100 protein-coding genes, 3 tRNA genes and 1 pseudogene (2 of these 104 running past the window's edge) are annotated in these 113079 nt (G+C 63.0%); 53 read left to right on the top strand and 51 right to left on the bottom strand.

Annotated features, from left to right (window positions below; translation table 11 throughout):
* Together ACYVHK_RS15530 and ACYVHK_RS15525 are read left to right on the top strand one after the other, a co-directional pair.
* Positions 1 to 122: the final stretch of a stress response kinase A gene (locus ACYVHK_RS15530; RefSeq protein WP_460533888.1), read on the top strand. 862 nt of this gene lie to the left of the window's left edge; only the last 122 of its 984 coding nucleotides appear in the window; its start codon lies beyond the left edge, outside the window; it ends in the stop codon at positions 120 to 122.
* Positions 123 to 163: 41 nt separating this feature from the next.
* Entirely contained in the window at positions 164 to 670 is a 507-nt protein-coding gene (locus tag ACYVHK_RS15525; protein ID WP_460533886.1) for a DUF1993 domain-containing protein, read from the top strand.
* Between the two features lie 81 nt (positions 671 to 751).
* Here ACYVHK_RS15525 and ACYVHK_RS15520 read toward each other — a convergent pair whose 3' ends face one another.
* From ACYVHK_RS15520 to ACYVHK_RS15495, 6 genes are all read right to left on the bottom strand, one after another.
* Complete coding sequence (locus ACYVHK_RS15520) at positions 752 to 2296, bottom strand: thioredoxin family protein (protein WP_460533884.1); 1545 nt, start codon at positions 2294 to 2296, stop codon at positions 752 to 754.
* 130 nt (positions 2297 to 2426) lie between these two features.
* A complete protein-coding gene (locus tag ACYVHK_RS15515) occupies positions 2427 to 2867 on the bottom strand; it encodes a response regulator (RefSeq protein WP_460533882.1) in 441 nt (146 codons plus the stop codon).
* Positions 2864 to 4099 (bottom strand): sensor histidine kinase, encoded by a 1236-nt coding sequence (locus ACYVHK_RS15510; RefSeq protein WP_460533879.1) that lies wholly within the window; start codon positions 4097 to 4099, stop codon positions 2864 to 2866. Before ACYVHK_RS15510 ends, ACYVHK_RS15515 begins: the two co-directional genes overlap by 4 nt.
* A gap of 54 nt (positions 4100 to 4153) precedes the next feature.
* On the bottom strand, positions 4154 to 4798 hold the full coding sequence (locus ACYVHK_RS15505; RefSeq protein WP_460533877.1) for a Rossmann-fold NAD(P)-binding domain-containing protein: 645 nt from the start codon (positions 4796 to 4798) through the stop codon (positions 4154 to 4156).
* Positions 4795 to 5886 carry a threonine aldolase family protein gene (locus tag ACYVHK_RS15500; protein WP_460533875.1) on the bottom strand — a complete coding sequence of 364 codons (1092 nt, stop codon included), beginning with the start codon at positions 5884 to 5886 and terminating at the stop codon, positions 4795 to 4797. Before ACYVHK_RS15500 ends, ACYVHK_RS15505 begins: the two co-directional genes overlap by 4 nt.
* A gap of 19 nt (positions 5887 to 5905) precedes the next feature.
* Positions 5906 to 6934, bottom strand: coding sequence for an oxidoreductase (locus ACYVHK_RS15495; protein ID WP_460533873.1), 1029 nt, complete (start codon positions 6932 to 6934; stop codon positions 5906 to 5908).
* 143 nt (positions 6935 to 7077) lie between these two features.
* On the opposite strand from ACYVHK_RS15495, the gene ACYVHK_RS15490 reads away from it, so the two are divergent.
* The 9 genes from ACYVHK_RS15490 to ACYVHK_RS15450 all read left to right on the top strand — a co-directional run bounded on the left by ACYVHK_RS15490 (position 7078) and on the right by ACYVHK_RS15450 (position 16136).
* The gene (locus tag ACYVHK_RS15490) at positions 7078 to 7461 is read left to right on the top strand and encodes a response regulator (RefSeq protein ID WP_460533871.1); all 384 of its coding nucleotides are present in this window, start codon (positions 7078 to 7080) and stop codon (positions 7459 to 7461) included.
* A 59-nt stretch (positions 7462 to 7520) separates the two neighbouring features.
* Positions 7521 to 7847 carry an STAS domain-containing protein gene (locus ACYVHK_RS15485; RefSeq protein WP_460533869.1) on the top strand — a complete coding sequence of 109 codons (327 nt, stop codon included), beginning with the start codon at positions 7521 to 7523 and terminating at the stop codon, positions 7845 to 7847.
* Entirely contained in the window at positions 7844 to 10057 is a 2214-nt protein-coding gene (locus ACYVHK_RS15480) for a chemotaxis protein CheA (protein ID WP_460533867.1), read from the top strand. Before ACYVHK_RS15485 ends, ACYVHK_RS15480 begins: the two co-directional genes overlap by 4 nt.
* Positions 10054 to 11733 (top strand): methyl-accepting chemotaxis protein, encoded by a 1680-nt coding sequence (locus tag ACYVHK_RS15475; protein WP_460533865.1) that lies wholly within the window; start codon positions 10054 to 10056, stop codon positions 11731 to 11733. The genes ACYVHK_RS15480 and ACYVHK_RS15475 overlap by 4 nt, the downstream gene beginning before the upstream one ends.
* A gap of 14 nt (positions 11734 to 11747) precedes the next feature.
* Entirely contained in the window at positions 11748 to 12287 is a 540-nt protein-coding gene (locus tag ACYVHK_RS15470) for a chemotaxis protein CheW (RefSeq protein WP_460533863.1), read from the top strand.
* Positions 12288 to 12294: 7 nt separating this feature from the next.
* Positions 12295 to 13137, top strand: a complete 843-nt coding sequence (locus ACYVHK_RS15465) for a CheR family methyltransferase (protein WP_460533861.1) — start codon at positions 12295 to 12297, stop codon at positions 13135 to 13137.
* Positions 13134 to 13634, top strand: a complete 501-nt coding sequence (locus tag ACYVHK_RS15460) for a chemotaxis protein CheD (RefSeq protein WP_460533859.1) — start codon at positions 13134 to 13136, stop codon at positions 13632 to 13634. The genes ACYVHK_RS15465 and ACYVHK_RS15460 overlap by 4 nt, the downstream gene beginning before the upstream one ends.
* Before the next feature lie 64 nt (positions 13635 to 13698).
* Positions 13699 to 14835 carry a protein-glutamate methylesterase/protein-glutamine glutaminase gene (locus ACYVHK_RS15455; RefSeq protein ID WP_460533857.1) on the top strand — a complete coding sequence of 379 codons (1137 nt, stop codon included), beginning with the start codon at positions 13699 to 13701 and terminating at the stop codon, positions 14833 to 14835.
* Between the two features lie 80 nt (positions 14836 to 14915).
* Positions 14916 to 16136 (top strand): EAL domain-containing response regulator, encoded by a 1221-nt coding sequence (locus ACYVHK_RS15450; RefSeq protein ID WP_460533855.1) that lies wholly within the window; start codon positions 14916 to 14918, stop codon positions 16134 to 16136.
* Positions 16137 to 16199: 63 nt separating this feature from the next.
* Here the strand turns inward: ACYVHK_RS15450 and ACYVHK_RS15445 are convergent, their stop codons facing one another.
* The 4 genes from ACYVHK_RS15445 to ACYVHK_RS15430 form a co-directional block, all read right to left on the bottom strand.
* The gene (locus ACYVHK_RS15445; RefSeq protein ID WP_460533853.1) at positions 16200 to 18017 is read right to left on the bottom strand and encodes an EAL domain-containing protein; all 1818 of its coding nucleotides are present in this window, start codon (positions 18015 to 18017) and stop codon (positions 16200 to 16202) included.
* Between the two features lie 201 nt (positions 18018 to 18218).
* Entirely contained in the window at positions 18219 to 18680 is a 462-nt protein-coding gene (locus ACYVHK_RS15440) for a YehS family protein (protein ID WP_460533851.1), read from the bottom strand.
* 42 nt (positions 18681 to 18722) lie between these two features.
* Positions 18723 to 20669 (bottom strand): TonB-dependent receptor plug domain-containing protein, encoded by a 1947-nt coding sequence (locus tag ACYVHK_RS15435; RefSeq protein ID WP_460533849.1) that lies wholly within the window; start codon positions 20667 to 20669, stop codon positions 18723 to 18725.
* A 9-nt stretch (positions 20670 to 20678) separates the two neighbouring features.
* Positions 20679 to 22883: a RelA/SpoT family protein gene (locus tag ACYVHK_RS15430; protein WP_460533847.1), complete on the bottom strand. Its 2205-nt coding sequence runs from the start codon at positions 22881 to 22883 to the stop codon at positions 20679 to 20681.
* A 572-nt stretch (positions 22884 to 23455) separates the two neighbouring features.
* On the opposite strand from ACYVHK_RS15430, the gene ACYVHK_RS15425 reads away from it, so the two are divergent.
* The 3 genes from ACYVHK_RS15425 (at position 23456) to ACYVHK_RS15415 (ending at position 28391) form a co-directional block, all read left to right on the top strand.
* Positions 23456 to 25789, top strand: coding sequence for a catecholate siderophore receptor Fiu (locus ACYVHK_RS15425; protein WP_460533844.1), 2334 nt, complete (start codon positions 23456 to 23458; stop codon positions 25787 to 25789).
* A gap of 71 nt (positions 25790 to 25860) precedes the next feature.
* A complete protein-coding gene (locus ACYVHK_RS15420; RefSeq protein WP_460533842.1) occupies positions 25861 to 26538 on the top strand; it encodes a PKHD-type hydroxylase in 678 nt (225 codons plus the stop codon).
* On the top strand, positions 26535 to 28391 hold the full coding sequence (locus tag ACYVHK_RS15415; RefSeq protein ID WP_460533840.1) for a flavodoxin domain-containing protein: 1857 nt from the start codon (positions 26535 to 26537) through the stop codon (positions 28389 to 28391). Before ACYVHK_RS15420 ends, ACYVHK_RS15415 begins: the two co-directional genes overlap by 4 nt.
* Before the next feature lie 125 nt (positions 28392 to 28516).
* Here the strand turns inward: ACYVHK_RS15415 and ACYVHK_RS15410 are convergent, their stop codons facing one another.
* The 3 genes from ACYVHK_RS15410 to ACYVHK_RS15400 all read right to left on the bottom strand — a co-directional run bounded on the left by ACYVHK_RS15410 (position 28517) and on the right by ACYVHK_RS15400 (position 33175).
* Positions 28517 to 30712: a TonB-dependent receptor plug domain-containing protein gene (locus ACYVHK_RS15410; protein WP_460533838.1), complete on the bottom strand. Its 2196-nt coding sequence runs from the start codon at positions 30710 to 30712 to the stop codon at positions 28517 to 28519.
* 167 nt (positions 30713 to 30879) lie between these two features.
* Positions 30880 to 31527: a PepSY-associated TM helix domain-containing protein gene (locus ACYVHK_RS15405; RefSeq protein ID WP_460533836.1), complete on the bottom strand. Its 648-nt coding sequence runs from the start codon at positions 31525 to 31527 to the stop codon at positions 30880 to 30882.
* A 76-nt stretch (positions 31528 to 31603) separates the two neighbouring features.
* Complete coding sequence (locus ACYVHK_RS15400) at positions 31604 to 33175, bottom strand: DUF2271 domain-containing protein (protein ID WP_460533834.1); 1572 nt, start codon at positions 33173 to 33175, stop codon at positions 31604 to 31606.
* Between the two features lie 143 nt (positions 33176 to 33318).
* Here ACYVHK_RS15400 and ACYVHK_RS15395 point away from each other — a divergent pair, with 143 nt between their 5' ends.
* The gene (locus tag ACYVHK_RS15395) at positions 33319 to 34275 is read left to right on the top strand and encodes a DUF4198 domain-containing protein (RefSeq protein WP_460533832.1); all 957 of its coding nucleotides are present in this window, start codon (positions 33319 to 33321) and stop codon (positions 34273 to 34275) included.
* Between the two features lie 164 nt (positions 34276 to 34439).
* Here the strand turns inward: ACYVHK_RS15395 and ACYVHK_RS15390 are convergent, their stop codons facing one another.
* The 5 genes from ACYVHK_RS15390 to ACYVHK_RS15370 all read right to left on the bottom strand — a co-directional run bounded on the left by ACYVHK_RS15390 (position 34440) and on the right by ACYVHK_RS15370 (position 38954).
* Positions 34440 to 35756, bottom strand: coding sequence for a DUF3422 family protein (locus tag ACYVHK_RS15390; protein WP_460533830.1), 1317 nt, complete (start codon positions 35754 to 35756; stop codon positions 34440 to 34442).
* Between the two features lie 91 nt (positions 35757 to 35847).
* Positions 35848 to 37047, bottom strand: coding sequence for a multidrug effflux MFS transporter (locus tag ACYVHK_RS15385; protein ID WP_460533828.1), 1200 nt, complete (start codon positions 37045 to 37047; stop codon positions 35848 to 35850).
* 123 nt (positions 37048 to 37170) lie between these two features.
* On the bottom strand, positions 37171 to 37614 hold the full coding sequence (locus tag ACYVHK_RS15380) for a nuclear transport factor 2 family protein (protein WP_460533826.1): 444 nt from the start codon (positions 37612 to 37614) through the stop codon (positions 37171 to 37173).
* Between the two features lie 25 nt (positions 37615 to 37639).
* Positions 37640 to 38293 (bottom strand): NAD(P)-dependent oxidoreductase, encoded by a 654-nt coding sequence (locus ACYVHK_RS15375; protein ID WP_460533824.1) that lies wholly within the window; start codon positions 38291 to 38293, stop codon positions 37640 to 37642.
* Between the two features lie 31 nt (positions 38294 to 38324).
* Positions 38325 to 38954: a hypothetical protein gene (locus ACYVHK_RS15370; protein WP_460533822.1), complete on the bottom strand. Its 630-nt coding sequence runs from the start codon at positions 38952 to 38954 to the stop codon at positions 38325 to 38327.
* A 149-nt stretch (positions 38955 to 39103) separates the two neighbouring features.
* Between ACYVHK_RS15370 and ACYVHK_RS15365 the strand changes: the two genes are divergently transcribed.
* The 9 genes and pseudogenes from ACYVHK_RS15365 (at position 39104) to ACYVHK_RS15325 (ending at position 47664) form a co-directional block, all read left to right on the top strand.
* Positions 39104 to 40000, top strand: a complete 897-nt coding sequence (locus ACYVHK_RS15365; RefSeq protein WP_460533820.1) for a LysR family transcriptional regulator — start codon at positions 39104 to 39106, stop codon at positions 39998 to 40000.
* 193 nt (positions 40001 to 40193) lie between these two features.
* Positions 40194 to 40895 carry a hypothetical protein gene (locus tag ACYVHK_RS15360; RefSeq protein WP_460533818.1) on the top strand — a complete coding sequence of 234 codons (702 nt, stop codon included), beginning with the start codon at positions 40194 to 40196 and terminating at the stop codon, positions 40893 to 40895.
* A 301-nt stretch (positions 40896 to 41196) separates the two neighbouring features.
* Positions 41197 to 42486, top strand: a pseudogene (locus ACYVHK_RS15355) (L-lactate MFS transporter); the annotation flags it as partial.
* A gap of 37 nt (positions 42487 to 42523) precedes the next feature.
* Positions 42524 to 42628, top strand: coding sequence for an MFS transporter small subunit (locus ACYVHK_RS15350; protein WP_460533816.1), 105 nt, complete (start codon positions 42524 to 42526; stop codon positions 42626 to 42628).
* Between the two features lie 200 nt (positions 42629 to 42828).
* Positions 42829 to 45108, top strand: a complete 2280-nt coding sequence (locus ACYVHK_RS15345; RefSeq protein ID WP_460533814.1) for an FdhF/YdeP family oxidoreductase — start codon at positions 42829 to 42831, stop codon at positions 45106 to 45108.
* Between the two features lie 23 nt (positions 45109 to 45131).
* Positions 45132 to 45341 carry a hypothetical protein gene (locus tag ACYVHK_RS15340; RefSeq protein WP_460533812.1) on the top strand — a complete coding sequence of 70 codons (210 nt, stop codon included), beginning with the start codon at positions 45132 to 45134 and terminating at the stop codon, positions 45339 to 45341.
* 5 nt (positions 45342 to 45346) lie between these two features.
* On the top strand, positions 45347 to 46138 hold the full coding sequence (fdhD, locus tag ACYVHK_RS15335; RefSeq protein WP_460533810.1) for a formate dehydrogenase accessory sulfurtransferase FdhD: 792 nt from the start codon (positions 45347 to 45349) through the stop codon (positions 46136 to 46138).
* A gap of 5 nt (positions 46139 to 46143) precedes the next feature.
* On the top strand, positions 46144 to 46734 hold the full coding sequence (gene mobA, locus ACYVHK_RS15330) for a glycosyltransferase family protein (protein WP_460533808.1): 591 nt from the start codon (positions 46144 to 46146) through the stop codon (positions 46732 to 46734).
* A 189-nt stretch (positions 46735 to 46923) separates the two neighbouring features.
* Positions 46924 to 47664: a dienelactone hydrolase family protein gene (locus ACYVHK_RS15325; protein ID WP_460533806.1), complete on the top strand. Its 741-nt coding sequence runs from the start codon at positions 46924 to 46926 to the stop codon at positions 47662 to 47664.
* Between the two features lie 162 nt (positions 47665 to 47826).
* Here the strand turns inward: ACYVHK_RS15325 and ACYVHK_RS15320 are convergent, their stop codons facing one another.
* The 4 genes from ACYVHK_RS15320 to ACYVHK_RS15305 form a co-directional block, all read right to left on the bottom strand.
* Complete coding sequence (locus tag ACYVHK_RS15320) at positions 47827 to 48234, bottom strand: OsmC family protein (RefSeq protein WP_460533804.1); 408 nt, start codon at positions 48232 to 48234, stop codon at positions 47827 to 47829.
* Positions 48235 to 48355: 121 nt separating this feature from the next.
* Positions 48356 to 48874, bottom strand: a complete 519-nt coding sequence (locus ACYVHK_RS15315) for a hypothetical protein (protein WP_460533802.1) — start codon at positions 48872 to 48874, stop codon at positions 48356 to 48358.
* Between the two features lie 269 nt (positions 48875 to 49143).
* Positions 49144 to 49344 (bottom strand): hypothetical protein, encoded by a 201-nt coding sequence (locus ACYVHK_RS15310; protein WP_460533800.1) that lies wholly within the window; start codon positions 49342 to 49344, stop codon positions 49144 to 49146.
* Positions 49345 to 49445: 101 nt separating this feature from the next.
* The gene (locus ACYVHK_RS15305) at positions 49446 to 49880 is read right to left on the bottom strand and encodes a MarR family winged helix-turn-helix transcriptional regulator (RefSeq protein ID WP_460533798.1); all 435 of its coding nucleotides are present in this window, start codon (positions 49878 to 49880) and stop codon (positions 49446 to 49448) included.
* A 333-nt stretch (positions 49881 to 50213) separates the two neighbouring features.
* Here ACYVHK_RS15305 and ACYVHK_RS15300 point away from each other — a divergent pair, with 333 nt between their 5' ends.
* The 6 genes from ACYVHK_RS15300 (at position 50214) to ACYVHK_RS15275 (ending at position 57239) form a co-directional block, all read left to right on the top strand.
* The gene (locus ACYVHK_RS15300) at positions 50214 to 51254 is read left to right on the top strand and encodes a LacI family DNA-binding transcriptional regulator (RefSeq protein WP_460533796.1); all 1041 of its coding nucleotides are present in this window, start codon (positions 50214 to 50216) and stop codon (positions 51252 to 51254) included.
* Between the two features lies 1 nt (position 51255).
* Complete coding sequence (locus ACYVHK_RS15295; protein ID WP_460533794.1) at positions 51256 to 52743, top strand: sugar ABC transporter ATP-binding protein; 1488 nt, start codon at positions 51256 to 51258, stop codon at positions 52741 to 52743.
* On the top strand, positions 52724 to 53728 hold the full coding sequence (locus tag ACYVHK_RS15290; RefSeq protein WP_460533792.1) for an ABC transporter permease: 1005 nt from the start codon (positions 52724 to 52726) through the stop codon (positions 53726 to 53728). Before ACYVHK_RS15295 ends, ACYVHK_RS15290 begins: the two co-directional genes overlap by 20 nt.
* A 268-nt stretch (positions 53729 to 53996) precedes the next feature.
* On the top strand, positions 53997 to 54950 hold the full coding sequence (locus tag ACYVHK_RS15285; RefSeq protein WP_460533790.1) for a type 1 periplasmic-binding domain-containing protein: 954 nt from the start codon (positions 53997 to 53999) through the stop codon (positions 54948 to 54950).
* Positions 54951 to 55026: 76 nt separating this feature from the next.
* Positions 55027 to 56079: a sugar phosphate isomerase/epimerase family protein gene (locus ACYVHK_RS15280; RefSeq protein WP_460533788.1), complete on the top strand. Its 1053-nt coding sequence runs from the start codon at positions 55027 to 55029 to the stop codon at positions 56077 to 56079.
* Between the two features lie 11 nt (positions 56080 to 56090).
* The gene (locus ACYVHK_RS15275; protein ID WP_460533786.1) at positions 56091 to 57239 is read left to right on the top strand and encodes a Gfo/Idh/MocA family protein; all 1149 of its coding nucleotides are present in this window, start codon (positions 56091 to 56093) and stop codon (positions 57237 to 57239) included.
* 58 nt (positions 57240 to 57297) lie between these two features.
* Here ACYVHK_RS15275 and ACYVHK_RS15270 read toward each other — a convergent pair whose 3' ends face one another.
* Positions 57298 to 58476 carry an MFS transporter gene (locus ACYVHK_RS15270; RefSeq protein WP_460533784.1) on the bottom strand — a complete coding sequence of 393 codons (1179 nt, stop codon included), beginning with the start codon at positions 58474 to 58476 and terminating at the stop codon, positions 57298 to 57300.
* Between the two features lie 161 nt (positions 58477 to 58637).
* Between ACYVHK_RS15270 and ACYVHK_RS15265 the strand changes: the two genes are divergently transcribed.
* The 3 genes from ACYVHK_RS15265 to ACYVHK_RS15255 all read left to right on the top strand — a co-directional run bounded on the left by ACYVHK_RS15265 (position 58638) and on the right by ACYVHK_RS15255 (position 62032).
* Complete coding sequence (locus ACYVHK_RS15265) at positions 58638 to 59573, top strand: LysR family transcriptional regulator (protein ID WP_460533782.1); 936 nt, start codon at positions 58638 to 58640, stop codon at positions 59571 to 59573.
* Positions 59574 to 59668: 95 nt separating this feature from the next.
* Positions 59669 to 61027 carry a glutathione-disulfide reductase gene (gene gorA / locus ACYVHK_RS15260; RefSeq protein WP_460533780.1) on the top strand — a complete coding sequence of 453 codons (1359 nt, stop codon included), beginning with the start codon at positions 59669 to 59671 and terminating at the stop codon, positions 61025 to 61027.
* Between the two features lie 522 nt (positions 61028 to 61549).
* Positions 61550 to 62032, top strand: coding sequence for a hypothetical protein (locus ACYVHK_RS15255; RefSeq protein WP_460533778.1), 483 nt, complete (start codon positions 61550 to 61552; stop codon positions 62030 to 62032).
* Between the two features lie 6 nt (positions 62033 to 62038).
* Here the strand turns inward: ACYVHK_RS15255 and ACYVHK_RS15250 are convergent, their stop codons facing one another.
* Positions 62039 to 62662, bottom strand: a complete 624-nt coding sequence (locus ACYVHK_RS15250; protein ID WP_460533776.1) for a class I SAM-dependent methyltransferase — start codon at positions 62660 to 62662, stop codon at positions 62039 to 62041.
* Positions 62663 to 62820: 158 nt separating this feature from the next.
* On the opposite strand from ACYVHK_RS15250, the gene ACYVHK_RS15245 reads away from it, so the two are divergent.
* On the top strand, positions 62821 to 63501 hold the full coding sequence (locus ACYVHK_RS15245) for a hemerythrin domain-containing protein (RefSeq protein ID WP_460533774.1): 681 nt from the start codon (positions 62821 to 62823) through the stop codon (positions 63499 to 63501).
* A gap of 171 nt (positions 63502 to 63672) precedes the next feature.
* On the opposite strand, the gene ACYVHK_RS15240 is transcribed toward ACYVHK_RS15245, so the two are convergent.
* The 13 genes from ACYVHK_RS15240 to ACYVHK_RS15180 all read right to left on the bottom strand — a co-directional run bounded on the left by ACYVHK_RS15240 (position 63673) and on the right by ACYVHK_RS15180 (position 78358).
* A complete protein-coding gene (locus tag ACYVHK_RS15240; RefSeq protein WP_460533772.1) occupies positions 63673 to 65022 on the bottom strand; it encodes a GAF domain-containing protein in 1350 nt (449 codons plus the stop codon).
* Entirely contained in the window at positions 65019 to 65513 is a 495-nt protein-coding gene (locus ACYVHK_RS15235; protein WP_460533770.1) for a hypothetical protein, read from the bottom strand. Before ACYVHK_RS15235 ends, ACYVHK_RS15240 begins: the two co-directional genes overlap by 4 nt.
* A 73-nt stretch (positions 65514 to 65586) precedes the next feature.
* Positions 65587 to 67398, bottom strand: coding sequence for a DNA helicase RecQ (gene recQ / locus ACYVHK_RS15230; RefSeq protein WP_460533768.1), 1812 nt, complete (start codon positions 67396 to 67398; stop codon positions 65587 to 65589).
* A 225-nt stretch (positions 67399 to 67623) separates the two neighbouring features.
* Entirely contained in the window at positions 67624 to 69636 is a 2013-nt protein-coding gene (locus ACYVHK_RS15225) for an acetyl/propionyl/methylcrotonyl-CoA carboxylase subunit alpha (protein ID WP_460533766.1), read from the bottom strand.
* Between the two features lie 107 nt (positions 69637 to 69743).
* A complete protein-coding gene (locus ACYVHK_RS15220) occupies positions 69744 to 70532 on the bottom strand; it encodes an enoyl-CoA hydratase/isomerase family protein (protein ID WP_460533764.1) in 789 nt (262 codons plus the stop codon).
* Positions 70533 to 70613: 81 nt separating this feature from the next.
* Entirely contained in the window at positions 70614 to 71060 is a 447-nt protein-coding gene (locus ACYVHK_RS15215) for a YaiI/YqxD family protein (protein ID WP_460533762.1), read from the bottom strand.
* Positions 71061 to 71072: 12 nt separating this feature from the next.
* Complete coding sequence (locus ACYVHK_RS15210) at positions 71073 to 72680, bottom strand: carboxyl transferase domain-containing protein (protein ID WP_460533760.1); 1608 nt, start codon at positions 72678 to 72680, stop codon at positions 71073 to 71075.
* Positions 72681 to 72731: 51 nt separating this feature from the next.
* Complete coding sequence (locus ACYVHK_RS15205) at positions 72732 to 73079, bottom strand: cupin domain-containing protein (RefSeq protein WP_460533758.1); 348 nt, start codon at positions 73077 to 73079, stop codon at positions 72732 to 72734.
* Positions 73080 to 73112: 33 nt separating this feature from the next.
* On the bottom strand, positions 73113 to 73622 hold the full coding sequence (locus ACYVHK_RS15200) for a GNAT family N-acetyltransferase (RefSeq protein WP_460533756.1): 510 nt from the start codon (positions 73620 to 73622) through the stop codon (positions 73113 to 73115).
* A 50-nt stretch (positions 73623 to 73672) separates the two neighbouring features.
* Complete coding sequence (locus ACYVHK_RS15195) at positions 73673 to 74812, bottom strand: acyl-CoA dehydrogenase family protein (protein WP_460533754.1); 1140 nt, start codon at positions 74810 to 74812, stop codon at positions 73673 to 73675.
* A gap of 141 nt (positions 74813 to 74953) precedes the next feature.
* Positions 74954 to 75412 carry a MaoC family dehydratase gene (locus ACYVHK_RS15190; protein WP_460533752.1) on the bottom strand — a complete coding sequence of 153 codons (459 nt, stop codon included), beginning with the start codon at positions 75410 to 75412 and terminating at the stop codon, positions 74954 to 74956.
* Between the two features lie 38 nt (positions 75413 to 75450).
* Complete coding sequence (locus ACYVHK_RS15185) at positions 75451 to 76632, bottom strand: acetyl-CoA C-acetyltransferase (protein WP_460533750.1); 1182 nt, start codon at positions 76630 to 76632, stop codon at positions 75451 to 75453.
* A 34-nt stretch (positions 76633 to 76666) separates the two neighbouring features.
* Positions 76667 to 78358, bottom strand: coding sequence for an AMP-binding protein (locus tag ACYVHK_RS15180; protein WP_460533748.1), 1692 nt, complete (start codon positions 78356 to 78358; stop codon positions 76667 to 76669).
* 124 nt (positions 78359 to 78482) lie between these two features.
* Between ACYVHK_RS15180 and ACYVHK_RS15175 the strand changes: the two genes are divergently transcribed.
* Complete coding sequence (locus tag ACYVHK_RS15175) at positions 78483 to 79271, top strand: substrate-binding periplasmic protein (protein ID WP_460533746.1); 789 nt, start codon at positions 78483 to 78485, stop codon at positions 79269 to 79271.
* 17 nt (positions 79272 to 79288) lie between these two features.
* Here ACYVHK_RS15175 and ACYVHK_RS15170 read toward each other — a convergent pair whose 3' ends face one another.
* The 3 genes from ACYVHK_RS15170 to ACYVHK_RS15160 form a co-directional block, all read right to left on the bottom strand.
* The gene (locus ACYVHK_RS15170) at positions 79289 to 80062 is read right to left on the bottom strand and encodes a substrate-binding periplasmic protein (RefSeq protein WP_460533744.1); all 774 of its coding nucleotides are present in this window, start codon (positions 80060 to 80062) and stop codon (positions 79289 to 79291) included.
* Between the two features lie 59 nt (positions 80063 to 80121).
* Positions 80122 to 81285: an isovaleryl-CoA dehydrogenase gene (locus ACYVHK_RS15165; protein ID WP_460533742.1), complete on the bottom strand. Its 1164-nt coding sequence runs from the start codon at positions 81283 to 81285 to the stop codon at positions 80122 to 80124.
* A gap of 235 nt (positions 81286 to 81520) precedes the next feature.
* Complete coding sequence (locus ACYVHK_RS15160; protein WP_460533741.1) at positions 81521 to 81898, bottom strand: MerR family transcriptional regulator; 378 nt, start codon at positions 81896 to 81898, stop codon at positions 81521 to 81523.
* A 115-nt stretch (positions 81899 to 82013) separates the two neighbouring features.
* On the opposite strand from ACYVHK_RS15160, the gene ACYVHK_RS15155 reads away from it, so the two are divergent.
* From ACYVHK_RS15155 to ACYVHK_RS15140, 4 genes are all read left to right on the top strand, one after another.
* Complete coding sequence (locus ACYVHK_RS15155; protein ID WP_460533739.1) at positions 82014 to 83051, top strand: MBL fold metallo-hydrolase; 1038 nt, start codon at positions 82014 to 82016, stop codon at positions 83049 to 83051.
* A complete protein-coding gene (locus tag ACYVHK_RS15150; RefSeq protein WP_460533737.1) occupies positions 83048 to 83959 on the top strand; it encodes a DMT family transporter in 912 nt (303 codons plus the stop codon). The genes ACYVHK_RS15155 and ACYVHK_RS15150 overlap by 4 nt, the downstream gene beginning before the upstream one ends.
* A 298-nt stretch (positions 83960 to 84257) precedes the next feature.
* Complete coding sequence (locus ACYVHK_RS15145; protein WP_460533735.1) at positions 84258 to 85046, top strand: D-hexose-6-phosphate mutarotase; 789 nt, start codon at positions 84258 to 84260, stop codon at positions 85044 to 85046.
* A 74-nt stretch (positions 85047 to 85120) separates the two neighbouring features.
* The gene (locus ACYVHK_RS15140) at positions 85121 to 86806 is read left to right on the top strand and encodes a sensor histidine kinase (RefSeq protein WP_460533733.1); all 1686 of its coding nucleotides are present in this window, start codon (positions 85121 to 85123) and stop codon (positions 86804 to 86806) included.
* A gap of 399 nt (positions 86807 to 87205) precedes the next feature.
* On the opposite strand, the gene ACYVHK_RS15135 is transcribed toward ACYVHK_RS15140, so the two are convergent.
* Complete coding sequence (locus ACYVHK_RS15135) at positions 87206 to 88822, bottom strand: methyl-accepting chemotaxis protein (RefSeq protein WP_460533731.1); 1617 nt, start codon at positions 88820 to 88822, stop codon at positions 87206 to 87208.
* 194 nt (positions 88823 to 89016) lie between these two features.
* On the opposite strand from ACYVHK_RS15135, the gene ACYVHK_RS15130 reads away from it, so the two are divergent.
* Entirely contained in the window at positions 89017 to 90741 is a 1725-nt protein-coding gene (locus tag ACYVHK_RS15130; RefSeq protein ID WP_460533729.1) for a sensor domain-containing diguanylate cyclase, read from the top strand.
* Positions 90742 to 90808: 67 nt separating this feature from the next.
* Here ACYVHK_RS15130 and gltX read toward each other — a convergent pair whose 3' ends face one another.
* The 4 genes from gltX to gspL all read right to left on the bottom strand — a co-directional run bounded on the left by gltX (position 90809) and on the right by gspL (position 94708).
* On the bottom strand, positions 90809 to 92200 hold the full coding sequence (gene gltX, locus ACYVHK_RS15125; RefSeq protein ID WP_460533727.1) for a glutamate--tRNA ligase: 1392 nt from the start codon (positions 92198 to 92200) through the stop codon (positions 90809 to 90811).
* 137 nt (positions 92201 to 92337) lie between these two features.
* Positions 92338 to 93078, bottom strand: coding sequence for a type II secretion system protein N (locus tag ACYVHK_RS15120; RefSeq protein ID WP_460533725.1), 741 nt, complete (start codon positions 93076 to 93078; stop codon positions 92338 to 92340).
* Entirely contained in the window at positions 93075 to 93545 is a 471-nt protein-coding gene (gene gspM, locus ACYVHK_RS15115; RefSeq protein ID WP_460533723.1) for a type II secretion system protein GspM, read from the bottom strand. Before gspM ends, ACYVHK_RS15120 begins: the two co-directional genes overlap by 4 nt.
* Positions 93542 to 94708: a type II secretion system protein L gene (gspL, locus tag ACYVHK_RS15110; RefSeq protein ID WP_460533721.1), complete on the bottom strand. Its 1167-nt coding sequence runs from the start codon at positions 94706 to 94708 to the stop codon at positions 93542 to 93544. The genes gspM and gspL overlap by 4 nt, the downstream gene beginning before the upstream one ends.
* Positions 94709 to 95017: 309 nt before the next feature.
* On the opposite strand from gspL, the gene ACYVHK_RS15105 reads away from it, so the two are divergent.
* From ACYVHK_RS15105 to ACYVHK_RS15065, 9 genes are all read left to right on the top strand, one after another.
* Positions 95018 to 95102 (top strand) — tRNA-Leu (locus ACYVHK_RS15105).
* Positions 95103 to 95168: 66 nt separating this feature from the next.
* Complete coding sequence (gene tig / locus ACYVHK_RS15100) at positions 95169 to 96470, top strand: trigger factor (RefSeq protein ID WP_460533719.1); 1302 nt, start codon at positions 95169 to 95171, stop codon at positions 96468 to 96470.
* A 128-nt stretch (positions 96471 to 96598) separates the two neighbouring features.
* Positions 96599 to 97246, top strand: a complete 648-nt coding sequence (gene clpP / locus ACYVHK_RS15095) for an ATP-dependent Clp protease proteolytic subunit (protein ID WP_460533717.1) — start codon at positions 96599 to 96601, stop codon at positions 97244 to 97246.
* A 103-nt stretch (positions 97247 to 97349) separates the two neighbouring features.
* Positions 97350 to 98621 carry an ATP-dependent Clp protease ATP-binding subunit ClpX gene (clpX, locus tag ACYVHK_RS15090; RefSeq protein WP_460533715.1) on the top strand — a complete coding sequence of 424 codons (1272 nt, stop codon included), beginning with the start codon at positions 97350 to 97352 and terminating at the stop codon, positions 98619 to 98621.
* A gap of 199 nt (positions 98622 to 98820) precedes the next feature.
* Positions 98821 to 101247, top strand: coding sequence for an endopeptidase La (gene lon / locus ACYVHK_RS15085; RefSeq protein ID WP_460533712.1), 2427 nt, complete (start codon positions 98821 to 98823; stop codon positions 101245 to 101247).
* Between the two features lie 232 nt (positions 101248 to 101479).
* Positions 101480 to 101752 carry an HU family DNA-binding protein gene (locus ACYVHK_RS15080; protein WP_460533709.1) on the top strand — a complete coding sequence of 91 codons (273 nt, stop codon included), beginning with the start codon at positions 101480 to 101482 and terminating at the stop codon, positions 101750 to 101752.
* A gap of 63 nt (positions 101753 to 101815) precedes the next feature.
* Positions 101816 to 101891 (top strand) — tRNA-Val (locus ACYVHK_RS15075).
* 55 nt (positions 101892 to 101946) lie between these two features.
* Positions 101947 to 102023, top strand: a tRNA-Asp gene (locus ACYVHK_RS15070).
* Positions 102024 to 102102: 79 nt separating this feature from the next.
* A complete protein-coding gene (locus ACYVHK_RS15065; protein WP_460533706.1) occupies positions 102103 to 103911 on the top strand; it encodes a peptidyl-prolyl isomerase family protein in 1809 nt (602 codons plus the stop codon).
* A gap of 79 nt (positions 103912 to 103990) precedes the next feature.
* On the opposite strand, the gene ACYVHK_RS15060 is transcribed toward ACYVHK_RS15065, so the two are convergent.
* Complete coding sequence (locus ACYVHK_RS15060; protein WP_460533703.1) at positions 103991 to 104875, bottom strand: CheR family methyltransferase; 885 nt, start codon at positions 104873 to 104875, stop codon at positions 103991 to 103993.
* A gap of 329 nt (positions 104876 to 105204) precedes the next feature.
* Between ACYVHK_RS15060 and ACYVHK_RS15055 the strand changes: the two genes are divergently transcribed.
* Positions 105205 to 106194, top strand: a complete 990-nt coding sequence (locus tag ACYVHK_RS15055) for a hypothetical protein (protein ID WP_460533700.1) — start codon at positions 105205 to 105207, stop codon at positions 106192 to 106194.
* Positions 106195 to 106275: 81 nt separating this feature from the next.
* Here the strand turns inward: ACYVHK_RS15055 and ACYVHK_RS15050 are convergent, their stop codons facing one another.
* Positions 106276 to 106677 carry a hypothetical protein gene (locus tag ACYVHK_RS15050; protein WP_460533697.1) on the bottom strand — a complete coding sequence of 134 codons (402 nt, stop codon included), beginning with the start codon at positions 106675 to 106677 and terminating at the stop codon, positions 106276 to 106278.
* A gap of 515 nt (positions 106678 to 107192) precedes the next feature.
* Between ACYVHK_RS15050 and ACYVHK_RS15045 the strand changes: the two genes are divergently transcribed.
* Positions 107193 to 108932 (top strand): ABC-F family ATP-binding cassette domain-containing protein, encoded by a 1740-nt coding sequence (locus tag ACYVHK_RS15045; RefSeq protein ID WP_460533694.1) that lies wholly within the window; start codon positions 107193 to 107195, stop codon positions 108930 to 108932.
* A 21-nt stretch (positions 108933 to 108953) separates the two neighbouring features.
* Here the strand turns inward: ACYVHK_RS15045 and pdxR are convergent, their stop codons facing one another.
* Positions 108954 to 110387 carry an aminotransferase-like domain-containing protein gene (gene pdxR / locus ACYVHK_RS15040; protein WP_460533691.1) on the bottom strand — a complete coding sequence of 478 codons (1434 nt, stop codon included), beginning with the start codon at positions 110385 to 110387 and terminating at the stop codon, positions 108954 to 108956.
* Positions 110388 to 110537: 150 nt separating this feature from the next.
* Between pdxR and ACYVHK_RS15035 the strand changes: the two genes are divergently transcribed.
* Entirely contained in the window at positions 110538 to 110978 is a 441-nt protein-coding gene (locus tag ACYVHK_RS15035; RefSeq protein ID WP_460533688.1) for a carboxymuconolactone decarboxylase family protein, read from the top strand.
* A gap of 10 nt (positions 110979 to 110988) precedes the next feature.
* Positions 110989 to 111405 carry a cupin domain-containing protein gene (locus ACYVHK_RS15030; protein WP_460533685.1) on the top strand — a complete coding sequence of 139 codons (417 nt, stop codon included), beginning with the start codon at positions 110989 to 110991 and terminating at the stop codon, positions 111403 to 111405.
* 43 nt (positions 111406 to 111448) lie between these two features.
* Here the strand turns inward: ACYVHK_RS15030 and ACYVHK_RS15025 are convergent, their stop codons facing one another.
* From ACYVHK_RS15025 to ACYVHK_RS15015, 3 genes are all read right to left on the bottom strand, one after another.
* The gene (locus ACYVHK_RS15025; protein ID WP_460533682.1) at positions 111449 to 112249 is read right to left on the bottom strand and encodes a helix-turn-helix domain-containing protein; all 801 of its coding nucleotides are present in this window, start codon (positions 112247 to 112249) and stop codon (positions 111449 to 111451) included.
* 32 nt (positions 112250 to 112281) lie between these two features.
* Positions 112282 to 112671, bottom strand: coding sequence for a response regulator transcription factor (locus ACYVHK_RS15020; RefSeq protein ID WP_460533679.1), 390 nt, complete (start codon positions 112669 to 112671; stop codon positions 112282 to 112284).
* A gap of 315 nt (positions 112672 to 112986) precedes the next feature.
* Positions 112987 to 113079: the 3' portion of a response regulator transcription factor gene (locus tag ACYVHK_RS15015; RefSeq protein WP_460533676.1), read on the bottom strand. The gene runs 540 nt beyond the window's last position; 93 of the gene's 633 nt are visible here — the last part of the coding sequence; its start codon lies beyond the right edge, outside the window; the stop codon is at positions 112987 to 112989.

The following is a 113079-nucleotide window of genomic DNA, read 5'->3' as shown; positions in this document are numbered from 1 at the left end:
ATGACCCGGCCTTCCCGGCCGCGTTCACCTGGTTCGGGACCTCGCACTACTGGCAGCAGAGCATGCTGGAACTGCGTGAGCAGATCGCGCAGATGAACGAACCTCCGCTGTGGCCGGTCTGAGCGCCACGGCAGTCCCTCCAACCCTAGCAGGAAGCTCCCTCATGTCCCTTTCCATATACCAGGCATCCATTCCCGCCTTCGTCCTGACCCTGAACAACCTGAGCGCCATCCTCGACAAGGCGGTCGTCTCCGCCGAGGCGCGCAAGTACGATCCGAACGTGCTGGTCGGCTGCCGCCTGGCACCGGACATGCTGCCGCTGGCGCGGCAGATCCAGATCGCCACCGATGGCGTGAAGGGCTGTGCCGCCCGTCTGGCCGGCGTGGAAATTCCCAGCTACGAGGACAATGAAGCGACCATCGACGAACTCAAGGCACGTATCGCCAAGACCGTGGCCTTCCTGCAAAGCGTGCCGGCCGACAAGATCGAAGGCAGCGAGGACCGTACGGTGACGATCAGGTTGCGGGGCAAGGAGACCGAGCTGAAGGGGATGCCCTACCTGTTCCACTTCGTGATCCCCAACTTCTACTTCCATGTCACGACCACCTACAACATCCTGCGCCATAACGGCGTGGAGATCGGCAAGCGCGATTACCTCGGTGAGTTCTGATCCCCTCGTGGCGTGACACGCGTTGTCCGCAATGAAAAAGGGCCTGCTATCAGCAGGCCCTTTTGCTTTGCTGCAGGTGGATCAGACCTTGGCGGACTTCACCAACTGGTCGCAGACCGGTTTCTGCGGGTCCTTGGCTGGCAGCTTGCTGCACAAACCCTGCAACTGCGTCACGGTCTTCTGCACGCTGGCCTGATGCTGCTTGTCCTTGTTCCAGCTATTGAGCTTGGCCACCAGCCGCTCCAGCGAGCGGCGGTTGCGTTCGTAGAACACGTTCTGCAGCTCGGCCAGCTCCTTCAGGATGCTCTGGGTCGCCTTGTCGAGACGGGCATCGTCCTGGGGAGCCAGGTCAACGATGCCGTTGACGTAGGTCACGCCCCACTGCAGCCGCGTCGCCGGGCCTTCCGAGGCGTTGTAGGCCTGTTCGTACCAGTTCAGTGCTGCCGCCTTGTCGCCGCGTTGCTTGGCGTTGGCCGCGAGGGCCAGCATGAAGTAGTAGGGCGAGTGCGAGCGCTTGAGCTCGGCCTGCAACAGCTTGTCCGAGTCCTCCAGCAGACCAGCGTCGGCCAGGGTATGGGCGGCGGTGTTGATGACGGACTGCCGCTCATAGCCGTTGGTCGTTGCCGTGTCGGCCTGGGCGACCCGCTTCTTCACTTCACCGAGCAGCGGCTCGGCAACGGTGCCCTTGGGCGTATCGATACGCGCAAGCGCTACCTGGGCGGCCACCGCACCGAGCCGGTCGTTGGCCGACAGGCTGGCGTCGCTGGCCAGACCCTGCAGGGCCTTGTTCCAACTGCTCAGCAGCGCGCCGTGTTCGGCGCTCTTGGCAGGGGCGACCAACTGGGCGATATCGGCCGCGTAGTTCACCAGGACGTCGAAGTTGGCACGGGCCTGCTTGGCGTCACCCAGTACGGACTTCAGCGTCTTGAGTGCGGCGACAGTGTCGGTCTTGACCGGTTTTTCTGCCGTAGCAGCCAGCGCCAGCGCTTTCAGGTGCAGGCGGGCGGCGGTGGCCGGCTCGCTGGCAGGGACCAAGGCCGCCAGCTTGAGCAGGGTGGCTGGCAGTTTGTCCTCGGCCACCAGTTGCGCCTGGTCGGTTTCCCACGAGTAGTCGGACAGCAGTTTCCAATCGTCGCCGCTGAGTTTGTCGCCTTTGAGCGCTGCGGCGAGGGTCTGCTTGACCGGCCGGGCGTTGGACAGGCCTAGTTCCAGGGTCTGCAGATAGCGTTCGCTATCGACCTCGCCGGGCAGGCGGGTGATCTCGGTGCCGTCGGGCTTGAACAGGATCATGGTCGGATAGCCACGGACCTTGTAGTCACTGCCCAGCTTCTGCGCGCCAGGGCTGTCGCCGTCGATATAGACCGGGATGAATTGACGGGTACGGTCGATAAAGGACTGCTGGTTGAACAGGGTGGCCTTGACCTGGTTACAGGGTGGGCACCAGACCGCACCCCAGTACAGGAACAGCGGTTTCTTTTCGAGCTTGGCGCGGGCAAAGGCTGCGGCGACATCACCTTGTTGCCAGGCGATGCCGGGTGGCAGGCTGTGGTCTGCGCCAGCAGGCGGGGTCGCGGCGTGGCCGGCGGTAGCCAACAAGGCGGCGAGCAGGACGTGGCTGAGTTTCACGGGTGGCCTTATTCTCGGTGGAGATAGGGAATGCTAACTCATCTCGGAATTGGGCATAAAGGTGCATCGGCGCTATCGACATGCCGGACGGGCATGATGTGGTTTTCCTGCCCTTGTGAGTGCAGTCAGTTCAGGCAGGCTTGTCGTCCGGCAGGCAGTTGACGACGCCCCAGAACAGGCCGAGGGCACGGACTGCATCGAGAAAAGCCTGATGATCTACCGGCTTGACGATATAGGCGTTGACGCCCTCGCCATAGGATTTGAGCAGGTCGCCATGCTCGCGGGAGGAGGTCAGCATCACGACCGGCAGGTGCGACAGGCGAGGGTGGGACTTGATGACCTTGAGCGTGGTCAGGCCGTCCTGGCGCGGCATCTTGATATCGAGCAGGACCACGGTCGGCAGCGGGTCGCCGTTGTTGAGGCAGCTTTCGAGGTAGGCCATCGCGGCGAGTCCATCGACGACGTGATGGACCGGATTGGCGCACTGCGAGCGCGCGAAGGCATGCAAGGCTAGCTCGGCGTCGAGTTCGTCATCCTCCGCCAGCAGGATGGGGCGCAATACGCGGTTCATGTCGGCAGGTCCGGGAAATCCAGCCAGAAGTAGGCACCCTGGCCTGGCTGGGCCTCGCACCCCACCTGGCCGCCATGGCGGGTGACGATATTGCGCACATTGGCGAGCCCGACGCCATAACCCTCGAAGTCCTTGGCGCTATGCAGGCGCTGGAACATGCCGAACAGCTTGTCGGCATGCTGCATGTCGAAGCCTGCGCCGTTGTCGCGGACCCCGAGCCGGGTATGACCAGGTCGTGCCAACAACTCGATTTCGACCTGGATCACCTCCCGCTCGCGAGCGTACTTCAGCGCATTACCTACCAGGTTGGCCACCGCCATGCGCAGCAGGGTCGGGTCGGCGTACAGCGTCCCCGACTGGGGCTTGCGTATTTCGCAGGGATGGCCGCGCAGACCGCTGCGCGCCTCCAGCACGACTTCGTCGATCAGGGTGGCGGCATCCAGTTGCTGCTTGTGCGGCTCGGCACGCGCCAGCCGTGAGTACTCCAGGACGGCCTCGATCATGCCGGCCATCTTGCGGCTGGAGTTGACCACGATGCCCGCGTAACGCTGCGCCTCGGCCGAAGCTTTCAGTTCCGGCAGCTCCATCAGCAGCTCGCAGAAGCTGCTCATATGACGTAACGGCGCCCGCAGGTCGTGTGCGACCGAATGGGAAAAATTGTCGAGCTGACGGTTGGCGTCGAGCAATTCGCGGGTACGCAGTTGTACTTCGTTTTCCAGCCGCTGGTTGAGCGAACGCAGGGATTCCTCAAGCCGCATGCGGTCTATCTCGGCGCCGGCCCGGGCGGCAAACACCTGCACGATGGTGCGGCGTTCGGCGCTATCGCTGAAAGGCGCACTGTCGAGCAGGACGACGAGGCCGATGGCGCGGCCGTGGCTATCAAAGATAGGTGCTCCCAGATAGCTCTCCACGCCCATCTCCCGCAGCAGCAGATCCTTGGGGAAACTATCGGCCACACCACGTGGATAGACGCACATGCACTTGCCGTAGACACTGGCGCAGGGCGTGTCCTCCAGGTCGTAGGTCATATTGGGGACCATTTCGCCGCCCGAGCAGGTGGCGATGGTGGTGACGGAACGCTGGTCCTCGCTGACCAGGCCGACGAAGGCATACCGGATGCCGAACAGGTGACACAGCGTGCGGGTCATAAAGCCGAAATAGGCCTGACCCGTGCTGGTTTCCTGGGCAACGGCCAGCAGGGCCTCCTGCAATAGTGCGGCATCCGACAACATGGCCATTTCCTCCTCGTCGGGCGGGGCGTCTGGCGCAGCGCGGGCAGGCTGTGCTCAGCCGCTCTGGGCGATTCCCCTCAGCGCCGACGATTCAATATAGCGCACGCCGCTGCCGCCTTCGTGGGCGAGCCGCTGCATGGCAAGTGCCACGTCACTGGCAGCGATGGGGCGGTAGCGGGCGGGCATGGCCCAGCCAAGCCGGGCGGCGATGCGCTCTCCCAAGCGGAATTCCTCACGCTCTCCCAGCAGCAGCGCGGGACGCAGCACGCTGAGTTGCGGATAGCCGAGCGCTGCCAGGGCTTGTTCGGTCTCGCCCTTGACCCGGCTGTAGAAGACCCGCGATCGGGCATCGGCGCCCAGTGCACTGACTACCAGGAAATGCCGCGCACCAGCGCTGCGTGCCTGTCGGGCCAACGCTAGTACATAGTCGTGATCCACACGTCGGAAGGCCGCTTGCGAGCCGGCCTGCCGGATAGTGGTGCCCAGGGTACAGAACACGGTGTCCACCGGTGGCAGCGGTGTATCGGCCAGCCGTTCGAAATCCAGCTGCAGCAGGCGCTGCCCCTGGGCGAGCGGGATGGGACGGCGTGCCAGTACGATGGTGTCGTCGACACCCGGATCGTTCGCCAGGCCGGCCAGGAGCAGGCGGCCTACGAGGCCCGAGCCCCCGGCTACCAGGACAGTACCGAGCGGCTTCATCTTCCGAGCAGCCGCTGGAAGTAGGGCAGTACCGCGGCGTTGTCGAGCTGCAGCAGATTGCCCCCCACATTCAGCTCGGTCATGCTCCAGCCTGGTACTTCCGCCGGTTTGACGTGGCCTACGGTCCAGCATTGCTCGGTCGCGGCGATGCTGTCGCGTGCGTCCAGCACGGCTTCGGCCGGGGCGTCAAAATACAGGTGCAGCATATTGGTATGCGGCACCGCTGGATTGACGCGCAAGCCGGCGATGCTGCCGAGCCCCTCCGCCAACGACAGCGTGCGCTGGTAGCAGGCATCCATCTGCGCCAGGCGCTCGTCAAAGCGCATCGCCGCAGATGCGATGAAGGGACTCTGATGAACCAGGGTGCCGCCAAGACGACGCTGCCATAGTCGGGCGTTGGCAATGAAGTCATGCTCGCCTGCCAGCACGGCACCGGCGATCCCGCCTATGCCCTTGTACAGCGAAACGTAGACCGAATCGAAGCCGTCCACGATCTCGGCATGGCTACGGTTGTAGTAGGCGCGGCTTTCCCACAGCCGGGCACCGTCCATGTGCAGCGGGATATTGCGCTCGCGGGCCAGCGCCTTCAGCGCTGCCAACTGTTCCCAACTCGGTAATTGGCCGCCCGCTTCACGGATGGGTAGCTCCACCAGCAGGCAGGCCAGCGGCTGGCGTATGGCGTCCAGGTCGCTGGCCAGTATCGGGGTGAGCCGATTGCCCACCGGCACGCCATGCAGACCCAGCAAGGCCTGGTTGGCCTCCTCCTCATGGATCATCAGATGGGACGTGGGGTGCATGCCAAAGCGCGGCAGGCCGGTGCTTTCGGCCCAGAGCTTGACCGCAATCAGCTGCGCCATCACGCCGCTCGGCATGAAAGCCGCGGCCGGCTTGCCCAGCTGTTTGGCAATCTTCTGTTCAAACCCGCTGATCAGCCCACCCTGGCCGTAGATGTCGTGTTCCACCTTGCCGGCTTCGCACCATTGCGCCAGTGCGCGGAATTCCTCGGCCGGAGTCAGGGTAGGGAAGCCGGGCAGGACAAGGCGACAGGCTTGGCGTAGCTGTTGGCGTTCGGCGGCGGTGTAGGGCATGTGCAGGTCTCGGAAGGGTTTATGGCAGGGCAAGGCGTTGGCCGCTGGCGCTGCTGGCAAGGCCTGCCTCGATCAGTTGCATGACCTGCAATGCCTGTTCTGGCGGCACCGGATTGGGGCCGTGCCCGAGAATGGCATCGCGGACGCCGGCGTAGTAGCGGGTATAAGCGCCGTCCGGCAAGGACAGCGACGCTTGTTCGGTCTCGCGATACCACACCGCCTGGCGGGGATCTTTGGCCCAGCCCGGCTGACCGGGACGCAACCCTTGCTTGAGCTGCTCCTCCTGCGCATCCAAGCCGTGGATGGCCAGGCTGCCGCGGGTGCCGTGCAGGAGGAAGCGTGGCGCGCCACCGGCGACCAGGCAACTGGCCGCGAGGATGACCCGCATGTCCGGGTAGTGCAGTACGGCCAAGGCATCGTCGGCGGACTGGCCGTCGTCGCGACGGATGCGGATATCGGCACTGATCGCATCGGGACGGCCGAACAGGCAAAGTGCCTGGTCGATCAGGTGCGGTCCGAGATCGAACCAGATGCCGGCACCCGGCATGTCGGCCTCGCGCCAGCGTTGCCGCACTTGCGGGCGGAAACGGTCGAAGCGCGATTCGAACTGGCTGATACGGCCCAGCGCACCAGCTTCCAGCAATTGCTGCAGCAGCAGGAAGTCGGCATCCCAGCGGCGATTGTGGAAGACCGACAACAGGCGCTGGTGCTGTTGGGCGGCGTCCAACAGCGACTGTGCCTCGGCGGCTGTCAGGGTAAAGGGCTTGTCGACCACCACGTGCTTGCCGGCCTGCAAGGCGGCCAGGGCCAGCGGGTAATGGCTGTCGTTCGGGGTGGCCAGCACGACCAGATCGATATCAGGCCGCGCCAGCAGGGCGGCGGGGTTCGGGGCGACGGGCAGGCCGGGATAGCCGGTCTGCACCAGATCCGGCTGGCTGCTGGCGATCAGCGTCAGCTCGCAGCCCGGCGTGCCGTGGATCAGTGGGGCGTGGAAGGTACGGCCGGCGTAGCCATAGCCCACCAGCCCGACCTGCAAGATTTTGTTCATCGACCTCTCCTGTTTGCAGGCATATTGTGACTTGCCGGCGCGACAGTGTCGCCTGCGGGCTGAGCTGCAATCGCAATCGGGTCTTGTCAGCCAGTGGCCGGGCTACACTACAATGCAGTGATCAACTCTTCTATAGATTTGCCATGGCCGCCAGCGATAACAAGAAGACCGTCCTGATAGTCGATGACTCAACCAGTCTGAGACAGGTAGTACATATCGCACTGGCACAGGCCGGCTACGAGGTGATTGAGGCGGCGGATGGCAAGGAGGGCCTGGCCCGACTGGATGGACGACGCATCCACCTGATCATCTCCGACGTGAACATGCCGAACATGGACGGCATCGCCTTCGTTCGCGCGGTCAAGCAACTGCATGATTATCGTTTCACCCCCATCATCATGCTGACCACCGAGGCCCAGGAGGACAAGAAGCTCGAGGGCCAGATGGCGGGGGCCAAGGCCTGGGTGGTCAAGCCATTCCAGCCGGAGCAGATGCTCAAGGCCGTCGCTAAACTCATCCTGCCATGACGCGATCCCCGGCGATGGCACCGCATGTAATTCACCCTGGAACGAGCAGGTAACAGGCCATGGCGATCTCGGCGGTATACCATCACGAACGTTGCGTCCTGCGCATCGATGGACCGTTGACCATCTACGAGGCGAGCGATGCCAAGCGCCGCCTGCTCGACGAGCTGAACCTGGCGCCAGAGATCGATGTCGATCTGTCCGGTGTCGCCGAACTCGATACCGCAGGCGTGCAGCTGTTGCTGATGCTCAAGCGCGAGGCGGTACGGCAGGAAAAACCGCTGCGCTTCCACGGCCATAGCAAGGCAGTACTGGCGGTCATCGATCTCTACAATATGGCGGGTGTGTTTGGCGATCCGCTGGTCATTTCCAGTGAGTCCTCAACATGAATCTGGAAGCCGCCAAGCTGGTCTTCTTCGAAGAGTGCCGCGAGCTGCTGGCTGCGATGGAAGCGGCTTTGCTGGCGGTGGAGGCGACGGTCGAGAGTGAACGCAGCGAACACCTGAACGCCATGTTCCGGGCCGCGCATACGATCAAGGGTTCGGCCGGCCTGTTCGGTCTCGATGAGATTGTCGCGTTCACCCATCTTTGCGAGAGCGTGCTCGACAAGCTGCGCGATGGCGAATTGGCCATCACTCCGGCCTTGATCGAACAATTGCTGGCCAGTCGGGACCATATCGCCGCCCAGGTCGATGCGGTCCAGTACGGTGGCGCGGCCTTGCCGGTCGAGGGGCTGGAGGAAGCCTTGCAGGCCTACCTGAGCCCGAAGCAGGCGACGGTGGTGCCGACAGTACCTGCGCGCCCGGCCTCGGTCGAGATCGACAGCGCTGGCGACAATATGGTGTCGTCCGATCATTGGCATATCTCCCTGCGCTTTGGCGAGGACGTGCTGCGCAACGGCATGGACCCGATCTCCTTCATCCGCTACCTGGCCAGCCTGGGGCGTATCGTCTACCTAACCACGCTCTACGACAGCCTGCCTGAGCCGTCCAGAATGGAGCCCGAAAGCTGCTACCTGGGCTTCGAGATCGAGTTCCAGGCCGCGCCCCATGTCGACAAGCTGGTGATCGAGAACGTCTTCGAGTTCATCCGCGAAGACAGTACGGTGCGAATCCTGCCGCCGCACGCCCACATTGCCGAGTACATCCGACTCATCAAAGAGATGCCGGAAGGCATGACCCGGCTGGGCGAGATCCTGGTTCGCGGTGGTGCGCTGACGCCGCTGGAGCTCGATGAGGTCCTCGGCTTGCAACGATTGGGTACGGATGCCGGTGATCATCGCCCGCTCGGCGCCTTGCTGGTCGAGGAGCGGCTGGCGCCGCCCCAGGCGGTGGCGGCGGCGCTCGACAAGCAGCGCGAGCATGCGGCTCAGAAGACCCGCGAGCACCGCGTGGTGCGGGTCGATGCCGGCAGGCTGGATGCCTTGATCGACTTGGTCGGGGAACTGGTCATCTCCGGGGCGGCGGCACAGCTTTCTGCCAGCCGCAGTGGCAACAATGCCCTGATCGAGACCATCGCTTCCTTGTCGGAACTGGTGGAGCGCATACGTGACGAGGCGCTGTCCTTGCGCATGGTGCCGGTGGGCGAAATCTTCAGCCGCTTCCCACGTGTAGTGCGCGATGCCTCGCGCGAGCTGGGCAAGGATATCCAGCTAGAACTCGAGGGCGAGGAGACCGAACTCGACAAGTCGATGGTTGATCGCCTCGGTGACCCGCTGATCCACCTGGTGCGTAACGCCATCGACCACGGCATCGAATCGCCCGACGCGCGACGCGTCAGGGGCAAGTCCGACTATGGCACGGTCTGGCTCAACGCCTTTCATGAGTCCGGCAGCGTCGTGATCGAGGTGGGGGATGACGGGGCCGGCATGGACAGGTCGCGCATCCGGGCCAGGGCCATCGAGCGGGGACTGATCGAACCGGATGCCATACTCAACGACCAGCAGATTCTGCAACTGGTGTTCGAGCCAGGTTTTTCCACTAGCGATACCGTGACCAACCTGTCCGGCCGCGGCGTGGGCATGGACGTGGTGAAGCGCAATATCGAGGCGCTCAAGGGCAATATCGAGATCGAATCGACCGAGGGCGCAGGCACCGTGGTCCGGCTGCGCATGCCGCTGACGCTGGCCATCATCGATGGCTTCCGGGTCGGTGTAGGCGCAGTCAGCTTCGTGATTCCACTCGGCATGGTGCTGGAGTGCCTGGATCTGCCGGCGGACCCGAACGGCAGCAGCCAGCACTATCTCAACTTGCGTGGCGAAGTGTTGCCCTACCTGCCCTTGCGCGAGCTGTTCGAGGTTGAGGCACCTCCAGCAGCAAGGCAATCGGTGGTGGTGGTGCAGTATGGCAGCCAGCGTGCCGGGCTGGTGGTCGATAGCCTGGAAGGCGAATTGCAGGCCGTGATCAAACCCCTGGGACAGCTGTTCCGGGGCGTGAAAGGACTGGCAGGTTCGACCATATTGGGCAGCGGTGCGGTTGCGCTGATCCTGGATGTACCTGATCTGATACAGAGAGCCGCCCAGGATGAGCGGCGCAAGGTGGCCCTGCTGGCAAGCCAGCGGGCACGGCGGACTGCCTTGCAAGAGGGGAGTGAGACATGAGTTGGCTGAGCCGTTTGTCCTTGTTCAAGAAGCTGCTGCTGGCCTTCGGCCTGATGGCCCTCATCCTGGCGGCGATCGGCCAGTTGGCGGTACAGGCGCTGGGCGAGGCCGACGATCGACTCAAGCTGGTCTATCGCGACCATATCCTCGCGGCGGGCGAGCTGTCGTCCGCACATATCGCAGCCTTGCAGCATCAGCGCCAGCTGAGAGCTCTGATGGCCAGCGTGGAGCCCGAGCAGTCTGCCGCCTTGCTGCCCGGCCTCGCCAGTGCGCAGCGGCAATACCTGGAGCGCATCGACCGTTACCGGGCGACCACCGAGGACGACAAGGAAAAAGCCCTGGCAGCCGAACTGGACCAGCGCTGGCCGGCCTATATGGCGCAGGTCGAGCGTGTCCTGAAATTGGCGCGGGCCGGCAACGGGCAGGATGCACAGGCCCTGCTGGATAGTGAGGCGAGCCGAGCCTTCCTGGCTCTGGAAAGCACACTCGACAAGGCAAGGGCGCTGGATGGGCAGCACATTGCCGAGGGGGTCAACGACAACACCCGTTATCTGCATGGCGTGCGGCAGATGACGGTTATCCTGGTGGGGATCGGCTTCTGTGCGGCCATTCTGCTGGGCTTGCTGGTGGCGACCTATCTGACCCGGCTGCTCGGCGGGGAGCCGGAGCAGGCGGTACGGTTGGCACGGCGGGTGGCACTGGGCAACCTCAGCTCCGACATTGCCGTGCGGCCCGGCGACGAGCGCAGCCTGATGGCAGCACTGGCCAGCATGAACCGGCAGCTCGATACGGTGCTGACCGAGCTGTGCGAGGCCGCCGACGTCAACCTGCGCATTTCCGCCCAGGTTGAGTCGTCGGTGACCGCCCTGTCTCAGACTGCCACCGAGCAGGCGGCCAATATCGAGGAGACCGCAGCGGCGCTGGAGCAGATCGGTGCCACCATCGCGCAGAGCGCAGACCATGCAGCCGAGACCGATGGTCTGGCTGGCCGCGCGGCGCAGGTGGCAACCGAGGGCGGGCAGGCGGTTGGCGCATCGGTTCATGCCATGCGGCAGATTGCCCGCAAGATCGGTGTGATCGATGACATCGCATACCAGACCAACCTGCTGGCGCTGAATGCAGCGATCGAAGCCGCACGGGCCGGTCAGCATGGCAAGGGTTTCGCCGTGGTGGCGCAGGAGGTGCGCAAGCTGGCCGAGCGCAGCCAGACTGCGGCGCGCGAGATCGGCGGGCTGGCGTTGGAGTCGGATCAGTTGGCCGCCCGTGCCGGCAACCTGCTCGATAGCGTGCTGCCGGAAATACGTCGTACTGCGGAACTGGTCGGCGAGATCCACAGCGCCGGGCGTGAACAGGCGGTGGGGATACGCCAGATCAACCAGGCGGTGGATCAGTTCGGCCAGGCGACACAGTCCAATTCGGCCGCGGCCGAGGAGCTGTCCGCGACGGCGGAAGAACTGCATGCTCATGCGCGCCGGCTGAAGGAATTACTGGATGGCTTTACCTTGCGGCACCGTCCCGAGGAAGGTGGCAAGCCGGTTGCGACCAAGGCCAGCCTACCCGCGGCACAGGCTGCGCCGCAGCCTCCGAGGCTGGGTGCTAGTACCTTGCCAGGCGTATTGGGGCGCCATGAACAGTTGGCCAAGCCGGTCGACGAAACCCAGTTCGTTCGTTTCTAGAGGGGAGTGTGACCATGAGCCAGGCTTTGACTTCCCGTCGTCGTGCCAGCGTGCCAGCCGTGGAGCCGGTAGAGCAGCCGCAGTACCTGACTTTTCGCCTCGGTGGCGAGATCTATGCGCTGGAGATCCTCCATATCAAGGAGATCATCGAATACGGTGGCTTGACCGAGGTACCGCTGATGCCGCGTTTCCTGCGCGGCGTGATCAACCTGCGCGGGGCCGTGGTGCCGGTGATCGACCTGGCGGTACGCTTTGGCAGGGCGCCGACCGAGATTGGCCGCCGCAGTTGCATCGTGATCGTCGAGGTGCAATACGACGATGACTGGCACGACCTTGGCGTGATCGTGGATGCCGTCGACGAGGTGCTGGAGTTGCCGGCCGAGGATATCGAGCCTGCACCGGCTTTCGGCGCCCAGCTACGCGCGGAATTCATTCGCGGCATGGGCAAGATCGACGAGCGCTTTGTCATCGTGCTGGCGCTGGAGCATGTCTTGTCCATCGACGAAATGGCGCAGTTGTCGGCCAGCGGCGGCGTACTGGGAACGGAAGCCTGAGCGCGTGGTGACCATCTCCATCCCACCCCCGGTGCATGACTTTGGTCTGGTGCAGATGAGCGATGCTGAGTTCGCCCTCTACCAGGCGCTGGTCGAACGGCTGACCGGCATCCATCTGGCGCCGATCAAGAAGGCCATGTTGTCCGGCCGCCTGGCCAAGCGTCTGCGGGAACGCGGCATACCGGACTATGGTGCCTATTTCCGCTTGATCGGCGACGGTGGCGAAAGCGAAGAGCGCCAGATGGCGATCGACCTCATCACCACCAACGAAACCTATTTCTTCAGGGAGCCCAAGCATTTCGATGCGTTGCGCGACCAGTTGCTGCCGAGCCTGCTTGGCCAGCCGGTACGCCTCTGGAGTGCTGCCTGTGCGACCGGCGAGGAGCCCTACAGCCTGGCGATGCTGTTGGCGGACGTACTGGGCGAGGCGAGCCCCTGGGAGCTGATCGGCTCGGACATCTCCAGCCGTGTCCTGGCGGCGGCGCGGCGTGGGCTCTACCCGATGGAGCGGGCCAACCATATCCCGCCCGACTACCTCAAGCGCTACTGTTTGCGTGGCACTGGCGAATACATGGGCAGCCTGCTGGTGGACAAGGCCTTGCGGCAGCGGGTACGGCTCATGCCGGTCAATCTGATCGAACCATTGCCGGAGATCGGGCGTTTCGATGCGATCTTCCTGCGCAATGTGATTATCTATTTCGACGCCGAGACCAAGCGTCGGGTGGTCTCTGCCGTTGCCAGCCGGCTCAAGCCGGGTGGCTGGCTGATCGTCGGGCACTCGGAATCGCTGATCGGCCTGCCTGATGAGCTGGAACCCATCCTGCCCACGGTATACCGGAAGCTGCGATGAGCTTTCAGATCGACATCTTCCTGCAGCCTGGCGAGGTCTATTTCGGGGACCGGGACAACCGCATCCGTACCTTGCTGGGCTCCTGCGTGGCCATCACCTGGTGGCATCCCGGCCGGCAAATCGGGGGCATGTGTCATTACCTGCTACCGCAGCGTCCACAAGGCCAGCCGCGGGGCGAGGGGCCGCTTGACGGGCGCTATGCCGAGGAGGCGTTTCAACTGGTCATGCGCTATATTCATTCGACAGGCACGCTGCCCGCCGACTATGTGGTCAAGATGTTTGGCGGGGGTCATATGCTCGTGGCCGAGAATGGCAAGCTGCCGGCTGTGGGCGAGCGCAATATCGATTTCGGCAAACATTGGCTCGATGGCAACGGCTTTCGCCTGAGCCGGGAACATCTGGCCGGGCATGGTCATCGCCATATCGTGTTCGACGTCGCCACCGGTGACGTGTGGGTAAGATTCCAGCCGCAGGCTGATCCGCCCTGCAAGCCTTGAGCCTGCCGCCTTGCAGCGGGCTCGATACTGGCAGGTAGACTGTTGCAGTACTCAGGGGGTAGGTATGCCCATCAGCGTGTTGATCGTCGACGATTCCGCCGTGGTGCGCCAGGTGATCAGCGAGGAGCTGGGGCGCGAGGCGGATATCAAGGTGATCGGTGCCGCGGCTGACCCCATCTTCGCGCAGGAGCGCATGAAGTTGCAGTGGCCTGATGTCATCGTGCTCGACATCGAGATGCCGCGCATGGACGGGATCACCTTCCTCAAGAAGCTGATGAGCGAGCGGCCCACGCCGGTGGTGATCTGCTCCAGCCTGACCGAGAAGGGGGCCAGCGTCACCATGGAGGCCCTGTCTTCCGGTGCGCTTGGCATCATCACCAAGCCCTCCATCGGCGTACGCGACTTCCTGCAGGACAGCTCGGCCGACCTTGTATCTGCGATCCGGGCCGCCTACGCCGCTACCGGGCGGCTGCGCCTGTTGCGGGCGCCTATCGCCACGCCGCCACCTCCTGCCGCGCCCAGGCCCGGCCAGCCACTGTCCTACGTGGCCGAAAAGATACAGTCCCCCAAGCTCAGCGCCGACGCGATACTGGACCCGCCATGCGGCCCTTCGGTCGTTGGCTACACCGAGCGCATTGTCGCGCTGGGCGTGTCTACGGGCGGGGTGCAGGCCCTTGAACAACTGCTGCCGGCGCTCACCGATTGTTGCCCTGCATTGGCCATCGTGCAGCACATGCCGGAAAAATTCACGGCGACCTTTGCGCAGCGATTGAATACCCTGTGCAAGATCGAGGTAAAGGAAGCCGAGCACAATGACCGGCTGGTGCGCGGACGGGCGCTGATCGCTCCCGGTGGCAAGCACTTGTTGGTCAAGCGTGCGCCAAGCCACTATTACGTGGAAGTGGTCGACGGACCGCTGGTCAGCCGGCACCGGCCGTCGGTGGATGTGCTGTTCCGCTCGGTTGCCAAGTGCGCTGGGCGTAATGCGCTGGGTGTCATCATGACCGGCATGGGTGACGATGGTGCCAAGGGTTTGAAGGAGATGCGCGATTGCGGCGCCAGCACGCTGGCGCAGGATGAAGCCAGTTGTATCGTGTTCGGCATGCCCAAGGAGGCAATACGACTGGGTGCGGCTGAACAGGTGGCCAGCCTGGGCGAAATACCCGGGTTAATCGAACGCAGTGCCAACCGGATAGGCTAGTAATTCGGCTGGGGCTGCGATATAAAGAATGCATATTAAAGTTTGTTAATATTCCCCTGGGGCGCAAGGGTCAATCGACGATGTCAGGCTATACAGAACTGAGTGTGATGGTGGTGGAAGATAGCGCGGTGCAGCGCCTGCACGCGCTGGACCTGCTCGCCAACATCGGTGTGGGTAATACACTGGAAGCCGAGAACGGCCGGCACGCCCTGGAGGTGCTGGCGGTCAATCCCAAGCCCGATATCCTGGTGACCGACCTGGAAATGCCGGACATGGATGGCGTGGAACTGATACGCCATATCGCCGAACAGCGGCTGGTCAATGCGCTGATCGTGGTATCGAGCCGCGAAACCACCATCCTGTCCACGGTCGAGACCATGGCGCAGGAGCACGGTCTGATCGTACTGGGCATTGCCCAGAAGCCGCTGTCCTATGACAGCCTGGCCAATCTGATCGCCCGGTTCCGGCCGGGCGAGGTGGCGGAAAAGCAGCGCGAAGCCCAATACAGTTTTTCCCCAAACGAGATTCGCCGCGCCATCGTGAACCGGGAGCTGGTACTGCACTATCAGCCCAAGGTGACCACCCATTCCGGCGTGATGCGGGGAGTGGAGGCGCTGGTGCGCTGGCAGCACCCGGATCTGGGCCTGATTGCGCCGGCTTATTTCATTCCCTTGGCGGAAGAGGGCGGTGTGATCGACGAGCTGACCGACTGGGTGCTGGAGACGGCGCTCAAGCAGTTGCGCGACTGGCATGCACGCGGCCTTACCATCAGCGTGGCGGTCAATCTGTCGGCTCGCTCGCTGTCGACCCCGGACCTTGCCGACCGTATCGCGGCGGTGACCAGCCGCATCGGCATCGAACCCAAGTACTTGCTGCTGGAGATTACCGAGACGGCGGTGATGTCCGACCTGGCCTTGTCGCTCGGTACACTGGCGCGCCTGCGACTGAAGGGCTTTGGCCTCGGGATAGATGATTTCGGGACCGGCTTTTCATCCATGCAGCAGTTGTCGCGCATCCCCTTCACCGAACTCAAGATCGATCGCTCGCTGGTGCACGGCGCCTCCGAGAAGCCGCATCTGCATGTGATGCTGCAAAGTACCATCGAGATGGGCAAGAAGCTGCACCTGACCACGGTCGCCGAAGGGGTGGAGAATCCCTCCGACTGGCAGTTGATCCGCCTGCTGGGCTGCGATGTGGCGCAGGGATTCTATGTGTCCAAGCCGGTGCCGGGCGATGCGCTGGCCGGTTGGCTCAAGCAGGGCACCCAACACCTGCGGGCGCCGCGACCCAGTATAGGCTGAACACCGTGCAGCATCGCAAGGAACCCGGCCAAGGCCGGGTTTTTTGTGCCTACTGTCGCTCGCTCAGGCGAGTGCCGGCAGAGAGGCGCGGCGGTCTTGCAGCAGCACATTGCCCCCGGCCTGCTTGGCTGCCTGCTTGACCTCGGCCAGCACGGCCGAGAGTTCATGATGGCTATGGAAGCGGCCGCTGCTGGCCGGAACGGCTGCGAGTGCCAGCGACAGCAAGGGGTGCAGTGTCTGCAGTCCCTTGCGGTCCAAGGTCAGGTAGCCGCCGGCCTGACGGTGTTCGCTGCTGAAGTAGCCCATGATCTCGGTGGCGAAGCGTTGCAGTAGTTGCTCGCAGCGCGCCTGCCAGTCCTCGCTCTGGAACAGCAGCACGAAGTCGTCGCCGCCGACATGGCCGACGAAATCCCGTTCGCCGTCGCTGACCTCGCCCAACAGGCGCCCGAGTAGCTGAATGACCTCGTCGCCCTTGCGATAGCCGTAGGCGTCGTTGAAGGGTTTGAAATCGTTGAGGTCGGCAAACACCGCCACGAAGTTCACATTGCCTTCCAGCAGCAGATCGATGTGCTCGTTGATCGGCACGTTGCCCGGCAGCAGGGTCAGGGGGTTGGCATAGCGGGCGGCGTTGAGTTGAATCTCGCTGATGGCACGCATCAGGTCGTGGCCGGTGCCCATGCCTACGTATTGGCCATCGTCGGTCAGGATAAAGCCATCAACCAGATAGCGCCGGTCGGCGGCGACCACCAGTTGCGATAGCGAGGCGAGGCTCAGCGAGCGATCAACGATCAGTGGGTGGCGATCCATCAGCGCACTGCAGGGCTTCTTGCCATACAGCTCGCGATTGAACGGCCGGGCAAAGCGCTCCAGCAGGTCGCTGCGCCGCAACAGACCGACCGGGCAGCCATGCTGCTCCACCACAGGGATCGCGTACAGATTCGGGTTTTCGGCGAACAGTCGATACACGTGCTCGTTGTCGAGCGTGGGCTGAACGCACGGGTTGGCGCGCAGCAGTTGGCCGGCGACCTGGCTTGAGCGCAGCAGCAGGTTGCGGCTGCGGTGGGCGCGGTCAGCATCGCTCAGGATCTGGTGGGCGGCGAATGGCAATTGCTGATGGGGCGTGGCCTCGGGTCGGCCCAGGAAATAGCCCTGAACGCAGTGGATGCCGAGCTTGTGCAGCAGCGCCAGTTCTTCTGCTGTCTCCACGCCTTCCGCAATCAGCCGGGCCGATACACCTGCCGCAATGCGCTGGATGGCAGCCACGAACTGCTGCTTGACCGGGTCCAGATGCAGGCCCTGGATGAAGTGCTTGTCGATCTTGACGTAGTCGGGCCGGAGCTCGGACCACAGCCGCAGGCTGGAGAAGCCTTCGCCCAGGTCGTCGATGGCAATGGCAAAGCCCATGCTGCGATAGTGGTTCACCGCCTCGTGCAGCAGCTTGAAGTCGAGCGAGGGGCGGGTCTCGGTCAGTTCGATCACCACCTGCTCGGGGCTCAGTCCCAGTTCGGCCAGCAGTGCACGGGTCTCGCCGGGCCGGAATGCCGGCTGGACCAGGCTCTCCGGGCTGACATTGAGGAACAGTTGCTCGCCCAGGCCCAGCTCGGCAAAGCGCTGTATGGTCACCCGTCGGCAGGCTCGCTCGGTCTGCAAAAGAAGACCATGGCGTTCGGCGGTATCGAACAGATTGAGCGGTGAGTGCAGGAAACTGTTGGACGGGCCGCGGATCAGACCCTCGTAGCCGATGATGCGCTTGCTGGCGAGTTCCACGATAGGCTGGAACACCGGGCTGAGGCGGTCATGGGCGAGGATGGCGCGCAGGGCGGCCAATTGCGGCTCGGCCTCCGGCAAGCGGGCTTGGGGGTCGAGCAAGGCGAGCGTCATTTTCTTCATTCCAGTCAGACCCCTGCGCTTACTGCAAGCGTGACCACGCCGGCACAACAGGGCCGACATGGGAGAGTATCAGTGGATGATGATATGAACGCTCAGTGACGGAACGATGACAAGTCGACGAGGTACAGGAGATATACCATCGACATGGCAAGGGCAGGATCAGGCACGTCGATCCTGCCCGTCGTCACCGGGTCAGCCGCGCAGGCGCAGGGTCAGGCCCTTGAGGAAGTTGCGCAGGAACTGGTCACCGCAGCGGCGATAGTTCTTGTGGTCCGGGCTGCGGAACAAGGCGCTGAGTTCCGGCCGGGAGACCCTGAAGCCGGCCTGGTCCAGGATGGAGAGCATGTCGTCCTCCTTGAGCTCGAAGGCGACGCGCAGTTTCTTCAGCACCAGGTTGTTGTAGAGCGGCAGTGTGATCGGTTGCAAAGGGCGGTTTTCGTCGCGACCACGCTTGAACAGGATCAGGCCATCGAGGAAGTGGGCCAGTACTTCCTCGGGGCAATCGCGATAGCCTTCTTCCTCGTCCTTGCGCAGGTAGTCGATGATATCGGCGCGATCGCTCTCGAAGCCGGTCAGCTTGATGATATCGGCGACCTTGCCGTCGGTGATGTTGAGCAGGTAGCGGATGCTGCGCAGTACGTCATTGGTGATCATGGGGTTCCTGTTGCGTTGGCGGCCGCCCGCGGCGCGGGCGAACTACCACTTCTGTATGTAGGCGATACTGAGCTGACTGGCAGCAGTTTCTTTCAAGCGGGTGCGACTGTAGAGGCGACCATCCTGATATTCGGGCTGGTCGGTACGAAGTTGTTCGGGCAGCAGATCGCGCAAGCTGATCTGCCAGCGGCCGTCACGGCCCTCGGGGCGGCTCAGGCTCACATCCACCGTGTGTTGGCCTGATTCATACCAGCTACCGCCGGGACCACCTTTTTCCACCCTGGCCGCGTAGTGCCAGTCGAACTTGCCGCGCCAGCCACCGGGCACGGGGCTGGCCAGGCTCAGGCTGAACAGGTCGGCGGGCTGGTCGAAGATATGGCGCTTGCGACCGGTGGTGGGGTCGCTGACGCTGGAGCCGATGTGGCTGGCACTGATATCGAGCGTGGCGCCTTGCCAGCCGAGCCGGGCCAGGTTGAGCCGGCTGCCGAGCTTGAGCGTCCAGGTGCGGGCGTGTTCGATATTGTAAGGCACTTCGACCCAGCGGCCTTGTGAAAGCAGGTTGCGGTCCTCAATCAGGTCCTTGATCTCACGCACGCTGAACTGGGCATTCAGTTGTCCGCGCTCCGCTGCCAGCTTGCGCTCCAGGCCGGCCTCACCGGTCCAACTGCGCTCGGGACGAAGTTGCGGGTTACCGATCAGGTCAGGATTGAGGCTGTCATTGTCCGGGACATTGTCGCGTACCGTGCTGAGCTCGCTGACCTTGGGCAGTCGTATGCTGCGGTTGATGCCAAGGCGGACGACGGTGTCGGCATCGGCCTGCCAGCGCCAGGCGCCGGAGGGCAGCAAGTTGAAGTAGCGCCGCGCAATCTGCTCTGGATAGGTGGGCCGGGTGTCGATATGGTTGCCGCGCAGACCGAGACTCAGCCGCTGTTCGGGGCGGACTTGCCAGTCATCCTTGAGCCAGAGCGACGTCCGGTATTCCAGTTGGGCATAGCGCTCCAGCGACGGCAGTTCACCCTGCTCGTGCACGGCCTCCTGCTCCTTGCTGCGGATCTCGCGCCATTCTCCGCCCAGGCTGAAGGCGTGTGCTACCCAGCGCCGGGCCGACTCCAGGCTCAGCTTGCTATCCCTGTCCTGGCCGCTGTCTTCTTCCTTGCGCAGGCGCAAACGCAGCCCCCACGGGTCGGTGTCTTCGCGCAGCAGCTCGCTCTGGTCGATGCTGCCCTGCAGGAGCAACGAAGCCCGGTGTTTCCAGCCGCCATAGGGGCCGGCCCAAGTCACGCTGCTACGCCAGAGGGTATTGCGGGCATGCTCGGTCTGACGCCCCACCAGCAAGGCAGTGGCTTGGTCAGGCTGCGTGGTGGCGCGTCGTAGCAGCCGGTCATTGAGCTCGCTACTGTGGGCGAGAAACGGCGTAAACGTCCAGATACCTTGTCCGTCGGGAATCTCGAAGCTGGGGGCTAGGCGGTAGTTGAAGCTGCGCCGGTGTTCCTCGACGTCTTCCTGCTCCTGGCCCGCAGCATAGCCAGCCGGATCGAAGAAGTGCGTGGCCTTGCTCCAGCTCAGTGGTTCTTCCCGCCAGGCAAGGTCGGTGATCAGCTTGTCCTGCCAGTTGGAACCCTTGGCGGTGCGGCTCAGGCCCAGCCGGGCCGTGGGGCGGCCGTCGCTGCTGCCTGCTTCGAAACTCGATTCCTGAGAGGCGGATTCGGCCGGTGTGCGGGTCAGCCGCAGATTGAGGACGGAGGCACCGCTGTCGGCCAGCGGCACCAGCACGCTATCGAACCAGATGCCGGGCAGGGTGCTGAACCATTTCAGCGCCCGTTCGGGCAGCGGCTCATCATCCAGCCAGAGCGTGGCCTCGCCACCTTGGGCACGGGCTTCGTGTTCCTCGGGAGCGGTTTGGGTGCGGTGGTTGCTGCCAGGCTGGTCCTGCCCCCAGCATAGCGAGGTGATCAGCACCCATAGCCACCATGGTGCCTGTTTCACCATGGTCCGTGCCTAGCGACGGAGTACCGAGATCACGCCCGGTACCTGGTTGACGTGTTCAATCACCTTGCGCAGCGCTGTCGCGTCGCGTATCTCCAGCGTGAAGCGCATGCGGGCGATCTGGTTGCGGGTGATGGTCTGGGCGGCCGTGACGTTGATCTTGTCGCGCGAGAGCAGGTCGGAAATATCCCGCAACAGGCTGGGCCGGTCGTGGGCTTCCACTTCCACATCGGCGGCAAAGACCTGGCCATGCTGCGCCTGCGTGAGCTTGTCGCCCCAATCGGCCGTGATCAGCCGCTCCGGTGCTTGCGACGACAGGCGCTTGAGGGTCTGGCAGTCGCTACGGTGGATGCTGATGCCACGGCCCTTGGTGACAAAGCCGACGACGGCGTCGGGCGGCACTGGCTTGCAGCACTTGGACAGCATGGTCATCAGCTTGTCCACGCCCTCGATCAAGATGCCCTGGCCCTGCGTATCGGCGCGCGCCCGCTTGATGATGTCGCCGGTGGCGACCGGGATTTCGACTGGTGCAGGCGCCAACGCCAAGGCGAGGTCGCGCGCGGTCACCTCGTTCTGGCCGATGGCGGCAAGCAGTTCGTTCAGTTGCTTAAAGCCGAGCTTCAGGGCGAACTCATCGAGATTGGGATGGCTGCCTGCGCGGACCAGCTCACGGTCGAGGATGGTACGACCGGTTTCGATCGCGATATCAAGGTTCTGCTGGCGCAGCCAGTGCCTGACCTTGGTAATGGCGCGATGGCTCTTCAGGTAGCCCTGGTGCAGCCAGTCGATACTCGGGCCGCCTTCCTTGGCGGCGAGGATTTCCACGCGCTGGCCCGTTTCAAGCGGCGTATCCAGTGGCACGATATGGCCGTTGACCTTGGCGCCGCGGCAGCGGTGGCCCAGGTCGGTATGCAGGTGATAGGCAAAGTCGACCGGCGTGCTGCCGTGGGGTAGTGCGATGACGCGACCTGCCGGCGTCAGGGCGTAGACCGTGTCGTCGAACTGTTCGGCCTGGAAGGCCTCGGCCACGGCGGTCTGCTGGCTGACGTCCTCGCGCCAGTCCAGCAGCTGTCGCAGCCAGGCGATTTTTTCCTCGTAGCGGGCATCGCCCGAGCCACCTTCCTTGTAGCGCCAATGCGCGGCGACGCCGTATTCGGCGTGCTCGTGCATCTCGAAGGTACGGATCTGTACTTCGAGTGCCTTGTCCTGCGGGCCGACCACCACGGTGTGCAGGCTGCGATAGAAGTTGCCCTTGGGGTGGCTGATGTAGTCATCGAACTCACCGGGTATGGGCTGCCAGATGTGGTGCACCACCCCCAATGCGGCGTAGCAGTCGGGCAGGGTATCGACCAGCACGCGAATGGCTCGGATGTCGTACATCTCGCTGAAATCCAGCCGCTTCTTCTGCATCTTCTTGTAGATGCTGTAGATATGCTTGGGCCGGCCCATCAGGTCGGCCTTTACGCCTTGCTCGAGCAGCTTTTCGCGCAGGTTGGAGATCGCCTCGGCGATGAAGGTCTCGCGATCTACCCGCTTTTCGTCGAGCAGGCCGGCGATCTTCTTGTACAGCGCGGGCTCGAGGAAGCGAAAGCCCAGGTCCTCCAGCTCCCATTTGATCTGCCAGACCCCGAGCCGGTTGGCGAGCGGTGCGAAGATATCCAGGGTCTCGCGTGCGATCGGCACCCGAACCGATTCCTCGCACTTGGCGAGGTAGTGCATGGTCTGGGTGCGCCAGGCCAGCTTGATCAATACGACCCGGATGTCTTCCACCATCGCCAGCAGCATCTTGCGCACGGTCTCGATCTGCTGCTCGGCGTCTTCCTTGCGATTGGCATCCACCTGGGCCAAGGCCGACATCTTGCGGACTTTGCTCACACCATCCACCAGCTTGGCGACGGTCGTGCCAAAGCGTGCCGAGATCTGTTCGAGCGCATCGGGCAGATGGTCGGGGGCGCAGAACAGCAGGGTGGCGATAACGGTATCGGCGCTCAGGCGCAGGTCTGCCACGATGCTGGCCGCAGCGACGGCGTGCGGGAATACCGGTGCGTTGATCGGTGCGTAATGCATGCCGGCATACAGGGCCTGCACCCATTCCATGGCGGCGGTGATCTGCTGCATTTCCGCCGGGCTGAACCGATCTGCCAGGCGGGCGAGCCAGGCTTGCGGGTCGGCGGCCTCGGCAACGGAGAGGGCGAGTGGACGGGTGGGAGCAACCATGGCGCGAATTATGCCATGCGTTGGCGGCGGGCTTTTCTGTTGGCGTACAGATTGCGTGGGTGAGGGGGGTGAAGCCGCGCAAGCCGCGCCCTTGCTGGGCTGCTTAATGACCCTTTAAATGAGAACAAATATTATTTGCAATTGAGAATTTATCTTGATAGAGTTCAGTTCATCTGTTGAGCCGAACCTGGCGGTTGCGATCGGGAAGCGAATGGCTTGGTTTTGCGCGGCAGAGCAATGTATCGGTTTTGCGGTTCCTCGACTGCAGATGCATTGCTAAGGGTCTCCCCGACCCTTGATGTGTCACCACCCAGTACGGATTCCGGCCCCTTGTGGGCCGGTCTTTTTTTGTACGGTCCGGATGGCACACCCTCTTCCGTGGTTTTCCTCATGGCATCTGGCTCATTGCTGCAGTGTGCCAAATGTAAATTGTTTGCAAATAAGAATTACTCTCGTTACAGTTGCGCCTGTTTTTCGGCGGAGATCACTCCCCGACCAGAATTTCAGTGCCAGCCTTGTCAGGTAGCAGGGTCTGGGCAGTCAGGTTTTCAAATAAACACAGGGAAGTAGACATGGCTTATATCGCCAGCAAGAAACACGGCGACGTTCAGCGCCTCAAGAGCACCGCTTTGGCTTCTGCAATGATGCTGGCCCTGCCAGCCGGTATGGCCGTTGCGGCAGAGCAGGCCCCGGCCAAGGACGATACCGTCCTGCCGGCGGTCAAGGTGCAGGCGCAAATCGAACAGCCGGCTTACAAGGCTGAGAAGTCCAGCTCGCCCAAGCTGACCCAGCCGTTGCTGAATACCACCCAGACCATCTCGGTGATCAAGGAAGAACTGATCCAGGAACAAGGTGCGACCACGTTGACCGAGGCGCTGCGCAACAGCCCGGGCGTGAGCACGTTCTTCCTGGGTGAGAACGGCAACACCAACACCGGCGACGCGATCTACATGCGTGGCTTCGATACCTCGAGCAGCATCTATGTCGACGGTGTACGCGACCTGGGCTCCATCTCGCGCGATGTGTTCAACATCGAGCAGATCGAAGTTGCCAAGGGTCCGGCCGGCACCGACAACGGCCGCGGCTCGCCGACCGGCTATATCAACCTGTCTTCCAAGACCCCGAAGCGCGACGATGCGATCTCCGGTTCGGTCAAGATCGGTAGCGCGGACTACAAGCGTGCCAACCTCGACTGGAACAAGTCGATCAAGGGCATCGACGGTGCGGCTTTCCGCCTGAATGTGATGGCGCAGGACGCCGGCGTGGCGGGTCGTGATGAAGTGAAGAACAAGCGCTGGGGCATTGCACCCACGCTGGGCTTTGGCCTGGGTAGCAATACCCGCACCATCTTCTCCTACCTGCACGTCAAGCAGGACAACGTGCCTGATGGCGGCGTGCCCACCATTGGTCTGCCTGGCTATTCCAGCCCAGTGCAGAACGCCTCTGGCACCACCACGGCGATCCCGGCACGTCCTTACGTGACGGCAGCGCCGAAGGTGAATTCGAGCAACTTCTACGGCTCAACCTCGGACTTCGACAAGGTGACGGCTGATATGTTCACCGCCCGTTTCGAGCATGATTTCTCGTCCAACGTCACGCTGCGCAACATCTCGCGCTACGGCAAGACCAACCAGAACTACGTGCTGACCGGCTTCATGGGTTCGGCCCCGAACCTGCTGACCCCGAACCCGGCCAACCTGGATACCTGGACGATTGCCCGCAGCAACCGTCAGATCAAGGATCAGCGCAACGAGATACTGACCAACCAGACCAATGTGACGGCCAACCTGGTTACTGGTGGCATCGAACATTCGCTGAGCGGCGGTATCGAATTGATCCGCGAGACCCAGACGACCTACGGCTACGATGGCCTGGGCACCATGCCGGCCGCCAATCTGTACCATCCGGACCCAAACGCCACAATCACCGGCTACAACCCGATTCGTAACGGCGTGCGCACCGACGGCACCACCAATACCGTCAGCGCCTACTTGTTCGACACCGTTAAGCTGAGCGAACAATGGCAGTTGAATGGTGGTCTGCGTCTGGATCACTACAACACGACTTATCAGAGCATCGCCAAGTCCACTGCGGCTGCAAACCCCACGCTGCCGGTTGGCACCCTGGTCCCGACCTCAATCGAAGCCAAGGACAACCTGCTGAACTGGAAGTTTGGCGTGCTGTTCAAGCCCGTCGATATCGGTAGCGTTTACGTCTCCTACGCCACCTCGCAACAGCCTCCGGGCGGCGCCAACTTCGCGCTGAGCACATCGGTCAACAGCGCAGCGAACCCCAAGTTCGACCCGCAGGAAGCCAAGACGGCTGAAATCGGCACCAAGTGGGACCTGCTGGACAAGAGGCTGGCCGTGACGGCCGCGGTCTACCGCACCGAAGTGACCAACGAAGTCGAACAGGATCCGACCGACAAGCTCTACTACCAGACCGGCAAGAAGCGTGTGCAAGGTGTGGAACTGAGCGCGACCGGTGACATCACCAAGGAATGGTCGGTCAGCGCTGGCTTCTCGATCGCAGACACCGAAGTGGTCAACGGTGCTTCGGTCGGTGCAGATGCCGCCAGCCGCGCGCTCAACTACACCCCGAAGAAGACGTTCACCTCGTGGACTACCTACAAGCTGCCGTATGGCATTACCCTTGGCGGTGGCGCACGCTACGCAGATGGTCTGCAACGCGGTGCGGACGGTGCGGTCGGTACTCCGTCGCACACCGAGTCCTACTGGGTGTTCGACGCGATGGCTGCCTATGCCGTCAATCGCAACGTGACCATCCAGCTGAACTTGTACAACCTGGCCGACAAGGAATATGTCGCCGCCATCAACAAGAGTGGCTACCGCTACACGCCGGGTGCTGAACGCTCGGCCCAGCTGTCCGCCAACTTCCTGTTCTGATAGCGAGATTTCCTGCTGTCTCCGGAGCCTTCCCCCAGGGGGAGGCTCTTTTGCTTTGAGGTGGTCTACCCATGCTGTTGCATATTCCCGAGGTGCTGACACCGGCACAGGTCCTGTCGATACGCCAACAACTCGACGCAGCCGACTGGACTGACGGCCGCGAAACGGTCGGCGCGCAGGGTGCGCAGGTCAAGCGCAACCGCCAGTTGCCGGAGAACTCACCGCTTGCCCAGCAACTGGGGCAGGTGGTCTTGCAGGCATTGGCGCAGAACCCGCTCTATTTCTCGGCTGCCTTGCCCTTGCGCACGGTGCCGCCGCTGTTCAACCGCTATGAAGGGGGAGAACACTACGGCCTGCATGTGGATGGCTCGGTGCGCAACCTGCCGAATGGCGGCCGCTTGCGGACGGATCTCTCCTGCACGTTGTTCCTGTGCGAGCCCGGAGATTACGACGGTGGCGAGCTGGTGATTGTCGATACCTATGGCAGCCATGAAGTGAAGCTGCCTGCTGGCGACATGGTGCTGTATCCCTCGTCCAGCCTGCACAAGGTGGAGCCGGTGACGCGGGGCGCACGCGTCTGCTCGTTCTTCTGGCTACAGAGCATGGTGCGTGACGATGCCCAGCGCGGCATGCTGTTCGAGCTGGACCAGAATATCCAGAAGCTGCGCAGCAAGGTCGGAGAGAGTGAAGAGGCCGTTGGCCTGACCGGCCACTATCACAACCTACTGCGCATGTGGGCTGAGCTATGAGTAGTGCATTGCCGCTGCGCTGGTTGAACCGCCTTGCTGCTTTGTGGTTGCTGCTGGCGCTGGCCAGTGCCCTGAGTTACTGGAGCCGGCCGGTGCTACTGGGCTTGCTGGACCCCGTGGCCACCCATGTGACGGTTCCCGACGGCGCGCCGACGCTGAGTGTCGATCAATTGGCTGCACAATTGCGCGAGGACTTCCCGGCGTGGACACTGCTTGCGCTGTCGCCAGCGGGGGGGGGCGACCAGGCTGTTCGCGCGGAGCTGCAGACGGCGCCGGGCCTGACCGAAACCCGTTATCTGAATCCTTATAGCGGCAAGCTGCTGGCACGGCCGGGATTCCAGCCGTTCTTCCAGGCACTGGAGCAGACCTGGCATTGGCTGTTCATGCTGCCGCTCGGTCGCATCAGCCTGCTGGGAGCCGGCGCCTTGCTGGCGTGGCGCTGGTCGCGGCGTGATGGGCAGGCCGCACTGCCGTTGAATACGGCAACCCTGGTCGTGCATGCCAGCCAGACCGGCCACGCCGAGAATCTGGCGCGCCAGACGGCGGAGAGCCTGCGGGCTGCAGGCCTGCTGGTTGAACTGCGGGCGCTGGGCGAACTGACACCTGCGGCGTTGGCGGCCTATCCGCAGGCACTTTGGGTCGTCAGTACCTTTGGCGATGGCGAGGCACCGGACAGTGCACATGCGTTTGCCCGCCACATGGGCCAGCAGGTGGCGCTGGGTGGCGTGCGCTATGGCCTGCTGGCGCTGGGGGATCGACACTATCCGCATTTTTGCGGCTTTGGCCACCATGTCGCGAACTGGCTGGATGGTCAGGGCGCGCAGGCCTTGTTCCCGGTCATCGAAGTGGATCAGGGTGACCCGGCTGCCATTACCCGCTGGCAAGCTCAACTGGCGACGCTGACTGGGCAAACCGCCTTGCCGGCCTGGCAGGAAGACGCCTTGACGGACTGGCGCCTGCAGGCGCGCCAGCATCTCAATCCCGATAGTCAGGGTGCGGCCAGCTATCACATCGCACTGGAGCCTGAGGCGGGGGTGAGCATAGCGTGGCAGGCCGGCGATATCGTCGAGATCGCGCCGCGCCATGCGCCAGCGAAGGTGAGTGCCTGGCTCTCGGCCCGGGGTCTGACGGGCGACGAGACGGTCACCCGGCAGGGCGAACGCAACGATCTGGCGACCGTACTGGCGTGCAGTGAATGGCCGGACGAGATCGAGGTCGCCAATGCGCAGCAGTTGGCCGATACCCTGACAGCCATACGCCCTCGCGCCTATTCCATCGCCTCCATCCCGGCGGATGGTCGGTTGGAATTGTTGATTCGGCAGATCCGGACCGCCGATGGCCTGAGTCTGGGCTCAGGCTGGCTGACTGAATATGCAGGGCCGGGCCAGCAACTGCAGGTGCGGGTGCGCAGCAATCCGGGCTTCCATGCCGCCACCGACGCACGACCGATGATCCTGATCGGCAATGGCACCGGTCTGGCAAGCCTGCGTGCTCACCTGAAGGCGCGCGCCTTGCAGGGATACGGCGACAACTGGCTGATCTTTGGTGAGCGCAGTGCGGCGCATGACTTCTACTACCGTGACGAACTGTTGGCCTGGCAGGCTGACGGCAGCCTGGCGCGGCTCGATACGGCGTTCTCGCGTGACCAGGAACGGCGTATCTATGTACAGGATGTGCTGCGGGCCGCATCGGATGAGGTTCAAGCCTGGCTGGCGCGCAGCGCGGCTATCTATGTCTGCGGTAGTGCGGCCGGTATGGCCCCGGCGGTGAATGATGTGCTGCTGGACATCCTGGGCGAGGAGGGTGTTGAAGCCCTGATCGCAGCGGGGCGCTATCGGCGGGACGTATACTAGCGTTGAACCGTTCCGGTACAAACAAAAGGCCGTAGCTGAATGCTACGGCCTTTTGTCTGACGACTGCCATGGGGCAGGGCGGTGTGGCTTTCGCTGCGAGCGCGTATTTAACGATAGCGCGAGGTCTAGAACTTCACTTCCAGCATGGCCATGACCTGGGTATAGGTCGGGGTGCGGGTGCTGCTTTGCGTTGCGCCCGCGCCGGTCTGCCGGACGGTGGTGACATAGTCCTGGTGCAGCAGGTTGCTGGCGGTAACCCGCAGCTGCACGGTGGAGCTGAAGCGGTACATGCCGTAGATGTCGACTTGGCGCTTGGCATCCACGTCCTTCCACTCGGATTCGGTCGTGCGTACCGTGTAGTTCGGTACCAGGTTGATGCTGGTGCCGAGCGTCAGGGGGATGCCACTCAGCTTGTAATCGAGACCCAGGTTGAAGAGCTCCGGCACCTGCTCATCCAGGCGATTGTTCGGGCCGGGGATGTCATCGACCTTGGACCAGTAGCGGCTGTAGTTGGCACGCAGGTCGATCGGCGGGGCGTTTTCCATCAACTCGGCCAGGCGGAACTTGGCTTCCAGCTCCACGCCATAGCTCGTGGCCTTGCCGAGGTTGCGCGGACGCGAGACCCAGCGCTGCTCGCCATCGACGTTTTCCAGTGCGGTGTCGCGACGGATCAGGTTGTCGATCTGGCGGATGAAGGTCGTGGCGCTGACGAGGCCGCCCTGGGTGTAGTAGTGCTCGTAGGCGAGGTCGAGACCCCAGGCGAGTTCCGGCTTGAGGTTGGGGTTGCCGGCGCGGTCCGGATCGCTGCGGGTGTTGTCGTCCTCCGAGAGCACCGGGCGGGAGATCAGGTCGCGGATATTGGGCGACTTGTAGCTGCGAGTCAGACTGGCGCGCAACTGGTCCTTGGTACTGTCGGGAATGCGGTAGATGGCGTGCAGCATCGGGCTCCACACGCTGCTGGTGTTGTTGGTATCGCCCAGCGCATCGGTGCTCTGGGTCTTGATGCCTTCCCAGCGCAGGCCGGCATAGGCGGACCATTGCGGGCCCATATTCCATTCGTCCTGGGCGAACAGTGCATAGCGGCTGGTGCGAGCTGTCAGGTCGTCGCCGGCGTCGGTGATATAGGGGCTGCCGTCGATCAGCTTGGTGCGGGTTTCTTCGCGACGGCTGAGGTCGATATCCCAGCCCACGGCCAGCGAATTGTCCTCACCCATCGGCTTCGACCATTTGCCGCCGGTGGTGAAACCCTTGTCCCGCACAACCGAGGTGTCGTCGGTGTTACGGCTGCCGACGCCGAATGCATCGTATTCATCGCGATGGCTGCTGTTGGTCGAGCGATTGGTGTTGAAGCCGAAACGTGCCTCAAGCTTGGCACCGTCGCTGAACTGGCGCTTCCAGTTGCCAAAGCCGCGTGCCATGTCCATCTGCGATTCGCTATCGCTGACTGCCAGGGCATAGCTGGCCGGTTCGCCGCTGAGGCGGGTCACGGTCGATTCGGTATGGCTCTTGTTCTCGTTGTGCATCAGGAAGGGCTGGAAGGTCAGGGTGTTGCCCTGATCGATGCGCCAGGTGATGCGGGGTGAGAAGTTGAGGTTGTAGCCGGACGACTTGCTGTTGTTGCTACGGGCTTCGTCGTAGAGCTGGCCATCGCGACCGGTACCTTGTTCGGTGGCGGTATTGCTGTTGGCGCGGTTGTTGCGGTTGTAGCCGGTACTGAGGGTGTAGTTGATGTCATCCACCTTGTTGCCCCACTGCAGGTCGACACGGGGCTGGACTCGGCCGTCTTCCACCGCCATGGCGATACGCGCCTGAGCGGGCTGGGCTTTGGCGACATAGTCCTCACGCAGGATGATATTGATGGTGCCGGCAATGGCACGGGCACTGTGCTCGGCAACCGGCGCCCGCATGACTTCGATACGCTCGATGGCGTCCGGAGACAGCGATTCCAGCGAGAAGCCGCGCGCCATCGGTTCGCCATTGATCAGGATCTGGGTATAGCCCTCCGACAGGCCGCGCATGCGGATGCCGCTACCACGACCGGGAGGGCCGCCCATGGTGACGCCAGGCAGGCGCTTCAGCACGTCCCCGACGCTGCTGTCGCCATAGCGATCGAGTTCTTCACGACCGACGATGATCTTGCTGGCAGGTTGGTTGCGGCGTATCGCCGTTTCCACATTGCTCTTGCCTTGTACGACGATGGCATCGGTTCGCTCGGCGGCCGGCTTGGCGGTGTCGTTTTCTGCGGGGGCCGGCGCGTCTGCCGCCATGACAGACCAACTGGCAGCGCAGGCCAGCGTCAGGGAGGTCAGGGGGATTCGCAAGGCGGTTCGGGCCGGTCGGGTCATGGTCAGTTGAGAATGGTTATCGACATATATAGTATCGCCGAGCCATGTTGCTGAAGCTCGTGCAAAGCCGTTAAAACTTGTAACAAAGCTTGCTGGATCTTGGCTGACTGCCGGGTGAACGCGGCGGCCCCTTGGGGGCGGGGTCAAGGCACGAAAACCAGCAGCACGAGGCCGAGTAGACCCAGGCTGACTGCCGTGAGTTTCAGGCTGGTAGCAAGCCGGAAGCGCAGGGTGAAGAACAGGACGTAGCCCAGTATCGAAAGCAGCAGCACCAGAATGGCGCTGATGTCGATGATCCAGAACCAGGCGCGACCGCTGTTCTTGCCGCGGTGCAGATCGTGCAGCATGGTGGTGACGGTCGCACGCTCGACGGTGGCGTCGACCTGGCCGTCTGCGAGCGTGACCAGCAGATCGGACTTGCCGCTGACGCCTTCGAAGCGGATCTGTGCCTCGCCGTCGATGATCTCGCCACTCTTGAATTCACCCTTGAGCGGGATATGGCTGGCGACGATGGCGGCCAGTGCCCGTGCGTGGTCGTCCGACTTCTGGGCCTCGGCCAGCTCGGCTGCACTGAGCTTGAAGTTGTTGTCGACCGCCTTGTTCTTGCCCTTGAACCAGTCCGGATGGTTGAGCAGCAGGCCCGACAGGGAGAAGAACATCAGCGCGATAAAGGCGAAGGCCGACAGGTAGGCATGCAGCATGCGCGACTGGCGATAGAACCAGCTTTTGTCGAAGCGGCGTGCACTGGCGACGGGCTTGTGCATGTGGGTGTCGGGCGGGTTGCTGCTCATACGGGCTCTTCCAGAAACGACAGGCCGGGCAAACATTACCCGGCCCGATTAAAACATGGCGATAGCGCTCGGCGGATCAGATCGCTTTGCCATAACGCAAGGTGACGGCGCCCAATTCTTCCTTGGCAGGAACCGGCTGGCTGAACGGCTTGGCGGCCAGTTCCAGTTCGAAGGTCTGGTAGGTATGGCCACCATGCTCGCGCGAGGCTTCGATGTGGACCAGGTACTTGCCTTGGGTGACCTTCTTGCCTTCTTCGTCGCTGCCATCCCAGGCGATCGCGTACTTGCCGGGCTTGCGGGTCGGCTTGGTCACGGCATCGAGCTTTTCGATCTTACGACCGTAGCGGCGCCACCAGACATAGTTGGAATCGATCCACTTTTCCTGATTGCCGAGATGGGTCAGGTTGCGGACGATGTTGCGGTTCTGGTCGGTGATCCAGATTGCAACGAACGGCGCCTTGTAGTTGTCGCTATCGATCTTGGGGATTTCGTATTCGATATTGGTGCTGAAGCCGGCCGGCCAGGGGGTGCCGGCTGCGTCGGCGGTATGGATGAGGGACGGGGCGCGGGCTTCGCGCTGGGCGGCGACGCTGTGCCAACCACCGGAGCTGAACTGGCGGCCATCGGCCAGTTGCAGCAGGGCTTCCACGCCGGGGAGTTTGGCGATCATGGCCAGGCCTTGGGCGGGCGACAGCACCGACAGGGCGGTGGCCAGGGCATCGGCGTCGGCCGCTTGCGGTGCGATCACAGTGGCGCTGCTGATGAGGCTGGCGGCGGAGCCGGTCTGGGGATCCAGAGTGTGACCATACAGGTTATCGCCGACCTGCAGGTCGCGCATGCCGCGGCCGCTGGTGGCAACCGCCTGGTTGTTCAGTTGCAGCACGGCCGCGACCGGGCCGTTATCGGCCAGGCGGGCGGTGTGAGCCACGCCAACCTGCCAGCCGCCTGTCTGCGGTGCTTTGCCCCAGCTGCGCATGTCGCCGCCGATGTCGAGCATCAGGCCGTCCAGGCCGGCCACCTGCTTGCGGGCGGCGATGATGGCGCGGTCGATGATATAGCCCTTGGCCAGCGCGTCCATGGCGAAACGGACTTCTTCAGGGCGGCGGATGGTACGGCTAGCGGGGTCCAGGGTCACCGTGGCCGCAGCGGCCTTGGCGACGGATTGCTGCAGGGCGGCCAGGTCCAGCTCGCCGGCTTGTGCCGCATCCTGCCATTGCTGCAGGGCGTGGCCCAGGCGGCCACTGAAGGCGCCGGCCGTGACGGTACGCCATTGCTCGCAAGCGGCCACCACGTTGTAGAGGTCCTGCGATACCTGCATTTCACTGCAACTGTTCAGGGCGCTCAGCTCGCTGTCCGGGCGATAGCTGCTCAACACCAGATCCAATCGGTCGATTTCGGCCCGGACGACAGCCAATGCTTCTTGCGCGGTGGCTTCGTCGCCCGCGACGGCGACGAGGTCGAGCGAGGTACCCAGTACATGATCGGCATGGAAGCGCCAGCTGGCAGCCTCGGCGGATTGCGCGGCGGTGGTGGCCGGCAGGTCGGCGTCGAACTGCAGCGCTGCGGCTTGGGCAGCAAAGGGCGTCAGCAAGCCGGCGGCGGCTAGTAGCCGAGCGCCTAGGGTCATGTGCCAGGGGGTATGCCGCATGTAGTTCTCTCCCGCGTAGTAGGGTTGCGCCACCGGCGCGATTCAGGGCCATCGAAGACTGCGATTGTCTTGCAAATGAGAATTCCTTTCAATATCATCTTCACGTTATTTTCTTTATTTCAAGCGACAAGGCGGAGAAGGCGATGAAACTGGTTGGCATGCAACTCAAGAAATCGGTGGCGCTGCTTGGCGTGGCTGCGACGGTGCTGGCACCGTCCGTATTGGCGCATGGCGGTCCCTATCTGCTGCCCACCCAGTTCGCTATCACCCGCGACTACGTGAGCGTGCAGGGCGCAATCGGCAATGAAGTGTTCTTCATTCCGCAAAGCCCAATCCGCAACGGCAACTACTATTCGATCAGCCCGGCTGGCGCGCGCGTCAAGCTGGAAGGCGTGACCACGCTGAAGGACTACGTCGCCATCGAAGCACCGGTCACCGAGAAGGGTACCTATCGCCTGACCACCGGTGATGACCTGGTCCGTACCAGCAAGCTGGCCTTTGTGGACGGTAGCTGGCGCATGGTCCGTCCGGCCAATATGGGCGGTCAGCCTAGTGGCCAGCCTGCAGCGCAGCGTCCGGCTCCACCTGCCGGAGCCAACCCACAGGCAGCGGCTCTGGCCAACCCGGCGGCAGGCGCGCCTGCCACGCCGCCGGCCCGCCCCCGCTTTGTCGAGGAATCGGCCCTGACACCGGATATGCAAGTGGTAGAAGTGAAGGCTGTGAGCAAGGCCGAGACCTATGTCAGCAAGGGGGCGCCCAGCGTTGCCGCCACCAAGCCGAGTGGCCAGGGTTTCGAGCTGTGGCCGATCACCCACCCCAATGACATCTATGTGGACCAGGGTTTCGAATTCGAACTGCTGGAAGATGGCAAGCCGCTGCCGAACGTGGCCGTGGAAATCGCCCGGGCCGGCAACTTCTACGACGAGAAGAAGGAATACGCCGAGCTGAAGACCGACGACAAGGGTCGTGGCAAGGTCAAGTTCGATGCCCCGGGTGCCTATATCCTGTTGACCAACTACCCCGCTGCGCAGCGCGACCGCGCCGCCGCACCGGCACCGCGCAGCTATAGCTACAGCCTGACGTTTGAAGTGATGCGTTGAGCAGCTAGCTGACACAGTGTGAGCAGCATGCCGCCGCCCCATACCTTCTGGTTGGGGCGGTTTGCTTTTGTGGCGGGACGATTGCGTGAGAATCGGGTGGACAGCGCCTTCGGCTCATCCACCCTACCGCGGCCTGGTCGTTCCCTCGCCGCCGCTACCTGCGCTTAGCCATACTCGCGCTTCAGCACGCTGCGCATACGCCGTAAGCCCAATGCCAGGCAGAGCGCGATCACCGGTATCGAGATCGCGGTGGCGAGCTCGACGTTGAGATGGATGCCGGTGCTCTTGGCGGCCTTGAACAGGTAGCCCACAAGGCCCGCGCCGTAGTAGGTGATGGCGGCGATGGAAAGGCCTTCCACCGTCTCTTGCAGCCGTAGCTGCAGGCTACCCTGGCGTGCCATGGAGGTCAGTAGTTGCTGGTTTTGCTGCTCGCGGTAGATATCCACCCGGGTACGCAGCAAGGCGGTGGCGCGGTTGACCCGTTCGGCCAGTTCGCGCTGTCGGCGGGCTACCGTGCCGCAGGTATCCATGGCGGGACCGAGCCGGCGCTCCATGAACTGCTGGAAGGGCTGCAGTCCCTGGATACGGCCTTCCCGCAGCTCGGCGATGCGATGCCGCACGATTTCGTGATAGGCCCGTGCGGCGGTGAAGCGATGGTCGGTGCGGGACAGTGCGCTTTCGATGCGACCTGCCATCTGTGTCAGGCGTTGCAGCAGTTGTGGTTCGTTGCCCTGATGGGTATGGGACATGGCACCGGTCAGCTCGGCCAGTTCGTTGTCGGCTTCCGCCAGTTCCGGCGAGATGGTCCTGGCAATGGGCAGGGCGAGAAAAGCCAGCATGCGATAGGTGTCGATTTCGAACAGCCTTTGCAGCATGCGGCCACCCTGGCGGTGGCCCAACTGGCGATCCACCACCAGATAGCGGGAAAAACCATCCGGGTGCAGCTGATAGTCGGTGTAGGCCCGGCCTGCGCCGTCGCCGATTTCGGCGCCGATCAGCTCATGGTGCTCGAAATAGCGGCTGGCGATGGCATCGGCACCGACGGGTAGCGCTGCCTGGGACTGCAGGTAGGCGTGTGCCGCGACCAGCATATTGCCGGGTAACTGTTCCAGCCAGGCCGGTGGTAGTTGGCTAAGGGCGGTGTCGGTAAAGGGATGGTCAGTGTCGCCGGGGAGGATGATGGTCAGGGCGGAGAATTCGCCATGCCGCACCCAGCGCAACTGACAATGCCCCAGGTGGGCGTTGAAACTGCTGGCGGCCGGCTCGGGTGGTGGCAGGCCATAGTGGGTCGCCAGTTCCCGATAAAGCCATAGCTCTTGCGAAGGGCTGAGGTTGCGATGCAAGTAGGCCAGGTAGGAAACCCGCGCCGGCGTGCTGATGGGGAGCTGGGCTCGGGCGTGGGCTTCGTGGCACAGGCTGCGCCGCTGCGGGTGCTCATTGAGCCTGAAGGCGCTTGTAAGTGGATCGGAGAGGGTTTCCATCGCACGCTCCCTTGCAGGACAGATACTGCAAGGGTAGTGCAATCGCGCGGCTTATGTTGCGATGCAACATAACCGTTGGTCGGCGCCAGCGTCAGCCCTGCGTGGTGCGACCGATCAACAGCCGGTGAGCAAGCAGTGAGCCGACACCGAAGAAGGCCATGGCGGTGGCCAGTGGCAGGGCCGTATCGGTACGCCAGGCGGCCATGGCGATGCCGGCCAGCGTCGCCAGACCAAATTGCAGCGCGCCCATCAGCGCGGACGCGCTGCCAGCCCGCTGACCGTGGCCGGCGAGCGCAGCGGCCGAGCCATTGGGCGAGATGAAGCCCAGGCTGGCCACGAACAGGAACAGGCCCAATAGCAAAAGTGGCAGGGGCGGTTGGCCCAGCAGGCTGATCAGCAGCAGGGCGGTACCGGCGAGGGCGGGCATCCACAAGGCACGGCGCAGCAACGTGGTCAGCGAAGTGCGGGCCAACAGCCTGACATTGAGCTGGCTGGCGGCGATGAGCCCCAGTGCGTTGCTGCCAAACACCCAACCGTAATGCTGGGGAGCGATGCCGTACTGCTGGATCAGCACCAGTGGCGAGCCGGCGATATAGGCGAACATGCCGGCCTGGGCGAGGCCGGTGGCCAGGGTGTAGCCCAGGAACCCGCGCTCGCCGAGGAGTTCGGCGTAGCCGCGCAGTACCCGACCGAACTGCAGCGGTTCGGCATGGCGGATGTCGTGCGATTCTGCCAGGCCAAAGTGGACGGCCAGCAGGCAGGCAAAGCCAAACCCGGCCTGCACGCCGAAGATGGCCTGCCAACCGGCGACGGTCAGCACCCAGCCGCCCAGCAGCGGGGCGAGGATGGGGGCAAGGCCCATGACCAGCATCAGCAGCGAGAAGGCACGTGCGGCCTCCCGTGGCTCGCAACGATCGCGGACCACGGCACGGGCCAATACCATGCCGGCACAGCCACCCAGACCCTGGGCGAAGCGCAGCAGGGCCAGTTGTTCGATGCTGGTCGCGAACAGGCAGCCGAGCGAACCGGCGACATAGAGCGCTAGGCCGACATAGAGCGGCGGCTTGCGACCGTAGCGATCGCTGACCGGTCCATAGACCAGTTGACCCAGCGCCAGGCCGATGAAGAAACTGGCCAGTGTCAGCTGTGCACCGCGACCCAGCGCCGCCTCGATGGCCGGGAAACTCGGCAGGTACATGTCGATGGACAGCGGCGCGATGCCGATCAGGGCGCCCAGCAGTATCAGCCAGGGAGGCAGGAAGCTGCCGTGGGGTGGGGAGGTGTCGGTCATTGGGACCCTTGCGGAGAAAAGGGGAAACGCTGGCGCGAATGGCTGCGCAGCCAGGCTGAAAATGCATGCACCCTGCCGGAGCGTCGGCAGGGTGCGGGGATGGCCGAAGTCTAACCCAGGCGATCAGAACATGCTGTTGGGGTTGGCGGCTTTCTCCGGGATGTCCTGGATGACGTCCCAGTGCTCGACGATCTTGCCCTTGTCGAGGCGGAAGATGTCGACGATGGCACTGCCGCGCTCACCCGGTTTGCGCACGGCGTGAACATGCAGGATCACGTAGTCGCCATCGGCGTAGGCCTGCTTGATGGTGCTATGTGATTCCGGTTCTTCCTGGCGCAGGTAGGCAATGAATTGCTTGAAGCCCTCTGCACCATCTGCGGCAGACGGGTTGTGCTGCTTGTAGTAGGGGCCGAAGTACTTGATGGCCGCCTCGGCATCTTTCTGGTTCAGGCCTTTCTCGTAGAAAGCCAGCACGGTCCGCTTGTTGGCTTCTTCTTGCGGAGTGCCTTTGGCCCAGGCGCCTTGTGCCAGGCAGAGCGCAGTCAGTGCGATCAGGAAGGTCTTCATGGCTATCTGCTCCTTGTTGTCTTGTTCAGGCGGTTGTCTGGCTGGCGGCGGTGAAGCGGCGGCGAGGGTGTTGGTGCTGCTCGGCTTCATCGACGATGGCGACGGCAAGGTCGGCCACGGAAATTCCGGCGGGCTTGTCGCCGTCGAACAGGACATCGTCGGTACCGAGGCGATATTGGCCACTACGCTCGCCCGGTGCCAGGAAGACCGGCGGCGAGACGAAGGTCCAGTCCAGCGCCTGCTCGGACTGGATGCGTTTCAGTGCTTCACGGGCAGCCAGTGCGCCCTGCTTCCATTCCGCCGGAAATTCCGGAGTGTCGATCAGTTGCAGGCCCGGTGCGATGTAGAGGCTGCCGGCGCCGCCGACCGTGATGAAGCGCTTCACGCCAGCCGCCTTCACGCCCGCGACGATCGCCGCCTGGCCTTGCAGGAACAGGTCGTGGATATCGGCCTTGTCCCAGCCCGGATTGAACGCGCTGATCACAATGTCGCTGTCGGCAACGGCGCGGGCAACCTGGGCGCTGTCGTAGACGTCGGCCTGTACCACGGTGAGATGCGCCTGCGGGGCAAGCTTGGCCGGGTCCCGGCTCAGGGCGGTGACGTCGTGGCCGCGTTGCAGGGCTTCGGTCAGAAGTGCGCTGCCTACAAAGCCGGTGGCGCCGATCAGTGCGATTTTCATGATGTAGTCCTTGTCGGTGGGTGAAGAGGAGTCAGTGCGTCATGCGTGCAAGGCTGGCCACAAGGGCGCTGGGGTCGTAGAGCAGTCGGCCGTCGACCGGGAGCATGGCATCGCCGTGCCGGACCAAGAGTGCGGGCACACCCTGCAGGCGGTGCTGCTGCATCAGTGCCAGCGCTTGCTGCCGTACGGCGAGCAAGGGCGGCGTCGGTCCGCTGGCCAGTTGTTGCCGGAATCGTTCGGCCTCCAGGCCAAAGCCGGTGGCAAAGCGGGTCAGCGTGTCGATGCGGTAGTGCAGACCATGCTCGTAACGCAGTGCCTGCAACCCTTGCAGCGCGGTCAGTCCGAGCTCGGTCTTGTCGTGGGTGATCCACTGCCAGGCCAGGGTTGCCAGGCTGGCGTCAAAGGGCTCGTTGAGGTCATCCAGTATCTGGCTGCGATAAGCCGGGCTGAATATCTGGCCAGTCAGACTGGCGATGCGCCGATCGTTTTGCCAGAAGAAGCGTGCGCGTTCCGCTGTCATGGCCTGGGGGTGCGCAAACAGGCCGGTGGGCAGCAGGGTCCAGTCCGGTGCGAGCGCAGCGTCTACGGCCGTGAGCGCAGGGTGGGCGCCGTAGCACCAGCCGCAGAGTGGGTCGAATAGCAGGGTGAGTTGCAAGGACATGGTGTGGATGGCCTGGGTCAGTCGATGGCGGCATCTTGCGGGTTTTGATTGATCAGATAAACGCGGGAAAGCACAATTCATTGTTCTTGAATCAAGAACGATGGCGTTGTGCCCATGTCGCGCCATAAACCCCAATCGCGGGAGCAAGGATGAAACAGATCGATCTGAACCGGCTGGCGGTGTTTGCTGCCGTGGTGGATGCCGGCGGCTTCACTGCGGCGGCGGAGCGGCTGGGGCAGGCCAAGTCCCAGGTCAGCCTGCAGATCGGGCGGCTGGAAGCGGAGCTGGGCGTGTCGCTCTTTACCCGCAGCACACGACGGGTGGCGGTGACCGAAGCAGGCGAGCAGCTCCACGCTGACTGTGCACCGCTACTGCTAGGCCTGCAGGACGCCATCGTGCGCATCAGCGCAGGTGGTCGGCTAGATGGGCGGTTGCGGGTTACGGCAGGCCTGGCGTACAGCGATTCCGTCCTTGGCGGCCTGCTGGCTCGTTTTGCGGCGCTACATCCCGCACTGGATATCGAGCTGGTAGCTAGCGACAGCTCGCTGGATCTGCTGGCCGAAGGGCTGGACCTCGCCATACGCGGCGGGGTGCTCAGGGATTCCAGTCTCAAGGCGGTCAAGCTCGGCGGTTTTGAGCAGGTGCCGGTGGCGAGCCCGGCCCTGCTGGCCCGCATGGGGGTGCCCAGGCGGCCGATGGATCTGCATGGTCAGCCCTGGGTGGCGCTGACGGTGCTGCCTGCGCCGCTGACCTGGCAGTTCAGCGCCCGTGAGGGTGATGGGCAGGACACCATACGCGGTAGGGCGGTCATGCGGGTCAACAGCGCCAGCGTGGTACGGCAGTGTGCCCGTACTGGCGTGGGCGTGGCGGTGCTGCCTGATTACATGATCCGGACGGATCTCGAAAAGGGCGAGCTACTGGAGCTGTTGCCGGACTGGCGCCTGCCGCGAGCCGGTATCTACGCGGTCTATCCGCGGGCCCGCTATCTGCCGGCCAAGGTCAGGGCGTTGATCGATTTCTTGCAGGCAGAGCTGGGCAAGCATTGAATGCTGCAGTGCAAGAATGCAACGACACCACCGGCGGTAGACGCTTCCAGACCATTTGGTGGCGTGGTGGCGAGCGGGTTTTCGTAGGATTATCCTGCTTACACCTTGAAGCGTAAGGCGTATTAGATCAGGAAGCTGGCCCGGCCCAGCCAGGACAAGCGCAGCACAATTACGATAATAGACAGGGAGTGGTATGCGGCCCGGCTCAGCTCGTGTCCTGGCGTGTCCTTACTGCCTGCATTGGCAGCGCTGCCAGGCGCTCGATACTTCGCACCGTCGGCATGTGGAGGTCTGGTCCGATCTGCGGGTCAGGCATGGCTTCTGGCATACGCCGGCCGAAGTGGTGGGCTGTGGCCAGTGCGGCCAGCTGTTCCGCAAGTCCGAGGCGGAACGGGTAGGGGTGCAGCCGTCCAGCGTGGAGGAGCTCGATTTCCGCATGAAGGATGGCTGGCGACTGTTGCCGCGCTTTGGCAAGGCACGGGAGCTTGCTTTGCTCGAACGATATCTCCTGGCACCGGTGGTTGCCACGCTCGATGAAGATGCCGTGCAGGCGGCCTTGCAGGCTGGCAATGCCGGACATCCGGATGACGAGATCGATTTGCGGCAGCGGCTCTGGCGGCTGCATAACGATACCCGGCGTCGCCATCAAGGGGCGAGCTGGCGGCGCGCCGAACCCCAGTTCCACCAGAACCTCAGCCGGCATCTCAGCCTCTTGGCGACCGGTAATGAGCTCTACGATCTGCTGGCGGCAGAAATCTATCGCGAGCTTGGCCAGTTCCATGCTGCCATGCAGCGCCTTGCCCGTGTCCAGATCAATATTGGTCACGAAAAAGTGGCCTTGATGAACTGGATTCTGGAAGGGCGGACCGAGCTCTTGGTCTACAGCCATTCCTGATGGCGATGTTTGCGCAAAACCCATTGTCATAGGCCGTTGTCATAACTGGTGACTGAGTGTGTCGGTTGAGCTACAAGCCAGTCTGTACAAGGCTCTGATCAAAAGTCCAGCGCAAGCACCACGGGACGTAAATTGTTCCGTTGTTGGTGAAATATAAATCGTTTCTAATGCGCCAAATGCCCCTGGCATGGTAGCGATTGACATCGCTTTCAGTTAGCCTCGCATGGTCATATCCATGACCCAGGGTTTATTCACAATCCAGTCGTACGGTACAAAAAAAGAGGGCAACTAGATGAGTCTGCTGGCATCGCTGGACAAGAGTCACAGCATCGCTGATCCGAGTTTCAATCGTTGGTTGATTCCCCCTGCCGCCTTGGCCATCCACCTGTGTATCGGGCAGGCCTACGCGTTCTCGGTGTTCAATTCGCCACTTAACAAGGCCTATGGCTGGTCTATCCCCGATCTGGGGTGGATCTTCTCGTTGGCTATCGTGTTCCTGGGCCTGTCGGCTGCCTTTGGCGGCAAGTGGCTGGAACGGGTTGGCCCGCGCGCAACCATGTTCACCTCGGCCCTGTGCTTCGGTGGCGGCTTCCTGATCTCCGCAGTGGGTATCCATCTGCAGCAGCTGTGGCTGCTGTACCTCGGCTACGGTGTGGTTGGCGGTATCGGCCTGGGCCTGGGCTATGTGTCGCCGGTCTCGACCCTGATCAAGTGGTTCCCGGATCGTCGCGGCATGGCAACCGGCATGGCCATCATGGGTTTCGGTGGTGGCGCCATGATCGGTGCTCCGCTGGCCGTGATGCTGATGGAACACTTCAAGACGGAAGCAACCGCCGGCATCACCGAGACCTTCGTGGTCATGGGCGTGCTCTATACCTTCTCCATGCTGCTGGGTGCCTTCACCGTGCGTCTGCCGGCAGAAGGCTGGAAGCCTGAGGGTTATGTCGAAGTCACCAGCGCCGACAAGCTGTCCGGTACCTCCTACGTCGATGTCGACCTTGCGCACAAGACCCCGCAGTTCTGGCTGCTGTGGATCGTGCTGTGCATGAACGTGACCGCCGGTATCGGTGTGCTGGGCCAGGCTTCGCTGATGATCCAGGAAATCTTCAAGGATTCGGTGACCGCTGCCATGGCTGCCGGCTTCGTGGGCCTGCTGTCGCTGTTCAACATGGGTGGTCGCTTCTTCTGGTCCAGCGTGTCCGACAAGATCGGGCGCAAGGCAACCTACTTGGTGTTCTTCCTTCTGGGTGCCGTCCTTTACGCCTCGATTCCTTCCGCAGGTTCGGCCGGTAGCAAGGGCTTCTTCGTGGTGCTGTACGCCGTGATCCTGTCGATGTACGGTGGTGGTTTCGCGACCATCCCGGCCTACCTGTCGGACAAGTTCGGTACTCGTTTCGTCGGCGCCATCCATGGCCGTCTGCTGACCGCCTGGGCAGTGGCTGGCGTACTGGGCCCGATCATCGTGAACTACATGCGTGAGTACCAGATCGCCCAAGGCGTGGCGAAGGCTCAGGCCTACAACACCACCATGTACGTGATGGCTGGCCTGTTGGTCGTTGGTTTGATCGCCAACCTGCTGATCAAACCTGTTGATACCCGTTTTGTGACCAAGTAAGGAGACCTGAGCCATGAATGCAAAGACAAAGGGTTTGATCCTCTGGTTGTACGTGTCCCTGCCGTTGGCTTGGGGTATCTACCAGACCATCAAGAAGACCTTGGCGCTGTTTGCCTGATCGGTCGTGCAAGAAAAACCCGCCAAGGTGCAAACCCTGGCGGGTTTTTTACTGCCAGGTGAGGAGACCCTCGGGAATCCACACTGGCGCAGGCGGTCTCAGAAAGCGTATTAAGACGGGCGGTTGACACAAGGGGCCTGGCAGGTGCAATACATGCCTATCAAGCCCTTTGTGCCAGCCGCTAATCCAGGGAGACAGGTATGAGCAAGCAGGCGATCAAGTTCTACAACAAGCCGGCCGGTGGCTGGGGTGCGTTGCGCAGTGTGTTCAAGCATATCCATGAGCAGGGTATCGTCGGGCGCGGGGTGACCACCCTGCTGCATGCGAACCAGCCGGATGGCTTTGACTGCCCTGGTTGTGCCTGGCCGGATAAGAACCATCACTCCACGTTTGAATTTTGCGAGAACGGTGCCAAGGCGGTGGCGGCAGAAGCGACCGAGCGTCGGGTCAACCGCTCGCTGTTCGAAAGCCATACCGTGGCGCAGCTGATGGCTCACGACGACTACTGGCTGGAAGGGCAGGGGCGCCTTACCGAGCCCATGCGCTACGACATGGCGACTGATCGTTACGTGCCCGCGAGCTGGGACGAAGCCTTTGCATTGATCGCCCGCCATCTGCAGGCGCTGGATCACCCCGACGAAGCCTTGTTCTATACCTCGGGCCGGACCTCCAACGAGGCGGCTTTCCTGTATCAGCTGTTTATCCGTGAGTTCGGCACCAACAACCTGCCGGACTGCTCGAACATGTGCCATGAGCCCTCGGGTACGGCCATGAAGGAGCAGATCGGCATCGGCAAGGGCACCGTCACGCTGGACGACTTCGAGCTGGCGGATGCGATTTTCATTTTTGGTCAGAACCCCGGCACCAACCATCCACGCATGCTGGGCACGCTGCGCGAGGCGGCCAAGCGCGGTTGCCGCATCGTCGTCTTCAACCCCTTGCGCGAGCGCGGGCTGGAGCGCTTTGCCGATCCGCAGAGCCCCGGCGACATGTTGTCGAGCCAGGGTAGCCAGATTGCCTCCAGCTATTACCAACTGCGTATCGGTGGCGACCTCGCGGTGGCCAAGGGTATGGCCAAGGTGGTGCTGGAAGCCGGGGATATCGATGAAGCCTTTATTGCCGCGCATACCGATGGTTTTGCCAGCTTCAAGGCCGATGTGCTGGCTGAATCCTGGGCTACCATCGTCGAGGAGTCCGGCCTGTCCGAAGCGCAGATTCGCGAAGCGGCGGCCATCTATATCCAGAGCCGTGCCACCATCTGCACCTGGGGCATGGGCATCACGCAGCACAAGCACTCGGTGGCAACCATCCAGGCCATCGTCGACCTGTTGCTGCTCAAGGGCAATATCGGCAAGCCGGGCGCTGGCGCGTGCCCGGTGCGCGGCCATTCCAATGTGCAGGGTGACCGCACCATGGGCATCTATGAGAAGCCCAGCCCGCTGTTCCTGCAAAAGCTGGGCAAGGCTTTCAACTTCACGCCACCGGAAAAGCACGGCCACGACGTGGTGGGCGCGATCGAGGCTATGCTGGCCGGCGAGGGCAAGGTGTTCATCGGCATGGGGGGCAACTTTGCCGTCGCCACGCCGGATGCCGACCGCACCAAGATCGCACTGAAAAAATGTGCGCTGACCGTGAACGTCACGACCAAGCTCAACCGCTCCCACCTGATACACGGTGCCGATGCCCTGATCCTGCCCTGCCTGGGACGGACCGAGATCGACATCCAGGCTAATGGCCCGCAGGGTGTGACGGTCGAGGATTCGATGAGCATGGTGCATATCTCGGCCGGCATGAACCCTCCGGCCTCCGAGCATCTGCTGTCCGAACCGGCCATCGTTGCCCGCATGGCGGTGGCGACATTGCCGGAAAGCAAGACGCCATGGCTGTGGCTGGTCGAGGACTACGACCGCATCCGCGACAAGATCGCCGAGGTGATCGACGGCTTTGATGACTTCAACAAGCGCGTGCATGTGCCTGGTGGTTTCTACCTGGGCAATTCGGCGCGCGAGCGCGACTGGAAGACCGCTACCGGCAAGGCGCGTTTCCTGGCGCATCCAGTGCCGACCGACCTGCCGATCAAGGCGATGCGCGCGCAGCATGGCGAGCAACCGGTCTTCAATCTGATGACGGTACGCAGCCACGACCAGTACAACACCACGATCTATGGCCTGGATGATCGCTATCGCGGTGTATTCGGTCATCGCCGCGTGTGCTTCATCAACAAGGCGGATCTGCTGCGGCTGGGCTTCGAAGCCGGCCAATGGGTGGACATGACCTCGGTCTGGCATGACGGCATGCGCGAGGCCAAGCGCTTCCTGCTGGTCGAGTACGACATTCCCGAGGGTTGCCTGGCGAGCTACTACCCGGAGACCAACAATCTGGTGCCGTTGAGCAGCATGGCGGATCGCGCGCGCACGCCGGCCTCGAAATCGGTGCCGGTCATACTCAGCCTGAGTACGGCCGAGGCCGCTGTCGTCTAGTGGAAGAGCTGTTGCTGGCCATCATGGCCCAACTCTTTGAGCGGGACGGCATGTCGGACAACCAGATCGACAAGAAGCTGGGCATCGGCATGAGCCAGCTCAACCGGGCGCTGGCTCTGTTGGGCAGCAATGCCGCGCTTGGCGGCCTGGGCCTGGTAGAGGCGCGCCAGGAAGGCAAGCGGCGCACACTATGGCTGACCGAGAAAGGGCGAGCCCTATGTCAGAGCCAATAAGGTCGATGGTGAATCCACCCGGTAGCCAGCCGGTCCGTGCACTGCGCATGCAGCAGGGGGAGCGCATCGGGCGCGATGAGCTGCTGGCGGAGGAGACACCGGTGGCGCTGGTCTACAACGGCATCTCGCATGCCGTGATGATGGCCACGCCGCTGGACCTGGAAGACTTCGCGCTGGGTTTTTCACTGACCGAAGGCATACTCGAACGTCCCGGTGAGTTGCTGGACTGCGAGATCAGCCCGATTGCCGGTGGCGTGAATGTCGAGCTGCGTATTACCGAGGCGCGTTTTCAGGGGCTCAAGGAGCGCCGTCGTAGCCTTACCGGCCGCACCGGTTGCGGCCTGTGCGGGCAGGACACGCTGGAGCAGGCAATCCGGCCGATCCGCAAGCTGGATGCGGCGGGTGGTGTACCGGTGGCGGCGATCAGCCAGGGTATGGCGCAACTGATGCAAGGTCAGGTGCTCAATGCGGCGACCGGCGCGGTACATGCTGCGGGCTGGTGGCGAGATGGCGAGATGACGGTGCGCGAGGATGTGGGCCGCCACAACGCGCTCGACAAGCTGATCGGTGCGTCTGCCCGGCACAGCGAGCGTGACGGGGTGATCGTGATCAGCTCCCGGGCCTCCTACGAGATGGTGCATAAGGCAGCGAGCGCCGGCTTTGCGGTACTGGCCGCCGTCTCGGCGCCGACCGCCCTGGCCGTGCAACTGGCCGACGAGGCCGGGCTTTGCCTGATCGGCTTTGCCCGCGAGGGCCGGCTGACGGCCTACAGCCATCCGCAGCGATTGCTAGGCTGAAGCCCATGTTGCCGGCTGCGCCTCCCGAGTCCGTCGATGCCGTGATTCTGTGCGGCGGCATGGGTCGGCGCATGGGTGGTCAGGACAAAGGCCTGATCGAGCTGGCCGGCAAGCCGCTCTATCAGCATGTGCTGGCGCAACTACCCCGCGCGCAACTGGGGCAGGTCTATCTTTCCGCCAATCGTAACCAGGCCGAATACGCCCGTAGTGGCTTCCCCGTATTGGCGGATGTCCGGCCGGATTATCCCGGTCCACTGGCCGGGATAGAGGCGGCGATGCTGGCGAGTTCGGCCGACTGGCTGCTGGTATTGCCTTGCGATATGCCCAGGCTGCCGACCGATTTGCTGGCGCGACTATGGGTGGCCCGCGATAAGGCCCCGGTAATCCGTTGCCATGATGAGGAGCGGCCCCAGCCGCTGCTGTGCTTGTTGCAACGGCGTTTGCTGACCCACTTGCAAGGCGCCCTGGATGACGGGCACCATGCCGTGATGCGCTGGCAAGATGCGGCAGGCGCCCGTGACATTGCGCTGCCCGGTCGGTTGCAGCACTGCAATGCGCCGGGTGCATTGCGCGATGGCGCTGGGGGTGCGGCGTAGGCCATGCTCACGCCCCCGTCGGCCTGCTCCCCACGTTGTAGTGTGCGATAATGTCTAGACAAGTGTGACCTGCTACGGCAAGGCCATGCGACCACCTCGATGCAATCCTCAAACGGCCCTATCTAGTCCATGAAGTTTTCGGGTTTTTCCTGCCTTGCCTCGCTACGCGCCCTGTTGCTTGTGGCCGCCATGTCGGCCCAATGTGCGTGGGCGGCCGTGTCACCACAGTCCTTGACCATACCGACCAGCGAGCGGCCGGTTTCGGTCAGCCTGTATGCCGCGGCAGGTGACCGGCCCAGGCCGGCCGTGCTGATCCTGCATGGACGGCAAGGCTTGCAGGCGTTCCCCGATGCCTACCAGCACTACGCGAACAGCATTGCCGAGCAGGGGGTAGATGCCTATCTGGTGCGTTACTACAGCGACAACGACGAAGCGGTAGTCGCCCTGGTGGGACGTTTTGACTACAACATCCGCTTTCGTGCCTGGACCCGTCTGATCGGGGAGGTTGCGACCTATATCGCCAGCCAGAAGCAATCGACCGGTAGCGTTGGCCTCTTGGGTTTCTCACAAGGCGGCAAGCTCGCCATTGCGACGGCGGCTGAATTTCCCAAGCTGGGTCCGCTCGTGATACTCGCCGCGCGCATGCCGGCCCCGGCCATGCTGCGCCAGGACATTGCGCACCTGCCTGCCCTGATGGTCCTGCATGGGCAGGAGGACACGGTCGTGCCGCTTGCAGAAGCACAGTTGATCGTGGACAAGGCCAAGGAGTTGGGCAGTCCGGGGAAGCTGGTCGTCTATCCGAGGGCCGAACATAATTTCGGCTTTGAAGCCGAGGGCGAGTTCTCGCACGATGCCCGGCGGCGGGCTGCGCAATTTCTGCGCGAGCAGTTCAGACAGGGGAAAGTACGTCCCCGTTTTCGCGGCCAATAGCAGGCCGGGGTGTGCCGGGAAAGAGCCGATGCGAGGTGTATTGCATCGGTTTTTTTTACGTCGGTCGTACGCAAAAAAAGCGGCTACCTTGCGGGTAGCCGGAATAGACAACAGGAGAGAGGGGTGGCCCCGGGCGGCAGGCAGGCTCGCGCCGGCCGGGACTTACAGCAATACGGTTTTGACCTCGACCTGGCCGGGTGCAACCTCGGCGTAGGGACAGATCAGATGGGCCTGCTGGATCAACTGCTGGGCGATCTCCCGATCCAGACCCGGCAGGTTGATGCTCAGCTCCACATCCAGTGCCGGCCCTATGGCAGATTGACCCACCACGACATCGGCAGTGATGGACGCTTCGGGTGGTATCAACGACACCCCCTGTCCCCCAACCGACTTCAAGGCCTTCATAAAGCAGCTTGAGTAGCCTGCGGCAAACAGTTGCTCCGGACTGATCGCATCGGACCCGAGCTCATTCAGTGCCAGGAAGCCGGCCAACTGGTTCTGGAGATCGCCCTGAGCGATGGGTCCCTGGTCGTGCGCGGACTTGCTGCTGAGTATCGGGTTGGCATACATGGCGAGAACTCCTGTTTACGGCGAAAGGTGACGGTTGCTTGGTCGGGGACCGCACCGGGCTTGTCTGGTCCTTATTTGCGAACACAGCACAAGCCCGGCTGCGGGCCGGATTCATGCAGCATCAGGCATGCGTACCGCGTGCTTCGTAGCTCGCGCCGCCCTGGCTGGGCACATAGCCGCCTGCCTTGCCGTTCGAGACGGGGGCGACTTCGGTCTGCTTGCCACGCGGTGCGTAGCTGGCCTCACCCTGGCTGGTCACGTAGGTGCTGACAGCGATCTGATGGCCTCGCGGTGCTGGTGCGACGACTCGCTGACCGCGTGGTTCGTAGGCGGCAGGGCCTTGCTGTGGTGCGTAGGCGGGACCGTAGCTCACGCCTTCATCAGCGGCCTCACGGGTGGTGCGGCTTGCTGCGCCGTTGTTGCCTTGGGCTTCGGTCTGCTCGCTACGGCGATAGCTATCGGTGTCTGAGGGCACGACGGTGGCGCTTTCGCGGACGGTACGGCTGACAGCGGCAACTTCCAGATAGCCGTTGTTGGCATCGCGGCGGAAGTCATCGGTATTGACCGGGCTGGCGGCAAGGGCTTGGCTCACGGCCAGGCCAAGCAGCGATACGGAAAGCAGTTGGGCGAACGTTTTCATGATGAGATTCCTTTGCAAGTTTGAATGAGTGAGTCGCGGTTCGTATGGCCGGTTAAGCTAACTTCGCTAACTATGAGTGCGCTAAGTTTTTAATCGGCACTGGTCTGTACTGCGCTCCACTTGCTACTTGGTCGTGGGGCCGGCTTCCCAATCAGGGTCTGGACTTGTTGCTCCGAACCGTGTTGCGCTGCCATGTGTTCAATATACTTAACGAACTAATAATTAGCAAGCTAATTAAATGACCGTTTATCGGTTTTGCGAGGTTCGATTCAGGCCATGTCGACGATGACCACGCGTGCCTTCGCCGTCGCTTCTACCTTGGCGGGCTGGATCGCCGGTAGCGTCGCCGGCAGTTGCAGCGTCGGCTGGAGGGTGAGCGGCGCCTGGCGGGCATCACGCTGGGATAGCGTGGCCAGCAAGGCTTGTTCGTCGACACCCAGGCGCGAGTAGGAGAAAGGTGACTTGGGCATGATCAGGCTCCTGGCATGGTGGGGTTTGGCATCAGGGAACGGCTTGTGGTGGCCGGTAGGGGACCTTGTCCGGTCTACCGGCCTGCGACCAGGTTGATGGCCTAGCTCGCCAGTTTCTTGCGAAGATCGACCAGGCTGTTCATCAGGCCGGCGATTTCTTCATCGCAACTGGCGCAAGCGTGCTTGATGGACTGGTTGATCTGGTAGGCGTCCGCCTTGAGCGCTTTGCCTGCTTCGGTCAGGGTCAGGATCAGGCTGCGCTGGTCGTCCGGGTCGCGAGTGCGGTTCAGGTAGCCTTCGGCCTCGAGCCGCTGTACGACCGGGGTGATCGAGCCGGAATCCTGCTGCAGCTTTTCCGCGAGATCCTTGATGCCCAGGCCTTCCTGCTCCCACAGCACCACCATGACCAGATATTGCGGATAAGTCAGATTCAGCTTCTCAAGCAGGGGCTTGTAGATCTGGGTCAGCTTCAGCGAGGTGGAATACAGGGCAAAGCATAAATGCTGGTCCAGCTTTGGGGGGCAGGGCGAGTTCATGATGTTGCGCTCCAGTCAGTTTGTGTACTTAGCATAGCAATAGTTAGCACACAATGCAAATGACTAACTACCTGATTATTGACGTCTTGCCAGTCCATGCAGGCCGATCCCTATCTGGCCGGCCAGGGGTCGTAACAAGCAGCTGCTTGATGTAGCGGTGCAGCATAAGCCATCGTCGTGCAGCAAGGCTTGGTATTGCTGGTTTGCAGGGGCTTATTTTCCTGGTGAGTCCCTGCTTGAGGCAGATGCATGCCGCAACGCACAACTGATTGTTCTTGCGGGAATTTTTGCGTCGCCTTAAAAATGTAATCGATTACATTTTGAGGTGGTGTGGTGCCGAAATCGTTCACTCCTGCTGCTATGGCTGCCGTGACGGGTGCACCCGCGATATCGATCGCGGAGGTCGCCGAACAGGCGGGGGTGTCGGTCGCCACCGTGTCACGCGTCTTGAACGAGCACGCCGGCGTGAAGCCGGCCACGCGCAGCAAGGTACTGGCGGCCGTAGCCGCCAGCGGCTATCGGGTGAACGAGCTGGCGCGTAACCTGCGCACCGCCGAAAGCCGTCTGCTGTTGACCATGGTGCCGGATGTGGGCAACCCCTTCTATGCCGAAATCGTGCGTGGCATCGGCAGCGTGGCCAGGCAGCAGGGGTATGACCTGCTGCTGTGCGACACCGGCGCGGAGCTGGGGCGTGACCGGACCTATTTTGACCTGCTGCGTCGGCGACGGGCGGATGGGGCCATCTGTCTGGACCCGGACACGGTACAGCAGGCCCTGCTGGATGAAGCACTGGACCTGCCCTGGGTGGCTTGCTGCGAGTTTGATCCCATCTCGGCAGTGCCCTATGTGGGTATTGATAACCAGGCAGCAGCCCGGCTGGCGGTGGACTACCTGCTGCAACGGGGGCATCGGCGCATCGCCCTGATCAACTCGGACCCGAACTATCTTTATGCGCGGCAGCGCCAGCAGGGGTATCAGGATGCATTGCGTGTTGCCGGCATTGCGGCCGAGCCCGCACTGCAGCTGAACGTCAATTCACTGGATTACGAGGCGGGTGCGGCGGCAGCCAGGCAACTCTTGCAGCAGCCGTCGGCACCGACGGCGATTTTCGCGGTGTCCGACACGTTGGCGATCGGTGTGATCGCCGGTCTGCGCAGCCTGGGCAAGCGGGTACCGGACGATGTGGCGGTGCTGGGCTTTGACGATATTGCGCTGGCCCGACAGATCGACCCGCCACTGACGACGATCGCCCAGCCCATGCGTGAATTGGGTGAGCGGGCGGCCAGCCTGCTGCTACAGCGACTAGCCACACCGGAAGTACCGGTGGCCGGGGTGCTGCTGCCGCACCGCCTGGTGGTGCGGGGGAGCGCCTGAGATGAGCTTGGCGATCCGCTTTGACGAGGTGCGCAAGGACTTCGGTCCGGTACGTGTGTTGCACGGCGTGAGCTTTGCGCTGGCACCCGGACGTATCTATGGTCTGCTTGGTGAGAACGGCGCCGGAAAATCCACCTTGATGAAGATACTGGCGGGTTATGAGCAAGCTAGTGAGGGACGTATCGAAGTGAATGGTCAGGCGCTGCGCTTCACCAGCTCACGCCAGGCGGAGGCCGCGGGCATCGTACTGATCCATCAGGAGTTCAATCTGGCCGAGCACCTGAGCATTGCCCAGAACATGTTTCTGGGCCATGAGCGCAAGCGCGGCCTGTTCCTGGATGATCGCGCCATGCGCCAGGAGGCTGCTCGCTACCTGGCACAGGTGGGACTCGACAAGGACCCCGACACCCGCGTGCGCGATCTGATCGTGGCCGAGAAGCAACTGGTGGAGATCGCCAAGGCGCTGTCTCGCCAGGCGCGTCTGCTGATCATGGATGAGCCAACCGCCACGCTCACGCCGGGCGAGACCGAGAAGCTGTTCACGCTGATGGCGCGGTTGCGCAGCGAGGGTGTCACGCTGCTCTATATCTCGCACAAGCTTGACGAGGTCGAACGCATCACCGATCAGGTGATCGTGATGCGGGACGGGCGTTTCGTGACCGAGGCGCCGACTGCCAGTCTCAACCGTCAGCAGATGGCCAACCTGATGGTGGGGCGCGATGTATCCGACATGTTTCCACCCAAGCAATGGCCGACGGCCGACGCGGCTGTGGCGCTGCAGGTCAGGCAACTGACTGTGCCCGGCTGGGCCGATGGGCTGGATTTCGAAGTACGTACCGGCGAAATACTCGGCTTTGCCGGGCTGGTCGGCGCAGGACGGACCGAGGCCTTTGAAGGATTGATCGGCCTCAGGCCGGCCACCGTGGGTGCGGTCCATCTTGCCGGCAAGACGGTGACGCTGCGTTCGCCCCGGCAGGCCATGCGACAGGGTCTGACCTACCTGAGCGAGGATCGCAAGGGCAAGGGACTGCACGTGAACCTGGGGCTGGCGGCCAACCTGACGCTGATGACGCTCGAACGCTATGCCCATCCCTGGGTGGACGTGGTGGCTGAAAAACTGGCCATGGCCGCGGCGGTTGCCGATTTCGGTATCCGTACCGGCGACCTGGGCAACCGGGCCCGCATGCTGTCAGGCGGTAATCAGCAAAAGCTGGCGCTGGCCAAATTCCTGCACCCGGACCCGAAGGTGCTGGTGCTGGACGAGCCGACCCGCGGCGTAGATGTGGGCGCCAAGCGCGATATCTATTTCCTGATCCAGCGGCTTGCCGCCGAGGGCAGGGCGGTGATCGTGATCTCGTCCGAGCTGATCGAACTGATCGGCCTTTGCCATCGTGTCGCCGTACTTCGTGGCGGCCGGCTGGAGACCATCCTTACGCAGGACCATCTCAATGAAGAGGAGTTGATCGCCCATGCAACCGGTACCCACTGAAGCGGGCGATGCCCGGCGCTGGCTCAGTTATCTGGGCAGCATCGGACCGGTGCTCGGCCTGATCTCTCTGTGCGTGGCAGGCGCCTTGCTGAATCCGGATTTCGCCACCATCGACAACATGATGAACGTGCTGACCCGCACGGCCTTCATCGGCATCATCGCGGTGGGCATGAGCTTCGTGATCATTTCCGGCGGCATTGATCTGTCGGTGGGTTCCATGGCGGCGCTGATCGCAGGCAGCATGATCTACCTGATGAACCGGCTGGCCTTGGGCGTTGGCGGCTACATCCCCGGCCCACTGGCCATTGTTCTGATCGGTATCGCGCTGGCGCTGGTACTGGGTGCGGCTTTCGGCGCGGCGCATGGACTCCTGATCACCAAGGGTCGGATCGAACCTTTCATCGTCACGCTCGGCACGCTCGGTATCTTCCGGGCCGTGCTGACCTACCTCGCCGACGGTGGCGCGCTGACCCTCGACAATACCCTGGCCGACCTCTACAGCCCGGTCTACTACGCCAGCCTGCTGGGCGTGCCTGTCCCGATCTGGATTTTCCTGCTGGTCGCCGTGATCGGCACCGTGTTGCTCAATCGCACCGCCTACGGCCGCTATGTGCAGGCCATCGGCTCCAACGAGCAGGTCGCCCGCTACGCCGCCATCGAGGTCGACCGGGTCAAGATTATCACCTATGTGTTCCTGGGCCTGTGCGTAGGCGTCGCCACCGTGCTCTACGTCCCTCGCCTGGGCTCCGCCACCCCGACCACCGGCCTCCTGTGGGAACTCGAAGCGATCGCCGCCGTGGTCGTCGGCGGCACCGCACTGAAGGGCGGCGAAGGCCGCGTGGTCGGCACCGTCATCGGCGCCATCCTGCTCTCGGTAATCAGCAACATCCTCAACCTCACCAGCATCATCAGCGTCTACCTCAACGCCGCCGTCCAGGGCCTCGTCATCATCGTCGTGGCCTTCTTACAACGAGGCCGACGATGAGGCTGCAATCCGGCAGTCAGTCCCGGGTGCGGAGAGGACTCAAAAAACCACCCGTATTTCAGATTTCCGTTGGTACTTCAGCAGTCGCTATTCAGTGAGTACCACGAGCGCCAGCAAGGCTCCCGCGCGGCGGCGAGGGCGGGGGGAGTGGATTCAATAAAGCAAAGCGCGTTTCAGGTATCAGTTGCCGTCTAGCACCTGGCTTTGCCGGGTGGGAAGTTGCAGGTCGAAGCCCGTATCACTCAATACTATTTCCCGGAGAGACACCATGAAAGGCATCACCCGTGCATTGAGCGCCAGCCTGCTGGCCCTGACGTTTGCTTCCAGCCAGGCGGCCGAGAAGGTCACGCTTGGCGTATCCATTCCCACCGCGACGCATGGCTTTACCGGCGGCATCGTGTGGTGGGCCAACCAGGCCAAGGCGGAGCTGGAAAAGGCGCATCCCGACCTCAAGGTCATCGTCAAGACCTCGGGCGGAGCGCCGGAGCAGGCCAACCAGTTGCAGGATCTGGTAACGGTCAACAAGATCAACGCGCTGGTGATCTTCCCGTTTGAATCGGCCTCGCTGACCAAGCCGGTGGCGCAGGTGAAGGGCAAGGGCATCTATGTGACCGTGGTGGATCGTGGCCTGACCGATACCAGCGCCCAGGATGCCTATGTCGCCGGCGACAACACCGCCTTTGGCAAACTGCCGGCCGAATACCTGGCCAAGCAACTGAATGGCAAAGGCAATATCGTAGCGCTGCGGGGCATCCCCACCACGCTCGACAATGAGCGCTTCGACGCTTTTACTGGCGTGCTCAAGGCTCATCCCGACATCAAGCTGCTGGACGCAAAGTACGGTAACTGGAATCGGGACGACGCTTTCAAGGTGACCCAGGATTTCCTGACCCGCTTCAAGCAGATCGACGCCATCTGGGCGGCGGATGACGACATGGCGGTTGGCGTGCTCAAGGCCATCGATCAGGCCAAGCGAACCGATATCCGCATCGTCTTCGGCGGGGCGGGTGCCAAGGGGGCGATCAAGACGCTGATCGATGGTAGCGACAAGCGCATCCAGGCCAACGTCTCCTACTCGCCCAAGTTCATGTACGACGCGATCAAGCTGACTGCCGAAGCCCGGCTCAAGGGCGAGAAACTGCCTGCCACCACCATCATTCCATCGGTGCTGATCACCAAGGAAAACGCCAAGCAGTTCTACTTCCCGAACTCACCGTTCTGACCCGATGCACAGCCTGCCCGGCATGTCCGCCGGGCAGGGCGTGACATCGACCCGCCCGTGCAGAAGGAGTCCCATCATGCAGACCATCAAGGGCCCCGCCATCTTCCTGGCCCAGTTCCTTGGCGATACGGCGCCGTTCGATAGCCTGGATCACCTTGCCGCCTGGGCCCGGGGGCTGGGTTACGAGGGCTTGCAGTTGCCGACCGATCCACGCCTGATCAACCTGGAACGGGCGGCGCAAAGCCAGACCTATGCCGATGAAATCCGTGGCACGGTGGCGGCGCATGGCTTGCAGATCACCGAGCTGTCCACCCATCTGCAGGGCCAGCTGGTGGCGGTTCATCCGGCCTACGATAGTCTGTTCGATGGTTTTGCCGCAGCCGAGGTACGCGGCAAGCCAGCCGCCCGGACCGAATGGGCGATCAGCCAGCTCAAGGCGGCAGCGCAGGCGTCGCAACGGCTCGGGCTGGCGGCGCATGTGACCTTCAGCGGTGCACTGGCCTGGCCCTATCTCTACCCCTGGCCACAGCGGCCGGCGGGTCTGGTGGATACCGCCTTTGCGGAACTGGGACGGCGCTGGCGGCCGATACTCGATGCCTTCGAGGATGCCGGGGTGGACTGCTGCTATGAGTTGCATCCAGGAGAAGACCTGCACGACGGTGTCACCTTCGAGCGTTTTCTGGGCGAGGTCGGCGAGCACCCGCGGGCGAACATCCTCTACGACCCCAGCCATTTCCTGCTGCAACAGCTCGATTACCTGGCCTTCATCGACCTCTACCATGCGCGCATCAAGGCCTTCCACGTCAAGGATGCCGAGTTCCGGCCCAACGGCCGGCAGGGCGTCTATGGCGGCTACAGCGGCTGGGCCGAGCGTGCAGGGCGGTTCCGATCGCTCGGGGACGGGCAGATCGACTTCGTGTCTATCTTCTCCAAGCTGGCGCAGTACGATTACCCGGGCTGGGCGGTACTGGAATGGGAGTGCGCGCTGAAGCACCCGGAGGACGGGGCGGCCGAGGGGGCGGACTTTATTCGTCGGCACATCATCCGTGTGGCGGAGCGGGCGTTCGACGACTTTGCCGGGAGCGGCGTGGATGCGGGGCAACTGCAGTCCCTGCTGGGTTTGCGATAGGAGGTACTACGGTGCAGAGAAAACTCAGGTTGGGCATGGTTGGCGGCGGGCAAGGGGCGTTCATTGGTGCGGTGCATCGCTTGGCCGCGCGCATGGATGACCACTATGAACTCGTGGCGGGTGCGCTTTCCAGCGATCCGGCGCGAGCCGCCGCCAGCGGGGCAGAGCTCCGGCTCGCACCGGAACGCAGCTATGCCAGCTATCGCGAGATGGCCCGCGCGGAAGCTGCCCGGCCGGATGGCATCGACGTGGTGGCCATCGTCACCCCCAACCATCTGCATGCGCCGGTGGCAAAGGCCTTTCTGCAGGCTGGCGTACATGTGATCTGCGACAAGCCGCTGGCGATGTCGCTGGCCGAGGGCGAGGCGTTGGCGCAACTCGCGCGTGAGCGGCAGCGCCTGTTTGCGCTCACCCATACCTACAGTGGTTACCCCATGGTGCGACATGCTCGCGCCATGGTCGCGGCGGGGGAACTGGGCGACTTGCGCCTGGTACAGGTGGAGTACGCGCAGGACTGGTTATCCGAGCCGCTGGAACAAGATGGGACCAACAAGCAGGCCGGGTGGCGCACCGATCCGGCCCAGGCGGGACCGGCTGGTTGCCTGGGGGATATCGGCACCCATGCCTACCAACTGGCGGCCTTTGTCAGCGGCCAGACGCCGACCGAGCTGGCTGCCGAACTACATACATTTGTGCCGGGGCGGCGGGTGGATGACCATGTGCAGATGCTGCTGCGCTATGGCAACGGTGCCCGCGGCATGCTGTGGGCGAGCCAGGTGGCCAGCGGTGAAGAGAACGGTCTGCGGCTGCGGGTGTACGGTAGCCGCGGCAAGCTCGAATTCCGGCAGGAGTATCCGAACGAGCTCTGGTTCACCTCGCTGGCCGGTGCGGCGCAACGGCTGACCCGCGGGCGGGTGGGCAGTGCCGAGGCGCAGCATGCGACCCGGGTGCCGGCGGGACATCCGGAAGGCTATCTGGAGGCCTTTGCCCAGCTCTATACCGATGCGGCATTACAGATCCAGGCCATGCAGGCGGGCAGCGCTTTGCCGCCTGCCAGCCTATCCCTGACTACCGTGGAGGATGGTCTGGCGGGGCATCGTTTTATCGATGCGGTGTTGGCAAGCCATGGCCAGGGCGGTACCTGGGTGAGATTGGCGTAGTCAGCAAAAAGCCCCGACTGGATCGGGGCTTTTTTTTCTTCACGCACGACAACGGTGTTCAGTGAGCGCTGTAGGCCGGCACGGCTGCTGCAGGCTTGGGCCGGCGGGACGACATCAGCAGCAGAGCCAGCACTAATGACAGGCCGATCACCCCAACGGCGGCATAGGTGATGTTGGCCACGCCCCAGGTATCGATGACGCGGCCGCCGAGGATGGCGCCCAGGCCGATGCCGATATTGGCGCCGGAGATATTGAGCGAAGCGCCGAAGGCGGCGGCCTCGCCCGCGGCTTTCATCAGCCGGACATGACAGACGATAAACAGCGCCGACTGGGCGATGCCCCAGATCGCCAGCGCGATCGCGAGGCCGACATGGGACTGCATGCTCGGGACCAGGGCCAGCATGCCGATGGCCATCAAGGCACTGAAACCCAGCGTGGTGCCGAGCGGGCTGCGATCCACCAGCCGACCACCGAGCGTGTTGCCGATCAGGCCGACCACGCCAAAACCCATCAGGCACCAGCCAACCACGGAGCCACTGAAGCCTGCCAGGCGTTCCAGCATGTCGGCCAGATAGGTGTAGGCGGTGAACATACCGGTAAAGACCAGCAGCGACAGCAATACCTGGCCGACCATTACCGGATTGCGCAGGATGCGGGCCTGCGAGGCCAGCGATACCTGCGGTTTCTGATGCCGGCTGGCCGGGAAGAACAACAGCAGCATCAGCGCCTTGCCAAAGGCGACGGCGGCAAGAATGCCGAATGCGCTGCGCCATCCCAGGGCGTCCGAGACCAGGGTGCCGATGGGGATGCCGAACACGGTGGCGCAAACAATGCCGAAGGCGATCATGGAGATTGCCCGGCCTGCTTTCTCCGGGCCGATCAGGTCTACCGCCGTCTCGCTGGCGAGGGACCAGAATACCGGTAGCGCCAGTGCCGGTATCAGGCGGGCCACGCCCATCACGATGATATTGGGTGCGAAGGCTGCCAGTGTATTGGCCAGGCCGAATAGCACCAGCACGGTGACAAACAGGCGCTTGCGTTCGAAGCCGGAGAAGAGGGCGGTCAGGAAGGGGCCGGTGCTGGCGACGGTAAAGGCGAATAGCGTAACCAGCAGGCCGGCCTGGGAGACGCTGACATTCAGGTCGCGGGCCAGGGCAGGCAGGAGGCCGACGATCATGAATTCGGTGGTCATGACGGTGAAGCCGGCGGCGGAAAGCAAAAGAATGGGTAGCAGCATAGGACCTACTCCGGCCGGAATGGCCCGGCGAAAAAAGCGGTAAGAGGAGTGGTCGGACAATAAACCAGCTTGCCGCATTAATAAATACCGAAAATTCGCATGCTTTATTTCATTGGTGAAATAATGGTGCACGAGATTGTGCGAATGCAAACGGAGGGAAGATGGACAAGTTCCTGGCCATGCAGGCTTTTGTGCGGGTGGTGGAGTCCGGCACCTTTGCCAAGGCCGCCGATATGCTGGACCTGCCCAAGCCGACCTTGACCCGCCTGATCCAGGGCCTGGAAGGGGAGCTGCATACCAAGCTCTTGAACCGGACCACCCGCCGCATGAGCGTGACCGACGACGGCGCTGCCTACTATGAGCGGGCGGTGCGCCTGCTCAGCGAGATGGCGGAGATGGAGTCCTGCATGTCGGGCGCACGCAGCAAACCGCGCGGTCGCTTGCGCGTGGATGTGCCGGCCTCGCTGGCCTTGTCCGTCATCATCCCGGCCCTGCCGGATTTTCGTGGCCGCTATCCGGACATCCAGGTTGACCTGGGGGTGACCGACCGGCCGGTCGACCTGTTGAGTGAAAACATCGACTGCGTGATACGCGGCGGCGCCATTACCGATCAATCGCTGGTTGCTCGCCAGGTGGCCCTGGTCGACTTCACCGTCTGCGCTACGCCGGCCTACCTGGCTACGCGCCGCCTGCCCGGAAATCCGCACGAATTGGTCGAAGGCTATTGCGTGATCCGCTCCTTCTCGGCGCGGAGCGGCAAGATGTTTCCCTTCGTACTCAGCAAGGATGGCGAGCGATTCGAGGTGGAGTGCATGCAGAACGTCAATACCAACGACTCCAGCGCTGCGCTGGCCGCCTGCCTGGCGGGCCTTGGCATCGTGCAGCTGGCGTCGGTACTGGTGCAGCCTTATCTCGACCGTGGAGAGTTGCAGGCGCTATTGCCGGATTGGCGTAGTGATCCGGCCAGCGTGTATGTGGTCTATCCGGCCAACCGCCACCTGAGCGTGAAGGTGCGGGTATTCGTGGACTGGATCATCGAGCTGTTTGAAGCGCACCCCCTGTTGCGGCTGGAAGGGCGGCAGTTTGCACCCACCTGAACACTGTCCGGTGGTGGCGGTCCCATTGCGGTAGTCGCGGCGGCATCCCGCTGTCGGCTATGGTGAGGGTAACGATTGATGTTGACGGAGGAATGATGGCCTACGATTTTGATCTGTTCGTGATCGGTGCCGGGTCCGGCGGAGTGAGGGCAGCACGCTTTGCCGCAGGCTTCGGCGCACGGGTGGCGGTGGCGGAGAGCCGCTACCTGGGTGGAACCTGTGTCAACGTGGGTTGCGTGCCCAAGAAGCTGCTGGTCTATGCGGCGCGCTTTGCCGAAGATTTCGCCCATTCAGCCGGCTTTGGCTGGACTCACGGCGAAGCGAATTTCGACTGGAGCACGCTGATCACCAACAAGAACCGCGAGATCAGCCGGCTCAACGGGATCTATCGCAAGTTGCTGGATGACAGCGGCGTCCAGGTGCTGGATGGCCATGCCCGGCTGGTCGATGCCCATACGGTCGAAGTCGACGGCCAGCGTTACCGCGCCGAACATATCCTGATCGCGACTGGCGGCTGGCCGGTACTGCCTGACATACCGGGCAAGGAGCACGCCATCACCTCCAACGAAGCCTTCTTCCTGCCGGCCTTGCCCAAGCGGGTATTGGTGGTGGGGGGCGGCTACATCGCGGTCGAGTTTGCCTCCATCTTCCACGGCTTGGGTGCCAGGACCAGCCTGCTGTATCGACGTGAGCTGTTTCTCAAGGGCTTTGACCTGGGTGTGCGCGAGCACCTGCGGGACGAGCTGATCAAGCACGGCATGGACTTGCAGTTCAATACCGAGATACGCCGCATCGACAAGCAGGGTGATGGCAGCCTGGCGGTCACGCTCAATGACGGCCGGGTGGTGGAAACCGATTGCGTCTTCTTCGCTACCGGGCGTCGACCCATGGTGGATGACCTCGGGCTGGAAAATACCGGCGTACGGCGCGATGCCAATGGCTATATCGAGGTCGATGCGGATTTCCGTACCGCCGAGCCCTCCATCCTGGCGATCGGCGATGTGATCGGCCGGGTACAACTGACCCCGATGGCATTGGCCGAGGGTATGGCGGTGGCGCGGCAACTCTATAAGCCTGAGCAATACCATACGCTCGACTACACCCTGATCCCTACGGCGGTATTCAGTCTGCCCAATATCAGCACGGTGGGACTGAGCGAGGACGATGCCCGCGCCCGGGGGCATCGGGTACATATCTACGAAGCACGGCTGCGGTCGATGAAGATGACGCTGGCTGGGGCGGATGACCGCATGCTGCTCAAGCTGGTGGTCGACGCGGACAGCGACAAGGTGCTGGGCTGCCATATGGTCGGGCCGGACGCAGGCGAGATCATCCAGGGCATGGCGATTGCCGTGCGCATGGGGGCGACCAAGGCGCAGTTCGACAGCACCATCGGTATCCACCCGACGGCGGCGGAAGAGTTCGTGACCTTGCGCACGCTGAGCCGGGAATAGGCATCTGGCTGCGGGCTTGTCTTGGCAGCCATTCAACGGGCCCGCGCAAAGCGGCGCCGCCAGGCATGGGCAAACGCGATGCGCAGGGGCGGAACAGCCGGCCGAGCGTCTCCGCACACCCGTGCCCATTGCCACATGACCGACAAGTGTTTGTGCGCCAACCCGTCGGCGTGGGTCGGGACTTGCAGCAAACCGCCCATGAAGTGGCCCGGGGCTAGTCTCGCCCAGCCCCGCGGCATCACGTGATAGTGCACTGGGTACCCACGGTGGCAGACAAGGTGGGTGCGTTCAGGTGGACCCTGCGGGCAATCCCGACTCCGTGGACGACATGCCCAATTTTGGTGCGTTTCTTTGACCGGGCGAGGCCTTCCTATGCCCGGGCAGGGAGTGCATCGCGCCTGAAAGTGAGCCTGACCAGCCGACGGCAGGTTGCCTGCCTTCATCCAGATGGGTGATGTAAGAACGGAGCGGAACCGCTAAGCTGCCAGCGCAAGCATAAATAAAGCAATGTTGGAGTGAGGAATGACGACAAGAACGGACTTTGCACAGCCGGGTCTGGTCAATATCACTGTGTCTTATTGTGGCAACCCGCACGATGTCCGTGCCGGCGATTCCACGGCGTACACCGTGAACTACACCGCGGGCTTTGTAGTGGGCAAGACGCTGGAGTACTACATGCAGCGTGCGGTGGACCAGTATGGGCGACACCTGCAGTACCAGAATGCTTCCGATTCGGGCTGCCTGCACAAGCCCATGGTCGGTAGCATCAGCATCGATGCCCCCTATCCCGGAGCCGGGACTTATATCGCGCCACCGCCGCCGGAGTGGGCGCAGTTGCTGCCGCTGAACCAGTTACCCAGTGATTGCCCGCCATTCTGGTACTTCCTGGCACCCGAAACCCCCATGACCAAGCCGACCTTCGAGACTTGCCTCGACTACACCAGCATGGTGGTGACGCCGGGCCGGGTGTTCTGGATGCTGGGCTACCCCGGCTATCTCGATTAGGGCGGGCTAGCCGCGCCGCCAGACACTGGCCAGCCATGGCTGCTGCTCGCGCGGCAGCCCTGCAGGCCGGTAGTAATGTTCCAGCTCGCTGAATCCCGCTTCTGTCATGTAGCGCTGCCAGGTTGCCAGATCGTGATAGCTGCCGTAGCGGTCACCGTTCCAGCCTTCCTCGTTGTTACCACGCGGATTGGACGCAAACAGCACGCCCCCCGGCTTGAGGGTCACGTGCAGTGCGGCCAGCACGGCAGGTAGTGCTGCGCGGGGTACGTGAAACAGCGAGGCGTTGGCATAAACCCCGTCGAACTGTTCCGCAGGTAGCGACAGCTTGAGGAAATCCTGCTGCCAGACTTCGCAACCGCTGTACTGCCTGGCCATCTCCGCAAAGCGCGCGGCACCTTCCAGGCCGGTAGCGAGGTGCCCCAGCTCGGTGAAGGTCTTCAGATCCCGCCCGGGACCGCAACCCACATCCAGTATCCGGTAGGGAGCGGAGGCCGTGATATGGCGCAGCAGCGCAGCGATATTCTGGCTGACGTCGTGGTCCTTGGTACCCAGCCAGAATTCGTCGGCCCGCGTTTCATAGTGGGCCAGGGTGGCGCTGGAGGTATCGGGCAGTGGTGGCTGTTCGGGCATACTGCATTCTAGCGTGGTGGCAGGCTGGAAGCGGGTTTCACCGCGCTTATCCAAAACTTAAGTATTGCTTAGCAAGCAATTAGCGATGGTCTGGACAGCATCGTTGCACACTGTGTTCACTCCCCTGGACCTACCTTGCCAGGGAGCGGAGAAACAGCATGCAAGCCAACGACCGTCGCTACGATATCTACGCCCTGCTCCACAAGGGGCTGCGTGCCTACCTCAGCCATGTGCTGTTGGAGGTGGGTCGTACCGACTGGCGTGATCGTGCCAATCGCCAAAGCAGCATTGTCACCGTGCGGGAACTGCTGGGGGTGTGCGAAGCGCACCTGGAACAGAAGCACAGCCGTATCCATCCGGCCATGGAGGCTCGTCGGCCGGGGGCGAGCAAGCAGGCGCATCTGCACTACCAGTCCCACCGTCATTCGATTAATCAGTTGCATGATGTGGCGGTGACGGTCGAGACCGCCAATCACTACAACATGGACAGTGCGGGCGAATGGCTCTATCGCGAGCTGGCGATGTTCGTGGCTGACAACCTGGAACTGATGGCGAAGGAAGAAAGCTACAACAATCGCGTGCTGTGGGAGACCCATAGCGATGCGGAGATCATTGCCATCGAACAACAGATGGTTGCCGCCATGCCTGCTGACCGCATGTTGCCACTATTGCGCTGGACCGTGCCTAACCTGGCTCCGGACGAGCGGGCGCTGATGCTGGGTGAAATGTTGCGCGACGGGGCATCGGCAGAGGTATTTGACTGTGCGCTGGCCATGCTGCGCGCACTCTTGCCGCCCAAGGAGTGGGGTCGCCTGACGACGTCACTGAGCGTGCACTGAGTTTGAACGAACTTTGCGAGAGGTTTTCATCGACCTTTTGCTCCGTATCTGTTCCGCCCCCCTGTCGGAGCAGGTTCCCTTAACCCGGCGCTAGCCGAGAAACCGGGTTGAGTCTTATGGCCGCGTATGCGGCCAATTTTTTTCGCTCGCCAATGGCGGGTCGAGGAGGGATCAGGCTGTGCCGTTCGGGCTGATGGTGGCTTCGCCGTCCAGGAGCTGTACCGGACGCTCTACCCGCAGGCGGAAGCGGCCACGGCCGAGCTTGTCGAGCGCCAGCCAGTCGCAACGCTCGCCCAGCCGGCGCTGCAGTAGCAGCAGGCGGGTGTAGAGATTGTCGCCAAAGTCCGGCAGGCGCAGACGCGGGTCCAACCGCAGCGCGCGATTGCTCGATTCACTGCGGCCGTCACGGGCGTAGTCGCTGAGCAGCAGCCACAGCACGGCACCGGCGACGCCCTTGATCAGGTAGTCGTCATCCAGGAATACGCTCTGGGTGGTGGCAAAGTAGCGCACGATGACCGGTTTGCCGACCGGCATGGGCAGCGGTTCGGTTTCTTCGATGTCCAGTTGCTCGTCCTGCGCCTCCGGCAGCAGTTCCTGCGGCCGGGTCAGCCAGCGCATGGCGAGGCCCAGTTGCTGCCCCAGCGCCACCAGCGCGTCTTCGTCTTCATAATCGAAGCGGCGGCCGTTGGCGCTTTCCACGTACAGCACACCGGCGAGCCAGTTGCCAGCGGCAATGGGCACCGCCAACTGGCTATGCGGGCGATGCAGGGCGGGGAAGGGAATGTCGCCACCGGTGGCGGCCGGTCCCAGGTGCAGGCCGGGTTCCTGGTATTCGCCGGCCAGGCTGGACAGCCGGACCGGTGCGCGGAACTGGGCGACGGCACCTATCAGGCCGTCTCCGACTTCGACTTCCGAGCCGACGCCGGACTGCGCGTAGCCCCGGCTGGCGACGGTGTAGAGCCAGAGGCCCGATTCATCCACGCAGAGGATCAGGGCGTGATCCATACCCATTTCACTATTGAGGCCATCGAGCACCAAGTCGAAAGCCTGCGACAGCTCGTCAGCGGCAGCCAGCCGTTGCGATAGCAACCTGACGGCGGCCAGACGGTTGTAAGGTGCGTGCTGTTGCAGCAGTTCGACACCATCGAGCCGCTCCACGCTCAATACCTTGCAAACATCCACACCGAGTAGCGGCAGGGCGCCATGGGTACCGGCATTACGTGCCTGCAGGCTGTTGAACAGCGCGCCATCCGATTCGGTGCCCAGGAATTCCAGTGCCAGCCGGTAGCGAGCAGCCGTCACCGGATGACTGACCGTCGCCGCAGCGCGTGGATTGCTCAGCAGGTTGCTGCGTAGCGGCGTGGTGCAGGCGTAGGGCAGTGCGATGTGTTGGGCATCGACAAAGCACAACTGCGGCACTTCGCAGATATCGGCAATGCCATCGGGCGAGCAACTGGCGACCTGCTTGGGCAGGCCTCCTTCCAGGCAGGCGCGGATCTGTTCGACGTCGAGCTTGCTCATGCCACAGCCTTTCTGCCGTCGTCGTAGAACACCTGGTTGTGCAGGGCGGGACGCTGCCATTCGCTGATGGTCAGGCGGATGGCGGCGAGATGTTCGGTCGGGTAATCGTGCAGCGCATAGCTATAGCGGGTACCGAAGCCCAGCGGCAACAGCTCGGCAGCAATGGCTTCGCGCTGGGCCTCCAGCGCAGCCTGCTCGGCAGCGCCGATGCCGACGTGTTCGGCATCGCTACCACGCAACTGCAGTTGCACCGGTTTGCCTGCCTGCGACAGCAGCACGGTCAGCCGGTGGTTGCTTTCGATATCGGCCAGCAGGCGGATGGCGTGCTGGCGGACCAGCACCAGAGTCAGCGAAAGGCGGTCGGGACCCACGAGGCAAGCCAGCGCGGGCGCCAGGGAAGGGGTCAGAAAACCATCGCAGCCGGCCAAGTGGATCAGGCGGCCACCCTGGGCAAAGGCGATCTGTTCGTCGGTGAGTGGGGCGGCGGGCATGGCGGGGATGATAGTCGAGGCCGAGTTTTGTTATGGTTTAAGTAATAACACGCCCTAATCCATTGGCATATGGTTATTCTTCACTATGCAGGGCATCTAGGAAGGCGAGGCCGTAGCGTTCGAGCTTCTGCGCCCCCAAGCCGGAGATGTGCGCCATGTCGGCCAGGGTGGCGGGCTTGGCATCCAGCATAGCTTTGAGCGTGGCATCGGTAAAAATCAAATAGGCTGGCACGCTCTGTTCATCCGCCAGTTGTCGGCGCGTGGTGCGTAGTTTTTGCCACAGTGCTTCGTCGGCTGGCGAGATGTCGAGGCTGGCCGCCGAGCGTTTCTTGTCGCGCTCGGTCTTGTCGCGCTTCTTGTCAGGCAGGCCGCGCAAGCGCAGTTCCGCTTCGCCGCGTAGGAGCGGGCGAGACAGGTCGGTCAGTTGCAGCGCGCCGTATTCGATCTCGGTCTGCAGGTAACCTGCCGCCAGCAACTGGCGCAGTACCGAGCGCCAGGCAATTTCGGACATATCGCTGCCGATGCCAAATGTGCTGACCTTCTCGTGGAAGTGTTGCTTGACCTTGTCTGTGCTCTTGCCGAGCAGTACGTCGATCACATGGCCGGCACCAAAGCGCTGGCCGGTGCGGAACACGCAGCTCAGGGCCTTGCGGGCGGCGTCGGTCGCATCCCAGGTTTGCGGCGGGTTGAGACAGTTGTCGCAATTCCCGCAGGGCTGCGAGGTCTCACCGAAATAGGCCAGAATCATCTGGCGCCGACAGGAGACCGTCTCGGCGAGGCCCAGCATGGCATTGAGCTTCTGCCGTTCAACCTGCTTCTGTGCCTCGGGTGCCTGACCGCCTTCGATCATCTCTTTGAGCTGCATGACGTCGTTGAGGCCATAAGCCAGCCAGGCACTGGAGGGCAGGCCATCGCGACCGGCGCGGCCGGTTTCCTGATAGTAGCCTTCGAGGCTCTTGGGCAAATCGATATGGGCGACAAAGCGCACGTCAGGCTTGTCGATACCCATGCCGAAGGCAATGGTAGCCACCATGACGATGCCGTCTTCCCGCAGGAAACGAGTCTGGTTGCGCGCGCGGATATCGGCTGCCATGCCTGCGTGATAAGGCAGTGCGGTCACGCCGTTGTCGCTGAGGAACTGGGCGGTATCCTCGACGCGCTTGCGGCTCAGGCAATAGACGATGCCGGCATCGCCATCATGTTCTCGCTCGATAAAGGACAGCAGCTGCTTGCGTGCGTTGTCCTTTTCGATGATGCGATAGCGGATATTGGGCCGGTCAAAACTGGAGACAAACTGGGCGGCGTCTTCCAGCGCCAGCCGTTGCACGATCTCGCGCCGGGTAGCGGCGTCGGCGGTGGCCGTCAGGGCGATGCGGGGCACACCCGGGAAGCGTTCATGCAATAGCGAGAGGCCGATGTACTCGGGCCGGAAATCATGTCCCCACTGGCTGACGCAATGCGCTTCGTCGATGGCGAACAGGCTGGCCGGTGTGTGCTCGAGCAAGGCCAGGAAGCGTGGTGTCAGCAGGCGTTCCGGCGCGACGTACAAGAGCTTGAGATCGCCGCGCATATAGCGCTGCTCGATCTCCCGGGCTGCATTGTTGTCGAGCGTGGAATTGAGAAACGCTGCCTCCACGCCCAACTGGTGCAGCCCTTCGACCTGGTCCTGCATCAGCGCGATCAGGGGTGACACCACCACGGCGCAACCGGTGCGCAGCAGGGCGGGTATCTGATAACACAGCGACTTGCCGCCACCGGTGGGCATCAGTACCAGTGCGTCGCCGCCACCTGCCACCTGCGCCACGATCTCGGCCTGACGGCCGCGGAAGCGTTCGTAGCCAAAGATGGATTGCAGCAGATGCAGAGCAGGTTCTGACGAGGTCACAGTGGAGTGCAGCCGGGCGGAGGGCCGCCATTATACCGGTAGCACGCCCGCTCCGTTGACTACCTCACCCGGGCAAGTGATTGTTTTCCCGACCGAACCTGGCCGCGAGCCAATCCGGATGGTGCCAGCCGCCAGGGCCACGCGCTTTGGGTGCATGCCCCGAACTGATGGCAGAACGGCCTGCACGCTGGCAGGCCGTCCATTCGTACCCGTGCGGTGCCGAGGTCAGGCGGCGCTGATATCCAGCAGCGCCGAGCCTTCCTTGACCTGCTCACCTTTCTGGAAAAACACCTCGGCGACCGTACCGGCGTGCGGGGCGAGGATGGTGTGTTCCATCTTCATGGCTTCCAGAATCATCAATGGCGTGCCTTTTTCAACGACATCACCCTTGGCGACATGGACCGCGACCACCGTGCCCGGCATGGGCGCAGTGAGGCCACCGCCGGCCTCGGCCACTTCCAGCCCGGCCAGCAGCGGGTTGAAGGGTTGCAGGCTGATATTGGCGCCATCGCGTACCAGGGTCAGGCTATCGGACTGCCGGACCACGCTGGCACTGAGCCGGTAGCCATCCAGCGTCGCGTTCAAGCGACCTGCCTGAAGCTGGCCCTGCGCCGCCATGCCCTGAATGCCGCCTTGGGCATCCGGCATCTCGAGAAAATAGGCGCCGTCGCGGTAGTGGGCCTGGACCGCATATTCGGCGTCGCCATGGCGGAAATGCAGGGCGTGACGATTGTCCTGGTTCAGGCGCCAGCCGTCGGTCTGCCACCAGGGCGAGTCGCTGTCGTTCGAACGTTGCCGTGCGGCTTCGCCCTGCACTTCCATCAAGGCCAGTTCAGCCAAGGCGGCCAGTGCCAGTGTCTCGTTGCTGACGGCCGGCGAGGGTGGAATCAGCGCCGCATGGTGGCGGGCGATGAAACCGGTATCCAGTTCCTGGGCCCGGAAGGCGGGGTGGCGGGCCAACTGGCCAAGGAAGTCGAGATTGGTGGTCAGGCCAACGACCTCGTACTCGGCCAGTGCACTGGCGAGCCGGTCCAGGGCCCGGTCGCGGTTCTCGTCCCAGACGATCAGCTTGGCGATCATTGGGTCGTAGAACGGCGAAATCTCGTCGCCACTTTCGACGCCGGTATCGACCCGCACATGGCGGGACTCGGCCGGTTGCCGCAGGTGCGCCAGCCGGCCGATCTGCGGCAGGAAGTCGCGGGCGGGGTCCTCGGCGTAGACGCGCGCCTCAAAGGCGTGACCCTGGATACGAAGTTCGGCCTGCTGGAGAGGCAGGTGTTCGCCACTGGCGACGCGCAGCTGCCATTCCACCAGATCGAGGCCAGTGATCATCTCGGTCACCGGATGCTCCACCTGCAGGCGGGTATTCATTTCCATGAAATAGAAGGCGTCGGACAACGTATCGAAGATAAATTCGACCGTACCGGCGCCCACATAACCCACGGCCTTGGCGGCGCGCACGGCGGCTTCGCCGATCTCGCGACGCAGCTCGGCCGACAGGCCTGGAGCCGGCGCTTCTTCAAGGACCTTCTGATGACGACGCTGGACCGAGCAATCCCGCTCGAACAGGTAGACCGCCTCGCCATGGCCGTCGGCAAATACCTGGATCTCGATATGGCGTGGCTTGGTCAGGTACTTCTCGACCAGCACCTTGTCGTCGCCAAAGCTTGCCGCAGCTTCGCGCTTGGCAGAGGCGAGCTGACCGGAAAAGTCCTCGCTGCGCTCGACGATCTTCATGCCCTTGCCACCACCGCCGGCCGAGGCCTTGATCAGCACCGGGTAACCCATACGGTCGGCCTGTTCCTGCAGGAAGGCGCTGTCCTGGACTTCGCCATGGTAACCCGGCACCAGCGGTACACCGGCGGTCTCCATCAGCGTCTTGGCTGCGGATTTGGAACCCATGGCGGCGATGGCGGAGGCCGGCGGACCGATGAAGACCACGCCAGCCTTGGCGCAGGCTTCGGCGAATTCCTCGTTCTCGCTCAGGAAGCCGTAGCCGGGGTGGATAGCCTCGGCGCCGGTGCGGCGCGCAATATCGAGGATCAGGTCGGCCTTCAGGTAGGACTCGCGCGGGGCGGGCGGCCCAAGACGGAACGCCTCATCGGCCAGTTTGACGTGGCGGGCGTCGGCATCGGCGTCGGAATAGACCGCGACGGTACGGATGCCCAGGGCGCGAGCGGTCTTGATGACCCGGCAGGCGATCTCGCCACGGTTTGCAATCAGAATCTTTTTGAACATCAATATCTACCAAAGGCGTCAGCATGGGCCGACGGCAAGCTTGTTGTCGTGGAATGATCGGTACGGGTAGCCGGCCCCGGTGACGGGGCGGCTACCGGTGTATCGGTTTATTGGTTGACCCAGTTCGGCGGACGCTTTTCCAGGAAGGCGGTCAGGCCTTCCTGACCTTCCTGGCTGACGCGCTGCTTGGCAATGCGCTGGGCGCAGAACTCATTCAGCTCGTTGCAGATCGGTCGGTTGGAGACTTCGGCAACCAGGCGCTTGGCTTCCAGCATGGCTTCCGGGCCATTGTTGAGCAGTTGTGCCGCCCAGGAGGTGGCCAGCGGCAGGACTTCATCCTGCGGGGTGATGTCATGTACCAGGCCGATGCGCAGGGCGGTATCCGAAGTGAAGCGCTCGGCGGACAGGAAGTAGCGGCGGGCCTGGCTGTTGCCGATCTTGCGGATCACATAGGGCGAGATCACCGCCGGAATCAGGCCGAGCTTGACCTCGGATAGCGAGAACATGGTTTCCGGTGCGGCGAATGCCATGTCGCAGCAGGCAACCAGACCGACACCGCCGCCGTAGGCAGGGCCCTGCACCGCCGCTATCGTGGGCTTGGGGAAGGTGTCGAGCACGTGCATCAGCTTGGCCAGGGCACGGGCGTCGTCGAGGTTGGCCTCTTCGGTATTGCTGGCCATGCGCTTCATCCAGCCGAGGTCGGCACCCGCCGAGAAACTCTTGCCGGCCGCCGCCAGGATCAGCACCCGCACCGCGCTATCCGCCGCCAGTTTTTCCAGTTCGGTTGTCAGCTCGGCGATCAGGCCGTCATCAAAGGCATTGTGACGGTCAGGGCGATTCAGCGTGATGGTGGCAACGCCGTTGCGGGCAATCTGGCTGGTAATCGATGTGCTCATGATCTTGTCTCCTGAGTGTTGTTGGCTGCGGTACTCGGTCATCAGGCCTCTCGGCGCGATGACCCACGGTATTGCTGGCTGCTACTGCTGCTTTTGCAAGAATCGGTCGAGTTGGTTCGCAAATGCCTGCCTGTCTGCCTGGCTGAACGCAGCCGGCCCACCGGTTTGCACGCCGCTGTCACGCAGCGTGGCCATGAAGTCCCGCATCCTCAAACGCTCCGCCATATTCTCCGGCGTGTAAATCTCGCCGCGAGGATTGATGGCGTGGCCGCCCTTGTCGATCACGGCGGCGGCGAGCGGAATGTCGGCGGTGATCACCAGATCCCCTGCTTGGACACGCAAAACGATCTCGTTATCCGCAACATCGAAACCGCTGGGCACCTGCACGCTGCGCAACCAGGCCGAAGGCGGCACCCGTATCAACTGGTTGGCGACTAGTGTCGTGCTCACCTGCCAGCGCTCGGCAGCACGGAACAGGATTTCCTTGATCACGCCCGGACAAGCGTCGGCATCGACCCAGATCTGCATCGTCGCCACCGCTTACATCCGGAACACGCCGAACTTCGTTTCGGCGATGGGTTTGTTGAGACTGGCGGAGATGGCAAGGCCCAGCACGCGACGGCTGTCGCGCGGGTCGATGATGCCGTCGTCCCACAAGCGGCTGGTGGCGTAGTAGGGGTGGCTCTGTGCCTCGAACTGATCTCGCAGCGGCTTCTTGATGCCTTCGCGCTCCTCGTCGGAGAGCACCTGCCCCTTCTTGGCCAGCGCTTCTTCCCTCACCTGTGCCAGCACGCCAGCCGCCTGTTCTCCGCCCATCACGGCGATGCGGGCGTTAGGCCACATCCACATGAAATTGGGGTTGTAGGCGCGACCACACATGCCGTAGTTGCCGGCGCCGTAGCTGCCGCCGATCACCATGGTGAACTTGGGAACCTTGCTGGTGGCGACCGCCGTGACCATCTTGGCGCCATGCTTGGCGATACCCTCGGCCTCGTACTTCTTGCCGACCATGAAGCCGGTGATGTTCTGCAGGAACACCAGCGGAATGCCTCGCTGGCTGCAGAGCTCGATGAAGTGCGCCCCTTTCTGGGCCGACTCGCTGAACAGCACGCCGTTGTTGGCGATGATGCCGACTGGGTAGCCATAGATATGGGCAAAGCCGGTGACCAGCGTGGCGCCGTAGGTCTCCTTGAATTCGTCGAAGCGGCTGCCGTCGACGATCCGTGCGATCACCTGACGGATGTCAAAGGGCTTCTTCAGGTCGGCCCCGACGATGCCGTACAGCTCATCGGCCGGGTAGAGCGGGGCGGTGACGGGCTGGGTGGCGACCGTCATGGGCTTGACCCAGTTGAGGTTGGCGACGATGCGCCGCACCTGGTCCAGCGCGTGGGCGTCGTTATGAGCGTAGTAGTCGGCCACGCCGCTGATCTTGGCGTGCACATCGGCACCACCCAGTTCTTCGGCCGTCACGACCTCGCCGGTCGCGGCACGCACCAGCGGCGGGCCGGCCAGGAAGATGGTGGCTTGGTTCTTGACCATGACGCTGTAGTCGCTCATGGCCGGCACATAAGCACCGCCGGCGGTACAGGAGCCGAGCACGGCCGCGATCTGCGGCACGCCCTGGGCGCTGAGGTTGGCCTGGTTGTAGAAGATGCGGCCGAAGTGATCGCGATCCGGGAAGACCTCGTCCTGGTTGGGCAGGTTGGCGCCGCCGGAGTCGACCAGGGCGATGCAGGGCAGCCGGTTCTCCATGGCGATCTCCTGCGCGCGCAGGTGCTTCTTGACCGTCATCGGGTAGTAGGTGCCTCCCTTCACCGTGGCATCGTTGGCGATGATCATGCATTCGATGCCCGATACGCGACCGATACCGGCGATCAGCCCGGCTGAGGGTACCTGGTCGTCGTACTGGCCGTGAGCGGCGAGCTGGCCGATCTCCAGGAAGGGCGAGCCGACATCCAGCAATTGGGCGACCCGGTCACGCGGCAGCAGCTTGCCACGAGCGGTGTGGCGATCCCGCGCCACCTGGCCGCCACCTTGCTCTACTCGGGCGGCCTGGTTGCGGAGATCGTCTACCAGCGCCTGCATGGCGGCGGCATTGGACTGGAATTGTTCGGCTTTCGGGTTGATGGTGTTCGGTAGCGTGTTCATGTGTTCTGTGGTGTACGTCGGGCGAACCCGGCTCTGGGATGGGTTGAGAGGTCAGACCGAAGGGCGGATGCGGATGGTCGGGGTGGACTCCGCCGGGGCGAAGACCACCAGCACGTCGAGTGCTGCCGCGACATCGACGAAACGGGGGGCGACCTGCTTGGGCACATGCACGATGCTACCGGCGACCACCTGGACGAAGTCGTCGCCGACCTCCAGCGTGGCAGCACCGCGTAGCACGTAGAACAGCAATTCTTCCTGGTGGGCACCCTGTGCGTCATGGCTACCCGGCTGCAGATGGTAGAGGCCGGCGCTCATGTCGGCGCTGCGCAGGAACTCCAGGTAGGCGGCGCCATGGGTCTGGCGATCCTGGCTGATGGCGTCGAGATGGAAGGTCTGCATGAGGGGCGTGTCCTTGGCGGCGAGGTGGCGGGTTCAGAGCAGGGCGGTATCGAAGACCATGAGGACTTCTTCAACCTCGGGGTTGCCGGGCATCAGGCGACGGTGATCCAGGCAGATGAAGCCGAGGTTGTCGTAGAACTTCTGGGCGGCGACGTTGCTCTCCACCACCCAGGCGTTGATCAGTTCCACGCCTTGCTCGGCCAACCAGCGGCTGGCGGTATCGACCAGTCGTCCACCGGCACCGCCACGTCGGAATGCCGGATCCACCCACATATTGCAGATATATGCGTGATCGCGCCGGCTGCCCTCGAGGTAGGCACCGGTCATGCCGACCGGCTTGCCAGCCCGATACAGCACGAAGGTCGCGGCATCGTCGCTGCTGGCATAGTGGCGCACATGATCATCCCAGTACTGGAAGGGACGCGCGGCGATTTCCGCATAGCGGCAGCCGAAGGCCGTCGGGGCGTCTTCCAGGCCGGAAAGGCGCAGGCCGCGCAGCAACTCGGCCTGGTCCGGGCGTATCCGTTGTATCTGTTCTTGCATGTCTCTTCCGTTCCTGAGCGGGGTGACCCCGCCCGGAACCTGTTTTCTGTCTATACGTCGTCGCCGATGGCCCGGCCGATCACGATGCGCTGGATGTCGCTGGTGCCCTCGTAGATCTGGCAGACCCTGACGTCGCGATAGATACGTTCGACGGGGAAGTCGTTGAGATAACCATAGCCCCCATGAACCTGGATCGCATCCGAACAAACACGTTCCGCCATCTCGCTGGCAAACAGCTTGGCCATGCTCGCTTCCTTGAGGCAGGGCAGGCCGGCATCCTTCAGACTGGCTGCATGCCAGATCAGCTGACGGGCGGCTTCCAGTTGGGTGGCCATGTCGGCCAGCCGGAAGTTGACCGCCTGATGCTCGAAGATCGGCTTGCCGAAGGTGACCCGCTCCTTGCTGTAGCGCAGCGCACATTCATACGCCGAACGCGCCATGCCCAAGGCCTGGGCGGCGATGCCGATGCGGCCGGATTCCAGGCTGGCAAGCGCGACCTTATAACCCTCGCCTTCCTTGCCCAGGAGATTGGCGGCGGGTACGCGGCAGTTGTCGAGCTGGATGGCGCAGGTATCCGATGCGGCCTGTCCCAGTTTCTTCTCGATCCGGGCCACGGTATAGCCGGGCGTGTTGGTCGGCACGATAAAGGCGGACAGGCCCTTCTTGCCCTTGTCCGGGTCGGTCACCGCGATCACGATGCTGAGCCGGCTGTTCTTGCCATTGGTAATGAACTGTTTGGCACCGTTGAGAACGTAGTGCTCGCCATCGCGTACCGCGCGGGTCTTGATGGCGCCGGCTTCGGAACCGACCTGAGGCTCGGTCAGGCAGAAGCTGGCCAACCAGTCGCCGCTGGCGAGCTTCCTCAGGTACTGCGTTTTCTGTGCATCGGTACCGAAGGCGAGTATGGGACCGCAGCCGACCGAGTTATGGACCGAGACGATGGTGGAGAACGCGCCGTCGCCAGCCGCCAGTTCCTCGATCGCCAGGGCGGCACCGAGGTAATCCAGGCCGGCACCGTCCCATTCCGCCGGCACGGTCAGGCCCAGCAGGCCGAGCGCGGCCGCCTGCTGCAGTTCGTCATGCGGGAAGGCGTGGGTTTCGTCGCGCAGGCTGGCGGTGGGCCAGAGCTGTTCGCGGGCGAAATCGCGCACGCTGTCGCGGATCATCTGGTGTTCTTCGCTGAGTATCATGCTGTCTCCGTCTCGTTATGTCTTGCAAGCGGCGCGCCAGGGATGGATGCACCTGCCGGTGCACGGGAAACCTGCGCGCTTACCCTTGCATACCCCTCATTGTTCTTGTTTTGGGATTGCAACCGCGGCCTTGGGGCTGGCCTAGCCCGCTGCCGGCTCGCGCACGGCAACCCAGATTGCATTCTCCAGGCTCATCACCAGTTCTCCGTTCTGGTTGAACGTACGCCAGGCCAGCTGGACCACGCCAAAGCCAGGCTTGGAGCGCGACTGCTTGCGACCCATGACGTCAAACTCTGCATTCAGTACATCGCCCGGCTTCACCGGCTGATGCCACATCAGCTTGTCGATCTGCAGACCGACCAGACCATTGGCGATGGTGCGCAGCTCGCTGGCCGCCAGCATGCGCATGCTGTAGGCCGCGGTCTGCCAGCCGCTGGCCACCAGGCCGCCAAATACGCTGGCGGCACCGGCGGCTTCATCAAGGTGAAAGTCCTGCGGGTCGTAGCGGATGGCGAAGTCGCGTACCTCGGCCGGTTCCACTGTCACCGGGCCGGACTTGAATACACGACCGGGCTTGAGATCTTCGAAATAGAGCGTCATCAGATTCAGTCCTGCCGGGGGCTGCCCCGGCCTAGGGTTTAACAGAGTTCGATCGCCACGGCCGTGGCTTCGCCACCGCCGATGCAAAGGCTGGCCACGCCGCGCTGGCCGCCATGCTGCTTGAGGGCGTAGATCAGGGTGGCGACGATGCGCGCGCCCGAAGCGCCAATGGGGTGGCCGAGGGCGCAGGCACCGCCGTGCACATTGACCTTGTCGGCGGGCAGGCTAAGCTCATGCATCGCGGCCATGGTCACTACGGCAAAGGCTTCGTTGATCTCGTACAGGTCGACCGAGTCGGCGCTCCAGCCGGTCTTCTCGAACAGCTTCTTCATCGCGCCGACCGGGGCGGTAGTGAACCAGCCGGGTTCCTGCGCGTGGCTGGCATGGCCGACGATGCGGGCGAGCGGTTTCAGGCCACGCTTGAGCGCATCGGATTCGCGCATCATGACCACGGCGGCCGCACCGTCGGAGATCGACGAGGCATTGGCGGCGGTAACGGTACCGTCCTTGCGGAAAGCTGGCTTCAGCGTCGGGATCTTCTCCGGCATGGCCTTGCCCGGCTGCTCGTCGGTATCGATCAGCACGTCACCCTTGCGGCCGGCAACGGTCACGGCGGCGATCTCATCCTTGAAGCGGCCCTCGGCGATGGCTGCCTGGGCGCGGGTCAGCGAGCGCAAGGCGAATTCATCCTGGGCCTCGCGGCTGAACTGGTACTTGTCGGCGCACTGCTCGGCGAATACGCCCATCAGTTGACCCTTGTCGTATGCGTCTTCCAGGCCGTCCATGAACATATGGTCCTTGACCTCGCCATGGCCCATGCGCAGGCCGGTGCGGACCTTGGGCAGCAGGTAGGGCGCATTGCTCATGCTCTCCATGCCGCCAGCCACCATCACGCTATTGCTGCCGGCTTTCAGTTGGTCGTGCGCGAACATGATGGCCTTCATGCCGCTACCGCACATCTTGTTGATCGTGGTGCAGTGGGTACCCAGTGGCAGGCCGGCGCCGAGCGAAGCCTGGCGGGCGGGTGCCTGGCCCTGGCCCGCGGGCAGGACATTGCCCATGACGACTTCTTCCACTTCCGTTACCGCGATGCCGGCACGCTCCACGGCAGCCTTGATGGCGACGGCGCCGAGCTGGCCGGCCTTGAGGTTGGCGAAGTCGCCTTGCAGGCCAGCCATGGGAGTGCGGGCGGCGGCGACGATGACGATGGATTCGGACATGTTCATTACTCCGTGGGTCGGTATGGGGTGGTAATCAAGCGGTCTTGGTGGCAGTCAGGCCCAGTTCCTGGGTCATCACTTCGCGCATCTTGTATTTCTGGATCTTGCCGGTCACCGTCATCGGGAAAGCGTCGACGAAGCGGATATAGCGGGGAATCTTGAAGTGGGCGATCTGGTTGCGGCAGAAGTCGCGCATATCCTCTTCACTGGCAGTGACGCCCTCCTTGAGGATGATCCAGGCGCAGAGCTCCTCACCATACTTGGCGTCGGGTACCCCGACCACCTGTACGTCGCGCACCTTGGGATGGCGGTAGAGGAATTCTTCGATCTCGCGCGGGTAGAGGTTCTCGCCGCCGCGGATCACCATGTCCTTGAGCCGGCCGACGATATTGCAGTAGCCGGCTTCGTCGATCACCGCCAGGTCACCCGTGTGCATCCAGCCGGCGGGGTCGATGGCCTCGCGGGTCTTGGCCTCGTCGCCCCAGTAACCCAGCATCACCGAGTAACCACGGGTGCAGAGTTCGCCCACCGTGCCGCGCGGCACGATGCGGCCATCGATATCGACAATCTTGACCTCAAGGTGTGGATGGATGCGACCGATGGTGGAGACGCGCCGGTCCAGGGGCTCGTCGGTGCTGCTCTGGAAGGAGACCGGCGAGGTCTCGGTCATGCCGTAGGCGATGGTGACCTCGGCCATGTGCATTTCGTTGACCACCCGCTTCATGACTTCGATCGGGCAGGGGGAGCCCGCCATGATCCCGGTGCGCAGGGTGGAGAGGTCGTAGCTGGCGAAATGCGGATCACCTAGCATGGCGATGAACATGGTGGGTACGCCATGCAGGCCGGTGCAGCGTTCGGCCACGATGGCATCGAGCACGGCCTTGGGATCGAAGGACTCGTCCGGATAGACGATGGCGGCGCCGTGGGTGATGCAGGCAAGATTGCCCAGCACCATGCCAAAGCAATGGTAGAGCGGCACCGGAATGCAGAGTCGGTCGCTCGGCCCCAGCTTCATCGCTTCGCCAATGAAATAGCCGTTGTTGAGGATATTGTGGTGGCTGAGCGTGGCGCCCTTGGGAAAGCCGGTGGTGCCGGAGGTGAACTGGATATTCACGGCATCGTCGAACTGCAAGGTGGCGGCGACCTCGGCCAGCCTGGCACTCGCGGCCTCGGTCGGCGGGGCCAGCAGGCTGTCAAAGTTGAGCATGCCGGTCGTCGTATCGCTACCCAGTCGGATGACGGCGCGCAGCTCAGGCAGGCGTTTGGCGACCAGTTGACCCACCGGGCAATCCGCCAGTTCGGGTGCCAGCTCCTGAATCAGGGCGAGATAGTCGCTGCTCTTGAGCCTGGGTGCCAGTACCAGTGCCTTGCAGCCAACCTTGTTGAGCGCGTATTCCAGCTCGGCGAGGCGGTAGGCCGGGTTGATATTGACCAGTACCAGACCTGCCTTGGCGGTGGCGAACTGCATCAGCACCCATTCGGCGCAGTTGGGCGCCCAGATGCCGATACGGTCACCCGGCTGCAGGCCCAGTGCAAGGAGATGGGCGGCGCAGGCGTCGACCCGTTGCTTGAGTTCGGCGTAGGTCCAGCGTGTGCCCTGATGCCGCACGACCAGCGCATCCTGGGCTGCCCAACGGCTGGCGGCGTCATCGAAGAAGCTGCCTATGGTCTGGCCGATGAGGGGCTGCAGTGAGGCGCCGTGCACGTAACTGGGCAAACTGTTCATCTACTGTCTCCGTCTGCCGCCTGGGGCGGTCTGTCGTAATGGTGTCCTGCTGCTTGGATCAACAACGTGCGAATTGGTTTGTCTGCCCGCTAGCACTGCCCGGCGGGCAGGCTATAAAGCCTCTATGTCGCGTACCTGCTTGATCATGTTGCTGCTGGTTGCCGCCCTGCCCACCTGGGCGGCTTGCAGCCGGGTACTGCGCGTGCCGTTCGAGCAATGGCGACCCTATGCCTACCGCGATGTCGCCGGGCAGCCGGCCGGCATGGAAATCGAACTGCTGCAGCGCATCGCCCAGGAGGCCGGCTGCAAGCTCAGCTTTCAGTACGACATCCCGCGCAAGCGACGCTTGCTGATGTTCCAGCAAGGGGAGCTCGATGTGCTGCTTGCGGCGTCCGATACGCCGGCCCGGCGTGCCTACGCCTGGTTCAGCCTGCCTTACAGGGAGGAGGAGGTCGTGCCGTTTGCCTTGCCGGCAGACAGTAGCGTGCATGGCCTTGTCAGTCTGGATATGGTGCTGGCGGCCAGGCTGGCCTTGATCGTCCCCAGCGATGGCTGGTACGGCGCGCGGTATGCACACCTGCTGGATGAGTTCGATCGCGCGGGCCTGCTGACCCGCTATGAGAGCTACGAGCAGGCTGCGCGACAACTGGGCGGGGGGCGAGGCCAATTGGTGATTGGCGACCGCTACGCCCTGCTCGATGCAGCACGGCTGGTCGGCGTGGGACGATTGGTGCAACTGCCGTTCCACGTCAATCGCGACGTCGTGCACCTCATGCTCAGCAAGCGCAGCCTGCAACCCGGCGACCTGACCGCCATCGATGCCGCTATCCGCCGGCTCGAGCAGCAGGGCATCCTGCGGGATATCCGCATGCGATACCTGGACAGGCTGGTGGCCGGTGGTCCCGTTCCCTGAACGGATGCATAGAAGTTTCATGTCAAACGTACACCGTAACGTTCAAACACCCTGGCATAGCCTTCCTCGCGCTTGAACTTGCGCAGGGCCTCGTCAAAGGTGGGCAGCAAGGACTGCTGTGTCGCGCGACGGCTGATCAGCAGGCTGAAGCGGCTTTCCTCCAGTGTATTGGGTAGCATGCGTATCTTGCGTTGCGGGTCCTGTTGCTTGAGCGTGTATTGCATGGTGATGGCATTCTCCACTATCACATCACCTCGCCCCAGTACCAGCTTGCGTACTGCCTCCTGGAAGTTGCCACCCCAATCCACCTGCAAACCATCAAGTTTGTCGCGAGCCCAGCCGTTGCCGATATAGGACAGCACCGTGGGTTTGAGTTGGCGGAGTTCATCCAGGCTGCGTACGGCCTGCAGCTTGGGTAGCAGCGGGCTGTCGGCGGCGGCGAACAGGCGGATCGGCATAGTCAGCACCGGCTCGGTCGAGGCGATGGTGTAGTCCAGCCGTTCCGGCGTGGCGACGGTACACATGCCATCCTGCTCACCGCTTTGTACCAGGCTTTGTGCTCGGACCCAGGGGTAGCCGCTATGGACCAGGGGAATGCCCAGCCGCTTGCCGAGTATCTCGTCGAACAGGTCGATCAGGATGCCCTGCATGCCTTGGTCGCCACGGAAACTCAGCGGGCTGTAGGTCTCGAAATAGGCCAGCCGCAAGGGCGTCGTGGCGGCGTGGACGTGCAGGCCCGCGCCGGCCAGGAGCAGGCTGCTACTTTGCAGGAAACGGCGACGGTTCAGCATCGGCATGGCTCCGGTTGGGGTTCTGTTCTGCAGTGTAGAACCCCCACAAGCAAGCTCGCTCAGCGCGTCTCGTTGAAGAGTTCGCGGCCGATCAGCATGCGCCGGATCTCGCTGGTGCCGGCACCGATCTCGTACAGCTTGGCATCGCGCCACAGCCGGGCGACCGGATACTCGTTGATGTAGCCGTTGCCGCCCAGGGTCTGGATGGCTTCACCGGCCATCCAGGTGGCTTTTTCGGCCGAGTAAAGAATGGCGCCGGCGGCGTCCTTGCGGGTAGTTTCGCCACGGTCCAGCGCGCGACCGACGGCATAGACGTAGGCCCGACAGGCGCTCCAGGTGGCGTACATGTCCGCCAGCTTGCCCTGCATCAGTTCGAACTCGCCGATCGCCTGGCCAAACTGGGTGCGTTCGTGCACATAGGGGACGACCGCGTCCATGGCCGCGGCCATGATGCCCAATGGGCCGCCGGAGAGGACGGCGCGCTCGTAGTCGAGGCCACTCATCAGCACGTTCACGCCCTTGCCGAGGTTGCCCAGTACGTTTTCTTCCGGTACTTCGACGTCATCGAAGAACAGCGGGAAAGTGTTGGAGCCGCGCATGCCGAGCTTGTCGAGCTTGCTGCCGGCGCTGAAGCCCTTCATGCCTTTTTCGATCAGGAATGCGGTCATGCCCTTGGCGCCGGCGTTTACGTCGGTCTTGGCGTAGACGACCAGCACGTCGGCATCGCCGCCGTTGGTGATCCACATCTTGGAGCCATTGAGGATGTAGCGGTCACCCTGCTTGTCGGCGCGCAGCTTCATGCTGCAGACGTCGGAACCGGCGTTGGGTTCGCTCATGGCCAGTGCGCCGACGTATTCGCCGGAGACCAGCTTGGGCAGGTACTTGGCCTTCTGCGCGGCATTGCCGTTCTTGCGGATCTGGTTCACGCACAGATTGGAATGAGCACCGTAGGAGAGGCCGACCGACGCGGAGCCGCGGGAGATTTCCTCCATGGCGACGATATGGGCCAGGTAGCCCATATTGGTGCCGCCGTATTCTTCTTCCACGGTCAGACCCAGCAGACCCATCTCGCCGAACTTGCGCCACAGATCGGCAGGGAAGAGGTTTTCTTCGTCGATCTTTGCGGCATGGGGGGCGATTTCTGCAGCGACGAAGCTCTGAACGGCATCGCGCAGCATGTCGATGTCTTCACCGAGGCCGAAGTTGAGGGCGGGGATGTGCATGGTGTTGTCTCCGGGATGACCTTGATCGCAGCGGGCCGCCCCGGGGCTGGGGCGGCCTGGTGCCGATTTACGCGCCCTTGGCTGGGCGTCTGTAGGGGATTTTGCGGCGGCGAACTGCGTTCGCGTCGCCCGCGCGCTTGGATACTGACGAACGGCAATGTTGTTTGCCGAGCAATTGCTCGATACTTTATTTTACGTTGACGTAAACGTCAATTGGTGCGGCGAAAAAAGCGGGCTAATCCCGCAGCAGGGCTTCTGCTTCGTGCTCAAGACCATCCATCTCCTTGAGGATGGCGTCGATGTCGGCACGTTGCTGCAGCAAGGCTTCACGCTTGGGGCGCAGGAATTCCAGCAGTTTCATGAGCTGGGGGCGCTCATCGCGGGCGGCATCGTATAGCGCGAACAGCTCGTAGGTTTCCTGCAGCGAGAAGCCCAGGCGCTTGCCGCGCAGGATCAGCTTCAGCCGGGTGCGGTCCGCGCGGGTGAAGACGCGATTGCGCCCCTGCCGACCCGGGGCCAGCAGGCCTTCGTGCTCATAGTGGCGTATGGCACGCGGTGTCAGGTCGAACTCGCGGGCAAGCTCGGTGATGGTGTAGATGCGATCGTCGGACATGGCTCTTGTCTGACCGTACGGTACGGTCGTTTATTTATATCTGCCCGGCGAAGATAGCAGAGGGTAGCGAGGCTGTCATAATCGCTGTTTTGCATTTTCTAATATGGTTAGTGCCATGCCCCATCGTTTGCACTACCCCCACGGGGATGAGCTCCCCGCCGCTGGCGAGACGATCGAGGTCGCGCCAGGGGTGCATTGGCTCAAGATGCCGCTGCCTTTTGCGCTCAACCATATCAATCTCTGGCTGTTGCAGGAGGCGGATGGCTGGAGCGTGGTCGACGCCGGCTACGATACCGACACGACGCGCGAACTCTGGCAGGTACTGTTTGACGGCACGATGGCCGGTCGGCCGCTCGGCAAGGTGGTGGCTACCCACTACCATCCGGACCATATCGGCCTGGCCGGCTGGTTGACAGCACGTTTCGGGGCGGATTTTCATATCAGCCTGGGCGAGTTCCTGCTGGCCCGTGCGGTCTGGCATGACCTGCCGGGCTTCGATGTGCCTTCCTTCAACGCCCATTTTGCCCGCCATGGCCTGGCCGAGGACAAGCTTGCGCAGTTCACCGAGCGTGGCAACACCTTCCAGTGGGGGGTGAAGAGCCTGCCGTCGTCATTCAACCGCTTGCTGGCTGGCCAGCAGATCGCCATCGGCGGGGCGCAATGGCAGACCATACCCGGCTTTGGCCATTCGCCCGAGCACATGGCGCTGTGGTGCGAGGAAAAAAACGTACTGATCTCTGGCGACATGCTGTTGCCCAAGATATCCACCAATGTCGGCGCCTGGGCGGCCGACCCGGACGGCGATACGCTGGGACAGTTCCTGGATTCGCTTGATCGTTTCCTGGTATTGCCGCAAGACGCGCTGGTCCTGCCCTCGCACGGCAGGCCCTTCCGTGGCATCCACGCCCGGGTCGAGGTGCTGAAGGCGCATCACGCGGAGCGACTGTCGGTCATGCTCGCCGCCATGGACCATTCCATGTCGGCGGTGGACCTGCTGCCGGTGCTGTTTGGCCGTATGTTCGATCTCTACCAAACGATGTTCGCGCTGGCGGAGTGCATTGCCCATCTCAATTACCTGTGGCATCGCGGCGTGGTGACACGCGAGCAGGATGACGCAGGTGTCTATCGATTCAGCCGTACTGCCCAATCATGACCGATACCACTGTTGCCAGCGCCGGCAAGACATCCCATACCGGCCTCTATCTCAAGCTTATCGTCACGATGGCGATCTGGGGCGGAACCTTTATCGTTGGCCGGGTGCTGGCCCAGGCCATGCCGCCGATGTCGATCGCCTTCTGGCGCTTCGTGATCGCGACCGCCTGCCTGTTCCTGCTGCTATGGCGCTCGCCCGCCGGCATCGTCTGGCCGACGCGCACCCAGTGGTTCTGGGTGGCGACGCTCGGGGTATCGGGTGTCTATGCCTACAACGTGTTCTTCTTCTTCGGCTTGTCGGAAATCCCTGCCAGCCGCGCTGCACTGCTGGTGGCGCTCAACCCCATCATGGTGGCGCTGGTCAGCGCCGGCCTACTACGCCAGCCCTTGGGGCCTCGGCGCTGGCTGGGGGTGGCCGTCTCGCTGTTTGGCGCGATCACGGTGATTTCGCATGGCGACTATCTGGGCATCCTGCGTCAGGGGGTGGGGCATGGCGAGTTGCTGATCCTGGGTTGCTGTGTGAGCTGGGTGGCCTACACCCTGTTCGGCCGTAATGCGATGAAGCATCTGAGCAGCCTGCAGGCAACGGCCTGGGCGGCGCTGATCGGCTGCGTGCTGCTGGGGGCAACAGCGGCGCTGCGTGGTGAGCTGAGTGCGCCCTTGTCGCTGAGCGCCTTGCAGTGGGGCGGCGTGTTGTACCTCGGTGCGCTGGGTACGGCGGCGGCCTTCGTTTGGTATAGCGACGGCATCGTACAGATCGGTGCGGCCAAGACCATCGTCTTTACCAACCTGGTGCCGGTGTTTGCGGTGCTGGCGAGCATCCTGCTGCTCGGCGAATCCTTGACCTTGCCGGCACTGATCGGCGGGGTGTTGGTGGTTGGCGGGGTTTGGCTGACGAATAGCCGTTAGTTCTTTTTTAAGCGGCTGCCGCCGCGAGATCCGCGCGTTGCGCGGTTTGGAGCGGGAGTTCGTCCCGCGGCCGCCTCCCTTTCTTTGCTTCGCCAAAAGAGAGTAAGGCGGCCTGCGGGCCGCACTCCCGCATTCAAACGCACGCAGTGCGATATCTGCGGAGACAGTCGCTAAAACCCGAGCCAAGACGCACTACAACCTACCTACCGTCCAGCGACGATAAGACCGGTACGCTTTCCCCCTGCCGCAGATGGCTTACGCTACAGTAGTTAGCCATACGCCAAACCATGGGACAGGGATGCAAACCATAGAGCTAGTATCGTCGGCGGGCTGGGCCCGTATCAGCCTGCAGGGTGCGCAGGTGCTGCAGACCGAGCTGCATGGGCAGCCCCTGTTGTGGGCGTCGCCACTCAGCAGCCAGGAGCCGGGCAAGGCGGTACGCGGTGGTGTGCCGGTGTGTTTTCCCTGGTTTGGCAAACATCCTGACGGCTTGCCGGCACATGGCTTTGCCCGTAACCAGGTCTGGACCCTGCTGGAGCAGACCCAGGACCGTGCGGTGTTCGAGTTGCTGGATAACGAAGCTACCCGCTCCCTGTGGCCGCATGCCTTCCGGGCTGAACTGGCGGTGCACCTTGATGACGGTCTGCATTTCGAGTTTACCGTCAGCAATCGCGATGCCACGCCTTTCCGCTTTACCTATGCGCTGCACAGCTACTTTGCGGTCCACGATGTCCGTCGTTGCACGGTGGAGGGGCTGGCCGGCCGGTTGCGGCGTGAGATTGGGCATGTGACCAGTCCGCAGGAGGGCATCGTGCAACTGCAGCAGCCCATCGATGCGGTATTCGAGATCGCGCCTGATCCGCTGGTGCTGCATGACGCCGGCCGGACGGTGCAGATTGCGGCCGAGGGCATGCGTAGTGCGGTGGTCTGGAATCCTGGCGAGCAGGCGGTATCGATCGCCGATATCGGCCGGCATTGGCCGGAGTATGTCTGCGTCGAGCGCGGCAATATCGGCGTGGCAGCGGTCGAGCTGGCGCCTGGTGCCAGCCACTATGCCAGCATGAGCCTGAACATCAGCGCGGATTGACCTGACGTTGCTTCCGGGCGGCGCCGGACAGTGGTGTGTCCTAGACTGAAGCATCCACCCCGCGCCCGAGCATCATGCAATTGCCCGACTTCTCCCAGTTGACCATCTGCCCGGCCGAATTGCTGGATGACCCTGGCGAGATCGCCCGCTCCTTGCTGGAGGCGGCCCGGTCGGCGCGACTGGGTATCTTCGTCTGGGAGATACACCGGCAGCGGCTGATCTGGAACGAGGCCATGTTCCAGGTCTACGGCCTGCCCGCCGATACCGCCATTGATGGCAATGCCTGGCTTGCGCTGCTGCACCCCGATGATCTTCCTTTTGTCCGTGATGAAGTGGTCGCGGCGCTCTCCGGCATCCGTCCCTATGAAACGACCTTCCGGGTTCGCGGGCCGGATGGCGGCTGGCGCCATGTGAAGGCCAGCGGCTGGGTGGAATTTTCGCCCGAAGGGCGACCGCTTTGCATGGCGGGGGTCAATCAGGACATACACGAGAGCCAGCGTTTCAATATGCTGGTGGAGCGCATACAGGCCGATACCGTGAGCGCGGTTGGCGTGACTTATCTGGGCGCCCTGATGGACAGCCTGTGCCGGGTCCTGTCGGTCAGGCGCGCCCTGGTCGCAGAGTATTTTCCGATCAAGGCGCCGCGGCACGCCATGACCGTGGCCTATAGCGATTCGGGCGAGGCTAGCGCCCCGCTGACTTTTCCGCTGGACGATACGCCGAGCAAGGAAGTACTGAAGGGCGAGGTGGTGTTCTACGCTGATGAGCTGCAGCAGCGCTACCCGGCGCACCCGTTGGTGACGGAGATGGGCGCCCGCAGCTATATGGGCGTGCCCTTACGCGCTTCGGACGGCACGGTATTGGGCGTGCTGGCGATTATCGACAACAAGCCCTGTCACCAGGGTGAGTTGCAGGGCAAGTTGCTCAATCTGTTTGCCGGTCGTTGCGCGGCCGAGCTGGAGCGGCTCCGGCGTGAAGCCGATATCCAGCGCCTGAATGGCGAACTCGAGGCCAGGGTGGTCGCCCGGACCGAGCATGTAAAGCGCACCATGCGCGAACTGGAAGCCTTTACCTATACCGTCTCGCATGACCTGAATGCGCCCTTGCGGGCGGTCCATGGCTTTGGCTCCATCCTGCGCGAGGATTACGGCGCGCGGCTCGACGCCACCGGCATGGACTATCTCGAGCGCACCCTCAATGCGGCGGAGCGCATGGGGCGCCTGCTCGATGACCTGGTCAGCCTGTCGCGTATCTCGCTGCGACCCCTCAATATCGGCAAGGTGGACCTGAGCCTGCTAGCGGCCGAGATCGTGGATGACCTGCAGGACCAGTACCCCCGCCCCGGCATGCAGGTGATGATCGCACCGCACCTGCAGATCCATGCCGACTCCGGCTTGATGCGCATCCTGCTCGACTGCCTGCTGCGCAATGCCTGGCACTTCACCGCACCGCTGGCGGAGCCACGCATCGGCTTGTTTGAACGCGAGCGCCGCGGGCGGCGCGAATTCGGCATCGTGGACAACGGCACCGGTTTCGACGCGGCCACCGCCGAACGCCTGTTCGCCCCGTTCCAGGACGCCCAAGGCGCGGGGCGCCTCGCCGGTAGCGGCACCGGCCTCGCCATCGCCCAGCGCGTCATGCACCGCCACCACGGCGGCATCCTCTCCGAAAGCCAACCCGGCGAAGGCTCCTCCTTCATCTTCTGGCTACCGCCGGCGGCGGAATTGATGTCCTTGATCAGCGGCGAGGATCACCATTAGGTAGCAGCGCTTGCGCACTTTGGCGATGCCATGATCCGGATCGGATGGGGTGACACTCGTTTCGACCAGTGCGTGGTGGAAGGCGCTGTGCTGCGCGGGATTGTCGGCGCCCTACCATCCCGGCCTACCCCTTGCGGGTGCTTCCGCCTTACAAGGGCAACCGTGCTCTGGGGTAGGTTGTCCGTGTCAGTTTTGTGGGCAGCGCTTTCCCCCAAGAAGCTCAGCCACAAGCAACCCAAGCTACTGACGAGCGTCAGCGAGGCTCCCTCGCGGCGGCGAGGGCGGGGGGAGTGGGTGGTATGAAAGCCAAAGCCCGCATCCGATCTCACATGCCGGTGAGCACCCGGCTCCGCAGGGTGGAGATAGGCAGCTAGCGCCCCGCCGCAATTAATCCGTGTTCTAAACCTGGAACCGCGCCACCGCCCGTTCCAGCTCCCCGGCCAACCTTTCCAGCTCGTCCACCGTATCGCTGCTATTGCCGATGGCGACATTGGTGGTCTCGGTCATCTGTGCGATGTGTTCCAGATGCTGGGCGATCGACTGGCTGGCGCTGGTCTGTTCGCGATAGACGCTGGCAAGCTCGCCCAGTTCGGTGCTGGTATTGGTGGAGCCGCTGCGCAGTTCCGCGAGGGCGGGTAGCAGGGCGCGTACGGCTTCGGCACCGCTGGCGACCTGCACGCTGCTTTGCCGCATGTCGCGGGCGGCCTGGCCGGTTTCCTGCTGGACCTGGCCCAGGGCCGCCATGATGTCGGTCGTGGCGGTGCTGGTCTTCTCCGCCAGTTTGCGGACCTCATCGGCCACGACGGCAAAGCCACGACCCTGCTCGCCGGCGCGGGCGGCTTCAATGGCAGCGTTGAGCGCCAGCAGATTGGTCTGGTCGGCGATCTCGCGGATGGTGGTGGCGATGCCGCCGATCGCATGGGCGTGGTTTTCCAGCCGGTCGATGGCGGTCTGGCTTTCGCCCACCGCCGTGGCGACTTCGCTGATCTTGGCGCTGGCCGCATCGGCTTGGCTGGCGCCGGCGGTTGCCAGCTGTGCCGCGCGCTCCGCCTGGCTGCGGACTTCGCCGCTGCGCTGCGAGACATGGTCGAAACTGACCGTCATCTGTTCGACGGCGGCAGCGATGGACGCCGTGGCCTCGCTCTGGCGGGCGGAGCCGTCGGCGATCGCGGCATAGGCGTCCCGCATGCCGTGGGCGGCGGTATCGAGCTGGCGGCTGGAGGCGCCGATTGCCGTGATCATTTCCCGCAGCTGCAAGCGCATGGTTTCCAGCGCCTTGCCCAGACGGCCCATTTCACCGTGTGATGACAAGGTCACCGTCTGGCTGAGCTGGCCGGCGGCGATCTGGCCGGCAAGCCGCACTGCGGCGTCCAGTGGGACCAGGACGGAGCGGATGATGGCAATGGAGAGCAGCACCGCCACGATCACGCCGATCAGTACCGCGCCACCCAGGATGCCCTGCAGTTTCTGACCGGCCTGACTGGCGGACTCGTAGGAGAGCCGCGAGGCTTCGCTCTGGCGGGTGATCCAGGTGCCCAGTGCCTTGGTGGAGGCCTCAAACGGGCCGAGTACTTTCTCCCGGTAGTATTGGCCGGCGCTGGTCATGTCGCTCTGCATCAGCAGGTCCAGCATGCCCTTGCGGCTATCGCGATAGCTGCCGTAGGCCTTGACGAACTGCTCGCGCAGCGCGGCTTCGTCCCCGGCCAGGGTGCTGCTGGCGGCCAGGCCGGCGGCGATGGGGGCTTCGAGCTTGTCGATCTCGTCGAAGTGCTGCTTGGCAACGTCCGGGAATGGGGCGTCCAGTGCCAGCAGCAACTGTGCACGGCTACGGTGCAGTCGGTCCATTCGGTCCGCCAGCTCTACCACGGGCTTGGTACGCTGCTGGTAGATGGCTGCGAGTTCCGCGTTGCCATTGTGTATGCCCAGCATGCCCAGGAGGCTGACGGCGATCAACAAGGCCAGCAGTACGCTGGAAAGCAGAGCGAGACGGGTACGGATGGAAAGTGCGGCAAACATGTAGTATGGCCCTGGCTGGCGACAAGATTGATTGAAGCATAGAAGTCAGCGCAAGACCGGTGCTTGCGAATGCCGCTGCGAGATACTGTGGCATTGATCCCAAAGGACTTCCCGACGCGAGCAGGGGCTGATAAAAAGGCGGATGGATAATCAGAAGAAGATGATGGTCTCCAAGGGCATCATCCTGGATGCGGATGACAAAACTCTCCTTGCGTAGCGCGCTGGTGCTCGCGTTTTCGGCCGTATCGGTGCTGATGGCGGTGTTGCTGTCCTATTCGCTCGGGCATCTTGCCAGCGAGGTGTCGCGGCGCGATATCGGCAGTGCGCTCAGCGACTTGGCTGGGCAGATGGCCGATCAGCTGGATCTGGGCATGCATGAGCAGCTGCGCACCATACAACTGATCACCAGCCTGCGGCAGGTGCGTGATCCTGCCTCTTCGTTAAGCGACAACCGGGCCATACTCGAAAAACTGCGCCATAGCAGCGGCGAGGTGGCCTGGATTGGCTATGCCGATACCAAGGGCAAGGTCCAGTACTCGGCCGACGGCGTGCTCGAAGGCGCGGATGTCTCCGCCCGACCCTGGTTTGCCGGCGCCCTCAAGGGGGCCTATGCAGGCGACGTGCACGAGGCCAAGTTGCTGGCAAAGATCTTGCCGCCGCCCAGCAATGGCGAGCCGCTGCGCTTTGTCGATGTCGCGGCACCGGTCTATGGGTTGGATAACCAGCTGCGTGGCGTGATCGGCACGCATCTCTCTTGGGCCTGGGCGCGTTCAGTCGAGCAGACCGTGTTTTCAGCTACCCGCCGTGCGCAGGGAGTGGAAGTGTTCGTGCTCAACGCCGAGGGCAAGATACTGCTGGCGCCCGAAGGGCTGGCAGGGACGCGCCTGCCGACGCGTCTCGCGGACGCAGAGGGTGAGTCCGGCAGGTTGTTGGCCTGGCCGGATGGGCAGGAATACCTGACGGCGCTGGTGAAGACCCAAGGTATGGGCGACTACACCGGCCTCGGTTGGTGGGTCTTGGTCCGCCAGCCCTTGGCGATTGCCTATGCGCCGGTCAGGCATATCCAGTATCTGGTGCTGGGGATGGGTGCCGGCCTTGCTGTGCTCTTCAGCTTGTTCGGCTTATGGCTGGCCGGCAGGGTGGCGCGCCCGCTGGCGGCCTTGGGCAAGGCGGCCGATCGGTTGCGTGCCGGCGAGATCGAAGTGCAGATACCGACCGTTTCACCGTTCAGCGAGACAAGGCAACTGGCCAGCTCGCTCAAGCACATGGTGGCGGCACTCAAGACGGAGCAGGACAAGATGTCCCTGCTCAATGCCTCGCTCGAGGAGCAGGTCCAGGAACGCACCGAACTCCTGAACCTGGCCAACGAGCACCTGCTGGCTTCGCTCGAAGAGCGGCAGCAACTGGTCAGCAAGCTGGAGTCGCTGGCCAGTACCGACAGCCTGAGCCAGCTTCTGAACCGGCGCGCCTTCCATGAACGGGCGGCGATCGAGGTGGCGCGGGCGCTGCGGCAGGCGACGCCGATCTCGCTGTTCATCTTCGATATCGACCACTTCAAGCGCATCAACGACAGCTATGGGCACGAGGTTGGCGATCAGGTAATCGTCGAGATTGCGCGACTGAGCCGTGAAACGATACGCGATGTCGATATGGCGGCCCGCTTCGGCGGCGAGGAGTTCGTGGCGCTATTGCCCGATACGGCGTTGATGGCTGCCTTGCAGGTGGCCGAGCGCCTGCGCCTGCTGATCGCCGGTATCCGTTTGCCGCATCCTGAAGGGGACATCAGTCTGACCAGCAGCTTCGGCGTGGCGGAGTGGACGGAGGGGCTAGCGATCGACAAGCTGGTCGCCCGTGCCGATCAGGCGCTGTACCGCGCCAAGGAAGGTGGCCGCAACCGCAGCGAGGCCTGGCTGCCGTAGCCCCCTCACCTGGAAAACAAAAAGCCCTCGCCGGCGCTTCACCGACGGGGGCTTTCTATTGTGCCGTTCAGGCCAGCTTGGCCAGGCGAGCCAGTACTTCGTCGCGACCCAGCAGGGTCAGGACCAGATCCACCGACGGCGTCTGTGTCGTACCGCAGACCGCAGCGCGGACCGGCATGCCCAGCAAGGGCATCTTGATGCCTTCTGCGGCCACGAAGGCCTTGATGGCGGCACTGATCGACGGTGCATCCCAGGTGGTATCGGCCAGTACCGTGGCGAAGCGGCCCAGGCGAGCCCGGCTTTCTTCGGTCAGGTGTTGCGCGGCGAGTTCGGCCGGCGCGGCATCGTGCCGGTAGAAATAGGTCGCCTGGGCGGCGAGGTCGACGAGGTTGGTGACCCGCTCCTTGAGCAGGGCGATCACCTCGGCCAGCAACGGACCCTGGCTGGCGTCGCAGTCGAGCTTGCGCAGGAAGGGCTGTACCAGATCAGCCAGGCGGGTGTTGTCGGCCGCCTTCATGTGCTGCTGGTTGATCCACAACATCTTGTCGCGGTCGAAGCGCGAGGGGCTCGGGCTGACGTTCTTCAGGTCGAACCATTCCACGAACTGGTCCATGGTGAAGAATTCATCGTCGCCATGGCCCCAGCCCAGGCGTGCCAGGTAGTTGAGCAGCGCTTCCGGCAGGATGCCCTGCTCGCTGTAGTCCACCACGCTGACGGCATCGCGCCGCTTGCTCATCTTCTGGCCGTCGGCGTTGAGGATCATCGGCAGGTGGCCGTAGACCGGCAGCGGTGCACCGAGTGCAGCCAGGATGTTGATCTGGCGCGGGGTGTTGTTGACGTGGTCGTCACCGCGGATGACGTGGGTGATACCCATGTCCCAATCATCCACCACCACGCAGAAGTTGTAGGTCGGCGTGCCGTCCGGGCGCGCGATGATCAGGTCGTCGAGCTCGCTATTGCCGATCTCGATCCGGCCCTTGACCGCATCGTCCCAGGCCACGACGCCGTCGATGGCGTTACGGAAGCGAATCACCGGCTGGATGCCGGCCGGAATGGCGGGCAGTATTTTGTCGCGTTCCGGGCGCCAGCGGCGGTCATAGCGCGGCTTCTCGCCGCGGGCTTCGGCATCCGCGCGCATCTGGTCCAGCTCTTCCTTGCTGGTGTAGCAGTGGTAGGCGCTGCCGGTGGCCAGCATGTCCTGCAGTACGGCCTTGTAACGGTCCATGCGCTGCATCTGGTAGAACGGGCCTTCGTCGTAGCCCAACCCGACCCAATGCATGCCGTCGAGAATGGCCTGCACGGATTCCGGCGTGGAGCGTTCGAGGTCGGTGTCTTCGATCCGCAGAACGAACACGCCTTGCTGCTTGCGGGCATAGGCCCAGCTGAACAGTGCGGTGCGAACGCCGCCGATATGCAGGAGGCCGGTAGGGGAGGGGGCAAAACGGGTACGGACGGTCATGATGGGCCGGATGAAAGCGGTAAAAGCCGTATTCTACCCGGTGCGCCCGTGCTATGAGTGCCGAGTCCGCAATCCGGCCGAAGGCAAGGCCGTGCCAGACAGCACAAACCCCGCTATCAGGCGGGGTTCGCGGGGCACTATTTGAAGTTGAAGCGCAGCTTGCGTTCGCTCTCGGGGCTGCCGGCCCCGACCTGGTTCAGGAACGGCGCCAGCAATGCTTCTGCGCCGTTGGCGGCCTTGAGGCCGACCTCGGCTTGCAGGCCCTGGCGGGCATCCCAGTTGCCCTGGCCATTGAGCTGCAATTGACCGTTCAGGGTGCTGAGCTGTACCTGCCAGCGCTCGCCCGCCGGAGTTACCGTAGCACGATAGTCACCCAGCGGCTGCACGCCCGGCACCAGGCTGGACGCCGCATTGCGCCAATCTAGCAGCAACTGTCCCTCGGGCTTGCCGGCCTGCCACAGAAAGCGACCAGTGCTGAGGTGGAACTGGCCGCTCAGGCCGTAGCCGCGGCTACGTTGATCAAGTTGCAGCAAGGGCGCGGCGGCGAGGCCAAAATTGGCTTCGCGCAGTTCCAGGCTGCGCAGCCCCAGCGCCAGTTGCGCACTGCCGTCATCGAGCTTCAATTGATAGCCGAGCTTGCCGCGCAGCAGCCCGGCCGGCTGCCAGGACCAGCTGACCCGCTCGGCCAGAGCCTTGCCTTGCAGTACCGGTTGGGCCGAGCCCTGCCAGATGCTGCCTTCGGCGGCGGCCAGGGTTAGCTTGTCACCGGTCTGCGACGCAAGCACGCTGCCAAGCAGGCTGGCCGGCAGGCGCAACAAAAGAAAGATGAGCGTCAGCAGTGCCAGTGCCAGCCACCAGTACCAGGCCAGCCGCTTCATCGGGTCCACTCCAGGTCAGCATCTACCAGACCGGGTTCGGGGCCGGCACGGACTGACAGCTTGCTCAGTTGCCAACCCTGATCGCGGGCGCCGGTCATCAAGTTGGTGAGCGCGTTCCAGGGGGCGGCGCTTGCATGCAAGGCGGCGCTTTTGCCGTTGCGCTTGTCGAGACGGGCCGACTGTGGGTTGAGGCCGCTGGCCAGCAGCAGCGTGTTCAGGTCACCGTGCTGTACCGTGCCGCCTTGCTGGCCCTTGGCGACCAGCAGGTCGCGCTCGAAGCGGGCTACTTCGGTCCTCAGCGTGGGCAGGCTGCGCGACAGGCGGTTACGCTCGGTGTTGATCGGATCGATCATCAGTGCATAGATCAGTGCCAGCAGCAGGAAGACGGCGCCAGCAGTCAGGATGGCGCGCTCACGGGCATTACGTTGCTTCCAGTAGGTCTGGAGAGGGAGCAGGGCGGCGTTCATGGGTTCGGAGTCAGGATAAGCCGGGTGCGGTCGGGTGCAGTCGGTCGGGTATCGACCTTGCCGAGGGCGCTGAGCGTCTGGGTCAGTGCAGCCAGTTGCTCCGGTTTGGCAAGGTATTCCGCCTCGATGCGGCCATTGAGGTAGTCGAGATTGACAAGCTTGACGCTGCCACCCTGCAGGCTGGGTGCCAGGGTCAGCAACCTGTCCAGGCTGTCATTGGTCTTGGGGGCGGCAGTGGGTTTGCCGGCACCGAGCTTGGTTTGCAGCTGCAGCAGGGGGTCGACAATCGGCGTGCCGGGGAAGGCCTGCGAGAAAGCAGTATTGATCTGCTGCTTGAGCGCCTTCTCCTCGCTTCGCCAGCTCCACCATTGTCCCAGCCAGGCGGCGCAGAGCAGGGCAAGCGCGGCACCAGCCAGGATGCCGCTGGGCCTGAGCCGGCTCAGGTCGAGGTCGATCTGTGGACCGGCGGCGAACTCCCCTTGCAGCAGATCGATCGCATCCGGCGCGATGGCCTGCGCCAGCGGGTCGCCTGCCTGGACTTGCACCGGGCAGCCCAGTTGCAGTTGCCAGTGGGCAAGATCGACTTGCCCGGCCAGTTGTGGCGGCAGGGCGAGCGTCAGCTCGGGGCAGTCGGTCAGGGCCAGCTTCAGCAGGTCCGGCACCTGATCGGGGCTGGTGGCGTCGAACCACTGGGCGGCATCGGCCGTGCGGCGGGCCCAGCCGTCGCCGTACCAGAACAGTACTTCACCGTCGGCAGGGATCAGTGCATCGGCGGACCAGACCGCCCGCGGACGACGGCCGACCTGGGTCAGTGTGTTAAGCAGTTCGGCGAGGACGTCGCGTTGTATGGCCGCCACACGGCATTGCTCATCGAGCAGTTTGTGCGCCAGATGCTGCTCGCTGGGTTCGGCCAGCAGGACCTGATCCAGCGCGTAAGGCAGCAGCTTGCCAGCCTGGCGCTTGCTGCCGACAGGCAGGGTGACGCTGGCGCGGAGCACTCTGGCCGGCGGCAGGAAGAGTTCGATTCGGCTGGCAGCGGGTAGCTTGCCGAGCGCTGAGCGCCCGTGGCCCACCTGCAAGCCGGTGAGGGTGCGCCATTCCACTTCGGTGGCGGCGGTCGCCGGTAGGCTGGATTCGGTAATGAACAGTCGCAGCGTAGTCACGTGGCAGGTCGTCGTGCAGGTTGGCCGGAAGGCTGTTGTAAAAAGGCGAGCGGTAGTATGACACAGCGTTGTTGACGGTGAGCTTGCATATGCCTGGAAGCCATCGCCTTGTTCGAGGTCGGTGTGGCTGGCTGGACCGGTATCGCGAGGAAGGGTTCCACGGGCAGGTCGTATGACGGAGGGGGCCGAATTGTCGCAAGTCGCCGAGCGGGTTTGTTTTTTCCGGGCGGTCTCGCCTATAATCCCCGATTCTTTACGCGCCGCCTGTCCGAAAAGACCCGGCTAACCCTTGTTGGGGCGTGAGTTAATGCGAGCGTGGCGGAATTGGTAGACGCACTGGATTTAGGTTCCAGCGCCGCAAGGCGTGAGAGTTCGAGTCTCTCCGCTCGCACCACGGTTTCGCTGTCGCCGGCATGTTCCGGCGGTTTGAAGCATATTTGCAATACAGGATAGATTGACCATGCAAGCACAACTGGAAACGCTGGGCCAACTGGAGCGTCGTCTTGACTTCGCCATCCCGTCCGCCGATATCGAGACCGCCGTTGACGCCCGGCTGAAGCGCGTGGCCCGTACCGCCCGCATTCAGGGCTTCCGTCCTGGCAAGGCACCGATGAAGATCGTCGCCGCCAACTACGGTCTGCAAGCCCGTGAGGAAGTACTGAACGAGCAGGTGCAAACCGCGTTCACCAAGGCTGTCCAAGAACAGAAGCTGCGCGTTGCGGGTTTCCCGCAATTCGTCGGCAAGCCGTCGGAAGGCGATGCCTTCGCATTCAGCGCCACGTTCGAGGTTTACCCGGAAATCACCGTGGGCGACCTGGCCAGCAAGGAAGTCGAACGCCCGGTACTGGAAGTGTCCGACGTTGAAGTCGACAAGACCATCGACATCCTGCGCAAGCAACGTACCCGTTTTGACCGCGTCGAACGCGCTGCCGAGAAGGGCGATCGCCTGATCGTCGACTTCAAGGGCACCATCGATGGCGTCGCCTTTGCCGGCGGCTCCAGCGAGAACTATGCCTTCCTGGCTGGCGAAGGCCAGATGCTGCCCGAGTTCGATACCGCCGTGCTGGGTATGAAGGAAGGCGACAGCAAGACCTTCGACCTCAGCTTCCCTGCCGACTATCAAGGCCAGGAAGTGGCTGGTAAGACTGCCCAGTTCGAAGTGACCGTGAAGAACGTGGCTGCACCACAGGTTCCGGAACTGAACGCCGAATTCGCCAAGCTGCTGGGTATCGAGAGCGGCGATCTGGACGCCCTGCGCGCCGAGATTCGCAAGAACGTCGAGCGCGAAGTGAAGCGTCGCCTGACTGCCCGCGCCAAGGAAGGCGTGATGCAGGCTCTGCTGGACGTGACCCCGGTTGAAGTGCCGAAGGCACTGCTGGGTCAGGAAATCGGCCGTTTGGTCGAGAACGCCAAGCAGGAAATGCAGCAGCGTGGTTTCGACCCGCAGAACATGCCTTTCCCGCCGGAACTGTTCGAAGAGCAAGCCAAGCGTCGCGTTAGCCTGGGCCTGATCCTGGCTGAAGTCGTTCGCGCCAACAAGCTCGAAGCAAAGCCGGAACAGATCCGTACCATCGTTGACGAGTTCGCCGAGAGCTACGAGCATCCCGAAGAAGTGGTCAAGTGGTACTATTCCAGCCCTGAACGCCTCGAAGGCCCGGAGGCGCTGGCACTGGAAGACAACGTGGTTGAGTTTGTCTACACCCAGGCCAAGACGGTTGACAAGCAACTGGCGTTTGACGAACTGATGGGCCAACAGGCTTAAGTTCTGACTCGTCTTGCTTGAAAAAGGGCTCGTCCGCCTTACCTTAAAGGTAAGTGCCGGCCGGGCCTTTTTTCATCCCGGCTACTTTCTTCGACTTGCCTGACCTTTCCGAGGTCATGAAGGACATCATGAGCAACTGGAATTCCGCCGACTGGCGCAACACCCAAACCGACCCGCAAGCCCTGGGCTATGTGCCGATGGTGATCGAGCAAAGCGGCCGCGGCGAACGTGCTTACGATATCTACTCGCGCCTCCTGAAAGAGCGCGTGATCTTCCTGGTGGGACCGGTGAACGATGCCACCGCCAATGTGGTGGTCGCACAGATGCTGTTCCTGGAGTCGGAAAATCCGGACAAGGATATCTATCTGTACATCAACAGCCCCGGCGGTTCGATCTCCGCCGGCATGTCGATCTATGACACCATGCAGTTCATCAAGCCCGATGTGTCGACGCTTTGCGTTGGCATGGCGGCCAGCATGGGCGCCTTCCTGCTGCAGGCCGGTGCCAAGGGCAAGCGCTTTGCGCTGCCGAACTCGACCGTCATGATCCATCAGCCGCTGGGTGGTTTCCAGGGCCAGGCGACCGATATCGAGATCCATGCCAAGTACATCCTCAGCCTGCGTGAGCGGCTGAACAAGCTGATGGCCGAGCATACCGGCCGCAGCCTGGAAGAGATTCAACGCGACAGCGATCGCGACAACTTTATGACCGCTGCAGAAGCGAAAGACTATGGCCTGGTTGACCAGGTGATTACTTCGCGTCAGGCCGTGGGTTAAAGTCCAGTATTGACCCGTTCGCCATCGGGCCGGCTTTGCGCCGGCCCGCCGGTTTTCCAGTTTGCAGCCGTCCAGGCGGCTGCGCAGCAATGGCGAGGTTGCCATGACCGACAAAGAAAAACTCCTTTACTGCTCCTTCTGCGGCAAGAGCCAGCATGAGGTGCGCAAGCTGATTGCAGGCCCGCAGGTCTTTATCTGCGATGAATGCATCGAGCTATGCAATGACATCGTCCGGGAGGAACTGCAATCGGGCACCGCGGGTGCTACGGCTGCAGCCAAGGGCGGTGCGGGCAAGCTGCCGTCGCCGGCCGAAATCCGTGCGTCGCTGGACCAGTATGTCATCGGTCAGGACAAGGCCAAGAAGACCCTGGCCGTGGCGGTGTACAACCACTACAAGCGCCTGGCCAATCCGGCCGCCAAGTCTGGCGACGTTGAACTCGCCAAGTCCAACATTCTCTTGATCGGACCGACCGGTTCGGGCAAGACCTTGCTGGCTCAGACGCTGGCGCGTCTGCTGGACGTGCCGTTCGTGATGGCCGATGCCACGACGCTGACCGAAGCCGGCTATGTCGGTGAGGACGTCGAAAACATCATCGCCAAGCTCCTGCAGAAGTGCGATTGGGATATCGAAAAGGCCCAGCGCGGCATTATCTATGTCGACGAGATCGACAAGATTTCGCGCAAGTCCGACAACCCCTCGATCACCCGCGATGTATCGGGTGAGGGCGTGCAGCAGGCTTTGTTGAAGCTGATCGAAGGTACGGTCGCGTCGATCCCGCCGTCGGGTGGCCGCAAGCATCCGAACCAGGAGTTCCTGCAGGTCGATACCACCAATATCCTGTTCATCTGCGGCGGTGCCTTCGATGGCCTGGCACAGGTGATCCGCCAGCGTTCGCAAAAGGGCGGCATTGGCTTTGGTGCTTCGGTGCACTCGAAGGACGAGAGCAAGGATGTGGGCAAGACCCTGCGCGAGACCGAGCCGGAAGATCTGATCAAGTTTGGTCTGATCCCCGAATTTGTCGGCCGTTTGCCGGTGGTTGCCACGCTGGATGAGCTGGACGAAGCCGCGCTGATCACCATCCTGACCGAGCCCAAGAACGCGCTGATCAAGCAATACCAGAAGCTGTTCGAGCTGGAAGGTGCGGAGCTGGAAGTACGTGCCGAGGCGCTGTCTGCGATCGCCCGCCGCGCTCTGGCCCGCAAGACCGGCGCACGTGGCCTGCGCTCCATCCTGGAAGGCGCGCTGCTCGACACCATGTACGAGCTGCCGTCGCAGCGCGATGTGAAGAAGGTGGTGATCGATGAGAACGTCATCGAGCACGCCGGCCAGCCTATCCTGGTGCACGAAGACAAGCCGCAGTCGCAAGCTGCCTGAGTCTGGACCAGTTAGCGGTTTGCATTGCAAACCGTCGCTAAGTGGTTAAAAGTAAAAGAAACCGCCCTTCGAGGCGGTTTCTTTTTTGCCGCTCTAGTTGCGAAGCGCGCCGTATATCAGTCAAGATGGATTCGCAAACGATTGAAATAGGTCGTTTGCCCCCCATCTTCCAGCCATCGACTCTCGCACTGGATATCCCATGTCCCAGCATACCGAATTACCCGCCAAGCCCATTGAGATGCCCCTGTTGCCGTTGCGTGACGTGGTGGTGTTCCCCTATATGGTGATTCCGCTGTTTGTGGGCCGCCCCAAGTCAATACGCGCGCTCGAAGCCGCGATGGAGGCGGGCAAGCAGATCCTCCTGCTGGCGCAGAAAAACGCCGCCAAGGACGAACCTGTCGCCAGCGATATGTACGACATCGGTACCGTCGCGACCATCCTGCAGATGCTGAAGCTGCCCGACGGCACCGTGAAGGTGCTGGTGGAAGGTAGCCAGCGTGCGCTGGTCGAGACCATTACCGAGGATGAGGGCCACTTTACCGTGACCGCCCGTCCGGTGCCGATGGACGCGGTCGAGGATACCGAAACCGAGGCAATGCGCCGCGCCTTGCTCGGCCAGTTCGATCAGTTCGTCAAACTGAACAAGAAGATCCCGCCGGAGGTGTTGACCTCGCTGTCGGGCATCGAGCGTGCCGGCCGCCTGGCCGATACCATTGCTGCCCATCTGCCGCTCAAGCTCGAGCAGAAGCAGGAAATCCTCGAGATGTTCAAGGTTGGCGATCGCCTTGAGCACCTGCTCAAGCAACTGGAAGCCGAACTCGACATCCTGCAGGTGGAAAAGCGTATCCGTGGCCGCGTGAAGCGGCAGATGGAGAAGAGCCAGCGCGAGTACTACCTGAACGAGCAGGTCAAGGCGATCCAGAAGGAACTGGGTGAGATCGAGGAAGGTGCAGAGCTTGATGAGCTGGAAAAGCGCATCAAGGCTGCCGGCCTGCCCAAGGACGCCAAGACCAAGGCCGATGCCGAGCTGAAGAAGCTGAAGATGATGTCGCCCATGTCGGCCGAGGCCACCGTGGTGCGCAACTACATCGATACGTTGATCGGCCTACCGTGGAAGAAGAAGACCAAGATCAGTAAGGACCTGGCCGAGGCCGACAAGGTGCTCGACAGCGACCATTACGGCCTCGACAAGGTCAAGGAACGCATCGTCGAGTATCTTGCCGTGCAGCAGCGCGTCGACAAGCTCAAGGCCCCCATCCTGTGCCTGGTAGGCCCTCCTGGCGTGGGTAAGACCTCGCTGGGTGAGAGCATCGCCCGTGCGACCAACCGCAAGTTCGTTCGGATGGCGCTGGGTGGCGTGCGTGACGAAGCCGAGATTCGCGGCCATCGCCGCACCTATATCGGCTCCATGCCCGGCAAGATCCTGCAGTCGATGACCAAGGCCGGCGTCAAGAACCCGCTCTTCCTGCTCGACGAAGTGGACAAGATGGGCGCGGATTTCCGCGGCGATCCTTCCTCCGCCTTGCTGGAAGTACTGGACCCGGCGCAGAACCACGCCTTCAGCGATCACTACCTCGAAGTGGACTACGACCTGTCCGACGTGATGTTCGTGGCGACCGCCAATTCGCTGAATATCCCGGCCCCGCTGCTGGACCGGATGGAAATCATCCGTCTCGCAGGCTATACCGAGGACGAGAAGGTCAATATCGCCGAGAAGTACTTGGTGCCCAAGCAACTGACGGCCAACGGCCTGAAGGAAAACGAGCTGGTGATCCAGGAATCGGCGCTGCGCGATATCGTCCGCTACTACACCCGCGAAGCCGGCGTGCGTAGCCTGGATCGTGAAGTGGCCCGCATCTGCCGCAAGGTGGTGAAGGCGCTGCTGCTCAAGCCGTCCGACCGCAAGGTAACGGTCACCGGCAAGAACCTGGACAAGTACCTGGGTGTGCGCAAGTTCACCTATGGCCTGGCCGAAGAGAACAACCAGGTCGGCCAGGTAACCGGTCTGGCCTGGACCGAGGTGGGCGGCGAGTTGCTGACCATTGAGGCGGTATCGCTGCAGGGCAAGGGCAAGATGATTACCACCGGCACCCTGGGTGAGGTGATGCAGGAATCCATACAAGCGGCCTTGTCTGTCGTTCGGAGCCGCGCGGTGAGCCTGGGTATCGATACCGACTTCTACCAGAAGCACGATATCCATATCCACTTGCCGGAAGGCGCGACGCCCAAGGACGGTCCGTCGGCAGGTATCGCCATCACCACCGCCATGGTGTCCATCCTGACCGGTATTCCGGTACGGGCGGATGTGGCGATGACCGGCGAAATCACGCTGCGTGGTGAAGTACTGCCTATCGGCGGCCTGAAGGAAAAGCTGTTGGCGGCGCATCGCGGCGGCATCAAGCATGTGCTGATACCGGATGGCAACACCAAGGACCTGGTGGAGATTCCGGACAACATCAAGCAGAAGCTGGAGATTCATCCAGTGAAGTGGATAGACCAGGTACTGGCTCTGGCCCTGGAGCGGCAACCCGTGCCACGGCCTGCAGAGCCGGAGGCCCCGGCGGCGGAAGCCGCGCCGGCAGCCGGTGCACCTGCACCGGCGAGCAGTACGCCGACCAAACATTGAGCGTCGTAAGATAGGCCGGCCTTCGGGTGCGGTGAGCGACAGCTCGCTCGCCGCACTCGGAAAAAAGGCTTTCCGGAACGAACGATTGATGTGAATTGGAACAATTTCCGGCCAAACACCCGGAAATCCAGCAGTGACGCGGCTTTGCGCTTGACACGTGAAAAATCCGCTTGCTATAAAGCTCGTGCGTTTGACCTTCGTTGCTCATCCTATCAACCGAAAGGGGACATAAGTGAATAAGTCGGAACTGATTGACGCCATCGCCGGCGAAGCCGAGATTTCCAAGGCTGCTGCAGGCAAAGCGCTTGACGCTACCATCGCTGCAGTTACCAAGGCTCTCAAGGGGGGTGAACTGGTGACGCTGGTTGGGTTCGGTACTTTCTATGTCGGTGAACGTAGTGCACGCAGCGGTCGCAATCCGCGTACGGGTGCGACCATCAAGATCAAGGCAGCAAAACAACCTAAATTTCGTGCTGGCAAATCTCTAAAAGATGCCGTACAATAGCTGGCTTTCCTGGACCAAGTATTGAACGGCGCTCTTAAGGCGGTTCTTTAGTAGGTTGGATCAGGGTGGTTAGCTCAGTTGGTAGAGCGTCTGCCTTACACGCAGAATGTCGGCGGTTCGACCCCGTCACCACCCACCAGTTATGCCGTAGTCGATCACCCTTTCAAGCTTGAGTGATTAGGCTGAACGGATCTGGAGCGGTAGTTCAGTTGGTTAGAATACCGGCCTGTCACGCCGGGGGTCGCGGGTTCGAGTCCCGTCCGCTCCGCCAGACAAAAAGGGTGAACGTCATGTTCACCCTTTTTTATTGCCTGTAACAAACAGACCCTGCTCGGTGGAGATGTGTTCCGATGTTTGAATTCGTGGATAAGAATCGCCAATTTGCCTCGGTAGCATTGGGGCTGGTTGGTTTGGGCCTGCTGGTAGGCGGTGGCGTGGCGGGTTATAGCGCGTCGGGCGAAACCGACTTCCTGGCCAAGGTCGATGGGGTCAAGATCGGCGAGCGCGAGCTGGCTGCGGCCAACAACGGCCAGCCGGTAGCCGATGCGGCCAAGCCGCAGTTGCTGCAGGAAGCCGTGCAGCGGCAACTGATGCTCAATGAAACCAACAAGCAATATGTGCGCGCCAGCGATGCGCAGTTGCGCGAGCAGATCCTCAAGATTCCGGCTTTCAAGGATGAAAAGGGCCAGTTCAGCCCCGAGCGCTACAAGGAACTGGTCGCAGCCCGGCAGATGACGGTGCAGCAGTTCGAAGCCAAGCTGGCTGAAGACATGCGCCTGCAGCAACTGGTGGGCTCGCTGCTATCAAGCAGCATCACCTCCAAGGCTGCTGGCGATCGCCTGATCACTGCTCTGGCAACGCCGCGCGACGTGGCGATGTATCGCTACACGCCTGAGCGTTACCTGGACCAGGTCAAGCTGACCGACGCCGATATCAAGCAGTACTACGACAGCCATCAGGCCGACTATCGCCTGCCTGAGCGGGTAAAGCTCGACTACGTGGTGTTGTCGCGCGACGAATTCGCCCAGAGCATTACGGTGGATGCTGCCAAGGTGCAAGCCTACTTCGATGCCCACAAGGGCGAGCTGGCGCCGGAAGAGCGTCAGGTCCGCCATATCCTGATCAAGGCCGATGCCGGCGCGACCGCCGCTGTGAAGGCCGCCGCCAAGCAGAAGGCAGAAAAGCTGCTGGCCGAGATCAAGCAGAACGGTAGCCGCTTTGCCGAACTGGCCAAGCAGAATTCGGATGATCCGGGCTCGGCCGCACAAGGCGGTGACCTGGGCTTCTTCGGTCGCGGCTCGATGGTGAAGCCGTTCGAGGAAAGTGCATTCAAGCTCAAGAAGGGCGAACTGAGCGATCTGGTCGAGACCCAGTACGGTTACCACATCTTGCAGTTGACCGATGTCCGCAGCAAGACCGTGGCTGAACTGACGCCGGTGATCGAGCAGCGCATCCGCCTTGAAGAGGGCCAGAAGCGCTTCCAGGCCGAGGCCGAGAACTTCTCCACCCTGGTCTACCAGCAAGCCGATAGCCTGCAGCCTGCGGCGACGGCCTACAAGCTGACCATCAAGCACAGCGACTGGGTGAGCCGCGATGCCGCGACCGACCCGCTGCTGAACAATGCCAAGCTGCGTGAGGCGGTGTTTGGTGAAGATGTGCTGACCAAGAAGCACAACAGCGATGCGGTTGAAGTGCAGCCGGGCACCATGCTGGCTGCGCGTGTTGCAGCCCATGAGCCGGCCAAGCTGCAACCGCTGGCTGAGGTCAGCACCAAGATCAGCGATACCCTCAAGCGCGAACGTGCCGTCAAGCTGGCGCAGGAAGCCGGCAAGCAGGCCCTCGCGGACCTGCAGGCTGGCAAGACCCCTGCCGTCGAGTGGAGTGCCGCCAAGCCGGTCAGCCGCCTGCAGAACCTGGGTCTGGACAAGGCCTCGGTGGACGCCGTATTCGCGGTGCCTGCCGCCAAGCTCCCCGGCTATGCCGGTGCGCAGGCCGCCGATGGCTACAGCCTGTACCGTGTCGCCGCCTCGGTGGCACCGCCGCTGGACCCTGCCATGCGTGCCAACTTGGGTGGTTCGCTGGGCCAGATGGCCGGCCAGCAGGACCTGCTGGGTTACCTGGGCCAACTGCGCAAGGCGCAGAAGGTCGAGCTGAAGTAAGCCGGCCGCAGTGCAATATAAAAAAGCGCTTCCTTGGAGGCGCTTTTTTATTTACGGTGCACGATGGCTGGCGTGAGGCTCAGGCAGGTTTCTTGCCGGTTTCCAGCTCGTAGACGGTCTTGCCGCGCAGCTTGAACAGGTGGGCGGCATGGTAGAGGTTCTCGGAGTGGCCGACGAACAAGAGGCCGTTGCTGCGCAGAAGCGGCGCGAAGCGCTCCAGGATCTTGAGTTGGGTGGCGCGGTCGAAATAGATCATCACGTTACGGCAGAACATGGCGTCGAACGGGCCGCGGATGGCCCAGACCGGATCGATCAGGTTCTGGCGGCGGAAGGTCATCATCTCGCGCAGTTCGGCCTTGATCTCGTATTGACCATCGGGGCGCTTGGTAAAGAAACGGCTCAGTTGCTGCGGTGTCAGCTTGTCGACCTTGTCTGCACTGTAGATGCCAGCCTGCGCGATCTTCAGCACGCTGGTGTCCAGATCGGTGGCGATGATCTTGACCGGTGGTCGCAGGCTGTCAAAGGCCTCGGCCGCGGTGATGGCCAGCGACCAGGGCTCCTCGCCGGTGGAGGCGGCCGAACACCAGATATTGAGCGTACCGAGCGGCTTGTTGGCGCGCAGGTGCTCCAGCAGGACCGGGAAGTGGTGCGACTCGCGAAAGAAGGAGGTGAGGTTGGTGGTCAGCGAATTGATGAAGGCTTCCCATTCCGCCTCGTTGCCACGTTCCAGCAGCACCAGGTATTCCTGGAAAGTGGCAAAGCCATGTGCCCTGAGGCGCTTGGCCAGCCGGCCGTAGACCATGTCGTGCTTGCTATCGTTCAGCGCGATGCCGGCATAGTCATAGATGAGCTTCTTGACCCGTTCGAAATCCTGCTGAGTGAACTTGAACTCGCGACTGGCCAGTGGCGCCGGGGCGAGGGTGGGCGGAAACAGGGGCGCGCGTGGCGTTGGAGAATCTTTCATGGTTCACCTATCTTAGCAGCCTGCAGCAAGATGCAAATGCAGTGCGTGGGGTTCGGCAGCGATTTCCGTCGATCTGGCCGGGGCGGCGGTGATTGCCGCCAGTCTATGCCGGCAAGGACCGGTTGCTTGCGCATTGCGCGCGGGTCGCGAGCGATACGAAAGGGGTCTTGCCCCGCAGCCAGGCTGGGTTTCAGCGGCCTGAGTGGGTGATGATAATGCAGCCGACTGACGGTAGGTGCATCGGTCTGGATGTTGCTTGATTGTGTTGGTAATCAACGTGTTGCCGGGTGACAGGGGTTGCCTGGACTACACTGCCAGCAGGAGGAATCATGGCGGACTATGGCATCGGCAATAAGAGCTTCAATTTCGCGCTGTTGAACCAGACGACACCCGGCACGGCCAAGACCAGCGGCAAGGCCGACACGGGTGGCTTCGCCGCCCAGTTGGCGGCGTTCAAGACGCAGAACTTCAACACCCTGCTGGGGGCCGCGTTCGACAGCCCCTCGGCCAAGGCGGCCACCAGCGGTAACGCTGGTGGGGTGAGCGCCTTGCTGGGCGGGCAGGAGGACAGCAACGACTTCCTGTCTGCCCTGACCAGCAGTCGCAAGCTGACAGCCAGCAGCGCGGTCAGTGGGCTGAACATGAGCCTGTTTGATCCGCAGGCTGGTTACGACATGATGAGCCTGATCAACAAGAAGGAAGTCAGCTACAAGGCGCAGTTTGCCGAACTGAGCCAGATGGGCGAGGCGCTGAAGAAAATGCAGGCGGCCGGCAAGTCGCTCAACGGCATGGCGAGCGATGCCAGCGACGCCGATATCAAGGCGCAGCTGCAAGCCTTTACCGAACAATACAACGCCTGGGTGAAGCAGTTCGACGCCGACATGCAATCCGGCGGCGTGTTGGCCGATACCCAGGCCGCCAAGGTCTCGCGCTATGAGTTGGCGCAAAGCGTAGGCAGCATTTTCCATGGCGCGGCAGATGGTCTGCAGGGCATGCCGGCGCTGGGACTCAGCATCGACCCGGCAACGGGGCTCGCCAGCTTGGATGTCGCCAAGCTCGACGCCACCCTGGCCAGCAATCGCAAGGGCGTGCTGAGCACGGTCCGGGATTTCAGCAGCAACTTCAGTACCGCTGCCGGCATGCTGAACAACAGCGACAATTTCATCCCGCGTCAGCTGGATAACCTGGGACGCGCGATCCAGTTCATTGCCGACAACAAGACCGCCTGGCAGTCCGAGTTCGGGACCGGGGCCGACTACGCGGCAACCGGGGCAGTCGCCCAGGCCGCGGCGGCATACAAGCAGCTATTCCGGGCCTGAGCCCATGCCCTGATATCCCTGCGGGCCTCCTATCGAGGCGGGCGGGACATCAGGGTTTGCGCGGGCTTCAGGTCATCGGCCTCAGGCTTCCGGGCCGTCGGGCCAGTGCAGCACTAATTGCTTCTTGCTGGGGCTGCTGATCTTCTGCTTGCGCTGCTGGTCGCCGTGGCTCGCTTCTACCGTATAGCTGCCCTTGGGCAGCTTCAGCAGGCAGGTCGGTCCATCGGCCTTGAACTGCAGCGGCTGTGCAAGGCCCTTGCCGCTGATGGTGACATCGACATCCGCCACATAGGCCCCGCGTTGCCCGGCGACGAACAGCAGCGAGAGGTCTGCGTTGCGCCGTTCGGCCTGGATGATCGCCATGCTTTCGTCGCCGACGCCGCCGCAGAGATATTGTCCCTGATCCTGGTTTTGCCATCCCTTGTCCTGCGCCTGCAGGGTGCCTGCGGTGATGACCAGCAGGCCGAGTATCACGATTCGCATTTCACGCTCCTTGGAGTTCGTTGTTGGTTTGCCTACCCACGGCGAGCGGTATGGCTCATTGCGGCGCATCCACCTGGCGCCGTGCGTGGCGGGCAAGATGTATTTGCAGGGATCGTGCCCGTTTGAGGTATAGCTAAGTACATGAATTGGCGTGTTTTTTATTCTTGGCGGATAGGCTGGTCCGGTAAGCCTTGCATGCCGGCGCGTAAGCCTTGCCATGGCGGGACTGCCTGCAGGGTCTGCCGAGGTGCCGCTTGTGGCGACGGGTACTCCGCAGTAAAGTATTTGCGTCCTAAACCATTGCCAAGAAAGGAGGAAAGGATGAGTTTGCCCAAGTGCACCGTATGGTTTGCACGCCTTTACGGCATGTATGCCGGCTCTTGCCCACGTTCCATCGCGCTGCGATAACCAGGCCAGAGCAAAGACCTTTCCCCTAGCGATTTTCTCCGCTACCTCGTTTTCGTCAGCGCGCCTGTTGATGCGGATGCTTGCATCCCTAAGAACTGGTAAGCGCCATGACTACACTGATTTCTGCTGTATCCCTGCAACTGGAAGCCAACCACGGCCTGTTGTTCCAGGATCTTTCCTTTACCCTCAAACACGGTGACCGCGTCGGTCTGATCGGTCACAACGGCAGTGGCAAGAGCACCTTGCTCAAATTGCTGAGCCGACAGCTGGAGCCGGGCGCTGGCACGGTGCACTATGCGCGCGCCTGCCGCCTGCAACTGGTTGAACAGCATTTGCCGGAACGGCTGATGTCGCTCAGCCTGCGCGAGGCCTTGCTCGACGCGATCGCCCAGCAGCCGGAACACGCCTGGCGCGTAGATAGCCTGCTGGCCGAGCTGGGGCTGGATCCGGCCAGTTTCGATGTGCCGGTCGCCTCGCTCAGCGGGGGGCAACATACCCGGCTGCTGCTGGGGCGGGCCGTCCTGCAGGACCCGAATGTCTTGCTGCTGGATGAGCCCAGCAACCACCTCGACCTGCCGGCCATGCTGTGGCTGGAGGACTTCCTGCAGCGTTGGCAGGGGGCCTATATCCTGGTCTCCCACGACCAGCGCCTGCTGGACAACGCCACCCGCCATAGCTGGCTGCTACGCGACCAGCGGCTGTATGCCTTTGATCTGCCCTGCAGTGCGGCGATGCAGGCGCTGGCGGAGGCCGATGTCGCCGCCAGCGAACGCCATGCCGCCGAGCAGAAGGAGATTGATCGGCTGGCGGCGAGCAGTCACCGGCTGGCGGTCTGGGGCAAGGTCTACGACAACGAGGGCTTGGCCCGCAAGGCCAAAACCTTGCAAAAGCGGGTGGACCGGCTCAAGGATGAACAATCCTTTGTCAGTGATGGTGCACCGTGGCGCCTGACCCTGCAAGGCCAGTCGTCCCCGGCGCGGCAACTGCTGGTGCTGGAGGATCTGCCGGTCCGGGCTGCGCCCGGTTTGCCCTCCTTGTTCAATGTGGAGGCCCTGTGGGTACGACCCGGTGACAAGATCGCCCTGCTGGGCGCCAACGGCATGGGTAAATCGTCGCTGCTGCGGCTGTGCTGGCGTGCCATCCAGTCGGGCCAGGCCGAAGCGGGGTTCAGCCATCACGCGGGGGCTGCCATCGGTTACTACGATCAGTCACTGCAGCAACTGCGGGATGATGACGACCTCAGTAGCGCACTGGGACATTTTGTCCGGTTGGACGATATGGCGGGACGCCGGGCCTTGATCGCGGCCGGCTTTCCCTATGCCCGGCATGGCCAGAAGGTGGGATCGCTGAGCGGTGGCGAGCGTGCTCGGCTGCTGTTCCTGGGTTTGTCGCTGGCGCGTTACCACCTGTTGCTGCTGGATGAGCCGACCAACCATCTCGACATGCAGGGCAAGCACCAGCTGGCTGACGCGCTGCGGACATTTGCCGGCAGCTTCGTGCTGGTCTCGCACGACCGGCAGTTGATCGAGCATGCCTGCCAGCAGTTCTGGGTGGTGCAGGATGGCCGGCTGACGCAATGGCAGGACGCGGCGGGGGCCTACCAGCATTTGCTGGCGCAGGCACCCAGGGAGACGGACATGCCTGCGACGCTGGCGGAGATGGCCGCGCCGATCGGCGGTCATGTTCTGCCCGATGACCCGGACGGGCTGCTACAGCGCCTGTGCGAGCTGGAGACGCTATTGGCCGCGGATCTGGCGCGCAAGGCCAGGAACCAGAAGCCGTCGCTGCAGTTGCAATGGCAGCAGGAGATCGAGCAGCTCAGCCTGCAACTGGGTCTGATTGACTAAACCCCGGGTTGGCGGGCGTCCTCAGGCAATCTGTCGGAGGATGTCCGCCACCCGATCCAGCGAAGGGTCGATGTCCAGGCTGTCGATGGCCCCGAACCCGAAGAACAGGCCTGGCCTGGGGGCGCTGCTGCGATAGAAGCCATCCAGGGTATAGAGGCCGATATCCAGCCGCCTGGCTAGTGTTAGTAGTAGCGGCAAGTCCAGCTCCTGGCGGGTGTAGGTGGCGAGGTGGAAACCTGCCTGGATGGGAATAGGTGCCAGCCAGGAGGCCAGGTCGCCTTGCAGGCGGGCCATCAGCTTGCCGCGGCGGCTGGCATAGGCAGCGTGACAACGTCGGATATGCTTGAGCAGGTAGCCTTCATCGATGAACCGGGCCAAGGCTAACTGATTGGTGGTCGGGCTGTGCCAGTCGCTCAGGTGCTTGGCCGCGGCCACCGCTGCCAGGATGGCGGGTGGGGCGATGAGGTAACCCAGTCGTAACTCGGGCGTCAGCGACTTGGAGAAGGTGCCGACATAGGCAACCAGGCCATCGCGGTCCAGCCGGTACAGCGTGTCGGCTGGGCGACCCTCGTAGCGGAACTCGCTGTCGTAGTCGTCCTCGATGATGATGGCGCCGAGCGCCTTGGCCCGTGCCAGCAAGGCATGCCGGCGCGCGGTGCTCATGGCCATGCCGAGCGGGAACTGGTGGGCCGGCGTGACGTAGATCAGCCGGGTTGTGTCCGGTATGTGCTCGACCTGCATGCCCTCTGCATCGACCGGTATCCCGATGACCCGGGCGCCCTGCGCCGCCAGCAGCAGGCTGGCCGGTGGATAGCCGGGCTCCTCCACGGCCACGGTGCAACCGGGCTCGACCAGCACGCGAGCGATCAGGTCGAGCGCCTGCTGGGCGCCGTTGGTCACGATGATGTCTGTCATCGTGCAATCTATCCCGCGCGAGAAGGCGATATGCCGGGCGATGGCTTGCCGCAGCACCGGCAGGCCCTCCGCCTGGCTGTACAAGGCGCGGCCGGACCGGTCCTGCCGCAACGCATGCAGCATGCAGCGCCGCCAGTCGTCGGCCGGGAACAGGCTGCGTGTGGTGGCGCCGCCTATGTACTCGTGGCGCGCTGTGCCATCTGGCCCCAGATGTCGCAGCGGTGTGCTCACATCGCGCCATTGGGCAACCACGGCGGCACCAGCCAGGTCTTCGCTGCGATGTGGCGCGGGTTTGCCGGCCGGCACCGCGCTCACGAACGTGCCCTGGCCGACCTGGCCTTCGGTCAACCCTTCGTAGCCCAGCCTGGCATAGGCTTCCGTCACGGTCTTGCGTGATAGGCCAAGTTGTTCGGCCAGCAGCCGGCTGGGCGGAAGCCGCTCCCCCGCAACCAGTCGACCGGTGCGGATAGCGGTCTTCAGTTGCCGGAACAACTGGCCGCTGAGGTCGCGGTCACCTTCGATGACGATATGGAGTTCCATGGAGAGCCCTGCTGCAAACGACAATCAGTCCTTGCATGGTAATGCTGAAAATTGGTCTCCGTAAATTGATTGGAATTGGTCGCCTGGGAGGAGTCCAATGCGACCTAGGATACGTCTCATCAAACAACCACCAGACGAAGGAGCAAGACCATGAAAAACCGTATCGATTTCTACACCGCCTCCCCGGACGCTCTCAAGGCACTGATCGCCCTCGAGGCGGCCGTCAACAAGCTGGGCTTGGAGCCGGACCTGCTGGACCTGATCAAGCTGCGCGCCTCGCAGATCAACGGCTGTGCCTTCTGTGTAGACTTGCACAGCACCGATGCCCGCAAGAAGGGCGTCAGCGAGCGTCGCATCCATGGCTTGACCGTCTGGCGCGAAACACCGTTCTACAACCCGCGTGAACGTGCCGCGCTGGCCTGGACCGAAGCCGTGACCCTGATCTCGCAAACTCATGCCCCGGACGAGGATTACACGGCCATGCAGACGGAGTTCAGCGAGCGCGAGCTGGTCGACCTGACGCTGGCCATCACCACCATCAACAGCTGGAATCGGATGGCGATCAGCTTCCGCAAGATGCCGACGGCCTGAGGAGATGATCATGAGCAGACAATACGGCCTGAAATTGGCGGGGCTGCTGGCCATCGGCCTCTGGGGGTGTGCTGCGCTGGCGCATGAGGCGGGACAGGAGCAGGTCACGCCGCTGCAAGCAAAGGCACTGTCCGATGTACCCGGCAAGCGCGGCTTGCTGGCCGTGGTGAGCTTTGCGCCCGGCCAGGCGTCCACCCCGCACCGCCACGACGGATCGCTGTTCGCCTATGTGCTGGAGGGCGAGGTGCTATCGCAGATGACGGGTGAGGCACCGGTCACCTACAAGGCGGGGGACAGTTGGTACGAGACGCCGCGCCAGGCTCATCTGGTCGCCCGCAACGCTAGTGACAGCAAGCCGGCCAGGTTGTTGGTCTGGGCTCTGGTTGGCGAGGGCAAGCCGATACGCGAGCCCTTGCCGGCACAATAGGTAACCGGCCCTGGGGGCCGGTTGTGCTGTCATGTGGTGTCGCTCAGTGCAGTGTCGAAGCCAGCGCAGGCTTGTCTGCCTGGACGGTGTTAGCGAGCTTGCCGGTATCGGGTATGCGAATGTGTCGTTGCCGCACGTGGATCAGTCCCAGTTCATCCAGTCGTGACAGCACGCGGCTGACGGTTTCCAGCTTCAGCCCCAGGTGGCTGCCGATCTCCTCGCGTGTCATGCGCAGGTGGAACTCATGGGCGGAATAGCCGCGCTCGGCAAAGCGACGGGACAGATCGAGCAGGAAGTGACCGACCCGTTCTTCGGCGCGTACGCCGCTCAGCTGCATGGCCAGCTCCTGGCTGCGGCTGATCTCGCGGCCCATCAATTGCAGCAGGCGGCGCTGCAAGGTAGGTGTCGTGGCGCAGAGCTTGCCCAGTGCCGTGAAGGGCACCACGCAGACCTGGCTGTCTTCCAGCGCGACGGCGAACTGACGGTGTTGATCGGTATCGATACCGTCCAAGCCCAGTAGCTCGCCACCCATATGAAAGCCGGTCACCTGTTCGCGGCCTTCTTCATTGATGGCGTAGGTCTTGAAGAAGCCGCTGTGTACGACGTACAGCGCATGGAAGGCTTCACCGGCCCGGTATAGGGCCTCACCTCGCTTAACGATCTGCCGGTTGGCGCCCTGGCTGGGCGCACCCTGCCGGTCCGGTGCCTTGCCCGCCAGACACATGCCGTGCATCTTGCAGGTGCTGCAACCTGGCTGAAGGGCGGCCTGCGCGGACCAGTTCCGATCTGCGCAGCTACTGTCCGTGTAACTGACTACTTGCAGTTCTTCGAAAAAGCTTTCCATGGCGTTTTTTCCTCGTACTTGTGTAGCAGTCATCAATGCGGCTTCAGCGATAGCCAGGTGATCAGTTCCTTGACCTTACCGACGTCGGTGTTCTTGTCGTAAAAGTAGCTTGCACCGGCCGCGAGACAGAGCCGGCGGTACTGGCTATCGGCGTGATTGGTCAGGACGGCGAACACGATCTCCGGCGCTTGCGGATGTACGCTCCGCAGCACGTCGAGTCCGCTGCCCTCCAGCAGGCGGATATCCAGCACCACGCAGTGGGGCTGCTGCTGCAGGATGCCGTCCACGGCGTCGCCGGCGGTTTCAGCCACGCCGACGACTTCTGTCGCCGGGATGTTGGCCACCATCTCGATCAGTCTCTCGCGTATGGCGGGCGAATCGTCGACGATGTAAATGCGTGTGTGATTGGAGTGGGCTTGCATGGGACCAAGTATGCGAGAGCGGTCCCGGGGCCGGTATCGGCGGGGGATGAATGTCGGGGTAGGCGGAGTCTGCTCTTGGGGGTAGGTGGATTCCTACGGGAACAATCGACGTTTTGTGCATACTCATATTGCCAGCATCGCCCGGCGGAGCCGGGCGCTTTAAGCCGATATAAGTCCGCCCCCTTTGCTGATTGAACCCACTCCCCCGAGCTCTGTATGCACAGGCTCTATGCGCTGAAGCGCTAAGAACACTGGCAACCTCGTCACCGCGAGGGGGCCTCGCTAGCGCGAAACGGTATCTACGCGTATCTAAATCTACTCGAACAGCTTGTGCTCAATGGCGTAACGCACCAGCTCGGTTTGGCTGTGCATGTTCATCTTCTGCAATAGGCGCGCCTTGTGGGTGCT

It is taken from the genome of Chitinimonas naiadis (assembly GCF_054780835.1).
Note: the sequence above shows the minus strand (reverse complement) of the source record. Positions and strands in the feature narration are given on the sequence as shown.

Excerpts from the sequence above, each read along its gene's own strand:
- ACYVHK_RS15525 (WP_460533886.1), top strand. The coding sequence starts at position 164 with ATGTCCCTTTCCATATACCAGGCATCCATTCCCGCCTTCGTCCTGACC.
- ACYVHK_RS15515 (WP_460533882.1), bottom strand. The coding sequence starts at position 2,867 with ATGAACCGCGTATTGCGCCCCATCCTGCTGGCGGAGGATGACGAACTC.
- ACYVHK_RS15510 (WP_460533879.1), bottom strand. The coding sequence starts at position 4,099 with ATGTTGTCGGATGCCGCACTATTGCAGGAGGCCCTGCTGGCCGTTGCC.
- ACYVHK_RS15505 (WP_460533877.1), bottom strand. The coding sequence starts at position 4,798 with ATGAAGCCGCTCGGTACTGTCCTGGTAGCCGGGGGCTCGGGCCTCGTA.
- ACYVHK_RS15500 (WP_460533875.1), bottom strand. The coding sequence starts at position 5,886 with ATGCCCTACACCGCCGCCGAACGCCAACAGCTACGCCAAGCCTGTCGC.
- ACYVHK_RS15495 (WP_460533873.1), bottom strand. The coding sequence starts at position 6,934 with ATGAACAAAATCTTGCAGGTCGGGCTGGTGGGCTATGGCTACGCCGGC.
- ACYVHK_RS15490 (WP_460533871.1), top strand. The coding sequence starts at position 7,078 with ATGGCCGCCAGCGATAACAAGAAGACCGTCCTGATAGTCGATGACTCA.
- ACYVHK_RS15485 (WP_460533869.1), top strand. The coding sequence starts at position 7,521 with ATGGCGATCTCGGCGGTATACCATCACGAACGTTGCGTCCTGCGCATC.
- ACYVHK_RS15480 (WP_460533867.1), top strand. The coding sequence starts at position 7,844 with ATGAATCTGGAAGCCGCCAAGCTGGTCTTCTTCGAAGAGTGCCGCGAG.
- ACYVHK_RS15475 (WP_460533865.1), top strand. The coding sequence starts at position 10,054 with ATGAGTTGGCTGAGCCGTTTGTCCTTGTTCAAGAAGCTGCTGCTGGCC.
- ACYVHK_RS15470 (WP_460533863.1), top strand. The coding sequence starts at position 11,748 with ATGAGCCAGGCTTTGACTTCCCGTCGTCGTGCCAGCGTGCCAGCCGTG.
- ACYVHK_RS15460 (WP_460533859.1), top strand. The coding sequence starts at position 13,134 with ATGAGCTTTCAGATCGACATCTTCCTGCAGCCTGGCGAGGTCTATTTC.
- ACYVHK_RS15455 (WP_460533857.1), top strand. The coding sequence starts at position 13,699 with ATGCCCATCAGCGTGTTGATCGTCGACGATTCCGCCGTGGTGCGCCAG.
- ACYVHK_RS15450 (WP_460533855.1), top strand. The coding sequence starts at position 14,916 with ATGTCAGGCTATACAGAACTGAGTGTGATGGTGGTGGAAGATAGCGCG.
- ACYVHK_RS15445 (WP_460533853.1), bottom strand. The coding sequence starts at position 18,017 with ATGACGCTCGCCTTGCTCGACCCCCAAGCCCGCTTGCCGGAGGCCGAG.
- ACYVHK_RS15440 (WP_460533851.1), bottom strand. The coding sequence starts at position 18,680 with ATGATCACCAATGACGTACTGCGCAGCATCCGCTACCTGCTCAACATC.
- ACYVHK_RS15435 (WP_460533849.1), bottom strand. The coding sequence starts at position 20,669 with ATGGTGAAACAGGCACCATGGTGGCTATGGGTGCTGATCACCTCGCTA.
- ACYVHK_RS15430 (WP_460533847.1), bottom strand. The coding sequence starts at position 22,883 with ATGGTTGCTCCCACCCGTCCACTCGCCCTCTCCGTTGCCGAGGCCGCC.
- ACYVHK_RS15425 (WP_460533844.1), top strand. The coding sequence starts at position 23,456 with ATGGCTTATATCGCCAGCAAGAAACACGGCGACGTTCAGCGCCTCAAG.
- ACYVHK_RS15420 (WP_460533842.1), top strand. The coding sequence starts at position 25,861 with ATGCTGTTGCATATTCCCGAGGTGCTGACACCGGCACAGGTCCTGTCG.
- ACYVHK_RS15415 (WP_460533840.1), top strand. The coding sequence starts at position 26,535 with ATGAGTAGTGCATTGCCGCTGCGCTGGTTGAACCGCCTTGCTGCTTTG.
- ACYVHK_RS15405 (WP_460533836.1), bottom strand. The coding sequence starts at position 31,527 with ATGAGCAGCAACCCGCCCGACACCCACATGCACAAGCCCGTCGCCAGT.
- ACYVHK_RS15400 (WP_460533834.1), bottom strand. The coding sequence starts at position 33,175 with ATGCGGCATACCCCCTGGCACATGACCCTAGGCGCTCGGCTACTAGCC.
- ACYVHK_RS15395 (WP_460533832.1), top strand. The coding sequence starts at position 33,319 with ATGAAACTGGTTGGCATGCAACTCAAGAAATCGGTGGCGCTGCTTGGC.
- ACYVHK_RS15390 (WP_460533830.1), bottom strand. The coding sequence starts at position 35,756 with ATGGAAACCCTCTCCGATCCACTTACAAGCGCCTTCAGGCTCAATGAG.
- ACYVHK_RS15385 (WP_460533828.1), bottom strand. The coding sequence starts at position 37,047 with ATGACCGACACCTCCCCACCCCACGGCAGCTTCCTGCCTCCCTGGCTG.
- ACYVHK_RS15380 (WP_460533826.1), bottom strand. The coding sequence starts at position 37,614 with ATGAAGACCTTCCTGATCGCACTGACTGCGCTCTGCCTGGCACAAGGC.
- ACYVHK_RS15375 (WP_460533824.1), bottom strand. The coding sequence starts at position 38,293 with ATGAAAATCGCACTGATCGGCGCCACCGGCTTTGTAGGCAGCGCACTT.
- ACYVHK_RS15370 (WP_460533822.1), bottom strand. The coding sequence starts at position 38,954 with ATGTCCTTGCAACTCACCCTGCTATTCGACCCACTCTGCGGCTGGTGC.
- ACYVHK_RS15365 (WP_460533820.1), top strand. The coding sequence starts at position 39,104 with ATGAAACAGATCGATCTGAACCGGCTGGCGGTGTTTGCTGCCGTGGTG.
- ACYVHK_RS15360 (WP_460533818.1), top strand. The coding sequence starts at position 40,194 with ATGCGGCCCGGCTCAGCTCGTGTCCTGGCGTGTCCTTACTGCCTGCAT.
- ACYVHK_RS15350 (WP_460533816.1), top strand. The coding sequence starts at position 42,524 with ATGAATGCAAAGACAAAGGGTTTGATCCTCTGGTTGTACGTGTCCCTG.
- ACYVHK_RS15345 (WP_460533814.1), top strand. The coding sequence starts at position 42,829 with ATGAGCAAGCAGGCGATCAAGTTCTACAACAAGCCGGCCGGTGGCTGG.
- ACYVHK_RS15340 (WP_460533812.1), top strand. The coding sequence starts at position 45,132 with ATGGCCCAACTCTTTGAGCGGGACGGCATGTCGGACAACCAGATCGAC.
- fdhD (WP_460533810.1), top strand. The coding sequence starts at position 45,347 with ATGGTGAATCCACCCGGTAGCCAGCCGGTCCGTGCACTGCGCATGCAG.
- mobA (WP_460533808.1), top strand. The coding sequence starts at position 46,144 with ATGTTGCCGGCTGCGCCTCCCGAGTCCGTCGATGCCGTGATTCTGTGC.
- ACYVHK_RS15325 (WP_460533806.1), top strand. The coding sequence starts at position 46,924 with ATGTCGGCCCAATGTGCGTGGGCGGCCGTGTCACCACAGTCCTTGACC.
- ACYVHK_RS15320 (WP_460533804.1), bottom strand. The coding sequence starts at position 48,234 with ATGTATGCCAACCCGATACTCAGCAGCAAGTCCGCGCACGACCAGGGA.
- ACYVHK_RS15315 (WP_460533802.1), bottom strand. The coding sequence starts at position 48,874 with ATGAAAACGTTCGCCCAACTGCTTTCCGTATCGCTGCTTGGCCTGGCC.
- ACYVHK_RS15310 (WP_460533800.1), bottom strand. The coding sequence starts at position 49,344 with ATGCCCAAGTCACCTTTCTCCTACTCGCGCCTGGGTGTCGACGAACAA.
- ACYVHK_RS15305 (WP_460533798.1), bottom strand. The coding sequence starts at position 49,880 with ATGAACTCGCCCTGCCCCCCAAAGCTGGACCAGCATTTATGCTTTGCC.
- ACYVHK_RS15295 (WP_460533794.1), top strand. The coding sequence starts at position 51,256 with ATGAGCTTGGCGATCCGCTTTGACGAGGTGCGCAAGGACTTCGGTCCG.
- ACYVHK_RS15290 (WP_460533792.1), top strand. The coding sequence starts at position 52,724 with ATGCAACCGGTACCCACTGAAGCGGGCGATGCCCGGCGCTGGCTCAGT.
- ACYVHK_RS15285 (WP_460533790.1), top strand. The coding sequence starts at position 53,997 with ATGAAAGGCATCACCCGTGCATTGAGCGCCAGCCTGCTGGCCCTGACG.
- ACYVHK_RS15280 (WP_460533788.1), top strand. The coding sequence starts at position 55,027 with ATGCAGACCATCAAGGGCCCCGCCATCTTCCTGGCCCAGTTCCTTGGC.
- ACYVHK_RS15270 (WP_460533784.1), bottom strand. The coding sequence starts at position 58,476 with ATGCTGCTACCCATTCTTTTGCTTTCCGCCGCCGGCTTCACCGTCATG.
- ACYVHK_RS15265 (WP_460533782.1), top strand. The coding sequence starts at position 58,638 with ATGGACAAGTTCCTGGCCATGCAGGCTTTTGTGCGGGTGGTGGAGTCC.
- gorA (WP_460533780.1), top strand. The coding sequence starts at position 59,669 with ATGGCCTACGATTTTGATCTGTTCGTGATCGGTGCCGGGTCCGGCGGA.
- ACYVHK_RS15255 (WP_460533778.1), top strand. The coding sequence starts at position 61,550 with ATGACGACAAGAACGGACTTTGCACAGCCGGGTCTGGTCAATATCACT.
- ACYVHK_RS15250 (WP_460533776.1), bottom strand. The coding sequence starts at position 62,662 with ATGCCCGAACAGCCACCACTGCCCGATACCTCCAGCGCCACCCTGGCC.
- ACYVHK_RS15245 (WP_460533774.1), top strand. The coding sequence starts at position 62,821 with ATGCAAGCCAACGACCGTCGCTACGATATCTACGCCCTGCTCCACAAG.
- ACYVHK_RS15240 (WP_460533772.1), bottom strand. The coding sequence starts at position 65,022 with ATGAGCAAGCTCGACGTCGAACAGATCCGCGCCTGCCTGGAAGGAGGC.
- ACYVHK_RS15235 (WP_460533770.1), bottom strand. The coding sequence starts at position 65,513 with ATGCCCGCCGCCCCACTCACCGACGAACAGATCGCCTTTGCCCAGGGT.
- ACYVHK_RS15225 (WP_460533766.1), bottom strand. The coding sequence starts at position 69,636 with ATGTTCAAAAAGATTCTGATTGCAAACCGTGGCGAGATCGCCTGCCGG.
- ACYVHK_RS15220 (WP_460533764.1), bottom strand. The coding sequence starts at position 70,532 with ATGAGCACATCGATTACCAGCCAGATTGCCCGCAACGGCGTTGCCACC.
- ACYVHK_RS15215 (WP_460533762.1), bottom strand. The coding sequence starts at position 71,060 with ATGCAGATCTGGGTCGATGCCGACGCTTGTCCGGGCGTGATCAAGGAA.
- ACYVHK_RS15210 (WP_460533760.1), bottom strand. The coding sequence starts at position 72,680 with ATGAACACGCTACCGAACACCATCAACCCGAAAGCCGAACAATTCCAG.
- ACYVHK_RS15205 (WP_460533758.1), bottom strand. The coding sequence starts at position 73,079 with ATGCAGACCTTCCATCTCGACGCCATCAGCCAGGATCGCCAGACCCAT.
- ACYVHK_RS15200 (WP_460533756.1), bottom strand. The coding sequence starts at position 73,622 with ATGCAAGAACAGATACAACGGATACGCCCGGACCAGGCCGAGTTGCTG.
- ACYVHK_RS15195 (WP_460533754.1), bottom strand. The coding sequence starts at position 74,812 with ATGATACTCAGCGAAGAACACCAGATGATCCGCGACAGCGTGCGCGAT.
- ACYVHK_RS15190 (WP_460533752.1), bottom strand. The coding sequence starts at position 75,412 with ATGACGCTCTATTTCGAAGATCTCAAGCCCGGTCGTGTATTCAAGTCC.
- ACYVHK_RS15185 (WP_460533750.1), bottom strand. The coding sequence starts at position 76,632 with ATGTCCGAATCCATCGTCATCGTCGCCGCCGCCCGCACTCCCATGGCT.
- ACYVHK_RS15180 (WP_460533748.1), bottom strand. The coding sequence starts at position 78,358 with ATGAACAGTTTGCCCAGTTACGTGCACGGCGCCTCACTGCAGCCCCTC.
- ACYVHK_RS15175 (WP_460533746.1), top strand. The coding sequence starts at position 78,483 with ATGTCGCGTACCTGCTTGATCATGTTGCTGCTGGTTGCCGCCCTGCCC.
- ACYVHK_RS15170 (WP_460533744.1), bottom strand. The coding sequence starts at position 80,062 with ATGCTGAACCGTCGCCGTTTCCTGCAAAGTAGCAGCCTGCTCCTGGCC.
- ACYVHK_RS15165 (WP_460533742.1), bottom strand. The coding sequence starts at position 81,285 with ATGCACATCCCCGCCCTCAACTTCGGCCTCGGTGAAGACATCGACATG.
- ACYVHK_RS15160 (WP_460533741.1), bottom strand. The coding sequence starts at position 81,898 with ATGTCCGACGATCGCATCTACACCATCACCGAGCTTGCCCGCGAGTTC.
- ACYVHK_RS15155 (WP_460533739.1), top strand. The coding sequence starts at position 82,014 with ATGCCCCATCGTTTGCACTACCCCCACGGGGATGAGCTCCCCGCCGCT.
- ACYVHK_RS15150 (WP_460533737.1), top strand. The coding sequence starts at position 83,048 with ATGACCGATACCACTGTTGCCAGCGCCGGCAAGACATCCCATACCGGC.
- ACYVHK_RS15145 (WP_460533735.1), top strand. The coding sequence starts at position 84,258 with ATGCAAACCATAGAGCTAGTATCGTCGGCGGGCTGGGCCCGTATCAGC.
- ACYVHK_RS15140 (WP_460533733.1), top strand. The coding sequence starts at position 85,121 with ATGCAATTGCCCGACTTCTCCCAGTTGACCATCTGCCCGGCCGAATTG.
- ACYVHK_RS15135 (WP_460533731.1), bottom strand. The coding sequence starts at position 88,822 with ATGTTTGCCGCACTTTCCATCCGTACCCGTCTCGCTCTGCTTTCCAGC.
- ACYVHK_RS15130 (WP_460533729.1), top strand. The coding sequence starts at position 89,017 with ATGACAAAACTCTCCTTGCGTAGCGCGCTGGTGCTCGCGTTTTCGGCC.
- gltX (WP_460533727.1), bottom strand. The coding sequence starts at position 92,200 with ATGACCGTCCGTACCCGTTTTGCCCCCTCCCCTACCGGCCTCCTGCAT.
- ACYVHK_RS15120 (WP_460533725.1), bottom strand. The coding sequence starts at position 93,078 with ATGAAGCGGCTGGCCTGGTACTGGTGGCTGGCACTGGCACTGCTGACG.
- gspM (WP_460533723.1), bottom strand. The coding sequence starts at position 93,545 with ATGAACGCCGCCCTGCTCCCTCTCCAGACCTACTGGAAGCAACGTAAT.
- tig (WP_460533719.1), top strand. The coding sequence starts at position 95,169 with ATGCAAGCACAACTGGAAACGCTGGGCCAACTGGAGCGTCGTCTTGAC.
- clpP (WP_460533717.1), top strand. The coding sequence starts at position 96,599 with ATGAGCAACTGGAATTCCGCCGACTGGCGCAACACCCAAACCGACCCG.
- clpX (WP_460533715.1), top strand. The coding sequence starts at position 97,350 with ATGACCGACAAAGAAAAACTCCTTTACTGCTCCTTCTGCGGCAAGAGC.
- lon (WP_460533712.1), top strand. The coding sequence starts at position 98,821 with ATGTCCCAGCATACCGAATTACCCGCCAAGCCCATTGAGATGCCCCTG.
- ACYVHK_RS15065 (WP_460533706.1), top strand. The coding sequence starts at position 102,103 with ATGTTTGAATTCGTGGATAAGAATCGCCAATTTGCCTCGGTAGCATTG.
- ACYVHK_RS15060 (WP_460533703.1), bottom strand. The coding sequence starts at position 104,875 with ATGAAAGATTCTCCAACGCCACGCGCGCCCCTGTTTCCGCCCACCCTC.
- ACYVHK_RS15055 (WP_460533700.1), top strand. The coding sequence starts at position 105,205 with ATGGCGGACTATGGCATCGGCAATAAGAGCTTCAATTTCGCGCTGTTG.
- ACYVHK_RS15050 (WP_460533697.1), bottom strand. The coding sequence starts at position 106,677 with ATGCGAATCGTGATACTCGGCCTGCTGGTCATCACCGCAGGCACCCTG.
- ACYVHK_RS15045 (WP_460533694.1), top strand. The coding sequence starts at position 107,193 with ATGACTACACTGATTTCTGCTGTATCCCTGCAACTGGAAGCCAACCAC.
- pdxR (WP_460533691.1), bottom strand. The coding sequence starts at position 110,387 with ATGGAACTCCATATCGTCATCGAAGGTGACCGCGACCTCAGCGGCCAG.
- ACYVHK_RS15035 (WP_460533688.1), top strand. The coding sequence starts at position 110,538 with ATGAAAAACCGTATCGATTTCTACACCGCCTCCCCGGACGCTCTCAAG.
- ACYVHK_RS15030 (WP_460533685.1), top strand. The coding sequence starts at position 110,989 with ATGAGCAGACAATACGGCCTGAAATTGGCGGGGCTGCTGGCCATCGGC.
- ACYVHK_RS15025 (WP_460533682.1), bottom strand. The coding sequence starts at position 112,249 with ATGGAAAGCTTTTTCGAAGAACTGCAAGTAGTCAGTTACACGGACAGT.
- ACYVHK_RS15020 (WP_460533679.1), bottom strand. The coding sequence starts at position 112,671 with ATGCAAGCCCACTCCAATCACACACGCATTTACATCGTCGACGATTCG.